88 protein-coding genes and 2 pseudogenes are annotated in these 90,201 nt (G+C 45.5%); 31 read left to right on the top strand and 59 right to left on the bottom strand.

Annotated elements, in window-relative coordinates; all coding sequences use genetic code 11:
• Window positions 1-668: 668 nt before the first annotated feature.
• From BLW34_RS17330 to smbP, 4 genes are all read right to left on the bottom strand, one after another.
• Window positions 669-797 (bottom strand): transposase, encoded by a 129-nt coding sequence (locus BLW34_RS17330; protein WP_090576265.1) that lies wholly within the window; start codon window positions 795-797, stop codon window positions 669-671.
• A 292-nt stretch (window positions 798-1,089) separates the two neighbouring features.
• On the bottom strand, window positions 1,090-1,962 hold the full coding sequence (locus BLW34_RS04720; protein ID WP_090576303.1) for an alpha/beta hydrolase: 873 nt from the start codon (window positions 1,960-1,962) through the stop codon (window positions 1,090-1,092).
• 450 nt (window positions 1,963-2,412) lie between these two features.
• Window positions 2,413-2,535 (bottom strand): hypothetical protein, encoded by a 123-nt coding sequence (locus tag BLW34_RS16770; RefSeq protein WP_256203594.1) that lies wholly within the window; start codon window positions 2,533-2,535, stop codon window positions 2,413-2,415.
• A gap of 309 nt (window positions 2,536-2,844) precedes the next feature.
• A complete protein-coding gene (gene smbP, locus BLW34_RS04715) occupies window positions 2,845-3,195 on the bottom strand; it encodes a small metal-binding protein SmbP (RefSeq protein WP_090576262.1) in 351 nt (116 codons plus the stop codon).
• Window positions 3,196-3,495: 300 nt separating this feature from the next.
• Between smbP and BLW34_RS04705 the strand changes: the two genes are divergently transcribed.
• The 4 genes from BLW34_RS04705 to BLW34_RS04690 all read left to right on the top strand — a co-directional run bounded on the left by BLW34_RS04705 (window position 3,496) and on the right by BLW34_RS04690 (window position 8,613).
• The gene (locus tag BLW34_RS04705; protein WP_090576256.1) at window positions 3,496-4,218 is read left to right on the top strand and encodes a class I SAM-dependent methyltransferase; all 723 of its coding nucleotides are present in this window, start codon (window positions 3,496-3,498) and stop codon (window positions 4,216-4,218) included.
• 14 nt (window positions 4,219-4,232) lie between these two features.
• Window positions 4,233-5,195 (top strand): bile acid:sodium symporter family protein, encoded by a 963-nt coding sequence (locus BLW34_RS04700; RefSeq protein ID WP_090576253.1) that lies wholly within the window; start codon window positions 4,233-4,235, stop codon window positions 5,193-5,195.
• 318 nt (window positions 5,196-5,513) lie between these two features.
• Entirely contained in the window at window positions 5,514-5,783 is a 270-nt protein-coding gene (locus tag BLW34_RS04695) for a DUF2845 domain-containing protein (protein WP_090576250.1), read from the top strand.
• Between the two features lie 163 nt (window positions 5,784-5,946).
• Window positions 5,947-8,613, top strand: coding sequence for a cation-translocating P-type ATPase (locus tag BLW34_RS04690; protein WP_090576247.1), 2,667 nt, complete (start codon window positions 5,947-5,949; stop codon window positions 8,611-8,613).
• Here BLW34_RS04690 and BLW34_RS04685 read toward each other — a convergent pair.
• From BLW34_RS04685 to BLW34_RS04665, 5 genes are all read right to left on the bottom strand, one after another.
• The gene (locus tag BLW34_RS04685; protein ID WP_090576245.1) at window positions 8,610-9,272 is read right to left on the bottom strand and encodes a DUF6629 family protein; all 663 of its coding nucleotides are present in this window, start codon (window positions 9,270-9,272) and stop codon (window positions 8,610-8,612) included. The two genes, BLW34_RS04690 and BLW34_RS04685, sit on opposite strands and share 4 nt — an antisense overlap.
• A 293-nt stretch (window positions 9,273-9,565) precedes the next feature.
• Window positions 9,566-10,243 (bottom strand): ATP-binding cassette domain-containing protein, encoded by a 678-nt coding sequence (locus BLW34_RS04680; RefSeq protein WP_090576242.1) that lies wholly within the window; start codon window positions 10,241-10,243, stop codon window positions 9,566-9,568.
• The gene (devC, locus tag BLW34_RS04675) at window positions 10,243-11,412 is read right to left on the bottom strand and encodes an ABC transporter permease DevC (protein ID WP_256203591.1); all 1,170 of its coding nucleotides are present in this window, start codon (window positions 11,410-11,412) and stop codon (window positions 10,243-10,245) included. Before devC ends, BLW34_RS04680 begins: the two co-directional genes overlap by 1 nt.
• Entirely contained in the window at window positions 11,409-12,305 is an 897-nt protein-coding gene (locus tag BLW34_RS04670; protein ID WP_090576238.1) for an efflux RND transporter periplasmic adaptor subunit, read from the bottom strand. Before BLW34_RS04670 ends, devC begins: the two co-directional genes overlap by 4 nt.
• A 187-nt stretch (window positions 12,306-12,492) precedes the next feature.
• Complete coding sequence (locus BLW34_RS04665; RefSeq protein ID WP_090576236.1) at window positions 12,493-13,857, bottom strand: NAD-dependent succinate-semialdehyde dehydrogenase; 1,365 nt, start codon at window positions 13,855-13,857, stop codon at window positions 12,493-12,495.
• Between the two features lie 166 nt (window positions 13,858-14,023).
• On the opposite strand from BLW34_RS04665, the gene BLW34_RS15500 reads away from it, so the two are divergent.
• A complete protein-coding gene (locus BLW34_RS15500; RefSeq protein WP_143037864.1) occupies window positions 14,024-14,197 on the top strand; it encodes a proton-conducting transporter transmembrane domain-containing protein in 174 nt (57 codons plus the stop codon).
• Window positions 14,198-14,409: 212 nt separating this feature from the next.
• Here the strand turns inward: BLW34_RS15500 and BLW34_RS04660 are convergent, their stop codons facing one another.
• From BLW34_RS04660 to BLW34_RS04585, 16 genes are all read right to left on the bottom strand, one after another.
• The gene (locus BLW34_RS04660; protein ID WP_090576233.1) at window positions 14,410-16,860 is read right to left on the bottom strand and encodes an EAL domain-containing protein; all 2,451 of its coding nucleotides are present in this window, start codon (window positions 16,858-16,860) and stop codon (window positions 14,410-14,412) included.
• A 21-nt stretch (window positions 16,861-16,881) separates the two neighbouring features.
• On the bottom strand, window positions 16,882-17,346 hold the full coding sequence (locus BLW34_RS04655) for a response regulator (RefSeq protein WP_090576230.1): 465 nt from the start codon (window positions 17,344-17,346) through the stop codon (window positions 16,882-16,884).
• Window position 17,347: 1 nt separating this feature from the next.
• The gene (locus tag BLW34_RS04650; protein WP_090576227.1) at window positions 17,348-19,897 is read right to left on the bottom strand and encodes a sensor histidine kinase; all 2,550 of its coding nucleotides are present in this window, start codon (window positions 19,895-19,897) and stop codon (window positions 17,348-17,350) included.
• Window positions 19,898-20,080: 183 nt separating this feature from the next.
• Window positions 20,081-23,458 carry a mechanosensitive ion channel domain-containing protein gene (locus BLW34_RS04645; protein WP_256203589.1) on the bottom strand — a complete coding sequence of 1,126 codons (3,378 nt, stop codon included), beginning with the start codon at window positions 23,456-23,458 and terminating at the stop codon, window positions 20,081-20,083.
• Between the two features lie 177 nt (window positions 23,459-23,635).
• The gene (gene tatC, locus BLW34_RS04640) at window positions 23,636-24,418 is read right to left on the bottom strand and encodes a twin-arginine translocase subunit TatC (protein WP_090576224.1); all 783 of its coding nucleotides are present in this window, start codon (window positions 24,416-24,418) and stop codon (window positions 23,636-23,638) included.
• A gap of 191 nt (window positions 24,419-24,609) precedes the next feature.
• Window positions 24,610-25,023: a Sec-independent protein translocase protein TatB gene (gene tatB, locus BLW34_RS04635; RefSeq protein WP_090576221.1), complete on the bottom strand. Its 414-nt coding sequence runs from the start codon at window positions 25,021-25,023 to the stop codon at window positions 24,610-24,612.
• 123 nt (window positions 25,024-25,146) lie between these two features.
• Window positions 25,147-25,380, bottom strand: a complete 234-nt coding sequence (gene tatA, locus BLW34_RS04630) for a Sec-independent protein translocase subunit TatA (protein WP_090576217.1) — start codon at window positions 25,378-25,380, stop codon at window positions 25,147-25,149.
• 3 nt (window positions 25,381-25,383) lie between these two features.
• On the bottom strand, window positions 25,384-25,755 hold the full coding sequence (locus tag BLW34_RS04625; protein WP_090576214.1) for a histidine triad nucleotide-binding protein: 372 nt from the start codon (window positions 25,753-25,755) through the stop codon (window positions 25,384-25,386).
• The gene (locus BLW34_RS04620) at window positions 25,756-26,085 is read right to left on the bottom strand and encodes a phosphoribosyl-ATP diphosphatase (protein WP_090576211.1); all 330 of its coding nucleotides are present in this window, start codon (window positions 26,083-26,085) and stop codon (window positions 25,756-25,758) included.
• A complete protein-coding gene (hisI, locus tag BLW34_RS04615; RefSeq protein ID WP_090541573.1) occupies window positions 26,085-26,471 on the bottom strand; it encodes a phosphoribosyl-AMP cyclohydrolase in 387 nt (128 codons plus the stop codon). The genes BLW34_RS04620 and hisI overlap by 1 nt, the downstream gene beginning before the upstream one ends.
• A 44-nt stretch (window positions 26,472-26,515) precedes the next feature.
• Window positions 26,516-27,292, bottom strand: a complete 777-nt coding sequence (gene hisF, locus BLW34_RS04610) for an imidazole glycerol phosphate synthase subunit HisF (protein WP_090576208.1) — start codon at window positions 27,290-27,292, stop codon at window positions 26,516-26,518.
• Between the two features lie 91 nt (window positions 27,293-27,383).
• Window positions 27,384-28,130, bottom strand: a complete 747-nt coding sequence (gene hisA, locus BLW34_RS04605; protein WP_090576204.1) for a 1-(5-phosphoribosyl)-5-[(5-phosphoribosylamino)methylideneamino]imidazole-4-carboxamide isomerase — start codon at window positions 28,128-28,130, stop codon at window positions 27,384-27,386.
• A 74-nt stretch (window positions 28,131-28,204) separates the two neighbouring features.
• Window positions 28,205-28,855 (bottom strand): imidazole glycerol phosphate synthase subunit HisH, encoded by a 651-nt coding sequence (hisH, locus tag BLW34_RS04600; RefSeq protein ID WP_090576202.1) that lies wholly within the window; start codon window positions 28,853-28,855, stop codon window positions 28,205-28,207.
• 27 nt (window positions 28,856-28,882) lie between these two features.
• Window positions 28,883-29,470: an imidazoleglycerol-phosphate dehydratase HisB gene (gene hisB / locus BLW34_RS04595; RefSeq protein ID WP_090576199.1), complete on the bottom strand. Its 588-nt coding sequence runs from the start codon at window positions 29,468-29,470 to the stop codon at window positions 28,883-28,885.
• Window positions 29,471-29,501: 31 nt separating this feature from the next.
• Complete coding sequence (gene hisC, locus BLW34_RS04590) at window positions 29,502-30,590, bottom strand: histidinol-phosphate transaminase (protein WP_090576196.1); 1,089 nt, start codon at window positions 30,588-30,590, stop codon at window positions 29,502-29,504.
• A gap of 333 nt (window positions 30,591-30,923) precedes the next feature.
• Complete coding sequence (locus BLW34_RS04585) at window positions 30,924-31,217, bottom strand: hypothetical protein (protein ID WP_090576193.1); 294 nt, start codon at window positions 31,215-31,217, stop codon at window positions 30,924-30,926.
• 599 nt (window positions 31,218-31,816) lie between these two features.
• On the opposite strand from BLW34_RS04585, the gene BLW34_RS04580 reads away from it, so the two are divergent.
• The 7 genes from BLW34_RS04580 to BLW34_RS04550 all read left to right on the top strand — a co-directional run bounded on the left by BLW34_RS04580 (window position 31,817) and on the right by BLW34_RS04550 (window position 38,856).
• Window positions 31,817-33,028 carry an ATP-binding protein gene (locus tag BLW34_RS04580; protein WP_090576190.1) on the top strand — a complete coding sequence of 404 codons (1,212 nt, stop codon included), beginning with the start codon at window positions 31,817-31,819 and terminating at the stop codon, window positions 33,026-33,028.
• Between the two features lie 597 nt (window positions 33,029-33,625).
• On the top strand, window positions 33,626-34,282 hold the full coding sequence (locus tag BLW34_RS04575; RefSeq protein ID WP_090576187.1) for a response regulator: 657 nt from the start codon (window positions 33,626-33,628) through the stop codon (window positions 34,280-34,282).
• Between the two features lie 278 nt (window positions 34,283-34,560).
• Complete coding sequence (locus BLW34_RS04570; protein WP_090576184.1) at window positions 34,561-35,598, top strand: hypothetical protein; 1,038 nt, start codon at window positions 34,561-34,563, stop codon at window positions 35,596-35,598.
• A gap of 110 nt (window positions 35,599-35,708) precedes the next feature.
• Window positions 35,709-36,071 (top strand): hypothetical protein, encoded by a 363-nt coding sequence (locus BLW34_RS04565; RefSeq protein ID WP_090541553.1) that lies wholly within the window; start codon window positions 35,709-35,711, stop codon window positions 36,069-36,071.
• 42 nt (window positions 36,072-36,113) lie between these two features.
• A complete protein-coding gene (locus BLW34_RS04560) occupies window positions 36,114-36,821 on the top strand; it encodes a C39 family peptidase (protein ID WP_090576295.1) in 708 nt (235 codons plus the stop codon).
• A gap of 20 nt (window positions 36,822-36,841) precedes the next feature.
• Window positions 36,842-37,342, top strand: a complete 501-nt coding sequence (locus BLW34_RS04555; RefSeq protein ID WP_090576181.1) for a hypothetical protein — start codon at window positions 36,842-36,844, stop codon at window positions 37,340-37,342.
• Between the two features lie 275 nt (window positions 37,343-37,617).
• Window positions 37,618-38,856, top strand: coding sequence for a hypothetical protein (locus tag BLW34_RS04550; protein ID WP_090576291.1), 1,239 nt, complete (start codon window positions 37,618-37,620; stop codon window positions 38,854-38,856).
• 109 nt (window positions 38,857-38,965) lie between these two features.
• On the opposite strand, the gene BLW34_RS04545 is transcribed toward BLW34_RS04550, so the two are convergent.
• Genes BLW34_RS04545 through BLW34_RS04535 form a run of 3 tightly spaced genes read right to left on the bottom strand, consistent with a single transcriptional unit; the run spans window position 38,966 to window position 42,397 of the window.
• Window positions 38,966-40,447, bottom strand: coding sequence for an FGGY family carbohydrate kinase (locus BLW34_RS04545; RefSeq protein WP_256203596.1), 1,482 nt, complete (start codon window positions 40,445-40,447; stop codon window positions 38,966-38,968).
• A 17-nt stretch (window positions 40,448-40,464) separates the two neighbouring features.
• Window positions 40,465-41,640 carry an FAD-dependent oxidoreductase gene (locus tag BLW34_RS04540; protein ID WP_090576176.1) on the bottom strand — a complete coding sequence of 392 codons (1,176 nt, stop codon included), beginning with the start codon at window positions 41,638-41,640 and terminating at the stop codon, window positions 40,465-40,467.
• On the bottom strand, window positions 41,618-42,397 hold the full coding sequence (locus tag BLW34_RS04535) for a glycerophosphodiester phosphodiesterase family protein (RefSeq protein ID WP_090576173.1): 780 nt from the start codon (window positions 42,395-42,397) through the stop codon (window positions 41,618-41,620). Before BLW34_RS04535 ends, BLW34_RS04540 begins: the two co-directional genes overlap by 23 nt.
• 134 nt (window positions 42,398-42,531) lie before the next feature.
• Here BLW34_RS04535 and BLW34_RS04530 point away from each other — a divergent pair, with 134 nt between their 5' ends.
• The 6 genes from BLW34_RS04530 (at window position 42,532) to BLW34_RS04505 (ending at window position 48,945) form a co-directional block, all read left to right on the top strand.
• The gene (locus tag BLW34_RS04530) at window positions 42,532-43,164 is read left to right on the top strand and encodes a hypothetical protein (protein ID WP_143037863.1); all 633 of its coding nucleotides are present in this window, start codon (window positions 42,532-42,534) and stop codon (window positions 43,162-43,164) included.
• Window positions 43,165-43,272: 108 nt separating this feature from the next.
• Window positions 43,273-43,770 carry a DUF1499 domain-containing protein gene (locus BLW34_RS04525; protein ID WP_090576167.1) on the top strand — a complete coding sequence of 166 codons (498 nt, stop codon included), beginning with the start codon at window positions 43,273-43,275 and terminating at the stop codon, window positions 43,768-43,770.
• Window positions 43,771-43,779: 9 nt separating this feature from the next.
• Window positions 43,780-46,197 carry a penicillin acylase family protein gene (locus tag BLW34_RS04520; protein ID WP_256203586.1) on the top strand — a complete coding sequence of 806 codons (2,418 nt, stop codon included), beginning with the start codon at window positions 43,780-43,782 and terminating at the stop codon, window positions 46,195-46,197.
• Window positions 46,198-46,242: 45 nt separating this feature from the next.
• Window positions 46,243-46,713: a hypothetical protein gene (locus tag BLW34_RS04515; protein WP_090576165.1), complete on the top strand. Its 471-nt coding sequence runs from the start codon at window positions 46,243-46,245 to the stop codon at window positions 46,711-46,713.
• Window positions 46,714-46,757: 44 nt separating this feature from the next.
• Window positions 46,758-48,101, top strand: coding sequence for a chromate efflux transporter (chrA, locus tag BLW34_RS04510; RefSeq protein WP_090576162.1), 1,344 nt, complete (start codon window positions 46,758-46,760; stop codon window positions 48,099-48,101).
• Between the two features lie 556 nt (window positions 48,102-48,657).
• On the top strand, window positions 48,658-48,945 hold the full coding sequence (locus BLW34_RS04505) for an Lpp/OprI family alanine-zipper lipoprotein (RefSeq protein WP_090576159.1): 288 nt from the start codon (window positions 48,658-48,660) through the stop codon (window positions 48,943-48,945).
• A 51-nt stretch (window positions 48,946-48,996) separates the two neighbouring features.
• Here BLW34_RS04505 and BLW34_RS04500 read toward each other — a convergent pair whose 3' ends face one another.
• The 9 genes from BLW34_RS04500 to BLW34_RS04460 form a co-directional block, all read right to left on the bottom strand.
• Window positions 48,997-49,941, bottom strand: coding sequence for a L,D-transpeptidase family protein (locus tag BLW34_RS04500; RefSeq protein WP_090576156.1), 945 nt, complete (start codon window positions 49,939-49,941; stop codon window positions 48,997-48,999).
• Window positions 49,942-50,381: 440 nt separating this feature from the next.
• Window positions 50,382-50,906, bottom strand: coding sequence for a cytochrome P460 family protein (locus BLW34_RS04495; protein WP_090576153.1), 525 nt, complete (start codon window positions 50,904-50,906; stop codon window positions 50,382-50,384).
• 210 nt (window positions 50,907-51,116) lie between these two features.
• The gene (locus BLW34_RS04490; protein WP_256203584.1) at window positions 51,117-51,869 is read right to left on the bottom strand and encodes a M48 family metallopeptidase; all 753 of its coding nucleotides are present in this window, start codon (window positions 51,867-51,869) and stop codon (window positions 51,117-51,119) included.
• Entirely contained in the window at window positions 51,814-52,596 is a 783-nt protein-coding gene (locus BLW34_RS04485) for a lysophospholipid acyltransferase family protein (protein WP_177165954.1), read from the bottom strand. The genes BLW34_RS04490 and BLW34_RS04485 overlap by 56 nt, the downstream gene beginning before the upstream one ends.
• Window positions 52,593-53,132: a D-glycero-beta-D-manno-heptose 1,7-bisphosphate 7-phosphatase gene (gene gmhB, locus BLW34_RS04480; protein ID WP_090576150.1), complete on the bottom strand. Its 540-nt coding sequence runs from the start codon at window positions 53,130-53,132 to the stop codon at window positions 52,593-52,595. The genes BLW34_RS04485 and gmhB overlap by 4 nt, the downstream gene beginning before the upstream one ends.
• A gap of 1 nt (window position 53,133) precedes the next feature.
• Window positions 53,134-55,338, bottom strand: coding sequence for a glycine--tRNA ligase subunit beta (gene glyS / locus BLW34_RS04475; RefSeq protein ID WP_177165953.1), 2,205 nt, complete (start codon window positions 55,336-55,338; stop codon window positions 53,134-53,136).
• Window positions 55,339-55,340: 2 nt separating this feature from the next.
• Complete coding sequence (gene glyQ, locus BLW34_RS04470) at window positions 55,341-56,258, bottom strand: glycine--tRNA ligase subunit alpha (RefSeq protein WP_090576147.1); 918 nt, start codon at window positions 56,256-56,258, stop codon at window positions 55,341-55,343.
• A 54-nt stretch (window positions 56,259-56,312) separates the two neighbouring features.
• Window positions 56,313-57,806, bottom strand: coding sequence for an apolipoprotein N-acyltransferase (lnt, locus tag BLW34_RS04465; RefSeq protein WP_256203595.1), 1,494 nt, complete (start codon window positions 57,804-57,806; stop codon window positions 56,313-56,315).
• A gap of 74 nt (window positions 57,807-57,880) precedes the next feature.
• Window positions 57,881-58,249: a DUF6164 family protein gene (locus BLW34_RS04460; protein ID WP_090576142.1), complete on the bottom strand. Its 369-nt coding sequence runs from the start codon at window positions 58,247-58,249 to the stop codon at window positions 57,881-57,883.
• 122 nt (window positions 58,250-58,371) lie between these two features.
• On the opposite strand from BLW34_RS04460, the gene BLW34_RS04455 reads away from it, so the two are divergent.
• On the top strand, window positions 58,372-59,208 hold the full coding sequence (locus tag BLW34_RS04455; protein WP_090576140.1) for an SDR family oxidoreductase: 837 nt from the start codon (window positions 58,372-58,374) through the stop codon (window positions 59,206-59,208).
• 517 nt (window positions 59,209-59,725) lie between these two features.
• Here the strand turns inward: BLW34_RS04455 and BLW34_RS04450 are convergent.
• Window positions 59,726-60,094: a cupredoxin domain-containing protein gene (locus tag BLW34_RS04450; protein WP_090576138.1), complete on the bottom strand. Its 369-nt coding sequence runs from the start codon at window positions 60,092-60,094 to the stop codon at window positions 59,726-59,728.
• A 257-nt stretch (window positions 60,095-60,351) separates the two neighbouring features.
• Window positions 60,352-61,242: a hypothetical protein gene (locus BLW34_RS04445; protein WP_090576136.1), complete on the bottom strand. Its 891-nt coding sequence runs from the start codon at window positions 61,240-61,242 to the stop codon at window positions 60,352-60,354.
• A gap of 121 nt (window positions 61,243-61,363) precedes the next feature.
• On the opposite strand from BLW34_RS04445, the gene aat reads away from it, so the two are divergent.
• The 6 genes from aat to BLW34_RS04415 are packed head-to-tail and all read left to right on the top strand — an operon-like array spanning window position 61,364 to window position 65,631.
• Window positions 61,364-62,065: a leucyl/phenylalanyl-tRNA--protein transferase gene (gene aat, locus BLW34_RS04440; protein ID WP_090576133.1), complete on the top strand. Its 702-nt coding sequence runs from the start codon at window positions 61,364-61,366 to the stop codon at window positions 62,063-62,065.
• Window positions 62,066-62,081: 16 nt separating this feature from the next.
• Window positions 62,082-62,783, top strand: coding sequence for an arginyltransferase (locus BLW34_RS04435; protein WP_256203583.1), 702 nt, complete (start codon window positions 62,082-62,084; stop codon window positions 62,781-62,783).
• A gap of 59 nt (window positions 62,784-62,842) precedes the next feature.
• The gene (locus BLW34_RS04430) at window positions 62,843-63,868 is read left to right on the top strand and encodes a quinone-dependent dihydroorotate dehydrogenase (RefSeq protein ID WP_090576131.1); all 1,026 of its coding nucleotides are present in this window, start codon (window positions 62,843-62,845) and stop codon (window positions 63,866-63,868) included.
• The gene (gene rsxB / locus BLW34_RS04425) at window positions 63,858-64,523 is read left to right on the top strand and encodes an electron transport complex subunit RsxB (RefSeq protein WP_371263910.1); all 666 of its coding nucleotides are present in this window, start codon (window positions 63,858-63,860) and stop codon (window positions 64,521-64,523) included. The genes BLW34_RS04430 and rsxB overlap by 11 nt, the downstream gene beginning before the upstream one ends.
• A 12-nt stretch (window positions 64,524-64,535) precedes the next feature.
• Complete coding sequence (gene nth, locus BLW34_RS04420) at window positions 64,536-65,207, top strand: endonuclease III (RefSeq protein ID WP_090576128.1); 672 nt, start codon at window positions 64,536-64,538, stop codon at window positions 65,205-65,207.
• Complete coding sequence (locus BLW34_RS04415; RefSeq protein ID WP_090576125.1) at window positions 65,200-65,631, top strand: DUF1841 family protein; 432 nt, start codon at window positions 65,200-65,202, stop codon at window positions 65,629-65,631. Before nth ends, BLW34_RS04415 begins: the two co-directional genes overlap by 8 nt.
• 103 nt (window positions 65,632-65,734) lie before the next feature.
• On the opposite strand, the gene BLW34_RS04410 is transcribed toward BLW34_RS04415, so the two are convergent.
• The 4 genes from BLW34_RS04410 to BLW34_RS04395 all read right to left on the bottom strand — a co-directional run bounded on the left by BLW34_RS04410 (window position 65,735) and on the right by BLW34_RS04395 (window position 69,018).
• Window positions 65,735-66,061: a c-type cytochrome gene (locus tag BLW34_RS04410; RefSeq protein WP_090576273.1), complete on the bottom strand. Its 327-nt coding sequence runs from the start codon at window positions 66,059-66,061 to the stop codon at window positions 65,735-65,737.
• 30 nt (window positions 66,062-66,091) lie between these two features.
• Window positions 66,092-66,376 (bottom strand): c-type cytochrome, encoded by a 285-nt coding sequence (locus tag BLW34_RS04405; RefSeq protein WP_090541588.1) that lies wholly within the window; start codon window positions 66,374-66,376, stop codon window positions 66,092-66,094.
• A gap of 157 nt (window positions 66,377-66,533) precedes the next feature.
• On the bottom strand, window positions 66,534-68,450 hold the full coding sequence (locus BLW34_RS04400) for an ATP-binding cassette domain-containing protein (RefSeq protein ID WP_090576123.1): 1,917 nt from the start codon (window positions 68,448-68,450) through the stop codon (window positions 66,534-66,536).
• Window positions 68,451-68,580: 130 nt separating this feature from the next.
• Window positions 68,581-69,018 (bottom strand): Hsp20/alpha crystallin family protein, encoded by a 438-nt coding sequence (locus BLW34_RS04395; RefSeq protein ID WP_090576120.1) that lies wholly within the window; start codon window positions 69,016-69,018, stop codon window positions 68,581-68,583.
• 457 nt (window positions 69,019-69,475) lie between these two features.
• Between BLW34_RS04395 and BLW34_RS16040 the strand changes: the two genes are divergently transcribed.
• Window positions 69,476-69,640 carry a hypothetical protein gene (locus tag BLW34_RS16040; RefSeq protein ID WP_176754293.1) on the top strand — a complete coding sequence of 55 codons (165 nt, stop codon included), beginning with the start codon at window positions 69,476-69,478 and terminating at the stop codon, window positions 69,638-69,640.
• A 38-nt stretch (window positions 69,641-69,678) separates the two neighbouring features.
• Here BLW34_RS16040 and BLW34_RS04390 read toward each other — a convergent pair whose 3' ends face one another.
• A complete protein-coding gene (locus tag BLW34_RS04390) occupies window positions 69,679-70,461 on the bottom strand; it encodes a hypothetical protein (RefSeq protein ID WP_256203581.1) in 783 nt (260 codons plus the stop codon).
• Window positions 70,462-70,514: 53 nt separating this feature from the next.
• On the opposite strand from BLW34_RS04390, the gene BLW34_RS04385 reads away from it, so the two are divergent.
• The gene (locus BLW34_RS04385) at window positions 70,515-71,153 is read left to right on the top strand and encodes a YbhB/YbcL family Raf kinase inhibitor-like protein (RefSeq protein ID WP_371263909.1); all 639 of its coding nucleotides are present in this window, start codon (window positions 70,515-70,517) and stop codon (window positions 71,151-71,153) included.
• 184 nt (window positions 71,154-71,337) lie between these two features.
• Here the strand turns inward: BLW34_RS04385 and argB are convergent, their stop codons facing one another.
• Window positions 71,338-72,225, bottom strand: coding sequence for an acetylglutamate kinase (argB, locus tag BLW34_RS04380; protein ID WP_090576117.1), 888 nt, complete (start codon window positions 72,223-72,225; stop codon window positions 71,338-71,340).
• A 321-nt stretch (window positions 72,226-72,546) separates the two neighbouring features.
• Between argB and BLW34_RS04375 the strand changes: the two genes are divergently transcribed.
• Window positions 72,547-73,059, top strand: coding sequence for a BON domain-containing protein (locus tag BLW34_RS04375; RefSeq protein WP_256203580.1), 513 nt, complete (start codon window positions 72,547-72,549; stop codon window positions 73,057-73,059).
• Window positions 73,060-73,087: 28 nt separating this feature from the next.
• The gene (locus BLW34_RS04370) at window positions 73,088-74,455 is read left to right on the top strand and encodes an FAD-binding oxidoreductase (protein ID WP_090576111.1); all 1,368 of its coding nucleotides are present in this window, start codon (window positions 73,088-73,090) and stop codon (window positions 74,453-74,455) included.
• A gap of 63 nt (window positions 74,456-74,518) precedes the next feature.
• Here BLW34_RS04370 and cyoE read toward each other — a convergent pair whose 3' ends face one another.
• From cyoE to BLW34_RS04305, 13 genes are all read right to left on the bottom strand, one after another.
• Window positions 74,519-75,412, bottom strand: a complete 894-nt coding sequence (cyoE, locus tag BLW34_RS04365; protein WP_090541492.1) for a heme o synthase — start codon at window positions 75,410-75,412, stop codon at window positions 74,519-74,521.
• Window positions 75,413-75,508: 96 nt separating this feature from the next.
• Window positions 75,509-76,033: an SCO family protein gene (locus BLW34_RS04360; RefSeq protein WP_256203579.1), complete on the bottom strand. Its 525-nt coding sequence runs from the start codon at window positions 76,031-76,033 to the stop codon at window positions 75,509-75,511.
• 28 nt (window positions 76,034-76,061) lie between these two features.
• On the bottom strand, window positions 76,062-76,775 hold the full coding sequence (locus BLW34_RS04355) for an SURF1 family protein (protein ID WP_090576106.1): 714 nt from the start codon (window positions 76,773-76,775) through the stop codon (window positions 76,062-76,064).
• 150 nt (window positions 76,776-76,925) lie between these two features.
• Window positions 76,926-77,777: a cytochrome c oxidase subunit 3 gene (locus BLW34_RS04350; protein WP_090576103.1), complete on the bottom strand. Its 852-nt coding sequence runs from the start codon at window positions 77,775-77,777 to the stop codon at window positions 76,926-76,928.
• Window positions 77,778-77,807: 30 nt separating this feature from the next.
• Complete coding sequence (locus BLW34_RS04345; protein ID WP_090576102.1) at window positions 77,808-78,017, bottom strand: DUF2970 domain-containing protein; 210 nt, start codon at window positions 78,015-78,017, stop codon at window positions 77,808-77,810.
• A 33-nt stretch (window positions 78,018-78,050) separates the two neighbouring features.
• Window positions 78,051-78,587 (bottom strand): cytochrome c oxidase assembly protein, encoded by a 537-nt coding sequence (locus BLW34_RS04340; protein ID WP_090576099.1) that lies wholly within the window; start codon window positions 78,585-78,587, stop codon window positions 78,051-78,053.
• 125 nt (window positions 78,588-78,712) lie between these two features.
• Entirely contained in the window at window positions 78,713-80,287 is a 1,575-nt protein-coding gene (gene ctaD / locus BLW34_RS04335; RefSeq protein ID WP_090576096.1) for a cytochrome c oxidase subunit I, read from the bottom strand.
• A 63-nt stretch (window positions 80,288-80,350) separates the two neighbouring features.
• Complete coding sequence (gene coxB, locus BLW34_RS04330) at window positions 80,351-81,172, bottom strand: cytochrome c oxidase subunit II (protein ID WP_090576095.1); 822 nt, start codon at window positions 81,170-81,172, stop codon at window positions 80,351-80,353.
• Window positions 81,173-81,694: 522 nt separating this feature from the next.
• Window positions 81,695-82,180: a hypothetical protein gene (locus BLW34_RS04325; RefSeq protein ID WP_090576092.1), complete on the bottom strand. Its 486-nt coding sequence runs from the start codon at window positions 82,178-82,180 to the stop codon at window positions 81,695-81,697.
• A 131-nt stretch (window positions 82,181-82,311) separates the two neighbouring features.
• Window positions 82,312-85,071: a valine--tRNA ligase gene (locus BLW34_RS04320; protein WP_090576089.1), complete on the bottom strand. Its 2,760-nt coding sequence runs from the start codon at window positions 85,069-85,071 to the stop codon at window positions 82,312-82,314.
• A gap of 82 nt (window positions 85,072-85,153) precedes the next feature.
• Window positions 85,154-85,531: a hypothetical protein gene (locus BLW34_RS04315; RefSeq protein WP_090576086.1), complete on the bottom strand. Its 378-nt coding sequence runs from the start codon at window positions 85,529-85,531 to the stop codon at window positions 85,154-85,156.
• Between the two features lie 36 nt (window positions 85,532-85,567).
• A complete protein-coding gene (locus tag BLW34_RS04310; protein WP_090541470.1) occupies window positions 85,568-86,005 on the bottom strand; it encodes a DNA polymerase III subunit chi in 438 nt (145 codons plus the stop codon).
• Between the two features lie 89 nt (window positions 86,006-86,094).
• Window positions 86,095-87,588 carry a leucyl aminopeptidase gene (locus BLW34_RS04305; RefSeq protein WP_090576082.1) on the bottom strand — a complete coding sequence of 498 codons (1,494 nt, stop codon included), beginning with the start codon at window positions 87,586-87,588 and terminating at the stop codon, window positions 86,095-86,097.
• Window positions 87,589-87,850: 262 nt separating this feature from the next.
• Here BLW34_RS04305 and serB point away from each other — a divergent pair, with 262 nt between their 5' ends.
• Together serB and BLW34_RS04295 are read left to right on the top strand one after the other, a co-directional pair.
• Window positions 87,851-88,681: a phosphoserine phosphatase SerB gene (serB, locus tag BLW34_RS04300; protein WP_090576080.1), complete on the top strand. Its 831-nt coding sequence runs from the start codon at window positions 87,851-87,853 to the stop codon at window positions 88,679-88,681.
• A gap of 237 nt (window positions 88,682-88,918) precedes the next feature.
• Window positions 88,919-89,614: pseudogene (locus BLW34_RS04295) on the top strand (Bax inhibitor-1 family protein).
• Between the two features lie 232 nt (window positions 89,615-89,846).
• Here the strand turns inward: BLW34_RS04295 and BLW34_RS04290 are convergent.
• Window positions 89,847-90,002 (bottom strand): annotated as a pseudogene (locus BLW34_RS04290) (IS5/IS1182 family transposase); the annotation flags it as partial.
• Window positions 90,003-90,201 lie beyond the last annotated feature (199 nt).

Here is a 90,201-nt window from a genome sequence, read left to right as displayed (position 1 = left end):
TCTTCGCCGTCGCGGTATTCCACTTTACCGCACATCTCGCCGCATCGTGTTTCTTTCAAACGCATTGCGGCCGAAGGCCGATTACTACGCTCATTTCGCTCTGCGGGTGTCATAAAACCTAGCAAAGGACAACGTTGGTATTGACATAACCTTCCTCTCAAAACGTACATCTGGATTGAAAGCCCGATTCATCGGTTCGAATAACAAAGTAAATTACTCAACTATTAACTTAACATGATGTTTGTGAAAAATTTGTTGACATTCGTGAATAATTCGTGAAGATCAAAATATTACAATTAGAAATAATTTGAATAATCCAACTACGTGAAATGGAAGTGATCAGAAACGCGAGATGTAGCCGCCCGTTGGAAGCGAGCTGAAAAGGGATAAGCGCTGCGAGTATTCGAGGAACTATGAAAAATGAAACGAGATGCACGTTTGAGACACAATGATCATCGTATCTGCCATAAAGAATTATGATGCAGGAAGACCGTCAATTATGACGATGCGACTCTTGTCTTCTTGATCAATGCGGATTCATGCTGTGGCGCTATTGCTATAACCAAATTCTCATTTACAATAGAAACTGTACCAATAACCCAATTCCATCCAGTAATACTATTAATTAGAGCCGGAGTATTTTCGAGATTGCAGTAACTAAATAATTTTCAAGAACATCGATAACCGGATGCTCGGTTGGGAAAATATGTTTGTCGCAGCTCGTCCCAAAGATGTTCCTGTGGGTTCAACTCAGGCGAATACGGTGGCAGAAACAATAAATATAGGCTATCAGACAGGCGGAAATCCTCGCTTTTATGTCATCCAGTACCATCAAGTGTTATGACTACAGTATTACCAGGGTAGTGGCTGGCGATCCATTGATGGAAATCTGCATGCAATCGGTGTTGCCATGAGGCAGCACCAGACTTTCCGGAAATTCCATCAAATGGATTTGACCTGGCCATAAGCTGGCCTAGTTCGAACTTAAGTGAGCAAAGAAGCGATCAATATGCTTATAATTCAGGAATAGTAAAATTGATACTTTAATTATTTAGTTGCATGATTCTTCTACAAGTAATCTGAATCAGGTCATTTCACTTCATAGCTTTCATCCCGAAGGTACTTGTGCAAAAAAGCAGACACCTTGGCTTCATATTCTTCGGGATTATATTCATGGAGATTAACATGGGCAGCACCTTCGATGATCCACAGCTCCTTTGGTTGATTGGCTGATTCAAACAGGCGTTGCGTCTCTGCTACGGTGGGATGCCGATCTTCTGCGCCTGACACGATGAGCACCGGGCTACATAGTGCAGAAAGATTAGCGATAGGGCGAAGCTGGTCTGCTGTGACGCCCAGTCGGAGGGGGAGCTGCCAAAGAAATAACGGCGTAAACAGCCCACCGAGTGGACCAAACCGTTTCTCGAGTCTGCGAGTGATCGCCTCTTCAATGGTCAGGTACATCGATTCCAGCACCACGGCACTGGGAGCAGGCGACACTTTCGAGAGCACGAGCGATGCAGCGCCCAGCGAAACGCCAATCACCGCAACCTTTTCATCTGGAAACGTCTCTGTCAGATAGCGCATGGCAGCCTTGACTCCCTCAGCCTCCTGATAACCGAAGGTGATGCGCTCACCGCCGCTTTCACCGTGAGCAGGAAGATCGATGAGCATAATCGAGTAGCCCGCCTGAAAAAGAAATCTGGCACGCCCAAGCATTTGGCGTCGATCACTACGCACACCATGGAGTAATAAAACGATACCCAACCCCGGTGTACCGCGTGCAAGCCACCCTGAAATTGATTCGTTCGATAAGCGCAAGGTAACAGATTCAGCATGCAGTTCGATAGGCGCAGCACCGACGGATCCGTTAGCAGGCCGGCTGAGCACCTCGCCAGCACCTATGACTATGAGGCCAAACACTGCGGTAAAAGTTGTCAGCGTAATAAAGACCTGATACATGATTGATATGAATGTTTGAGGTTGACTGACCATCTTTGATTGAAGATTGATTGAAGACCGGCAAGAATCTGCAAGCATAGTTTGCAGGAATCCGGTTGATCAAGCGACCGAGTTGAATTGGAGAGATGTTCACCGATAAGTGGTGCAATATCGCTGGCATGGGTACCAGGGAGAAATAAGCGTTTGAATGGCATAGGATCGTTTCATGTTATGAATTATGAATGACGAACTAACAAGGTTATCAAAAACCGTATCTGTTTTCCCGTTGATCATGGATTTCCATCGTCTCACCAAGTGTCGCAGATACTCATAACTGGATACGGCTTAACATCAGCTCCTTATTCGGCGAACCTTGCCGTTATTGCCATCGACTTCAATGATCTCGCGCGCTTCGCGCTGTTTGAGAATCTCCCTGGTTCATGGCATTGCCTACAGCAGGTGTGATGGCAATCAACCGCCGTTACCGGGCGCGCTGCGCCCGAGCGCCATTCTGATATCGATGTGAGAACTGGTTTTGGAAATGGAATCGGGAAGGAAAGTACGCATACGGATTTCATCAGCGACTATCCTCATTACGCCGGTTTGATCAGCTCGAAGTGGCAGTAATCATCGTAGCACTGCTCGCTCTGGATGGAGCAGCTTACACATATCCAGCTGAAATTATCATCGACAGCAGCATGCTACTGGATCAATAGCCACGCCCATAAACAAAAGTCACCGTGATTATGCTGAACCAAGATAAATGCTTTATGGATGCCTTTAACATGAGCTGGTTAAGGAATTATTTTATTTTTATATTCAGGGAATGGCGGGAAAGCGATACCCATCTTTTATTAAACCCCCAGCCATGCTGGGGGGGGGGGCACATGCTTTTTGCCACGATTAATGAGGAGTTTTGGAACCAGATTGACGCATATGACTTATGGCTTCTTCGACATGCTTGGTTGCCACATCGGCATGCCCCATCTCAGCGTGCTTGATACCTTCTTCTAAATGCTTGCTAGCCTCATCCATATGAGCATCAGCCCCCGATGCGCTCGCGGCTTTAGCATGTTCCAGACTTTCCTTGCTATGCTCGAGGACATCTTTGGCATGACCCATTTTTCCATGCTTCACGGCCTCCTCAGCATGCTCCAATGCTTCCGCCTTATGGCCGGCATCTGCTGCAAAGGCCTGGGTGCTCAAGAAAAATGCTAACATTCCAATTGCAATTATAGTTGATATCGCTTTCATGACCATTACTCCTTATTTTGTTTAAGATTAATAATGTCAAAACACTCTTGGCAAAGATCGTGCTATCCAACTCTGCAACTGCCAGAAAAGAGCTCGCCTGTTTAATATTTCCCTCAGACTTAATAGCACGCGTTTTCTTTATAACATATATTGCAAGAAAACAATATTGCTAACGTGACTAAACAATCCATAAAAGCAATGAATTTGAATCTCAGCTGCCCATGAAGTGGTGAGCTGTTGTAAAGTAGTACAAATATATTTTTATTCTTCTCATTATCATCATTTTCATTACGAATACTCATGACATCCGCGGAATCGACTGCCATCTTCACGCGCTCCTGGTCATTGTATGATCTGATCACGGAGCATAATTACATGTTCCACCAGGAAATCTATAGCGGGGTTTGTGATCTCCTCAAGCTACGCAATGATCCCGGGCAATATCGTTTGCTGGATTTAGGATGTGGTAATGCACGCTATTTGACGCCCTGCCTGAAGCAGTCACCTCCCTCACTGTATGAAGGAGTGGATTTATCCGAGGCGGCGCTTGTTGAGGCACATGGCTATCTGGCAGGATTTCCTGGTCCGATTACACTGACGCACAGCGATCTGCTGGAAGCAATCGAGTCGACCGACAAAACCTGGGACGTCATCTTTACAGGGTTTGCTGTCCATCATCTCATGCCCGAGGAAAAGGCGCGCTTTTTTCGTGCAGCCGGGCGCTGCCTCGCAGAAAGTGGCTGGTTGATTCTGGTAGATGTCGTGCGTGAGGAAAACCAAAGCAGGGAAAATTACCTGGAAGGTTATCTTAAATTCATGCGTGAAAACTGGATCAAGGTACCTCCGGATCAATTGGAGGAAGCCTGCATGCATGTGCAGAGCTATGACTACCCAGAATATCTTTCCACCTTGCAGGAAATGGCGCGAGCCGCCGGTTTGAACGCCGACCATATGATCAGTCGTTACGGGCAGCACTATACACTTTTATTTGCGCGTTCCAGCCTGCCAGAAATCCATTACTAATCCATTAAATCATTATGCTGCAACAACTTACCCTGCTGTTTCCACTCTGGATGATACTGACGAGCGCCATGGCACTATACTGGCCAGAGTGGTTGCTTCCGCTCAACCAGGGATCTGTCATGGTGTTAATACTGGCCTTTATCATGCTGTGCATGGGACTGACTTTAACCTTTGATGACTTTCGCAGAATCGCACGCATGCCGAAAGCGGTAGCAGTCGGCTTTGTGGCGCAATATTCGATCATGCCCTTGCTGTCATGGGGAATAGCTTATGCGCTCAACCTGCCGCCTGACTTTGCCGTCGGCCTGATTCTGGTCGGCTGCTGTCCAGGCGGCACAGCCTCAAACCTGGTGACCTATATTGCCAAGGCAGATGTGGCGCTTTCGGTGGTAATGACAGTGTGCTCCACAATGGCAGCTATCATTCTTACCCCGCTACTGACCCAACTATTTGCTGTCGCGCTGGTACCCGTTGATACCTGGATGCTGTTCAAGCAAACTCTGCAAGTCGTGATTATCCCAGTCATCCTGGGTGTGCTGCTCAATCGCTGGGCACCGCAGCTCGTGCAACGCGTCATGCCGATTGCACCACTGTTATCGGTACTCGGAGTATGCATGGTTTGTGCAGCCGTATTTGCCGCTAATGCAGAATCTATTCTGAATCATGGCTCGCAATTGATTCTGGCAGCGGCCTTGCTGCACGGGGGCGGTTTCCTGCTGGGTTATTATTTTGCCCACATCGTGGGTTATCAATCCCAGAGCGCCCGCACGATTTCCATTGAAGTCGGCATGCAAAATTCCGGGCTTGCCATCGTATTGGCCAAACAGACTTTTCCATTACTGCCGTTAGCACCTGTGGTAGGCGCGGTCTCCGCTGTAATGCACTCCCTGCTGGGAAGCCTGCTGGCAGTGCTATGGCGGGCACGATTACCTCAGCAGCAGACGAGCACTGTAGAAGTTCCTGAAATTCAATCATGACCTGAATTCACAAATGCTGCAACAGTGAAAGAAACCGGCCAGGCAAGTTGTGATCTGGCGCTGAAATGACTCACTATACTCATCACACTTCAAAATTCGGTTTTTATAATCCCTCATCCAGCCTTCTCCCAGCGGGAGAAGGTATAGCTGCCGGATTTTGAAACGTGATGAGTATATTTATCAAAGTAGTCCTACAAAACAAGTGGATATAGTTAAACCTTCCCCCTTCCAGCTCGTTCAGCTTGTATTAATTCTCTTCGATGTATCATTGTCGCAACCGATTGAAAATCTGATCAGCATAGAATAGCTGCTCTCATCATGAAAAAACTTCTGCTGCTTCTTGCTACTGTAATTTGCTTAAGCGGCTTCCGCGCGCCCAATGGGAATATTATCTCCAGCGGTGATCTGGTCGATAAATTGCTTGCTAATTTAGGCGAACCGCAAGCTCGTATCCACCTCGGCACCTTTCACTACCGAGGAAATATTTATATCACCAGGGAAGCCTGGACCTACAAAATAGGCCAATACAACCATCGCTTCATCATTCAGAATGGCCAAATCGTTGCTGATGACTGGTCGAGATTTTAGCCAACGAGTGATCCGTTAACGAGCACCTTCCAAGCTGCTTCATCACGCTGCTCGGTAAAAACACGTTTTTTCCGCTATTCGCTTTTCATCACTGGACGTTTGGGTAACAGAATGGCAGAGTATTGCCCATACCACGTTAAAAGAACGAACGGGGGCAGGCATCATGAAGATCCATCAACTGGCTGAAGAGCAGGCCTATACCAGTTTACGCAGCAGCGCCAACGGCTTGTCAGAGCAGGAGGCGCAACGGCGGTTGCGGGAGTATGGCCCGAATCGCGTAGAGGAAATCGAAAAAAAGCACCTGCTGCCCAGCTTTATCCAAGAATTCACCCATTTCTTCGCGCTAATCTTATGGTTGGCCGCCATACTGGCTTTCATTGCCGAGTGGTATGCGCCAGGTCAGGGCATGGCGATGCTGGGCTATGCTATTATTGGCGTGATCATCATCAATGGCGTATTTTCGTTCTGGCAGGAATATCGCGCGCAGGAAGCGGTTGCAGCATTACGCGATCTGCTGCCGCTTCAGGTCAAAATCATGCGTGATGGTACCATCAGACAAATTCCAGCAAGTGAACTGGTGCCGGGAGATGTCATTCATCTGACAGATGGCGATATCGTACCGGCCGATTGCCGCTTGCTTGAGGCCTTTGGCGTGCGCGTCAATAATGCCACAATTACCGGGGAATCACTCTCCAGAGTACGCAGTACTGGCCGCTCCAGTGAAGATGAGGCACAAAACAGTCACAATGTGTTGCTTGCCGGCACCGTCATGGTTTCTGGTGAAGCCAAAGCGCTGGTTTACGCAACAGGCATGCACAGCGAGTTTGGCAAAATTGCTCACTTGACTCAGGTAACGAGTGCCGTCCTATCGCCGCTACAGTTGGAAATCATACGGCTGAGCCGACTTATTGCCATGCTGTCAGTATGCTTTGGCATCGTGTTTTTCTTGATCGGCCTGGGGTTGGAACTGCCTTTCTGGACAAACCTGATTTTTGCAATTGGCATTATCGTCGCCAATGTACCAGAAGGATTGCTACCAACGGTCACGCTGGCATTAGCCATGGCCACTCAGCGTATGGCGAAAAAAAATGCATTGGTGCGCCATCTCCCCGCGGTGGAAGCGCTGGGTTCCACCACAGTCATTTGCACAGACAAAACCGGCACACTGACGCAAAACCGCATGACCGTGAAGCAGCTGTTTCTGTCTGGGGAATTCTACCTTCCTGGAAAGGTTAATCGCTTGCAGGATCATCCGTTATTAGCCGTAGCCAGGTATTGCCACAACCTCAAGCAAGGGGAAAGCCACGGCAAACAGACTTTGCTGGGTGATCCAATGGAAATCGCGTTGTTTGAACTGGCACAGATGGTCATGACCGCTTACCCTGATCACATGCAGATCGCCGAAATCCCTTTTGATACCGACCGCAAACGTCTCTCACTGTTATACCGAACACCCGATGGTGACAGACTGTATTGCAAAGGGGCATTGGAGACGGTCCTGCCTCTCTGTCAAGACATTCATCTGGAAGGTGGAATACAACCTCTGGATGAACCCCAGCGGCAGCATCTGCTCGATGCGCAGGAAGACATGGCAGAACAGGGGCTGCGAGTGCTTGCGCTGGCTTTTCGCTGCTGTCCACCGCAAACTGAAGTTGAGCATCTGGAAGAAAAACTCACGCTGTGTGGTCTGGTGGGGATAGAAGATCCCCCACGGATAGAAGTTCCCACGGCCATTGCCCGGTGCCGTTCCGCAGGCATCAAGGTGATCATGGTTACGGGTGATCATCCCCACACCGCCCGTGCGATCGCCAGGGAAATCGGTCTGGTACAGAACCCACTGATCATCGTGGGCGATGAACTACGCCGCATGTCACAAATTCAGTTGCAACTGGCGCTGGATGCCAAGGAAATCATCTTTGCCCGGGTGGGGGCCGATCAGAAAATGCGCATCGTGCAAGCGCTGAAGAAAAAAGGTGAAATCGTCGCGGTCACCGGTGATGGCGTCAATGATGCGCCCGCGTTGAAAGCCGCAGATATTGGCATCAGCATGGGTATTTCCGGAACGGATGTCGCCAAGGAATCTGCCGACATCATTTTGCTCGATGATAATTTTGCCCATATCGTATCGGCCATTGAGGAGGGGCGGACAGTTTTTGAAAATATCCGTAAATTCATGACCTATATTCTCACCTCGAATGTGCCTGAACTCGTTCCCTATCTCGCTTTTGCGCTATTCAAGATTCCGTTGCCGCTAACTATCGTGCAAATCCTCGCAGTGGATCTGGGTACCGATCTCCTTCCGGCACTGGCGCTTGGCGCGGAAACACCGCGCAACGATGTCATGCAAAAACCACCGCGCGCGCACGCCGAGCGATTGCTTCACTGGCCCTTACTGGTGCGCGCTTATCTTTTTCTAGGCATGATAGAAGCGGCAGCAGCCATGGCGCTGTTCTTTTATGTTCTGAATAATGGCGGCTGGCAATATGGACAAATACTGCCTGCCGATCATCCTCTTTACTTGCAGGCCACCACCGCATGCCTGTCGACCATCATCGTCATGCAGATCATGAATGTTTTCATCTGTCGCCATCCGACAGAATCTGCCTTTCGCTTTGCCTGGTTCGGCAACCGCTTACTGCTACTGGGCGTAGCAGTAGAGATTGGCTTGATCCTGTTGATTGTTTACACCCCATGGGGCAACAGTCTGTTCGGTACTGCGCCCATCAGCCTGGATGTCTGGTTATACGCGATTCCCTTTGCTTTGGTCATGCTGATTCTGGAAGAATTGCGCAAAATCCTGCTGCGCTATTCAAACAAGCAGCATCGCTAACTCTGAGTCACCCCACTCATTGCATACTTTTTATTCTGATTATCAATATAAACATAGATCAATGCGCTGGCCACGGCCGCAAAAAAGCACCATATGGAAGCAAACGTTTCCCTATAAGCATAAAATGCCACAAAGAAGCCCAGCGAGATCACAATTCCCGTGATGTTCAAGCCCCGATCACTTGACAGGATGAATGGCACACAGGTTGCAAATAAATACATGACAAGCACAAATTGCTGGCCTTCAACCTCATGCACATAACGCATGTTGTTATTGACGATATAGACCATGATCGGCTCGTTGATCAAACCAGCGATGGTATAGGCTGCTAGACCCAGGCCCACCACTATCATGGATATCATGACCTTTCTCGCCCGGTTATCCGTTTCGCCCTGGTGGATAGCAAATGGTGCATAAAATGGCCATATCACGCCAATAAAAATCCCGTATAAATTGGCCAGCCACAATTGCCCCTGCGGCATTTCCCCATGCTCCAGGACGATCCATAACACCCCTTCCGCCAGCTGCTGGAGCGCAAATATCAGTGGAATGAACGCGATGAAAATATCTTTTCTATCCCTGACTTTTCTGACTGCACTCACACCGACGGCCACGAGCACCCCGCTGGCAATAAAACTGGCTTCTGCTGAAAAACACATGGCGTAATGACTGTCCTAAAAATTGGCGGGTAACTTGATTGCCGAGATATCCTGATAGCTGATAATGGATGCGGCGAGGCACGTAATGGCTAGAAATGACACCAATCAGGTAAACATCAGAAAGACTGGATATATTAACTCAAATTCGTTAGGCAAGTTGCTCTACTCAAACCTGGCCCATGATTCAAAAATTATATGGGCAGAATTGCGAATAACTGCCATAGCGCATAGGTAACTTCAATCATTCAACACAGGCGGCAATCATTGCGGCATATGATTGATATGTGGTCTGATCAAGCATTTTTGATAACGCCATCTTCCAACTCCACCACGCGATCAGCAATATCCAGAATACGATAGTCATGCGTCACCAGCAGGATGGTGGTCTGCGATTCCTTGGCCAATCGTTTAAGGATAGCGACCGCCTCATGACCACTTTGTTTATCTAGAGAGGCCGTCGGCTCATCAGCCAGGACAATTTGAGGTTGCCCCACCAAAGCCCTTGCAATCGAAACACGTTGACGCTGCCCGGCCGAAAGCTGATCTGGTTTGTAATTTAACCGGTCGCCAAGCCCTACGGCTCTCAGCATTTCCGCTGCGCGGTCAAGTCGTTGCTGCTCGGTCATGCTGTTTTGCATCTCCAAGGTCATGCAAACATTTTGCAGCGCAGTGAGCGATTTAAGTAAATTATGCTGCTGAAAAATATAGCCGATCTGTTGGCGAACCTTAACCTTAACATGTTCATTGCTGTTAATCAGCTGCTGATCAAGCACCACTACACTACCGTGATATGCCTGGCGCAAGCCCCCGATAATGGTTAGGAAAGTGGTTTTACCGGAACCGGAAGGTCCGGTCATCAGCACGATCTCGCCTTTATAGATTGAAATCGTGACGTTTTTCAGGACCGGTTGCGTCAGAGCGCCGCTTCCGAAACTGAAATTTAAGTCATGCACATCGATGACGGCAGACATCAGAACATATCTGCTGGACTAGCAGCTTTCAATTTGTGTATTGCCAGAAATCCTGCCATTGCGCACATGGAAAGAATAAACGTAAACACGGTTATAACTTTGCTGAAGGTCATCGGCATCGGCATGAATATTTGGGACTCAGCCAGGTGATATAAGCCGACAGAAAGAACATAACCAGGAATAAACCCCAGTAACGCCAAAAAAAAAGCTGAAGCAAACACGACGCGAATAAAGTAACCATGTTTATAGCCCATGGCTTTCAGCGTTGCAAACTCGTTTCGATGATTGGCGATGTCCGTGAAAAGAATCTGATAAACGATCACCAGGCCCACTACCAGTCCCATCACTGTACCAAAACCAAAAATAAAGCCAATGGGTGCCATATTTGCCCAGTAATCTTTTTCATGTTGCAGCAGTTCTTCATAGGTAAAAATATTGACGGACTCATTCAACTGACCACTCAGTTCGGCTTGCGTCTGTTTTGCTGATGAGCCAGGATGAAGCCTGATGACACCCACATCGATATTGCTGAGACTTCTTTCTGGAAAAATACGCATGAAATTCAAATCACTCGTGACGACATTGCCATCAGCGGCAAAAGATATCCCCAGACGGAAAAGACCAGTAATGATAACTTTATAATCATTAATTTCTGTCCCATTGCGGCCCGCCTCCAGCAAGGGGCGAACCGGCCCGAATTCTGGGCGGGAATATTCGTCAAACAGCACCGTATCCTTGAGCCGCAATTCGATTCGCTTGTTTTGAATATCTTCGATATCGAATATCATGGAATCGGGATCAAAGCCGTATACCATCAACGTTCTTTTGACCTGGGTTTCGATATTTTTGAACGGCGCGAGTGCCAAATAGAGTGGATAAACCTCGGCAACGGCCGGATTCCCCAAAGCGCGCATAAGCTCGCTACGCTTGAATGGGATCGAACGCCACATTGCCTCACTTTGCTTGTGCACCAGGAACAGATCACCGTTCAATTTTATCGGTGCAGAGGCCGCACTGGCATAAAGTGAATCCCTGAATCCCAATTGCATGAACACCAACATACAGGCGAACAACACCCCGCAGGTCGCCGCAATCAACTTGGTTCGGTCAAAAATCAACTGCCGCCAGGCTAGGCGTGCAGGAAAATAAAACCAGGCAGTGATATTCATGGTGCAATCCGCACCCAGACCTGCCGAAAGATCTGATGTTGTAACTCAGCGATTGCCTCAGCCTCAAGCGTAAGGCGTACCTCAATGATGCGATTATCCCTATCCGCTAATGGATCCGTGTCATTTAAGTCATTCTTTCTGACCAGGAAACCTAATTCTCTGACCTTGACGTAATAACTCTGCTTGAAACCGGGAGCATGGATACAGCCCTTTTGTCCCACTTTGACTCGGAGCAGATCCGATTCATAGACTTCTGCAACGACATCGAGTCGGGTTAAATCGGCTATTTCCAGAAGGGCATTATCACCAATTCGCTCCCCCGGCCAAGTAAGAATCTTTAAAACAGTACCGGTAATCGGGGCATAAATAAGTGTATTTTCCAGCGCTGCTTCTGAAACTCTCTGTTCGGATTGCGCATTGGCTATTTCAGCCGCCAAATGCTTCAGGTTCGCCTCAGATTGTTCAAACGCCAGACGTTTGGCATCCGCAAGAGAAACGCTGGCAGCAGAACTTTGCTCAAGCGACCGATAACGAAGATACTCCCTTTTATTAAAAGCTAACGCGATCTGCTCAACAGTTCGTTGGGCTTCCAACACTTTAATGCGGGTTCTGGCTGCTTCAACTTCGGCTTTCTTTTTAGTATAGTCCGAAAGGATCGCCAGTTTTTCACCTGCCTTGACCCGATCTGCTTCCTGAAAAAAGAGCTGCTTAACTTTGGCGCCTTCAGGACCCGCATTATGGGAAACTTTAATGACCCTCGAGCGAGGCTCAATACGGCCTAGTGCGCCAATTCCCTGTTTTGTACCGAACATGCATTGCGTTTCGGCAACGACGCTGGAGCTTGCGAGAACAAAACCTGCAATGACAAAATAATAACTTACCTTACTGTACATGAATCATTTTCAATGCGGGTTAAAAAGGCCATATCTCGAACGTATCTGTAGTCCATCCTTGAAACAGACTAAAGCAGCGAGACTATTTTATGAGGGTACACGGGCAGCACAATGGGCAAGTCCAGATCGGTCATATGGCTCTATCTTAGTCGCGCTAGATACCTGGGCACTGTTTAGGCTTACAAAATCAACTCACCCATACGGTTTTAATATTCACGAACTCGCGAATGCCGTGGTAGCACAGCTCCCTCCCAAACCCGGACTCTTTGATACCGCCAAATGGTAAACGTGGGTCGCTTTTGACGACGCCATTGACGAAAGTACAGCCAGCCTGAATTTGCCGAGCAACCGATTCACCTTGCGTTGTGTCGCGGGTCCATACGCTTCCAGCCAGACCAAATGAAGTGTGATTGGCTAATTGAATCGCTTCCTCGGCATTTTTTACACGCACCAGTGCCGCTACCGGACCAAACAATTCTTCATCGAAAGCAGGCATGCCGGGGCGTACGTGATCCAGGATGGTCGGTGCGTAATAAGCGCCTTGTGCGCCGATAAATTCGCCGCCGGTCAGAAGTATGGCGCCCATGGCCAGGCTGCGTCTGACTTGTGCATGCAGACTATCCCGCAAATCGGTGCGCGCCATCGGCGCGATGCTGGTGGATTCTGCTTTGGGATCACCGCTGCGTAATTGATCCACCCCTGTTTTAAAGTGCCGCACGAATGAATCGGCGATGGCATCCACAAGAATAAAGCGTTTGGCGGCAATACAGCTTTGCCCCATGTTCTGGAAACGGGCGGTGACTGCCTGGGCTACGGTGAATTCGAGATCTGCATCATCGAGCACAATGAAGGGATCAGATCCACCTAGTTCAAGTACGCATTTCTTCAAATGCTGACCAGCAATCGCTGCCACTCTGCGTCCAGCCGTGCTGCTACCGGTCAAGGTTATGGCAGCGATACGGGGGTCGGTAATGACCGTTTCAGCTTGTGCAGCCGTGATCATCAATGTGCGAAACGTATTTTCCGGGAAGCCCGCTTCGCGAAACGCTTCTTCCAGCGCAAGCGCACAGCGCGGCACGTTAGAAGCATGTTTCAATACCACGGTATTGCCCGCCATCATCGCGGGCGCTGCGGCGCGTATCAGCTGCCAGAAAGGAAAATTCCACGGCATGATACAAAACAGCGTCCCTAGCGGCTGATAAATGACGAGGCTACGGCTGGCATCGGATGCAATATCTTCATCAGCCAGATAAGTTTTAGCATACGCAGCATAATGCTCACAACCCAGTGCACATTTGTCGATCTCAGCCCTGGCTTCTTTCAGTAATTTCCCCATTTCATCGTTGATCAGATTGGCGTAGTGATCGCGGCGCTGACGAAAAATCTCCGCTAGTTTTCGCATATAAACCGATCGCTGCTCAAAACTGAGCAGCGCCCAACCTGTCTGAGCCGATTCAACCTGACTTAAGACGGTGTCAATCGCATCAGTTTGCCATGTGGAAAAGGATTGTATGATTTGCCCCGTCGCGGGATTAATTGAGAGCATGGACATAGCTGAAGCACCCTTAAAAAATCGTTTTCACGTATAGCTGATCATTATCAAATAATATCTCTGCACTAAGCAGGATAATTTCGATTTCTTCAATGATTTCCTCCCGACGCAATCTGTTGACAGTCAGCCACATTTTTACTTGTATGGACAGGGGCGTCGTTATCCGATGCTGGGAATCGCTATGGGAATTTGCCTGATGGCTCTCGCCGGTCTTCCGCCGATAACTGGGTTTATGGCCAAATTACCCGCCTTTGGAGCAACTGTCGAGGCAGATAGTATGATGTTAGCGATCGCGGCAGCGATTAACACGGCGCTCGCTTTTTTTATTACTTACGGGTAATAATGGTTCTTTATAGTAAGCAAGAAACCATCTTAGATATCATACCGCTCTCACAGGGAACATTTACTGTGGTAATCACTGCCATTTTCTTTGTTATCGGACTCGGTATTTTCCCGGAGTGGCTATTGGGGTCTCTCAAATTGCCTTGAGATACGATAATTTCAAGAAAATTGTCGCCTGGAGGTGGTATCCCATACCCAATCCATTTTCTATCATTTTCCATGAAACAATTGAGTGAGCTCAGGCATGGGCAGAGGCCGGCTAAAATAATAGCCTTGCACCAAATCACAATCGTGTTTTTGCAGAAATTCCAACTGCTGCTTGGTCTCTACACCTTCTGCAATCACTTCGAGATCAAGTTTATGAGCAAGTGAAATGCCTGCCTCCACGATAGCCGCATTACCAGAATCGTTAGTGATGTCACGCACAAATGTCCGATCGATCTTCAGCGCATCAAGCGGAAAACGCTTCAAATAAGCTAATGAAGAATAACCCGTACCAAAATCATCGATAGCGACCCGGACGCCCAGAGCATGAATTGCTTCCAGGATTTCAGCTGCACTGACCGGATCTCGCATCAGGATATTCTCTGTGATCTCCAGTTCAAGTGCTCGCTTGGGCATATGCTCATCCTGCAATGCACGCTGTATCTTGTCGAGCAAATCCACATCACTAAATTGTGCAGCAGAAACATTGATGGAAATACGCATGTCATTGAATCCCAATTCACGCCAGTTGCGATGCGCTCTACAGGCCTGGCGCAATACCCATTCACCGACCGGGATGATCATCCCTGATTTCTCCAGATGAGGAATAAAATCTGCTGGAGGCACAAGTCCGCGTATTGAGTGTTGCCAGCGAATCAATCCCCCTATCCCAGCAACACGACCACTTCGCAAATCTATCTGTGGCTGATAATGCAGAGCAAATCCTCCTTGTTCCAGGGCTTGGCATAAATCTGCTTCCAGCGACACCAACTCATGGCCACGGGCATCCATATCAGAACCATAAAAACAGTATTGATTGGACCCACTCGACTTGGCCCGATACATAGCAATGTCTGCATGCCGTAACAAATCCTCTAGCCGGGTACCATTATGGGGATAGAGAGCGATACCAATACCAAAAGTGACATAGACCTCATGGGCCTGGATAATCACAGGATGTTCAAAAGCGACGCGTAGTTTATTCAGCACATCCAGTATATTTTCTGGATCATGTAACTCGCTGATTAGGATAATAAACTCATCCCCTCCCAAACGTGCAACCGTATCATTTGCTCGCATGCATCCTTGCAAACGCTGAGCAATCTGTTGCAGCAGGACATCGCCTGCTGCATGTCCCAGGTTATCATTGATCCGTTTGAAGTTATCAAGATCTATAAATAGCACTCCGACACTACTGTCATGCCGCTGTGCATATTTCACTGCTGATGCAAAGTGATCGCTTAATAAGGAACGGTTTGGTAAATTGGTCAGCCGATCATGGGTAGCCTGGTGCTCGAGCTCAGCCTCAAAACGCTTCCGTTCTGAGATATCTCGTGCAATGGTTGATAAATACTCAACGCAATCTCCATCCCTCCCGTGACCAAGGACTACCTGGGAAATCGGTAGCTCTTTATTTCTGGTAGTCCGTAAAATGGTTTCGCCATTCCACACACCGTGCTGCTGAACTGCCGTAAGGATCTGAGAAACTGGCTGCTGTGCAGCACCAGTAAAAAATAGATCCCACATGCAATACCTACTGATATCTTCTCCGACATCCAGACCGAGCAAACGGCGCCCTGATTCATTCAAATAACGTAAATAGCCTTCCAGATCAAAAATAGCAACCAGATCAGGTGTCGCATCCAGTATTGCTGTTAGTCGAGCCTGCGCTTCTTCAATTTGCACGCGAGCGGTGATGTCTCTACCGGTAGAGACAAAATGAGTGATGTTCCCTTCCTCATCTTTTAAAGGAGTAATGATCTCTTCCTCGTAAAACAGCTCCCCATTCTTGTGTCGGTTAATGAAGGTTCCTTTATAACCTTCTCCACAACTGATGGTTTGCCATAGCTGCTCGTAGAAATTGTCATCATTTATACCAGAATGAAGAATGGCAGGCGTTTTACCTTGGACTTCTTCAGCGCTATAACCCGTTAGTTTCTCAAAGGCTGGGTTGACATATTCAATCCGCCCTTTGGGATCAGTGATAAAAACACTGTCTGTTGTCTGGGTTACAACTAAAGAGAGCTTGCGTAGTAGCTGATCAGCTTGGCGATGCTTCCGGCGCTGTTGAGCTTCTTGCAGCTCGCGATCTACAGCAGGTAATAACCGGCGGAGGTTTCCCTTCATGACATAATCTTGAGCGCCGCGCTTCATGGCTTCTACCACGACATCTTCACCGATGGCACCGGAAATGAAAATAAAAGGAATATCAGGATCATACTGACGAACGATTTCCAGCGCACGAGCGCCACTAAATCCAGGCATGGAATAATCCGAAAAGATGATATCCCACGACTCCTGTAATTTTGCCATCACACCTTGTTCAGTATCCACCCGCTGCCAATCAAACTTAAGCCCTGCCGACTGAAAGTAATCCACCAGCAACAGAGCATCATCTTCCGTATCTTCAATAAACAGGAAGTGCAATGGTGGCATATGTTCCTGCATGCTTGACATAAATGATGGCTCCTTTGCCTGCTACGCAGACACAGACACAGATTGATGACGACCATAAGGGGGTTCATTCAATCCCAGCCAGTAAAGCCCAATCAGCCCAGCCATCCTGATAAAATCATCGAAATCCACAGGTTTGCGTACATAGCTATTGGTACCCAAGGAATAGGCTTTAACTCGATCTTCATCTTCATTGGACGAAGTCAAGATCACCGTCGGTAATAGACGTATACGCTCATCAGCACGAATGCGACGCAATACTTCTAATCCATTTATCTTAGGCAGTTTAAGATCTAGCAATATAAGTGCCGGCAGATCGGTGATTTTTTGTTGCGAACACCCCTTCTGTCCGAACAAATAATCGAGTGCCTCAACGCCATTGCGCGCTATCACTACCTTATTATTAATTTGGTTTGCTTCCAGCGCATCTATTGTGAGCAATGCATCATCCGGATTATCCTCAACTAGCATTATTACTCTATTGCCCATTTCATTTCCTCTCCTCTAATGTGAAATAAAAAGTCGCTCCCTGATTGATTGCGCTTTCCGCCCAGATGTGCCCACCATGCTTATGAATCACTCGCTGCACCGTCGCCAGTCCGATGCCCGTACCCGGAAACTCATTGGCATCATGCAGACGCTGGAAAACACCAAATAATTTATCCGCATAGGTCATATCAAATCCGGCGCCATTATCTCGAACAAAATAAATAACTCTCTCTTCATTCACCTTGCATCCCACTTCAATGAAAGCCTCTTGGCGATGAGCAGTAAACTTCCAGGCATTACCCAGCAGATTATCCATCATGATACGCAGTAATTGCGTATCGCCATGAGCAAATAAATCAGGCTGGACCAAGCACTGCACAGCGCGCTCCGGCGCTTCCTGCCGTAGGGTATCTAATACTTTATTTGCAATCTGCGTCAAGCTGACGACTTCCCATTTAAGCTCTGTGCGACTAACGCGCGACAAATTGAGTAAATCATCGATGAGCTCTGCCATACGCTGAGCAGCCGCCCGTATCCGGCGAAGGCGATCGCGTCCCTTATCATCTAAGCGATCGGCATACTCATCAAGCAATGCGCGACTGAAGCCATCCATAGCCCGCAAGGGTGCGCGTAAATCGTGAGAAACCGAATAACTGAATGATTCCAGTTCATGGTTGATCGTTTCCAATTCCTGGGAGCGGGCACTAAGATTATCATTCAATCGCTGAATCTGACGCTCGTTATCTTTGCGCGCACTGATGTCTTCAATGATGCCGTCGAAATAGATTTCACCGGCTTCATCCTTGCGCATCGCGACAGTTAACGCAGCATAAAACTCCCGTCCTTTCAAAGTCTTCAATCTTAGCTCTTCGCCTTTCGCATAACCCTGGGATGTGACTTTATTAATAAAAGCCATACGGTCAGTAAGATCGCAATATGATTCACTAAAACGATGCGCAAGAAGCTGTTCGACTGATTCTGCCTCAAAGATACCAAGCATAGCCTGGTTTACTTCAAGAAACCTGCCATTAGTATCTGGCCGATTGCGGAAAACACCTATGGGTAAGTTATTGACCAGATCACGATAGCGTGTCTCCATCCGCTGCCGCTCTTCTTCAACTTGTCGACGCGCAGACATATCACGAATGATGCTGGTAAACAACCGGTTTTGATCCATCTCGAACGGGCTCAAGCTAATTTCTATCGGAAATCTACTTCCATCCTTGCGTCTCCCGTATAACTCCGATCCCTCTTTCATCGAACATGTTTGTAGTTCAACGATATATTGTTCCTGATTTCGCGAATATTCTTTATGAAACCCTTCGGGTATAATTTTTTCCACTAGCTGGCCCACCAACTCATCACGGCGATAACCAAACCATGTTTCGGCCTGTTTATTGACCAGGGTAATGCGACCACTCTGTTCCAGAATGACAATAGCTTCCGGTGCTGACTCAAGTAATTTACGAAACCGAGCTTCGCTGGCTTGCACCCTCTTCTCAGTCTCTCGACGGCGTGCAGCATAACTGGCAGTTACTCCACCCAATAATACAACCAATGAAGAGAGCATAATGAATGCAATGATCTTATCATTGGTAAAATCGACCATGCTCGCAGCCATAATCGATGGGGATATATAAGAAACCAGAAGCCATTGTTCACTGTTTACGCTATTTGGCGATTTTGCCATCATAACCTTAGCGTAGGTAAACATTCCCTTTTCATGCATCCATTGACCAACCTGAGGGTCATTCAGAATAGACAACCACACTTCTTCGCCGAATTCATGATCAAAGCGCGATGCTTGTCGATCTGGGTACATAAAACCCCATTCTAATTCCGGGCGCGGCCCTAATAGCCAGTATCCCTTTTCATTAAGCAACCACAGGTCGCCCGCGTGTAGATCAGAAAGGACACGCAAACGATTTAATAGCCTCTGACCTTGGTAGTCAAGCACAATAAGGCCGCGCTTCTGATTCTTGCTGTCGAATACTGGTACACTAAAACGTATGGTTGGTCTGATGGGATGTTCGATCGTTCCATGATCGATACTGAGATCGAACGGCGATATGGCAACAGTTTTTTCATTTTGGGCAAGTGCATCCTGTACATATTGGCGGTCAAGTAGGTTTCTCATCTCCTCCATCGGCATTATCATCGGCTGACCTTCTTTCATTCTGACACGCACTACTTCCTGCCCCTGCTCATCCAGGAAACGAACCTGATCATAAAGCTGACGATGTCGTATGAAAGCAAGAAAGTCTGCAGTGAGATGTGATTGTGCTGCGGGATCACCGGTATCAAGCCATTGCTGCATCAACGAATGCTCTGCAAGATAAAGTGCATCCCCCCGCAATATGTCGAACACAGTTCCGATGGTTCTCTCAGCAAGCTGTACTGATTGTCGCTCGCTCCCCTTCATGATCGACAGGGCTGCATTTGTTTGGATATGATGAAGGAACCACAGCAGGGCAATAATCAATAAAACAAGTGGGATACATATATACAGAAAATACCGCACGAATTCAAAATTCCGTTTGTGTAATTCCATTGATATCCCTATTATCTCCTCGATATTTAGTGGGTTTCTTCCTTACCTATCGACAAACAATATTTATCGATAACAGCAACTCGGTATTCCTGAGCCATTCAGCAGCAGCTAAATCGATGTGCTGCCAGAATCATATCAAAAATGCAATATCAATCGCCTGTTTATTTTTATCTCCTCATACATTTATTCAGTTATTACCTTGTTATTCCCCCGGTAAAAGTGAATATCCAGTTGCGGAAATGCGATGTTAATTTCTTCTTCAGCAAACCGACGATTGATTTCCATATTTAAATCATGAGTGAGGTTCAATCGGTCCGAAAGCTGACCCACATAAACTCTCAACTCAAAATCTAACGAACTTGCACCAAATCCCAAAAATAAGGCGACAGGTTCCGGGTCACGCAGAACCGATGGATGATTCCGGGCAACTTCTAACAGTAATGATTCAGCTTTATCACAGTCCGATCCATAAGCAATGCCCACGGGTATCTGGATACGAGTAATCTGATCACTTAGTGTCCAATTTATCAACTGCTGGGTAATAAATGTTTTATTGGGTACGACGACTTCTTTGTGATCCGGATCAATCAGGGTCGTCGCACGAATATTAATCTTGCTGACTGTACCGGTCACATTGTTCAATGTGACAAGATCACCTATTCTAATGGGGCGTTCAAATAGAAGAATCAGCCCTGATACAAAATTGGCCACAATTTCCTGTAGACCGAACCCCAGTCCGACGCTAAGTGCGGCAACGAGCCATTGGATTTTTGACCATTCCATACCGAGCATCTGGAATGTAATCATCACACCAATAATGATAATGGTATATCTGAGAAGCGTAGTAATGGCATAGCCGGTACCTGTATTCAGGGATAAATGCTGGAGAACCAGGAGCTCCAGCGTACCCGGCAAATTATGGGCCGCCACAATGACCAGGCTCAGAATAATCAACGCCACCAGCAATGTTTCTAGCGTAATCAGGCGTACGACCGTTTCACCCTCACTCATTGTTGATGTTCGCCAGACAACGATATTTTCAAGAAACCCTAGTGCAGGCAGCATTTCTAACCAGATGACACTTAAACCGCCAATCAACAGTCCCCACACACTTATTTTTAATAAAGTAGCCGATTGTCTGCTGATTGATTTGATATCAATGTAGTTATCATCCACAAACTCAGTTTCACTTTTTCCTGCAGTTGCGCGTAGAGCAAGCATTTCTTCCCGCTTGGCAATTGCTCTTCTAAAAGCAATTCTACGTTGGGTAATTAATAAACTGCGGTAGCTCAGGAAAAAAACCAGACTACCAAATATTATCAGTGTAGCCGACTGGAAAATCAGAATACTCTGGTACAAGGCGGCGAAGTAATAACCCCATGCCGCCATGACAATCATGTACAACTGCTGCACAAAAAGAAGCGACATCCACAGCCTGGGATTCTGAATTAAAGTAAAACATTTTCCTTGATAGAGGATCTTTCCAGGACGAGTCACAGCCATCCAGCCTAAAGCAAATATTGCCAGCAGCATGCATAGCAGGATAAAAGCAATTCTTCCCACAGTGTTACGGACGATATCGTCCGTAAGCGCATCTGTAAAAGCAATGATGACACTTAATATAAGTATGGCCGGCGTATAATATTTAATATCCCGGTACATTTTATCTACCATATCCGTATGACACCGGAACTGGTTAACGAGCAGACCGTCTGGTCGAAAAATCTGAAGCAGGAAATTCCAGAAAAAAACTGTGATGGAAGCGACATAAAAAGTAAGCGAAAGCGCACGGCTCATTTCCGTATTCATACTGTGTTGCAAAACTTGCTGAATCAGCAAGAAGGGCAAGGAAACAAGTAAAGATTGGATGATGACGAACAACAACATGCCAACAGGATAGCGCGCCTTATCTTGATTAACTTTTCCCCAGGCTTCTTTACCGATTTCTTCCCACTGCAAGTAGCGAGGCCAATAAATCTGCCTAAAAATCACTCCGATGATTAAAGAAAAAGCTAGAACAGCCAAAACTGGCAGCCATACTTTATTAATAACTTTTACTAGCGCAGTTTGCGTCTTACTGGAAACGAACCAGGCGATTGCAGCGTTGAGGTCATCCGTTATATCGGCTATTTGCAAATCAATTGGTTTAGCGCTGCGGGTGATCAGCAAATTTTCTTTGAGTAGAAGCTCATACTGACTGATTTTCTCAATCAATTGATTCTGAATTGAAGCATAAAGCTCTAGCTCCTTGATATAGGAATGCAATATTTCCAGAAATTGATTGATGACATGCAAACGGGAATTTTTAAGCTCCTGGAATGCTCTCGTTAAACCCTGATAAGAAAGTGCTTGCTCATCGACAGCATGGCCTTCAGTTATTCTTTTGAAATAAGTCTTATCATTCATCATTTCTCGCTTTTCTTGGTCAAGCAGAAACAACTCCAGTTTTGCACTACTCAACAATTTTTGCGTTTCCCTGATATTAGGCCTTGACAGCATTTGCTTAAATTGTTTTCTAATCTCTGTTCCCAATGCATCATCTTCTTCTTCAAATTCCAGCCTTTGCTGGAGCGTCACGTAGCTCTTCGTAATAAGACTGAGCTGGTTTTCATGACGTGTTTTTTGCACCATCAATTTAGTTGCACGCGCAGCATAATTACTGAGTTTAGCGGCGAGTTCTTCATTATCTTTAATCATCATGAGTAGTGCTGGATGCTGCCATTTCCCCTCTTCTAGTAACAGTCCAGACTTCTCAACAAGCTCTTCTGTCTCGGTTTTTCTTTTCAGGTTAATTTGCTTGGTTAGCCACTCGACTTTCTGCACCAGTATTTGAATCTCTGGCCTTAGCACGAGTTCTTCCTGTAAGGTGGCAATTTCAATGGCATTAGGGAGTGTTAATGCTTCCAGCTCCAGCATGCGAATCTTATCTGTCAGCGCTTGACTTTGATATTCCTGGAAAATCTTTAGCGCATCCATAATCTTTTCATCAGGAGCATCCGTCAGCGAAGGTGAAGGTAATTTTTCTGTCAGAGCTTTGCGTGCATTGTTTGTTGCCACTAATTCCTCACTAATATTAATGGCACGTTGGCGAAGTATTGCAATTTCTGAGATCAGTTTCTGCTGCTGATTTTGTAGTTCTGATAACTTCACCTGAATAGTGACGTATCGCTGCTCCATTTCGCTTAAGGATAACCCTGTGAATTCTGCGACATCGGCTGTAGTAGGGACAGCTTTATTCTTCTGCTTTCTAAGTGTTTCGAGCTGTTGTGGGTATTTATTCAGTTGCTGCGAATAGAGCTGTGTTTTATTAAGGTATTCCTGATGATCAAGCAATACCTGTTGGGTATTGAGATAAATTTCTTTAAGTTTCTTTTTTTGCGGTGTTTCTTCACCGTTATTCAGTGTATCAAGCTTGGTCTGGATTACTTGGAGTTGACTAGCGTGCTCTTTCGCCTGGCTATACTCAGTACCGGTTATGATCCAAAATAAAAAAAAGATGATAGAGAGTAGTTTGATCATGCGTATTCGTTTCAATAAAACAACAATGGGTTTGAACATCATACTTACTCGGCATCCCAAAGATTTCTATAAAACAAAAAATCTTAAGACGCCTCAAAGCAGCCGCTGCAAACTTGTATATCTACCTAGCGGCGCTAGTAAGAAAAAATGAGAAAGAGATCAATGCGTAATTACGAGCAGCCCTATTACGTTGCGTAGAATTCTCGAAACTTGGCACACCTAATCGTCTTTTACTTTTATAGTTGGCTTATTTGCGTTGTTTAAAAATTGCTGATCTGAAATCGGATTAGTCGGCTTACTTGATAAACCAGCGAGAAATATACCCAATTCGTAAAGCAAATAGAGGGGAATGGCCAGCAGAAACTGCGAAACCACATCAGGGGGCGTAAAGATCGCGCCTATCACAAATGCGCCTACCAGAACATAATGACGCACTTGTTTCATTTTTTCCAGCGAGATAACGCCTGTCCGAACCAGCACTACGACGAATACAGGGACCTCAAAGGTAATACCAAAGGTGAGAAACATGGTGAGGACAAAACCAAGGTATTCGCCGATATCGGTCATGACCGCCACTCCTTCAGGAGCAAAATAAATAATAAACTCAAATACCAGGGGCAACGCGGCAAAATAAGCAAATGCCATACCGATGAAAAACAATAAGCTGCTGCCAATAACGAGTGGCAGAAACAGGCGCTTTTCATGAGAATACAGACCAGGCGCTACAAAAGCCCAGATCTGATAAAGCGTGTGCGGCAAGGTCATCACAAACGCTGTCATCAGAGCCACTTGCATAGGTATAAAAAAAGGCGTAGCTACTGCTGTGGCAATCATCTGCCCACCTAATGGAAGCTTCTCCAACAAAGGCTGCGCCAGTATTGTGTAGAGATCGCGTGCAAAATAGGCACAGGGCATAAAACCAAGTACCAACCCAGAAAACACACGAATCAACCGGGTACGCAACTCCACCAGATGTGAAATAAAGGTGTTCTCCTCATTCATCCTAGATTCCTCAATTGAGTGAAATGGCGTGTGAAATTTATAGGAAAGATTGAAATATTCATAATGTTAATGCTCGAATGAGCCACCAACTGAGGAATCTAGGGGTTATACGTTCATGATGAATCAGACCAGGTGAATAGACATTGTTAAGCTTGCCAGACTGAAGCAATCAATAAAAAGTGCAATGCTTTTTAGGGCACTGTGCTGTTTTTATTTGATTCTGAGGTCTGTTGCGGCAAGGAAGATTGACTCTGAGTAGCAAGTGTATTTTCTATAGGAGCGCCAATTTGCTCGAATCCAGGCAATACGGTTTTTGTTGTTTTTTCTGCCGCGCTCAAATCTGTAGCTGCCTGTATTTGATCAAACTCCTTCCTCACTGCTTGTTCGATGGAGTCTGTCGTTTCCTGTACGGAATTTTTTAAACGCCTTAATTCATCAAGCTCTATTTCGTGCCGGATATCATTCTTGACATTATCGACATACCGTCGCACGCGTCCAAGCAAGTGCCCTATCGTACGCGCTACTTGAGGAAGGCGTTCTGGTCCGATTACGATCAGCGCCACAATTAAAATGACGAGCATTTCTGCAAAGCTGACATCAAACATCTCTCATTCCCTCCAACGATACTCCTCTTCCGAAGGAGTGATACCGGAAGGAATCGCTAATTTGTATTCCTTCATTGATAGTAGTTTCACTGATATTGCCTGCCTTATGGCGGCGCAGTGATATTATAGCTTAGTCTCGTTTTTCTCTTTGACTCCTGCTTCGACAGAGTGGCTGGTGATTTGCTGAGACTGAGAGGGGGGAGAAGTATTATCCTCCTCGGCACTCTTCATGCCTTCCTTGAATCCTCTGACCGCATTACCAAGATCACTGCCCAGATTCCGAAGCTTTTTCGTGCCAAAAACCAGGACGATAATCGCTAGCACTACCAGCCAATGCCAAATGCTAAATGTTCCCATTGCTTATCCCTCGCTCAATGTTGATTGCCCATGATGAATCATAGTGGGCAAACGATCTTTTCCTCCAATGACATGGATATGAAGATGAAATACTTCTTGCCCGCCTACTCGTCCAGTATTGATAATTGTGCGAAATCCGCTCTCACAGCCCTGCTGCTTCGCTATCTGAGGAACCCGCCATAACATTTTTCCCAATAGCTGTTGATCTGTCTCGCTCACATCATACAATGAGGCAATATGTCGCTTGGGTATCAACAGGAAATGGACTGGTGCAGCCGGATGGATATCATGAAAAGCAACAAGATCCTGGTCTTCATACACTTTTCTGGCGGGAATTTCTCCCCCTATAATCTTGCAAAAAATACACTCTTCCATTTATTGCCCTGTTTTACGCGATAGTTTTTCTTTAATACCAGAAATACCTTCCCGTCGCTCCAATTCGTGCAGCACATCTTCAGGTTTTAATTCATGATGCGCAAGTAACACAAGACAATGAAACCACAAATCTGCAATTTCATAAACAAGATGCTTTGTATTCCCGTCTTTTGAAGCCATGATAGTTTCCGCGGCTTCTTCGGCAATTTTTTTGAGTATTTTGTCCTGACCACTGCTGAGCAGTTTTGCAACATAAGAATTGGAAGAATGCGCGCTTTTACGTGCCTCGATAGTTTCTGCCAGGCGATCGAGGATGCATAAATCGGCCATTATTTGTAGATCTCCACAGGATCCTTCATTACGGGCGCTGTTACCACCCATTGATCTTCTTCCAGTTTATTGAAAAAACAACTCTGTCTGCCTGTGTGGCATGCAATCCCTCCCACTTGTTCCACGGAAAGCAATATCACATCTTCGTCACAGTCCAGGTAAATCGCTTTTACTTTCTGAACATGGCCGGATTCTTCTCCTTTTCGCCAAATCTTTTTGCGGGAACGCGACCAATAAACAGCCTCGCCTGTCTCAGCAGTCAATTTGATAGCGTCTCGATTCATCCAGGCAACCATCAGCACTTTACCGCTCTGTTCATCTTGTGCAATGACAGGCACCAGTCCATCCGCAGACCAGTTTATTTTATTAAGCCAAGTATCTGACATAAATGCTCATCCTGATAAGATATCACTGTAATTTTATTTAAGTATTACAGACGCACTTCAATTCCATGTTTTGCTAAATATTGCTTGGCTTCCTGGATGGTATGCTGGCCATAGTGGAAAATACTGGCCGCCAATACCGCATCAGCACGACCTTGCAGGATACCATCAACCAGGTGATCCAGGGTGCCTACCCCGCCACTAGCAATCACCGGTACGTCTATTGCATCTGAAATGGCACGAGTCAAGGTCAGATCAAAACCGTGGCGTGTGCCATCTCTGTCCATGCTGGTCAGTAAAATTTCACCTGCACCCAGTGCCTGCATTTTTTTGGCCCATTCAATAGCATCGAGACCTGTTGCATTACGGCCGCCGTGTGTAAACACCTCCCAGCGCGGATCATTGTGCTTGGCATCTATGACTTGTTTGGCATCTATGGCGACAACAATACACTGGGAGCCGTAATGGCTAGCTGCATCTTCTACCAGTTGCGGATTGAGTACCGCAGAAGTGTTGACACTCACTTTGTCAGCGCCTGCATTTAACAACCGGCGGACATCCTCGACTTTACGCACTCCCCCGCCAACAGTTAGCGGAATGAAGACTTGAGCCGCCACTTCTTCAACAATGTGCAAAATCAAATCGCGATTATCGGAACTGGCGGTGATATCAAGAAAAACAAGCTCATCAGCGCCCTGCTCGTCATAGCGACGAGCTATTTCCACAGGATCGCCTGCATCTCGCAGCGAAACAAAATTAACGCCCTTGACAACTCGCCCATTGTTGACATCAAGACACGGAATAATACGTTTGGCAAGCCCCATGAATCCAGAAACCTTTACAATATGAAATACAAATAAGAACGAAGCATGTGAACAGACTTGAATTCCATTCTCGACATCATGTCATTTTTCGCTACACCATTGTACTCAATTTGTCAGCCAATAATTGCGCCTCTTTAAAATCCAGCGTACCTTGATAGATAGCTCGACCAGTAATCGCGCCCATTATGCCTTCTGACTCAATCTCACACAGAGTCTTAATATCATCCAGATTGGTAATTCCACCACTGGCAACGACTGGAACAGTCAGTTTCCGTGCCAAGGCTATGGTTGCCTCAATATTGATACCCGTAAGCATGCCGTCACGGCCAATGTCAGTATAAATAATCGCTTCGACACCATAGTCTTCAAACTTTTTCGCTAAGTCCACGACATCATGGCCAGTGACTTTGGACCAGCCATCCACCGCCACCTTACCATCTTTGGCATCAAGCCCTACCATAATCTGACCAGGGAAAGCATAACACGCATCATGCAGAAACCCAGGGATTTTCACCGCAGCTGTTCCGATAATGACATAAGTAATGCCGCTATCCAAATAGCGTTCGATGGTTTCCAGATCGCGAATACCACCGCCAAGTTGAATCGGGATATTCCCGTCAATCGCCTTTACAATGGCGCGAACAGCTGACTCATTCTTCGGTTTACCAGCAAATGCGCCATTTAGATCGACCAAATGTAATCGACGTGCACCTTGCTCCAACCAGTGCTGGGCTATAGCGTCAGGGTTTTCAGAAAATACCGTTGCGTCATCCATGACTCCTTGTTTAAGACGTACGCACTGTCCATCTTTGAGGTCTATCGCGGGAATAATCAGCATATGTTGTCAGGATAAATAATTGAGAATAAAAGAACCGGACTGAAAAAAAACCATATGTAATGAATTGGATTGTACTAATGACTGGAATGCGGTTCCCACTTGGCAAAATTACTTAATAACGTCAATCCCGCCAGGTGGCTTTTTTCCGGATGAAACTGAACAGCAAAAATATTATCCTGGGCGATTGCGCAAGTAAACGGGGTGGGGTAAAGCGTGTAGGCAGCCGTTATTTCCGGGTTGTCTGTTTCCACATAGTAGCTGTGAACAAAATAAAAACGCGCATCATTGGCAATACCATCCCATAAGGGATGCTGGATTGTTTGGCACACTTGATTCCAGCCCATATGAGGAACTTTGAGCTTGTTTCTATCAGAACCTATCATCGCATCATGCGAAAAGTGGCGCACTTTGCCAGGAAAAATGCCTAATCCCCTAACATTTCCTTCTTCACTTTCATCAAACAGCATTTGCAGACCGAGGCAAATACCGAGAAAAGGTTTATTCCTAGCTGCTTCCAGCACAACATCCTTTAATCCGCGAGTCGTTAGCTCATGCATGCAATTAGGCATCGCGCCCTGACCAGGCACGACAACGCGTGACGCTTTTTGTACAATGGATGGATCACTGGTTACAACAATAGAAGCCGTGGGTGCGACATGCTCAAGAGCCTTGGATACTGAACGTAAATTACCCATTCCGTAATCAACAATGGCGATATCAGTCATACTTGATTTGAGAAAAATTGATAAAGTTTACAAAGAACCTTTTGTGGAAGGAATGAGATCGGCAGCACGAGGATCTGCTTCTAAAGCCATGCGTAAGGCACGTCCAAAAGCCTTAAAAATGGTTTCTGCCTGATGGTGCGCATTATTGCCCGAGAGATTATCTATGTGTAAGGTGATCATGGCGTGATTAACTAAACCTTGAAAAAACTCGTGTATCAGATCGACATCAAATTCACCAATACGTGCGCGCGCAAATTCAACATGGAATGCCATTCCAGGGCGACCCGATAGATCAATCACCACTCTTGACAATGCCTCATCTAGCGGCACATAGGCATGTCCGTAGCGGCGTATGCCTTTCTTGTTTCCAATTGCTTGGGCTAGCGCCTGCCCCAACGTGATGCCAATATCTTCTACAGTGTGATGTGCATCAATATGTAAATCACCTTTTGCCTTTATTTTCAGATCGATCATTCCATGACGTGCGATCTGATCAAGCATGTGATCGAGAAAAGGTACCCCGGTATCGAACATCACCTCACCCCTACCATCCAGATTGATCTCGACAGTAACTTGAGTTTCCAGCGTATTACGTGTGACTTGAGCTTGACGCATAGAGAAATTCTGTTTCGTGAATTATGTACGATCAGGCGAGTAGCAATGGCCTCTCCAGGATGCGGCGCAGTGTTTTACAGAATTGCGTATTTTCATCAGAAGTACCCACCGTGACGCGCAGGCAATCTTTTAATAATGGATGTGTACCATCAAGGTTCTTGATTAATATACCGTGTTGCTGAAGTTCTTGAAAAATCCGGCCGGCCTCATTGAGACGAAATAAAACAAAATTTGCATCCGATGGAAAAACCTCAATACCACCCATCGTTGCCAGACGGGCTCTCAAAATAGTACGCTCTGCTTTAATCGAAGCAGCCTGCTCCAGTAATATATCATAATGCTGAAGCACTCTCTCTACAAGCAGTTGCGTCATGATCCCTACATTGTAAGGCAAACGCAGCTTTTCCAATTGCGCCAGCCATTCAGGCCTGCCAACCAGCAGCCCCAATCTTAACCCTGCCAATCCTAATTTTGAGAGCGTCCGCATCAGCAACAAATTAGGGTATTGAGTGAGTATATCCATGAAAGTTGCATCAGCAAAAGCATGATAGGCTTCATCGACAATGACGATACCAGGCGTAGCCTCAATAATACGGCAGATTGCCTCAGCATCAAACAAATTACCACTTGGATTATTGGGATAAGCCAGAAAAATAACTGCGGGCTGGTGTTGGGAAATAGCAGCCAGCATGGCATCCAAATCGAGAGAAAAATCAGTGGCTAATGGCACCCCCACGTAACTCATTCCACAAAAAGTAGCAATGATGCGAAACATGGCAAAACCCGGATCAACCCCCATCAATACTGCTCCTGGTTTAGCCGTGGCAAGAGCGATGATCTGAATAATTTCATCCGATCCATTTCCCAGCATAATCGCCATTTCGGAAGGAATGGACAGCGTATCTCTTAATGCAACTTTCAGTGATGCAGCACCAGGATCGGGATAACGATTAATATGGGCATCCTCCGCTAATTGAGAAATCTCTTCGCGCAGGATCAAGGGTAACGTATAAGGATTCTCCATTGCATCCAGTTTTATCATGCCCTTTGCAGGAGGAACGTGATAAGCAGAGAGCGCAAGAATTTCTGGACGGATGATACTCTCGAGTAAATTGGACATGCTATTTGATCAAAACAACTGTAGGTCTAGGCTTGAAAAACAGGAAATTGTGTAAAGTATTTGGTTGCAGCAAGTTAAATGGAAAATCGATATCGACTAGCTGATCGTGTTACATAAATTAAACTGCCCGCTTTAACGGAAAAATAATCATTCATCATCCAATTTCTCTGCTCTTTCTTCTCTTATTAGATAATGCTCTTCATTCTATTTTCAGATGGGAGGTATCACCAATTTTAATATACAAAGTTTAACACACACGATCAGAAACCAAAGCATTAAAAAAAGCTTTTATGTTCCTAAATTATTCAATGACGATGAATCAATCAGTTCTTTTCATAATGAATCATTATCTTTTTTCTCTTGCCACGTTATATACAAAAAAACACCCACAATGATTACAACGGGGAAAATCACATAATAACCAAGCGCATAAGTTGCATCCGTATCCTGCCTCGCTGGCAGAGGGCTACTCATAATTTTATAGCCATGGAATACCGCCACAAAAAATACACCCACCAATCCTGCTATTCGACGATTGATTAAAATCCGGCCTGCTATCAGATTAAGTCCATGGATGGCAAAATATCCAAGGAAATAAATAGCTGTATAAAAAATTAGCGCACCCATTGAGATCTATAGATTTAAGAATTTGTCGGATAAATTAAATAGACTGCCAAATCTTTTTCACTTGGCGATGATACCTAAACACTTGATCAATAATCAACTTGTATTCCTCACCCGGATGAGTCCAAGTGCGTAGTTTGACTGTAAACTCGAATAATGATGTCACTGCTAGCGACCGACCTATACTCCAACCACTCTTTCTGCCTGTCATTATGACCAGAATATTGCACAGAAATACTCACCCAGTATATTTTTATCTATCTCCTAAATAATATAATCACCAATGCCGATACCTTATTTACAAACATGCATTCAGACTTCCTTAATTCTTGATACTTGAAGTGCTGCTATCATGCAAGAAACTTAAATATGTGAGCGCACGACACCTATTAGAACAAAAACCACGTGCAATGTCTTGCTCACGACCCAACGATCAGAAACCACTCTACTTATGCCTACAAGCATCAGCACAATCTTTGCCTGACAAAAGAACACCTAATACAGCAATCAAGCTCTCCCTGCACAGGAGGCGGATCACTACAATGCATTGCAGAACAAAACAGATAATCTAATCGCTTTGCTATTATGGAAAGGGAGATAGCATGAATGAAAATCATGATTCCATGAAAACTGATGACAGCGAAGCTCACAGCATGATAGAGCTCCTGACCGAACTGCAAACACATCAGACGGAATTAGAGATCCAGAACTGTAAGTTTAAGGATATGCAACAACAATTGGAAGCAATGCACAGCCGCTATGCCGATCTCTACGATAATGCCCCTGTAGGCTATCTTACACTGGATAGAGCCGGGAACATTCTGGCAATCAACCTGACCGGATCATCTATCCTGCTTGGTAAGAAGCGCGCATCCATTTTGAACAAATCTTTCTTAAGCTACATTGTTCACGATGACAGTCACAGATTTCTTAGCCATCTGCAGCAAACTTTTAACTCTTCCAATAACGTCGTCACCGAGCTAAGAATCAAAGGAGCCCTCAATAAGGTAATCCACATACGCCTGGAAAGTTTGGTCGCGAAAGATACTGACACTTGCCGCACGGTAATGGCCAACATTAACCTTGTTAAAGAAAAGCGGCATCTCGACCAAGAGTTGCTGGATGGAAGCCGCCGACTGATGCAGAATCTGTTCAAAATGCAGGAAGAAGAACGACGCTTTCTTGCGCGAGAACTGCATGATGAATTAGGCCAATGGCTTACCGCCATTCACGCGGAAACAGAAACGATTGCCTATTTCTCTGATCAAGATTCCACCATCTATACCAGCGCTCACGCCATTAAACGATGCGTAAAAAAAATGCATGAAGTAATGCACGATATGCTGCGCCAATTACGTCCTACTCTATTAGACACGCTTGGGCTCGAAGATGCTCTACTTGAATTAAGAGAACAGTGGATTACACACAACCCCCATATTATTCTTAAACTCAAATTCGAAGGCACCTTGGACAAACTCAATGAACATACCAATATCACCATATTTCGCATTGTTCAGGAGGCACTCAACAATGTCCGCAAACATGCACAGGCTACTCGAGTTCTCATCCGCTTGAGTCGTAGAACTGGCACAACCGCCGCAGATGATATTTTGTCGCTAAGCGTGAAAGACAACGGCAAGGGTTACAATGTCAATCAAATACCCACAGGACTGGGACTGCTGGGAATACGTGAACGAGCCATCGCTTCAGGTGGCAAATTTTCTGTTCGTAGCATTCCAAACCATGGAACACAAATTCACGTCAAACTGCCGCTCGACTCCTCAAACAGAAGGAGAAAAACTGACAACCTTTAACCCGAATATTTCATAAATTGGCACGTGCCCTCACTTGTCTTTTGATTAATAAGAAAGATTTTGCTCGGTCGGGTGTATGAGTCACTACACCCCTCCTTCTCAAAACTTCCCTATTAATCAAAATCCTGCGTGATCATCACGCGAATTTATGAAATATTCGGGTTAACAAGCCAAATGCGTCAATCAAAGTGATATGAATGAAGGGCACTCTGCGGTATGAGTCGGCGCAGAACACCGCGCAACGGTTCGTCCAGCTATCAGTAGCCATGCTTGTTTAAACGCAATGTAATCAACCAGCCACACATTCTATTTTACGTTCCAAGACGCTTATTTTAGCTACATCGGGAAAGGATCATCCCTCTCACAAACATACAACTTACCGCCGCACACTTATTGTGTAATTAAGGAATTTCCTTAGATAAAAATAAGCTCTACCCTTATTCTATAACTATGCCCAATGCCCCAAAATATATTCAAATTATTGAAACAAGAGCACTCGCAATGAGAAGTACAGTGGGTCTGCTTAACCAAGCCCAGCAGTGAATGCTGTTTAAAATTCGCGTTAGTTCTCACTGAAACAGCAGGAGGGTTCGAATTGTGAGAGAAAAGCCAATTACGGTGCTACTCATCGATGACCATCCAGTCGTGCGCAATGGATATCGTCGTCTACTTGAAAGCACCTCGGATATTCATGTCTTAGCCGATACTGATAATGGAGAAGCCGGCTGCAGCCTTTATCAAGAACATACGCCCGATGTGACTATTATTGATCTAAATCTGGACAAGCAGGGTATAGATGGCCTGGAAACCATTCATCGCATCAAAACAAAAAATCCAGCTGCAAATATTCTGGTATTCAGCATGCACAGCAATGAAATCATGGTCCAACGCGCGTTAAAGATGGGTGCAACAGGCTATATCACCAAGCAAAGCAACCTCGAGCAATTGCTAAAAGCAGTCCGCCAGGTGAGTCAGGGTCGCGTCTATATCGATCCGGAATTGGCTTCAAATTTACTGACCGACAAAGTGCTCGGCAAATCCTCTGGGAATCCTTTGCAAGTTCTTTCCAAGCGTGAATTTCAGTTATTCAAACTGTTAGCAGAAGGGAATTCAGTGGCGCAAATTGCGGAAATGATTTCTATCAGCCCTAAAACCGTTGGCGTCCATCAGGCAAGTATCATGAAGAAGTTAAAATTGCAGAACACCTCTCAGCTTGTTCGCCTCGCCATCAGCTGCAAGGTTATTCAAGCGTAACACTTTGATCTACAACGTCTCGCAACATCAGGTTGCAGCCAGTTAGCGCGCGGTTCATTAGCTCCCTCTCTTGCCGCAAATAGAAAGCCGTCAGTTCGTTCGCGACAGAACATGAGTGCTTTCAATTCATTTTTAAAGAATTTCCCTATATAAAATTAGAGCCTTTGCTTATTCCTTTATTTCATGCACTCCATGAGAATATGAGACACCTAACTTAAACATTCGTTTTAGTGTGGTGAAATCAGGATTAGTCAACTTTTATCAAGGAGAACTAAAAAATGAATCAATTCAGCAAAAAAATCATTGCTGCAAGCATCGTGTTTGCTTTTGGGGTGGCAGGTAATGCCTTGGCGAATCCAAGTATCACTGAGGGAGATACCAATCCTGCCGGTAGTGCAGATAATAGTGGCTCAACGGCCATAGATAACAATGTGAATAAAACCGCTACTGCCAATAATGGTCAAACCGGTCCGGGCACGATCGCGAATGAGTATGCAACAGCAACCGATAGCTCCAATAACTCGGATAACTCCAATAATTCCGATAACTCAAATCACTCCGATAACTCCAATAACTCGGACAACTCTAACAACTCCGATAACAGCGCTAATAATTCTGTTAACGATAGCAACAATGACAGCTCTGACAACTCTGTCAATACTGCCGATAGCAACAATCCCGACAGCTCTACCAACAACAGCAACAATACTACCGATAGCGGCAACACTGCCGATAGCGGTAATGATAAAAGCTCTGCAAGCGCCAGTGCACAAGGCTCAGCAGCGGCTAACGGCGCCAGCACTGCATCGGTAGACAACAGCGACAATAGCGACAATAGCGACAACAGCGATAACAGCCTCGCAGAGGCCAGCGCGCAAGGCTCAGCGGCAGCTAACAATGGCGGCACTGCATCAGTAGATAACACCAATAACAGCGATAACAGCACCACGGCTGCGAATGGTACAGGATCGGCAGCTGCCAATGGCGGTACTGCAACCTCCAATTACAGCGATAGCAGCGATCACAGCACCACGACTGCGGATGGTGCAGGAACGGCAGCCTCCAACCATGGCGACGCAACCGCCACTTACTCGGTTAATACTTCATCGCTGGCAGGCTCGGTTACCGGCGCGGGAGTCTCCACTGCATTGGGTGATGCAGATAACAGCAGCGCTAATACCATCACCGCCAGCAATAACATAGACAATGCCTTCAATGGCGCTGCGGGCATCAACCAAGCCGTTCAAAATCACGGCGCCAATGCCTTGGCGCAACAGCAAGTGTCTTTCCAAGGCAACGTGAATGTCAACCCTTAATAACTAGAGTTGTAAGCAGCATTACAGCGCTTTAGTTAGAGAAAGGATGCCGGTGAACAGCTTCCGTCGCCGGTATCCTGGGGAAAAAATGAACGAAGGGGGTTATTAAGATGGTTTCATTTATAAAAAGCAGCCTGCTTCTTCTGTTTGTCTTGACATTGTCTATCCATACCGCCAAGGCATCTTCCAGCCAATCTGATGATGCATTACCTTTTTCATTAGCTGAAGCTGTACCCGATAATGATCTTGAAAACGCACGGGGCCGTGAAGGCATCGATATCACTGCGATAAATAACATGAATGTGCAAGCCACCTTAACGGGTAATGTAGCAAACAATAGCGTCACTGGAACGAATATTATTGACCACGGCGCATTTGCGGGTTCTGGCGGCATGTTTTCCGTGATTCAAAATAGCGGCAATAACGTTATTATTCAGGACTCCACTATTGTGAATGTAACTATTGTGCCCTAATGCCGATATTTTAATATGCTCATTCAACTATTCAATTCTGATATGAAACCTCTCTTTGCTCGCTGCGCTGCGCTCATCCTGTCTGCATTTTGCAGCACTGCTGGCGCTAGCTCTCTTGACCTGAATGGCATCGCAGGCGGAGGAAACTACAACGTTTCAGTGAAGAGTTTCGCGGAAATGAAGTTTAGTACTGTTTATAAACAACAGTATGATTTTAGTTGCGGTTCGGCAGCCTTAGCAAGTCTGCTTACTTTTCATTATGGCGACGGCGTGAATGAGCAGAATGTATTCATGGATATGTTTCAACATGGCGAGCAGGAGAAGATCAAGAAGCTGGGCTTTTCCTTACTGGATATGAAAAACTATCTGCAACGACGAGGCTACCGGTCCGATGGGTTCAAGATTAATTTAGATCAGCTCGTGGCTGCTAACAGTCCCGCCATTACCATTATCAATGCAAATGGCTATTTACATTTCGTGATTATCAAAGGCATTACTGCACAGCGTGTCCTGGTGGGCGATCCAGCTAAAGGTGTCCATATTGTACCGCGCGACGAATTTGAAGAAATGTGGGAAAAACGTATCCTGTTTTTAATCCATGCGGATGAAAGCATCGGCACGGGAAATTTCCAGAGTCAGAAGGAATGGGCCGCCCGCCTGGCGCCACTGGGGGATGCCATTGATCGAAGCAGTTTGGCTGAATATCATGTTTTAATACGCGGGCAAGTGCCTGGTCCTTTTGATTTCTAATTTATTGCAGGATGTTAAATATGAGCATTTATAAATTAGACATTCCCCCGAAAAACTCTAAGACCTTATCTCTATTCATCACTGTTGTATGCCTAACCATTGCCTGCCAGGCATCGGCAGATGAATCATCAGTCAGATCTGTCTCCTCTATTGATGCTTATGATAACTGGCCCCGGGCGACTGACGGTGAATTAGCGCAACAAAGAGGCGGGTTTATGCTCCCCAATGGAGTAACGATAGATTTCAGCTTTGAAAGAATTATTTCCTTGAACGGCGTCGAAACCTTTTCTTCCTTCTTGCAATTTCCCGAAAATGGCTTGCTGCTGCAAAATGGCAGTCACAATATGGCGTCAGATCTAGCTATCTCAGGTTTGGGCAATGTCATCCAAAATAACTTAGATGATCAGGTAATCAAGACTATCAATGAAATTAACATTGAGATCGGCAACCTGCAGAATATTGGATTACATCACAGCCATGGTCATGGCGGCATGAATATGATTTTACCCGTTTTACACTAATAATCTTTAAGGTGTTAGATACCGCAACCGGATATAAAATCTTCCCGGCAAGGCTACATGCATAGCAAAAAACTTTCATTATAAGCATGTCCCCTCCTCAAAATACAGAGCAGAACTTGTACTAATACCCTCTTTTTTTCTAGTTACAGCGTTCTCATCGGGCCTTATAATGCAACTCACCTTATATGCAAGAAGTGCTGTCAATTTAATCAAAAATGAAAAAAAAACACGAGCTTTATTTTTTGAATGGAATCATCAGATGCTTTATTTTTATCATGTGTCTTTTTTTCATAAATGGCAGCTACGCCGAAACAAGCAAATCTGAAGATTCATTAGCGCACTACCGGCAGCTTCTTGCTGAGCAGGAAAAAAAATTTGAAAGACAGCGTCAATTACTTGAAGAACAAGGCAAGGAATTGGAGCGCTTAAAAAAACACCTCGATGCGCTATCCAGACAATCCCCTACTCCATCAGATCAGTCAAAGCCATCAGCCCAAACCAGTACCGTAGCGAAGCAAAAAGAAGACACACCCAAAGCATTGCCGAATCAAATACCCTCTGGACCAGTCGGCCAGGCTCCTCCTGTATCGAAAGAACCAGCAAGGCCTCCAGAAATGCCCAGGCTGAGTGAAACGGTAGGAGGTGTTTTAACCAAAAAAGGCAACATTATTATTGAACCGGCCCTGGCATATTCTTATTCCGATAACAGTCGCGTATTTCTGGATGCTTTTACTTTTATACCGGCAATTGCGGTCGGTCTCATCGATATTCGTGACATTACTCGGCACAGTCTTTTTGCCAGCCTTGGGTTACGCTATGGGGCGACTAGTCGTCTAGAATTGGAAGCCAGGGTTCCTTATGTATATCGTGCTGATATCCAGCGTTCCCGCCCTGTTAGTATCGGTTCAAGCATTAATGAAACGTTCAACGCAACCGGAAATAATATCGGGGATGTTGAGCTGACAGCCCGTTACCAGCTCACCGATGGCTCGGGTGGCTGGCCTATTTTGGTGGGTAATATGGTCACAACGATACCCACAGGAACAAGTCCCTTTGATATCAAATTTGTTGAATCACAGGAAGTCCCCGGCGCCATGTTCCCAACAGAAGCCCCAACAGGATCAGGTTTTTTTAGCTTCCAGCCAAGCGTTACCGCGCTTTATCCAACCGATCCAGCAGTATTCTTCAGCAATCTCCAATACACCTATACCCTGGAGACTGATGGAAATGTAGGTAAGGTCGATCCGGGCGACGCAGTAGGGATGACTTTTGGTATGGGATTTAACATTAATGAACGATCATCCTTTAACTTGGGATACTCTCATAGACATTTCTTTAATACTCGAGTAAATGGCGATAAAATCAGCGGTTCTGCGCTGGATATTGGACAAGTATTACTGGGTTATGCATTCAGATATTCCCAACGAACCAACTTTAATTTGTCCATCGGTATCGGTGCGACCGACAATGCACAAGATGCAACTCTTACCTTCAGAGCACCGATAACCTTTTAATTCTGGGGTGGCTGCAACGCCGTATTCGGGCATGCAGTAAATTTATTAGCGAAATCTTACTCTTACTGACTCTAAGGAATCCGGGGCATCAGAACCAGGTTACACAAGATCACTCAGAACGATCAAAATCTCCTTTATCCCTTATTTTCTTTTCCAGAATAGCGAGAAATCGGCGATATCGCCCATTTAGCCCTGAATCTTGCGCTTCAGATTCTCTGGATGGCCAGAAGCAGGTTTCCTGAAAAACCGACCAGTCTGCTGGTTTACCGGCAGCAAGCCAGGCAATACCCCGCGCTGTCGCTTCCACCAGCACCGGTCGATGAACGGTTAATCCGGATAAGTTAGCCAATTTCTGACAGAGCGCGTCCGATTGCGCCAAACCACCGCTAATGACTAAATGCTGGAGTCCATTCCCCGTTTCTGTCAATGCCTCCAAATTAGCCTGAATCAGAAAAAGAATACTCTCGGTAACCGCAACCAGAATATGTACAGATGGCGCGCTCACAAGCGCATTTCCCTCGAGATCAGTTAACTGAGGCTGCGGGCCTTCGCTCCACCATGGCGATCCTAGTCCACTGATACTGTTGATAAACAGCGGTGGATCATGAATCGTCATCAATCCCTGTTCAAGCTGATGGTACAAATCAGTGATATGCCAATGCACACCAGCCCAATCCAAGGCGCTGCCTGCATTATTTACGGTTCCTTCCAGCGTATAACTAGTCTGTGTCGCATGGCTATCTGCTATCCCGCTCAGTAACCTGGGATGACGATATAACGTTTTACCCGTTGGTTGCAGCATAAAGGCACCGGTTCCTATATTGACCAATATTCTGCTTTCCGCAAGTGTAGTGGCCGCAAAAAGTGCGGCGCTCTGATCACCGTTGACCGCCGTCAAGGGAATACCGTAGCCAGCCAAGTGACCATATTCATAGCGGACAGGACAACACAGCGGAAGGATGGAGGGTGGAATTCCAAACAACTGCATCAACCACGGGTCCCAGTCGCAATCCGTCAGATTCCATAAAAGGGTACGCGCAGCATTGGCATGATCAATAACAAAGGGAGCCTCCTCAAGCAAATGATAGAGTAAAAAGCTTGCCAAGGGGCCCAGCGCAAGGCGGGATTGCTGTTCTGCTTTAATGACAGGGGAAAGTGTCTGTCTTAGCCATTGCAATTTGCTGACGCCATAGTGTGGCGAAAGGCGTAGACCCGTACGTTGCGCGATAGCTTGCGCGTAAGGAGCAAACGAACTCAGCCAAGCTGCAGCACGGCGGTCTTGCCAGCTGAGTACAGGACTCAAGGCCTGGCCAGTTTTTCTGTCCCAGGCAAGCACGCTTGAACGCTGCGTGGCTAATCCTGCCCGATTGATCATGAGCGCATGCTTTTGGGCATAACGCCTAGCCTCGGCGATGACCTGCCGAACGGAGCTCAAAATCTCATCGGGATTCTGCTCAACCTCCGTTGGACTACGCGGGTATAACGCAATTTTTTGGGTGAATGTTGCGACGGCCTGCCCCGTATCGTCAAATAATAACGCACGCGTCATATGCGTACCCTGATCGATAGCCAAAGTATGAGAGCGATGCATCACCACAGAATATTCGCCTATGGCGCTTCGATTATCAATTTGGAAACATCCGCTCTAGGCGCGCGATCAGGTAGTGTTGGCATAATGATATGCAGCACTTTTTGCGCAGTAGCACGGCAAACTGTCAGTTTACCGCCATAGATGCTGACGACTCGCGGCTTCTGAGACGTATCACACTGCAGATGAATTTCTCGGGAACGATGAAAAGCAACTCCATGAGCTACGGGAAGCACTCGCAGACCGGAAAACTTTTCTCTGACGGCCATATTTCTTTCTGGAAAGTAATGATGAAAACAATCCAGTAAATAAGCCTCTTCCGTGGCTAATGGAGACGATTTTTCCGGATCGCCGTTAAATAGGGTTTCGGTCGTTCCTAGAAGGATATGTTGATACCATGGCAGCACGAAGACTGCCCTGCGATCTATAGGAGACTCCAGATAATAACATCCTCTGTTGAGGCATCCTTCCAGCACCAGATGGCTTCCTTGCACCAGGTCAACAGGATATTCCGGCGGATGAGGATCGATCCGTTGTACCACCCTGTTAACCCATGGCCCGGCAGCATTAACAATGACCGCTGCGCTGCAGTGATTTATCCTGTCTTCCTGGAGATAATCGATTTCACACAGTGTTGGGGAGAGGGTGGCATGAATAAATTCCGCAGGGCACAGCAATTCTGCGCCCAGTGAACTTGCTGAATGCATCAGCGCCTGGGTCAAAAGCCGATCATCGGTCTGAGCATCCCAGTACTGAAAAACATGCTTTAGCCCCTCGGTTGTCAGGCCATCCAGTTGTTCCCAGGCAGATTGGGGAACGGAGCGGAAACGCGATGAGGCGCCGCCGCCAGCCAGCAAGGCATACAGGCTGAGTCCTGTCCGCAGCATCAGCGTGCTGCGGGATGTTTTCCGGTAAACCGGAATATAAAACGGACTCAGTCTGACCAGGGAAGGCGCTAACCTTAGCCAGTCAGATCGCTCTCGCAAGCTTTCATGGACAAGTGCAAGATGGCCATGCTCCAGGTAGCGCAAACCACCGTGAACCAATTTACTGGAGCGGCTTGAAGTCCCCGCAGCCAACGCAGTTTTTTCCAGCACCAGAACGGTATAACCACGCGCTGCAGCGGCCTGCGCCACGGCGGCCCCCTGAATCCCGCCGCCAATGATAACGATGTCATAGTGGTTGGATACAGGCATGCTGTTTGAGTATTGGATGTTGTAATAATGTGCCAATGGTATCGGTCTCGATCAGAGCAATACCCTCATCAGCATACTTGAGCGCTGTGTGACTGTCATTGACGGTGTAAACCACCCATTGCCAAGGACCTTGCCATCGTGCTCCAGGTTCATGCGGCAGACGTCGGGTGCTACAAAACAGAAACTCTGCTGCCAGCCGTTTTGCGATAACCGCATGCTCACTGTCCCATTTCGGGATAACCCAGCCAATCCGCTCAGCACCCTGCTGCCTTGCAAGCATTACTGCTCGTGAATCAAACGAAATCAGGACACATTGCCTAATATAAGGATAAATGACTTCAAGAATGGCATCCATTGTTACCGTCAAACCAAATTTAGCAATACTTTCCAGCTTTATTTCGACAAATGCGGTTACCCACGGCCGTGCTTGCAAATGCTGACAGAAAGTGGCCAAATCAGATAATGGTTCAGTTTCTGGTGAATCAGACAAACCCAAACGTGGGTAGGGCACTGAAAGCGTATTAATGACTTCATCGTCAAGCTGGGTCAACCAGCAATCACTTCTCGTCAAGCGCCGCAGATGATCATCATGACATAAGAATGGGGTTCGACGAGCGCTCAATTGTATGTCGATCTCGACAAAGCAGGCTCCAGCCAGCGTCGCAGCCTCAAACCCGGCAAGGCTATTCTCTGGATAGCGCGCAGGATAACCACGATGGGCGATGAGATAAGGGATATTTTGTTCAGATACGGACATATGTTTCCTGCAAATAATGTGAACCAGAGTCTACTTTGTATTCTGAATCATAATGATCAATCAGGGTTTGATCCTAAGATTAGATGATAAAATCCTTAAAAATATGGAAATTAATGAATTCGCTGGGAGAAATAATGCGTAAATTTGCAATAAGTTTCAACATACTCCTCCCTGCCTTGTTGGCAGCCCTTCTTTTCATACCCTATATAATGAATTTTCTTGCACATGCTCTGGTTGGGAAGAAGCAGTTCCCTCCCGCCATCATGATGAAGTTACCCGTTGAAAGCACCGCTGTCGCGTTACCCGCAGAAGTCGTGCAATTCACACCCTTTGATATTACGCTTCAACTGGATACTCATGCATTGGCAAAGCGCATCAATAACATTATAGCTAAGTCTCCCCATGGTGTTGCCATACGGGGCATTACCAGCAAGGTGCACTCCAGCATGCAGGCAGAAATCGTGGGGAATGCATTTCACATTGATAATCCGGGGCCGCAAGTGCAGCTTCTTTCTAGTCACGGTGAAACGCTCTGGTCCTGGAAAATCACACCCTTAACACCGAATCGTCAAACACTTACGCTCCGGCTTCATCTGATAACCCTCGACAGCGCGCAGGAAAGTCAGGAAATCGTTGATCTTGCTGAGATACAAGTATTTGCACAAAAAAATCCGGTTGAATGGATAAAGCGATATGGAATATGGTTCGTAGCAGCAGCTTTGTTGGCAATAGGAATCGGGTGGAGAATACGCCGATCTAAACAATAGACAAGACAAATCATGCGCAAGCAATGCTGATCTGGTCAAATTTATTTAAATATTTACATTTCCTGATAAATTGCCAACTTCATCATCAGTATCAAACAGGACTTCATTATGATATTCATCAAATGGCTACTGATCATTACTTTATTAATTGTCATTGCAATAGTGCTAGCAGTCCTCGCGGGTCAACTTGGTATGCTTAAAGGAATAGCTCCGGCCGATCTGGGCGTACACGAGGGCAAGCTCAAACCACCTGCCATGACACCTAACAGTGTGTCCAGTCAGGCCACACTTTATCCGGATCATCCCCAGCTTAATTACGCCAGTATCGAGCCATTGCCGCTCATCGGTGATGCCGCCACAACCATGGCCCGCATACGCAGCATTATCGAAGGCATGGAGGGCACAGAAGTCATCACTAGCGATGAGTATTACCTCTATGTTCAATTTACGACCAGAATCATGAAATTTGTGGATGACGCGGAATTCTGGTTTGACCCGGTTGCCCATGTCATTCAGGTACGTTCGGCTTCCCGCTTAGGGAAAAGTGATTTAGGCATGAATCGCAAACGGATTGAAGCAATACGCGCACAGCTTGAATCTTCCTGATTCCGGCAAATGATTGTTGCAATGATGCGTCGATTCAATCTGATTCGCTGGCTTCTGCTCGCGCTGCCTGTTCTGGCGCTATTGCTGACAGGCGCCTCCTGGTTACTGTTACAAGGCAGTCTGCCAAAATATGATGGAGAAGCGCCTGTTTCCGGCCTATCCACATCGGTAGCCGTTGAACGCGATGCACTGGGAAGTGTAACCCTACGCGCGCAGGATCGTTTTGATCTCGCCAGGGCGCTGGGTTATGTGCATGCTCAAGAGCGTTTTTTTGAAATGGATCTCATGCGGCGCAGTGCTGCGGGAGAACTGGCTGAGCTATTTGGCGTAGCCGCACTACCCGCCGATCGCAAGACGCGGGGACACCGGATGCGCGCCCGCGCTACAGCAATGCTAGCCGATCTGCCTGAAGTCCAACGCCGTTTGGTCAATGCTTATCGTGATGGCGTAAACGAAGGGCTGACTGCGCTCATGGTGCGCCCATTTCCTTATCTACTGACGCGTACCCAACCGCATGCCTGGCGTAGTGAAGACAGTCTACTGGTGATTCTGTCAATGTATTTTACTTTGCAAGAATCCAGCGTTCAGCGTGAGTTGCAACTTTCCACGCTGCGCGCCGGACTGCCCGAATCTGCCTACCAATTTTTAGCTGCAAGCGGAGGTGAATGGGATGCGCCGCTGGTTGGTGCACCTTTTCAATGGCCACACCCCCCTTCCAGTGAAGAACTCGATTTGCGCAAACCTGATCCTGACCGGAAGCGCAACATACAGAATCATAGGAATGATCAGCATGATGAAGCATCGGGTAGCAACAGCTTTGCGGTAGCCGGCTCACTGGCTGCGGGTGCTGCGCTGGTAGCCAATGATATGCATCTCTCGCTACGGACGCCCAGTTTGTGGTTCCGCACACGACTCATTTATCCTCACCCTCACCGCCCTGAACGGGTCATTGATACGAATGGGGTGAGTTTGCCTGGCGCACCTGCGATTGTCGTAGGCTCCAATCGTCATATTGCCTGGAGCTTTACCAACAGCTACGGCGACATGGCCGACTGGGTACGGATAATGGTCGATCCGGCAGATTCATCGCGTTATCGGAGCGCAGAAGGCTGGAAATCCGTCACAGTCCACCGTGAAATACTGCGTGTGCGTGGCACAACGGATGAAATGCTCGAGGTTCGTGAAACCGAATGGGGGCCCATACTGGCAAGTGATCATGATGGCACGCCGCTGGCGCTGGTCTGGGTTGCCCACCAGGCTAATTCAGTCAATCTGGATCTTATCAACCTTGAGCAGGTGGAAACGGTAGATAACGCCATTATTGTTGCCCAGAATGCGGGTATTCCCGCACAAAATTTCATTGTGGGAGATCGTGACGGCAACATCGCCTGGACGATCGCTGGACGCATCCCATTGCGCATCGGCCAATACAATCCAAGTGAACCAGCAGACTGGAGTGAAGGAAATACCGGCTGGCGTGGTTGGCTGGAATCAGCAAAATACCCATTGATCAGTAATCCACCAGAGCAGCGTCTGTGGAATGGCAACGCACGAGCAGTCGATGGCGCCATGCTTGAACATCTTGGCGATGGGGGCTATGAGCTTGGTGCGCGTACCCAGCAGATCCGGGACAGCCTGCAGAAAAGTGAACATTTCATACCCGCTGATTTATTCTCGATTCAATTAGATGACCGCGCCTTGTTTCTTTCTCGCTGGCGGCAATTGCTTGAACGGACACTGAATCTGGCGCCCGCTTCTGCCTGGCGCACAGAAACGCAAGCAGCACTGCGTGATTGGGATGGTCATGCTTCCATTAACTCTGCCGCCTACCGTATCGTGCGCACGTTTCGTCAGGAGGTCATCGACAGTATCCTGGATAATTTTTCTGCTGAAGCAAGACGCCGTTATCCGAATTTCTTATTACCACGGCTGGCTCAGAGCGAACATGCCGTGTGGATATTGCTTGAGCAACGCCCACTGCATCTGCTGCCGCCGGAATATACCGATTGGAATCAACTGCTCGTAGCTTGCGCACAACGTATCGCCGAACGCATGCAGGCTCAGCCAGGAGGAATAACAGCGCGTACCTGGGGTGAGCAGAATACGGCAGCTATTCAGCATCCATTGAGTCGCATGCTGCCAGGATTTATCGCTCAGTGGCTGGATATGCCGCGTGATCCATTGCCGGGTGATAGTTATATGCCACGCATCCAGTCACCCAATTTTGGCGCATCACAGCGTTTCGTGGTTGCGCCAGGCGATGAAGAGCAAGGCTATTTTTCGATGCCCGGGGGACAAAGCGGCCACCCGCTTTCACCCTACTATGGCAGTGGTCATGCTGACTGGGTGACTGGCAAAGCAACGGCGTTCCTGCCCGGACCGCCTGAGCATAGACTTTCTCTGCTTCCACCCAGAAGCAGCCAGTGACCGATTTATTGTTCATATTGATTATCAAGCTTAAAGGAGATTCTGATGAAAAAGATTTATGTGCTTGTAATGTGTTTGATCGCAACTACAGTCATGGCCGCGGATATTGATGAACGTAAAGTGCTCTCACTTAATGAAATGCAGCGCCATCACATCCTGACCGAAATGAACGCATTGCTGCTCGGCACGCAGCAGATTCTACAGGCGCTCTCGGAAGAGGATATGATGGCGGTCGCTCGCCATGCGCGTATGCTGGGCATGGCGATGGCGCATACGGGAGAAAATCATTTACGATCAGTGCTACCCGAGGATTTCATGCAGCTTGGCATGTCGGTGCACCAAAGCTTTGACCAAATTGCAGCCGATGCTGAGACCCTGAAGAATCCCAAGCATACCCTGGGTCAGCTGAGCACCACCCTGCAGCGTTGTGTCACCTGCCATACTACCTATCAGATTCGGACGACTGATCTCCCTGCCGAAGCAGAAGCTCAGCCTGCTCATCACAAGCATCATTGATAAGAAATTTTCCATGAGTGCTTTCCGTAAACACTTCAGGCAACATGACAGCCGCTTCTGACAAGGAAGCCCTCCCTGCCCAAGTCAGCTTCCGTGAAGCATGGCTATTCTGGTTCAAACTCGGCTGGATCAGTTTTGGCGGCCCAGCAGGGCAGATTGCCATCATGCACACGGAGCTAGTTGAACAACGGCGCTGGATCAGTGAGAAACGCTTCTTGCATGCGCTGAATTACTGCATGGTATTGCCCGGCCCTGAAGCCCAGCAGCTCGCTACCTATATCGGCTGGCTAATGCATCGAACCTGGGGAGGCATCGCCGCGGGTGCACTGTTTGTGTTGCCATCGTTGCTCATCCTGATTATCTTATCCTGGCTTTACATTGCTTTTGGTCATGTCTCCCTCGTGACCGGACTGTTTTATGGTATTAAGCCTGCGGTAACCGCTATCGTACTGCAAGCTGCTTACCGGATCGGATTACGGACGCTCAAGAATCCAGGTTTATGGGCGATCGCTGCTGCTTCTTTTGTCGCGATGGCAATCTTCCAGGTGTCGTTTCCGATTATTCTGCTGGCTGCTGCGTTGATCGGTTATGCCGGTGGACGGATGGCGCCGGCTCGCTTCTTGACTGGCGCAGGGCATAGTAAACTCAATCGGTCATACGGCCCAGCCATCATCGACGATAACTCCCCCCTCCCCGAGCACGCCCGTTTCCGCTGGTCACGCCTGGCTACTGTGATCGTAGTATGCGTCTTGCTATGGATCGTGCCGATGACATTGCTCGCCAGCCAATTTGGCTGGAATGCCACGTTGACCCAGATGGGCTGGTTCTTTACCAAGGCAGCTTTATTGACGTTTGGAGGCGCCTATGCAGTCCTGCCTTATATCTATGAGGGCGCAGTCGAATATTATGGGTGGCTGGACCCTGCGCAAATGATCGATGGTCTGGCGCTCGGCGAAACTACCCCCGGGCCGCTCATCATGGTGGTCGCGTTTGTCGGCTTTATCGGCGGTTATGCAAATGCACTGTTTGGTACCGAACTGACTTTTCTGGCGGGTGCCACGGCAGCTATGGTAGTAACCTGGTTTACCTTTCTGCCCTCATTTTTATTCATCCTGATCGGTGGACCATTGGTGGAAACCACCCACGGCAACCTTAAATTCACTGCCCCCTTGACCGCTATCGCGGCTGCCGTGGTCGGTGTCATTTTCAACCTGGTAGTGTTTTTCGCTTACCACGTCCTGTGGCCGGAAGGCTTCTCAGCCTTGTTCGAATGGCCAGCTGCGCTGATCACACTGACCGCAAGCGTTGCATTGTTCTATTTCAAGTGGAATGTCATTCAGGTGATGGGCGCGTGCGCTGTGATTGGCCTGATTTATAGTATTTCTTGAAGGTAAGTGATGATGAAAGCTTGTTCTAGCTGGCATACGCTGAGGCTCGCTGAGCTGAAATGAAGAGTCTGCACGATTCAGTTGAAGGACCTTGCCGCCATGACATAGCCTTTTAAAGAATCAAGAAGTCTGTCATAAAAAGGAAAATAAGCAGCGCTATGCTAACCCGAATATTTCATAAATTGGCACGTGCCCTCACTTGCCTTTTGATTAATAAGAAAGATTTTGCTCAGTCGGGTGTATGAGTCACTACACCACTCTTTCTCAAAACTTCCCTATTAATCAAAATCCTGCGTGATCATCACGCGAATTTATGAAATATTCGGGCTAAGGTTCAATGCTACGAAGCTGTGGTAAATTTGCATACTACCCAAGAAGGCCTTAGCTAGAATGAATAAAGCCAATATATGACGCATTTCTACCCTTTATATTGCTTAAGAAATCATGTAGCATCACGGAGTTGTCGCAGATTTCTTAGAGATGGACTTGAATGGGCAACAATTTATGCTGGGAATTTCAGGTTTTGTCTTAATCAAATAACAGTAAGGAGATAAAGATGAATAAAAAAATGAAGTATGTATTTACTGTAGCCGCGCTGGGTGCTTCTGTTGCGTTATCTGGTTGTGCAACTACAGGGAGTCTCGAAGAAGTCAAAGCACAGCTCAATGCTGTTCAAGCAGATGCAAATGCTGCTAAATCAGAAGCTGGCGCAGCTAGAGCAGCTGCGAATGAAGCAAAAGATGTTGCAAACAGAGCACTCAACACTGCCAATGAGGCCAATGCACGCTCAATCGAAACTGAAACAAAAATTGATCGTATGTTCAAACGATCCATGTATAAATAAACTATGCAGGTGAAATAAAAAAGCCCCGTTTGGGGCTTTTTTTATTGCTTATTATTTTGAAATCAAGGCAGGAATGCCATTCTTTTCAAACACCGCCAGCTCAAGAGCCGATTCATCAATGATGATATCCTCTATGGCGTGATTTATTTTTCTGCCATTGGTACTCTTCTCAAGAAAACTGGCGATTGATTCACGCACTTTCTGCATATAATCAGCATACTCATTTTCATTTTCTTCCAGTGGCGGGTGCAATTCTATAAACAAGGAATCAGCTAGCCAGCCAAGTTTTATGGGTTGATTGACTAGCTGAACAGGTGTTCCGACAGCTACCTGATCAAACAATTTCTCGACTTCTTCAGGGTACATGCGCAAGCATCCATGAGTCACGCGCATACCTATACCAAATGGTTTGTCAGTGCCATGGATCAAATAACCCGTCGTACCCAGATATAAAGCATGGCGGCCCAATGGGTTATTCGGGCCGGGCGGAACGATATCCGGTAGCGGTGGATTACCTGCTGCGATAGCCTCGTTCTTAAGTGATTGAGGCGGTATCCAGGTAGGATCCTTTTGCTTTCTAATGACGGTTGTTCTACCCAGCGGCGTGCGCCAGTCCATTCTGCCTATGCTGATAGGATAAGTAATGACAACCGGTTTCTTCCCTTTTTCTGGTTTAGGAAAATAGTAAAGCCGCATTTCAGGTAGATTAATTACCAAACCAGTCCGCTCAGCCTGCGGGAAAATGTGTCGAGCTGGTATGACAACTGGAGCGCCATCAGGAGGAAGCCAGCGATCCACCAGGGGATTAGCCAGCAATATTGCATCCTGTCCAATACCGTACCTGCGCGCAATATCAAGCAGGGTCTCCTCACGACTCGCTGCTACCACCTCTATTTGACCAAAAATATCAATATCCGATGGAGGCAGTATCCAGGTCGTAGCCTGCGCCAATGTCGCTGTTAATAAGGTAGAAAATAATATAGCAAGGCTACGCATAACCAAACTCACATAAAGTAAATATACTCATCTCCGTAGCCGTACAGGAAAATATTTGAAAATGACTAAAATCTCAACTATAGCAGATACTGAAAATTCTGATTAAAAACAGCGCCCAAATACTAGAACTAGAGGAACAAGAGTAAAGGCTTGATAACAGAATGTGTCATCGAAGCTTTTAATTCATGTTTTTTTAGGTACTTTTTTACCGTTGTAGCAACATGCTAGTCATTCAGTATTTATGGAAAATCAAGTAGCTAGATTCCCAATACTGCAAGATTCCTGGTGCCCCCATTCATCATGTCGAGGTCAAAATACAGGTATCCTTCCTATACATCCTATTTTAATTATCTCAAACCAGATAATTAAACAGGCTGCAAGTCTTAAGAAACTTACAACCTGTGCATGGGTCACCAACAATATTTATTTCACGTTAGCCATTAATGATTCTTTGAAAAATCGACCAGTTTCTGGAAGCTAAATAAATAATCCTGATTCTTCAATGGAGTATGACATTGAACACAATTCAGATCGTTGCTTTTGGGCGTACCATCTGGATTATACACGGCAAATCCCCAGTCACCCGTGCGATTATCCTGAGAAAAAGCTTTATCCCAACCAGTTCTTTTTTCCATGACTGCAACTGCTGCCAATTTTTCAATTTCGAAAAGACCTTCTTTACCTGAGATGATCTTGCCATCTGCATCTTTTTTAGGCTCATATATTTCCATGATAACCACTGCCCCAGGCTCTGCTTCCTTGCCTTTCTTATAACTCTCGACAGCTATCCCATTCGCATAGAATTTTGCTACCTGTGTCTGATTAGCTCGGTTGGCGGTATCGTATTTCGTAAAGTTTTGCTGATAGCTCTCAGGAAACTTGACAAAATCAGGATCACCTCCACCATGAGCATAAAAAGGCAAAAGTGCGCAAACCAGGGTAATGAGTTTAAATGGGTGCTTCATTTTCTCTCCTTGCTTGTAATGTTTTGTGGTTAAGGGGTTCCTAGGGAAAACACTCCTTCAATGACCATGCTAAGTAACCGCTAAGGGATCATTTTCGGGCTTTTTGTACAGCTTGAGACAACATTATATGCACAATAGCAGGCAGTGGGAAATCTTGTATCATGCATCCACGATAGAAGCATATACACTAAAAAAACTGAATCGTTCCGATCAGCCGATTTTCTTTAGCTCTACTTGAGCTTGCCGGTAATCCGGATAAATGCTCTCGACTACCTTCCAAAATGCAGAAGAATGATTCATCTCAATAAGGTGAGATAATTCATGTGCGACAACATAATCTACCAAAGGAATTGCCAACTGAATCAACCGCCAGTTGAGACACACCGTCCCGTGTGAACTGCAACTTCCCCAGCGGGTTCGTGCACTGGATAATCTCAGTCTTGGCAAGGGCACACCCAATTTATCTGCATAGAGCGCCACTCGCTCACTCATATGCGCCATCGCCTGCTTACGATACCAGGCCATCACGAATTTCTCGATTTGACAGGAAGTGAGTACAGCTAAAGAAGAGGGTATTTCCTGGACTTGGTCTACTTTATTGTCTTGCGACACCATTTGCAGTTTATCTAATCCCGTCAGCGCCAGTCGATAGGGATCACCCAACAACCAGAAAGTGCTATTCGGACACCACTCAGGCTGGATGATTCTTTTCTCTTTCCAGGCATCCAGATTTCCGATAACCCACCCTGCTTTATTGTGCAACACTCGCTCAATGCTGCTGAGAGTTGCTTGCAAAGGCACGCTAACAGTCAAACCCTCTCGATTGATTCTCAGACCAACGGTTTTCCGGTTACGACGAACAAGCGTGTAAGCGATTATTCTGTCAGCAAGCTTAACGCTGCGTGCCTCATTTTTCTGTATCTTTGAGCGGCTCGTTGGGAATCGAAACAAATTGTCCATCATACCTTTTCTTTCCAAAACAGCTGATGCGCGAGACTTCAGCTTCGATCCAGGCTTTTACACGTTCGTTAAGCTCTCCGGGCTCCATGCCGGTTGGATCAATTGGCTTGCCGATACTTACCGTGATCTTTCCGGGGTATTTGACAAACGAATTTTTTCCCCAAAACTCTCCGGCATTGTGCGCAACCGGTACCACCAGGGCTCCGGTATGGGTAGCAAGCCATGCGCCACCTATGTGGTATTTACCCGTCTTACCTGGAGAAATGCGTGTTCCTTCCGGGAAAATGACTATCCAGAAATTCTGTTCTAATCTCTCTCTACCCTGCTCGACGATCTGCTGTAATGCCGCTTTACCCGAGCTGCGGTCAATTGCGATCGGATTGGTCATGGCTAATCCCCAGCCAAAAAATGGAATCCGCAACAACTCTTTTTTAAGCACCCATACCTGAGGTGGGAAAATTTGCTGTAATGCCAAGGTTTCCCATGCTGATTGATGCTTCGAGAGCACAATACTGGGCTGATCAGGAATATTCTCAGCACCAATCACACGATAATGCAGCCCACAAATTACCTTCAGCAGAAACAGCATGAGGCGAGTCCAGCCATAGGTAACCTTATAACGATGATGTGGCGAAAGTGGAAAGCAGAAGAGCGTGATTAGTGCATAGGGCGGAGTGATAATAATTTGTAATAATGTGTAAATTGTCGCGCGCAACGTATCCAGTATCATATTCGCTTCACCAGTGTATCAACGACTGATGCCAAATCAGCAAAAATTTGCGTACCTTCTGGCAGATTACCATTTGCATGGGTCATTTCACCTTTTCCAGTCAACACTAAAATCGGGATGGCACCGACAGTTATTGCTGCCTGTAAATCTCGCAATGAATCACCAATAGCAGGTACCCCTTTGAGATCCGTGCTATAACGTTGCATGATTTCCTGGAACATACCTGTTTCGGGCTTACGGCAATGGCATTTATCCTGCTGTGTATGCGGACAGAAAAAAAGCGCATCAAGGCGTCCCCCGGCTTGGTGAACAGCCTTGAACATCTTGTCATTGATGGCATTAAAAGTGGCCATATCGAGCAATCCGCGTCCAATACCCGACTGATTGGCAGCAACGATCACGCGATAACCTGCATGGGTGAGCCGTGAAATCGCTTCCAGGCTACCCGGTATCGGCATCCATTCCTCAGGCGCTTTGATAAAGGTATGACTGGTTTCATTGATCACACCATTGCTATCAAGGACGATCAGTTTCATTTCAGCTCGCTAGTCTGGAAATATCAGCCACTCGATTCATGACCTGCTGAAGCTTCTTAAGCAAAGCCAGGCGATTGTTACGCAGCCTGTCATCATCGGTATTAACCATGACATGATCAAAGAAAGTATCCACGGGCGCCTTCAAAGCGGCAAGGATTTGCAGAGCAACCGTGTAATCCTTCTCCAGGAAGGCCTCATCCACTTTGTCTTGCATCTCGATTAAAGCTTGATACAGCGCCTGCTCGGCAGGTGCCTGTAAATGTTCAACATCTACCTGTGAGCCGATATCAACAGCGACCTTCTTGAGGATATTACTCACACGCTTGTTGGCAGCTGCAAGACTGGCTGCCTCTGGCAAGGAGGCAAAAGCACGCACAGCGGCAATCCGTTTGGGAATATCATTTAAATGCTGGGGATGAAGCGCCAATACCGCATCCACTTCTTGCGCGCTATAGCCCTGCTCACGCAAACTCCCGGCCAGACGATCATAGATAAATTCCAACAATTGCCCATTCACTTCGGAAGGAATGTGACGGGGACTAAAACCCTGGCCTTGGACAGTGATCTTAGCTACTCGAAGAGGTGGCTGCGCAGATGCCGCTCGCTGCGCCCATTGTTCCGCAATGCGTTTATCCTGGAGAATATCAATGACTCGCTCAAGCAGTCTCTCCATTTCAAGTGGCAAATCCTTTTCAATGAGGATACGGATCACGCCCAAGGCATGACGGCGCAAAGCAAAAGGATCTTTGTCTCCGGTGGGGATTTGTCCGATACCAAACAGATTGATCAAGGTTTCAAGCTTGTCTGCCAACGCCACACAGACGCCAACCAGATTACGTGGCAGCACATCGCCCGCAAAACGGGGCTTATAGTGATCTTCTATCGCATAGGCAATCGCATCGCCTAAACCCTCGTGCTGGGCATAGTAGCGCCCCATAATGCCCTGCAGCTCGGGAAATTCTCCGACCATGTCGGTCAGTAAATCCACTTTAGCTAATCTCGCCGCTTCCCCTGCTTGTTCTGCCAGAGCATTTCCACCCAGCATTTGTCCGATTTCGTGCGCAATAGTGCGCACATATTCAATACGCAGACCTTGCGTACCCAACTGATGATGGTAAACCACCTTATCCAGTCCGGGAATGCGTGAAACCAATGTGTTTCTTCGGTCCTGATCAAAGAAAAATTTTGCATCAGCCAGACGAGAACGCACGACGCGTTCATTACCATCAATCACCAGGTGAGCATCTACTGGACAGATGTTCGATACCATCAAAAAGGTATTCACCAGTTTTCCCTCGCTATCCAGCAGCGGAAAGTATTTCTGATTCGCTTTCATCGTCAGGATCAGGCATTCCTGCGGTACTTCAAGAAATTCTGACGGAAATTTGCCTATTAGCACGTTAGGATGCTCGACCAGTGCCGTCACTTCATCCAGCAATGCCTCATCCTGAATAAACTGCAGGCTTTCTTTAGCGGCTGCGGCGATAAGTTGATTTGAAATTCGGGTACGGCGCTCCGCAAAGCTGGCAATAACGGCCCCTTCTGTTTCCAGTTGCTGGGCATAACCATCCGCTTCCCTGATGACGATAGGATGAGTACTCGCCTCGAAGCGATGTCCTTGTGTCGCCTTGCTGGCAGCCAAACCCAATATGCTCACAGGAACAATCTCCGTGCCATGCAATGCGATCAAGCCATGTGCTGGACGAACGAAATTGACACTCTCCCAGCCATCTGCGAGCTGATAGGTCATCACCTTGGGAATGGGTAATTGCGCAATCGCATCATCAAGCGCTTGCTGCAATCCCTCAGCAAGCACAATACCCGGCACAACACGCTCGAGGAAAAGAGTTTCAGATTTACCCTCCATGGCCCGACTCAGCTGCGAAACAACAAATGCATCCACACCTAATCCGCTCAATTTCTTGATCAAAGCCGGAGTCGCTCGCCCTTCCTTATCCAGACCAACTGAAACAGGCATTAACTTGGTCGTCACCGCATGATTGGGAGCTTGCGCCAAAACCTGTGTAATATGCGCTGCCAGCCTGCGTGGCGTAGCATAGGCAGTCACCACCGCATCAAGCATAACGAGATTCTGAGTCTTCAAACTATTTATCAGTATCTCAGCAAAACTCGCACCCAATTTATTCAACGATTTGGGAGGCAGTTCTTCAACCAGCAGCTCTATGAGCAGATTTTTCGTTATCATGCTCACCCTGCTTTCTTGGGCATTTGCGCCACCCACTCACGGGGAGCCAAGGGAAAGGAAGGCTGCAAACGTTCACGGCTATCGTAATACGCCTGCGCAACGCGACGCGCCAAATTACGGATACGCGCGATATAGGCTGCCCGCTCGGTTACCGAGATAGCTCCCCGGGCATCTAATAAATTGAAGCTGTGCGCCGCTTTCAGGACTTGTTCGTAGGCAGGTAACGGCAATTGTTTTTCCATCAGATCATTGGCCTGTTCTTCATATTTACCAAAAGCCAGAAATAGAAATTCGGTATCGCTGCATTCAAAATTATAAGTCGATTGCTCAACTTCATTTTGATGGTAGACATCACCGTAGCTGAGCCCTTCTGTCCAAGTTAAATCAAAAACATTCTCCACCCCTTGCAGATACATGGCCAGACGCTCCAACCCATAAGTAATCTCACCCGTAATCGGCCGGCAATGGATACCCCCGACTTGCTGAAAATAGGTAAACTGCGTTACCTCCATGCCATTCAGCCATACTTCCCAGCCTAGTCCCCAAGCGCCAAGCGTTGGATTTTCCCAATCATCTTCAACCAGCCGCACATCGTTCTGCTTCAAATCCAGACCCAATGTCTGAAGTGAGCCAAAATATAAATCCAGAATATTTTGTGGCACCGGTTTCAATACTACTTGATATTGATAATAATGCTGCAGCCGATTCGGATTATTGCCATAACGGCCATCCTTGGGGCGGCGTGATGGTTGCACATAGGCTGCACGCCAGGGCTCTGGCCCCAATGCGCGCAAAAAAGTAGCGGTATGACTGGTGCCAGCGCCTACTTCCATATCATAAGGCTGTAGTAAGGCACAACCCTGTTTGCTCCAATAATGCTGGAGCGTCAGAATCATTTCCTGAAATGTCAGTGTAGGCATCAATGTAGACAAAAAGATTAGTTCGGAATGGTTCTGTTGATCACGGCTAGCATTTTACAGGGTTTTACGTTTTCTATAAAAGAAGACTGATAGCCACCCGATGATCAGGAGTAATCCTGCAACCCCTAATACCAGACCATTGCCAACACGCACATACGGTGTAGTGCCTGAATAGCCTTGTGCTATCCCATGCAGACCTGCGGTGGTAAACATTTCCAATTCCTGCAAGACCTTGCCTCGTTGATCAATGATAGCAGTTACGCCGGTATTGGTGGCACGCAACATATATCGACCCGTTTCCAAGGCGCGCATCTGTGAAATCTGTAAGTGCTGCCGCGGGCCAATGGAACGCCCAAACCAGGCATCATTGCTGACATTCACCAGCAGTGATGCCTGGGGCAGCTGCCTGATGATTTCTTCACCGAATACATCCTCATAGCAAATATTGATTGCCACTCTTTGTCCAGCTAGATGCAAAGGCTGCTGATCCAGTGCTCCGCGTGAGAAATCTGACAAAGGTATATTCAACACCTGGATAATCCAGCCAAACACCGATTTTAACGGGATATATTCTCCAAATGGCACCAGATGATGCTTCCGGTAGTGTTGTTCGGGAGATATCCCCAGGCTAAACATGGTATTGTAGTATTCATTTCTGTCTGGGGATGCCGATTCAGCCATGCCGATCAGCACATCACCATTATTTGCTCTCGCATGAGTAGCAAGCTCTGACAAGTAATTAATCGGCACATCTTCGTGAAACAAAGGAATCGATATTTCAGGCGTTACAATCAGCCGACTGTTACTTTCCCGAATAAGCCCCGCGTAAGCATCCATAGTCGTTACCACGTGATCTTCCCGCCACTTCAAGTCCTGCGCAATATTTCCCTGCAACAGACTCACTGCCACAGGATCACCCTGAGGGTTGGTCCAGTTTATCCACTGCAACCCCAGACCCAATCCCCAGACACCGGCCAAAAAGCATAAAAATCGCCAGGCATGCCTTTGCTCAAACCAAGATGTTAGCCACGCAGCACTCAAAACCAGCAGAAATGAAATGCCATAGACACCCACCACTGGAGCAAACCCGGAGAAAGGACTATAAGGCGCCTGTGAATATCCGATCGCAAGCCAGGGAAAACCGGTAAACAAGGTACCCCGCAACCATTCTGATATCATCCATAATGATGCCACCATCCATGGCCAAATACTGGGTGCAATAGTGCGCGATCTGACCAAAATCCAGCCGGTTAACGCCGGGAATAGCGAGAGATAAGCGCAAAGCAAGATCAAAGCCAATACAGCCAGCGGCATTGGCATGTCGCCAAAATCATGCAAGCTGACATAAATCCAGGTTACACCCGCACCGAATATTCCCATGCCAAAAGAAAAACCCAGTATGGCTGCACTAAAAGGTTTTATGCTCTTACGCCAGAAATAGAATAATAACGCCAGTGTAACAAAGGGTATTGGAAAAAGATAAAACGGTGCAAAGCCCAGAACAGTCAGCGCACCCGACAGGAAAGCGATGATTATTTTCAAGTTAATTTGATTCAATCCGGATCAGCAAGCAAAAAAGATTTCAATGAATGAATTCGAACAACGACTGGAAAAATCAGAAATTATAGCGTGGTTATTTCCATAATCAGCTTGAATGGCAAGTAAAGCAAGATTAGCACAATTAATATATAGGCAATAAACAAGACGGGATTTTCCTTCAAACTATCCAGCACTGTTTTGTTTTTCCCTTCTCTTTTGAGTCGCGCATACTCTTCCCGGACACGAATAGAACGTGCTTCCTGATAATTGTCGAGTAATTTTTTTGCTTCCTGGTACTCATGCTCATCCCTTACCCAGAGCGCTGGCATGGAAACGCCCCAATTGCCTGCGGATGTTTCATAGTAATCGATATGATGGCTAGTCAGTAACTCGCGTACTTCCTCTACTTCATCATCTGGAATATTTCTAAGTCTAAACAATATCTTTGACATTTACCCGGTTGTGATCGTTGTAAGATCATTTGTAATGAATTTATCGGTATGATGCTATGATTATGCCCTTTCTTGTGTCAAGTCCAAGACAAATAAATGGTTTTCGAGGTTATGCTTGATTGATGAAAAAATCTATTTTAATCACGGGTTGCTCCAGCGGAATCGGTTACTGTGTTGCCCATGCATTGCATAAACGAGGTTATCGGGTATTCGCAACCGCACGGCGGCAGGAAAGCGTCGAAATGTTATTAGCTGAAGGGCTGGAAAGCCTTCGTTTGGATTTAGATGATCCAGGCTCGATTCAGCAGGCATTCGAAGAAATCATGCATCGTACCGGTGGAGAATTGTATGCCTTGTTTAATAATGGCGCCTATGGTCTACCAGGTGCCGTTGAAGATCTGAGTCGCGACGCCTTACGTGCACAATTTGAAACCAATGTTTTCGGCTGGCTAGCGTTGACGAATCTGGTGTTGCCTATTATGCGCAAGCAAGGTTATGGCCGAATTATCCAGAATAGTTCGGTTCTGGGTTTTGCAGCCATGCCGTTCCGAGGCGCCTACAATGCTTCCAAGTATGCCATTGAGGGATTGAGCGATACTCTCCGCCTTGAGTTGATGGGTACACAAATCTTTGTCAGCCTGATTGAGCCAGGCCCGATTGCGACTCAATTTCGCGCCAACGCGCTCAAGGCACTGCAGAAACACATCAATATAGACAATAGTTTTCATCGCGAAAAATATCTCGCAGTATTAAACCGACTGAACAAGCAAGGGCCGGCTGTTCCTTTCACCCTGCCACCCGAGGCTGTACTCAAACGAGTCATTCATGCCCTTGAGGCAAACCATCCCCAACCGCGTTATTACGTTACTTTCCCTACCTATTTATTCGGTTTTCTCAAACGGATTCTGAGTATTCGTTTATTGGATAAACTGCTCGCCAAAGCCGGAAATAGTAATTAAACCTAAATTCCAGTAATTAGAAAAGATGCTAACCAGGTAATATCTGGTTAGCGTTATGCCATGACTACAAACGTTCTTTTATCTCTACTAAATATCTGACTCTTCACTTAGTGCATAGGGTTACGCTGACGATCAGTCAGTCCTGCACTCCATTCACCAGAGAGGTTCTGCACCCAACCATTAATAATGTTTCTTAATAACACGCCAGGGTGCGCCCGAAGTAAGGTCTTGCTAATTGCCCGGTGCAGTCACAACAAAGAAAGTTCTTAGCAATGCGGGACATCATATAACAGTGACATTGCCAGACACCTGGACCCACGCCTGTACCTGCCTTGATGGTGAATGCAATGGCTACTGTGAAGGCCTTTGAATCACCCCGGGAATTCCGGAGACTTATTTTGTTGAGTCAAGCTGCATCCGCTGACTCCTTCAATTGGCGATAATATGCCATTTCGAATTCAGCCGGTGGAATATTTCCAATCGGCTCCAATAACCGGCGATTCAGCGCCGGGTTAGTTCATAATGGCCTGTGCGCTCCTTTAGAACCGACTTTGGTTCTCCAGAATGTAGAGTCGACCATGAATATGACGAACTCTTTGTCCAGTTGATGAACGTGTTGGACAAAAGTTATTGTCCCGTCACCATCAACGAAGCTTTGTACTTTCCCGCTGAGATCATCGACTACGATGGCGTCAAATAAACCAAGAGGCTGCGTACCTTGATCATGATAGGCAAAAGCGCCTACTTTCTGAGTATTCCATCGATAGTTTTTTTGCCCAGGTGCAGTCTGACCAGCATTGTCCCTGGATAGCTCAGGAACATTAAATTCAACATTAATATTGGTATTGTTGGTGAGTTGAATATTGATGCTATCGCCGCTCCGCACGAACAGCGTTGAGCCAGGAGCTATCTAAATCAGGTTAGGCTAATATACAAGCAAGTCATACAAAAAAGACGCCCCACCAATAGCAGCGGGGCGCAAAGGCTTCGTCACAAAACCATTCTCTAGACACAATGACCTTGCTAGAAACAAGAGAAGAAAAATACAACCAACTTAAAACACAACTACGGACCACAACCGACAACCACGAACACAAACGACAGACGCCTAGTAGATAAGCTTCATCTCCTGAATCTCAGTCGTTAAAAACCAATTCCAAGATACGCGCCTGCAGTTAAGCCACTGAGATTGACACCATCGGTCTTGCCAAATGTCTCGTGATAACGGGCGTCTACTCCAAGATAGAATTCTTTCCAGATTCGATAATCGGCTCCTGCAGCAAACATCATGCCAGGCGCCAAGACTGTAATCGACTCAGTTGGCGGACTAACCACATGGAGCGCAAACCCCGCCGGAATAATCCAGGGTCTAAAATCACTGCCTTCCATGAATTTAATTTTAGGTGCCGCCGACAAAGTAAATTGACTGACTGTCACATCCCGCGGATTCAAAGTTCCACCTGCCAACTGTGTGGGAGCGTTGGCTAGCGCATTACCTTGCGACACACCAAAGCGCTTATATTCAAACATCAATTCAGCAAAGATATCCGTCTTGGGCATCATGCCCCAGACATCTCTTGTTAAGCTCCAATCAAATCCTGCCCCGATATACCAGCCATCATTGTCTCCTGCCTCCTGCGCACCGAGCGGCGCGACATTACTTTGCAGCGTTACGCCATTTCGGCCCTGCAAATTATGCGCATAGCCGCCACGGAAAAAAAGCATATTATGATGGTGCTCACGTTCTATAGCAGACTGCTCTACCTGGACTTGTTTAATTTCCCGATCTCCCCGCACAACATCTTCTTTTACTTTCTTAATCTCCAGCTGATCTTGAGCAGCCTTATCTTTCACTTGATTAAGCTCTGCCCGAATAGCTTTCAATTGATTTTCCAATAATTGGATCTGCTGTTCCAGAGCCCGGGTTGATGTATCGTGTGCAAATGCTTGCGGTGTTACCATCGTCATGGTAATGGTAAGTGAGCTCACTACTGCACTGACGACTAGCCGCATTTTATGACGCAATTGCCTCATTCCACTCTCCTTTTTATTTATTTTATCTATTTAAATAAACCTAGGATTGATAATAAGAAAACATTACCCTATACACCTTGATCTAAATCAAAGTTTATCTATTTCAGCAGAGAATATACCTATGATTCATTGGCTAACTCCAAATGATAAATATTTTCCACCCCTCGAAATGGCTCTGGATGAACCCAATGGGTTAATCGCTGTGGGTGGCAACTTATCATCACAGCGTCTGCTGAGTGCGTATCGTTGCGGAATCTTTCCCTGGTTCAATCAGGGAGAACCGATTCTATGGTGGAGCCCGAATCCGCGCATGGTGCTATTTCCTGACGAGCTAAAAATATCCCGCTCGCTTCACAAAACGCTGAAAAAACACCATTATGAAATTCGTACCGATAGTGCCTTTATCTCGGTCATGCAAGCTTGTGCAGCGCCGCGTAAAGAACAGGAAGGCACATGGATACACCCGGAAATGATTTCAGCCTATACTGTGTTACATGAATTAGGCGTAGCCCACTCGGTGGAAACCTGGATTGAGGGAAATTTAGCAGGGGGGTTGTATGGTGTTGCCCTGGGAGAAATGTTCTTTGGGGAATCAATGTTCTCCCATGTTACTGATGCCTCCAAAATTGCCTTTGTCCACCTGGTAAAACAATTGCAATGCTGGAACTTTGGCATGATTGACTGTCAGATGAAAACAAGGCATCTCGCTTCATTAGGGGCCAGGGAAATTCCTCGAATTGATTTTGCCCAAATATTAAATAATCTGGTCATTGCGCCTGAAAAAACTGGAAAATGGTACTTTGATTATGTCTATCCAGAATGATGTTATCTTACCTGTTATGAAATTTCATACTACTGAATTTTATCCATGCAGTTATTTGCCGAGCAAACTTGCCCGCTCACAAATTGCGGTGCCAGATGATCTGATAGATGCGTCCACTTATGCTCAACTGATCAAAACTGGTTTCCGCCGGAGTGGCAGTTTTGTTTATCGCCCAAGCTGCGAACAGTGCGAAGCCTGCGTTCCAGTACGTGTGATTGTTGATCAATTCTCGTCCAGCCGGACACAGCGCAGAGTTTGGAAGCAGCATCAATACTTGGTAGCCACACAAGATAAATTGCATTACCACCCTGATCACTATCGCCTCTATCGACGTTATCAAGTGAAGCGCCATGCTCATAGCGGGATGGATTACGATACCCGTGATCAATACTGCAACTTTTTGCTGCAAAGCAACGTCGATTCCAGGCTAGTCACCTTCCATGAACATGATCAACTACGCATGATCAGCATCATTGATCAATTACCGGATGGTCTCTCTTCGGTATATACTTTCTTCGATCCAGATGCTCCCAATGTCAGTTTCGGTACTTTTAATATTTTGTGGCAAATAGAGCAATGCCGCATAAAAAAACTACCTTACCTTTATTTGGGTTATTGGATTGGAGAAAACCGAAAAATGAGCTATAAAGCTAATTTCCAACCTTTACAAGGTTTAGTGAACGGACAGTGGCAGGCCTTTAGCGCGCCTCAAAGATAATCGTGTAGTCTTCTAGTCCTACTTAATTTCGTCTGCTTTTCAAGGTAAAACAAGCATTAATGCTCTATCGTCTTCTCCGTCCGCTGCTATTCACGCTTGATCCTGAAACAGCGCACACTCTTTCTCTCAGCGCATTGCGACACCTCCAAAACTCTGGATTGCTCCCAGGTCGTTCGTTTGCTTGTAAGCCACGCAAAATAATGGGTTTAGATTTTCCTAATCCTGTTGGTCTGGCAGCCGGATTAGATAAAGATGGCGCTTATATAGATGCACTTGCAAAGCTGGGATTTGGCTTTATCGAGGTAGGCACGGTAACACCCCGTCCACAACCGGGTAATCCGCGGCCACGTCTGTTTCGTCTTCCTCAAGCCCATGCAATTATCAATCGCATGGGCTTTAATAACCACGGCGTCGATCACCTAATAGAAAATATTAAGCGCTCAAATTTCCAGGGGATACTGGGAATTAACATTGGTAAAAATTTCGATACACCGGTAGATAAAGCCGCAGAAGATTATCTGATTTGTTTGCATAAGATTTATCGTTATGCCAGTTATGTGACCATCAATATTTCTTCACCCAATACCCGCAATTTAAGACAATTGCAAAATACTGCCGAGCTTGATCACTTATTACATATCTTGAAAACAGAGCAAACAAAACTTAGTGATCAACATGGTAAATACACGCCGTTAGTTGTAAAGATTGCACCTGATCTGGAATTACCGCAGCTCGAAGCGATTGCTCTGCTACTGATGAAATACCGAATCGATGGCGTTATCGCTACCAATACGACTATTTCGCGTCAGAATCTAGATCATTTACCCCTTTCCAGAGAAACGGGTGGCTTGAGCGGCGCACCACTCAAAACACTCAGCACCCAGGTAATTAAAAAGCTACATGGCTTACTGCAAGAGGCGATACCTATTATCGGTGTCGGCGGCATCATGTCTGCTGAAGATGCAAAGGAAAAAATAGAAGCGGGAGCGAATCTAATCCAAATCTATACAGGCCTAATTTACCATGGCCCTGATCTGATACGCCAATCTGTTGAAGCAATTTGCACATCCCCTCATGATGGCTGACAAACGTAAATTAATAGAACAAATCGATGCTATTCTGCCGCAAACGCAATGTGGTCAATGTGGCTTCCCAGGCTGCCTACCTTATGCGACTGCTATTGCAGAAGGCCACGCCGATATCAATCAATGCCCACCCGGAGATGTCGAGGGTATCCAGAACCTTGCTGACTTACTAGGCGTAGCATTCAAACCACTCAACACGGCGCATGGCATACCCAAAGCTAAATCAGTTGCTTTTATCAACGAAGAGCAATGCATTGGCTGCACGTTCTGTATACAGGTTTGCCCTGTCGATGCGATTATAGGTGCAGCCAAGCAAATCCATACCGTCATCACAGAAGAATGCACCGGATGCGAACGGTGCGTGACTCCCTGCCCGGTAGATTGCATTAGCATGATTCCTATTGCTCCTTATCCTGAAAACCAGGCTCGGGAAATGAAACTGAAAGCTGCAGATCGTGCACGGACGCGCCATCAATTCAGATTACAGAGACTCGATTGCGAAAAACAAAAACAGGCCGAGAAATTTGTACAGAAATCATTAACAGCAAAAGAATCTCAGCCTGTTACAGGGAATGTTCATCTAAAAAAAGCAGCCGTTCAAGCTGCATTAGAGCGCGCCCTTACAATCCGCGCTGAGACAATTGATCAGAAATAATTGCTCTAAACCATGAATGCCGCCAAACGTCACGAAATTTTTACGCGCTTCAAAGCCGCCAACCCTCATCCGACAACTGAACTTGAATATACTACCTCATTCGAGTTACTCGTAGCTGTAATACTTTCAGCACAAGCCACAGACAAGAGCGTCAATCTGGCAACAAGAAGGCTTTTCCCATTGGCCAATACACCCGAAAAAATAATAGCGCTGGGTGAAGCAGGGTTAAGTAGCCTGATTCAAAGTATTGGCTTATATCGAACAAAAGCAAAAAATATACTGGGCATGTGCCAATTACTTATTCAACATCATCATAGCCAGGTACCGGAAACACGAGATGAACTTGAGAAGCTACCAGGGGTGGGACGCAAAACGGCTAACGTTATTTTAAATACTGCCTTCGGAGAACCGACCATTGCCGTGGATACCCATATTTTTCGTGTCTCCAATCGAACAGGTCTTGCGCTCGGCAGAAATGTACTTTTGGTTGAGCATAAGCTCCTGAAATTTGTACCTGCTGAATTTCGCCATGATGCACATCACTGGCTGATTCTCCATGGACGATATGTGTGCACGGCAAGAAAACCCGCATGCAGTCGCTGCCTTATCAATGACTTGTGTGAATACAAGTATAAAAACCTAGAAAATAATCATGTTGCTGGAATGCCCCCCCTAGATGTTTAATCCAACGAGAGAACAGGTTCGTCAGCTATTCTTCGATACCTGGCGTAAATACCGCCAAAAAGAAATCCTGTCCGGCATTGAAACCATCGCACTGGAAGCAATATTATCCCATCCTGAATATCAAGGCATGCTTGATGATAGCGAACGCTATCATGATAAAAACTATTTTCCCGAAATGGGAGAAACCAATCCCTTTCTTCATATGAGCATGCATGTTGCCATTAAAGAGCAGCTTTCTATTGATCAACCGGTTGGAATTCGCAAGAAATTTGAACTTTTGCTGGAAAAAACCGGAAATGAGCATGATGCCACTCACCTGATTATCGAATGCCTGGCTGAAATGCTTTGGCAGGCGCAGCGTAACCAAACGCCGCCAGATGCGCGGATTTACCTTGATTGCCTGGATAAATGGATAGACAGGTAGATCAATAAAAAAACGGAATGTATGAAACCATACATTCCGTTCTCAGTTTTTATTTCTTCCTGAATAAGCAAGACACGATCTCTCTGCTCATTCAGACAACAAACTATCTCTTCACATATAAACCAGACTGGCTAGAAAAATAAAAAGCCAGGTTTTCGATCTCTTCCTGACTTAGCGCTGCAGCCATTCCAGCCATGATAGGGTCTTTACGCTCACCCGTCTTATAGTCTTTTAACACTTTCTCAAGGTAAGTTCTGGGTTGGCCCGCAATTTTAGGGAAATTTGGGGCAGGACTATTACCATCGGTTCCATGACAGGAAGCACACACTTCTTCAGCTTTCTTCTTGCCAGCTTCGATATCAGCTGCAATACCTTGCCCGGAAAAGAGAAATACCACACCGCTAACTGCAGCGACAACAAAATTTTTCATAATCATCTTATCCTTGCATAAATGGGAAAATTAATTACCGGCGTAATAAGCAGCCAAATCTTCAATATCCTGATCGGAAAGGACGGCTGCAATTCCGGTCATAGTAGGATGTTTACGTTCTCCCGATTTATAATCCTTCAGCGCTTTGACTAAATAGGCTTCATGTTGTCCGCCCAATTTCGGAACATGATAAACAACAGGATAAGATGTACGATATCCCTCTATTCCATGGCAACCTACACACATGGAAATTTTGGTCTTGGCTGCTTCAGCATCACCGGCTGCCTGCACTACGCCAGAAAATGCCAGAAACATGCCAGTAGCAAGTAATAATTTAACAGCTGCTGACTTTTTCACTTTGTGCGTCCTCCTCTAAAAAAGCTGAACTTTAAACGATGAACCATGTTAAGTCAATGAATGTAATAGTAATCTCCCTATTGTGGATAGGGAAATCAACAATCTCTTGCTAACTCTATACTGTTGATTGCTTGGATTCCAACTCTTCCCAGCGCGCAAAGCAATTTGCCAGCTCTTGCTCTATTGCAGAAAATCGCTTTTGCAAAGCCCTGCTCTCATCAGGGAAATTTCGATAAATTGTAGAATCACTCAATCGCATAGTAATAGATGATTGCTCTTTCTCCAGTAAATCGATTTTTTCAGGCAAAGCTGCTAATTCACGCGTTTCTTGATAATTCAATTTAATACGAGATATAGATTTAGTTCTTTTATCCTGAGAAACTGTAGAAGATTTAGATGCTTCCCCTGCCTGCTGGAGCACCATTTCCCTAGCGTGCTTACTCTGAACCCAATCCTCATACCCGCCCACGTACTCTCTCAAAATGCCATTACCTTCAAAGGCAATCACCTGAGTGACTACATTATCGAGAAATGCGCGATCATGACTGACTAGAAACAATGTACCAGTATAGCTCTGTAGTAGCATTTCCAGTAATTCAAGCGTTTCAATATCGAGATCGTTGGTTGGTTCGTCCAACACCAGCACATTGGCCGGTCGTGTAAATAAACGAGCCAGCAGCAGCCGATTACGTTCGCCCCCTGATAACGATTTGACGGGTGAACGAGCACGCTGTGGGGCAAATAAAAAATCTTCCAGATAACTAATAACATGTTTACGCTCACCATTAATCTCGATGAAATCAGATCCCTGGCTGATTGATTCCACTAACGTCAGCTCCTCGCTTAACTGCTCGCGCATTTGATCAAAATAAGCTACTGTTAGCTTAGTCCCCCTCCGTATGCTTCCCGAATCGGGCTCCAACTCTCCTAATATGAGTTTCAATAAAGTTGACTTTCCGGCACCATTCGGACCTAGCAACCCTACTCGATCACCCCGCATGATCCGACAGGAAAAATCGCTAATAACAGTCTTATCATCGTAACTTTTGGAGATATGCTCCAGTTCTGCGACCAGTTGGCCAGAGCGCTCTCCCAGTGCGATGTTAAAGTTAACTGATCCGACACGGTCACGTCGGGCTGCACGCTCTAGACGCAATGCTTCTAGTCTCCTTACCCTACCTTCATTGCGCGTACACCTTGCCTGAACACCTTTACGTATCCAAATCTCCTCTTGAGCCAGCGCTCTATCAAATTTCTGATGATGCACTGCTTCAATCTCAAGAAGCTCTGTTTTTTTCTGCTGGTATTCTGCAAAATTACCCGGAAAATTTTCCAGACGCCCGCGATCAAGTTCAATAATTCGCGTAACCACATTATCTAGAAAGCGGCGATCATGCGTGATAAAAATGACGCTACCGGCAAAATCTTTGAGTAAACCCTCTAACCATTCTATAGAAAAAAAATCTAGATGATTGGTCGGTTCATCCAGTAACAGCACATCCGGCATAGCTACCAGAGCGCGTGCCAGCGCAACCCGTTTTCTTACTCCACCTGAAAGGCTTTCTATCCGCGCATCTGCAGGCAACCCAAGTCGATCAATCACTGTATCAACCCTGGTTTGAATACGCCAACCATCTTGTACCTCCAGCATGCTTTGCAAATCCTGCAAGCGCTCAAGCAGTGCTTGCGTATTTTCTCCGCTCTCGCTCAAGGCATGAGAAATTTTATGATACTCAAGCAATGCCTGGCTCAGATTGCCAACTCCTTTGGATACTTCCTGAAATACTGTGCTCCCGACCTCAAATTGAGGTTCCTGTGGCACATAGACCAATTTCAACTCCGGGGCATACCAGAGCTTGCCGTCATCCAGCTTAATCTCCCCTGCTATTGCACGTAGAAGACTCGATTTACCACTACCATTACGACCAATTAAACCTATACGTTCACCTGCATCAAGTTGCAGATTCACGTGATCCAGTAATGCATAATGACCAAATGCCAGACTGGCATTTTCAAGCGTTATGAGAGGCATGAAGAAACAAGAAAATTAGTAAGCGCGCAATTCTTTCATGAATTGGAGGGCTCAGTAAAATAATTCTTTTACAGGGATGTTTTTTATTCCGGTCATTCCGAAAAGAATGGAGCCCGAAGGCTCCATCTCATTACTCAGTTGATGTTACACTAATCTTCTTCGGCTGAACTGATTCCCGTTTAGGAATAACAATCTCCAGCACGCCATGTTTAGAAACAGCTGAGATTGCGTCGGGGTTTGCTGTATCTGGCAGACTAAAGCGCCGATAAAAAGAGCCATATGTTCTCTCAACACGTTTGTAGCCCTCTTTTTCAGTCTTAGCTTCGGTTTTCTTCTCACCCTTAATCGTCAATACCCCATTCTCCATACTGATATCTATTTCCTCTGGCTTGACTCCAGGCAGATCAGCATGCAACACAAACTTATCAGATGCCTCCTTGATATCCACAGCCGGAACCCACTCTGCCGTAGCAGAGGAACCTTCTCTTGCTACATCACCTCGCATCTGCTCTAGTTCTTTCTGAAGCTGAGTCAATAATCCCCAAGGTTCATAACGAGTAATAGCCATTTAATAATCTCCATATCACAAAAAAGTATAAAAGTACCTTTAAGTCTGGGTATCTCCAAGGAATTTCCTTGCAGCATACTTGCCTACCTCATCTTGCGACAAGATTCTTACATTCAAAAAATGCCTTTGAGAAAATTTTCAGCTTTACCCTGACATTTTCCATTAGCGCTTCTTATTTCCTGATGTCTATAAATTCCGAAAAGCGCTTTGATACTCATCATTGATCATATAAGAAACAATGAGCACTAGTCTTAATATAGGCATACTCATTTTATTTTCAACCCCTGCAAAACAAATTCCGGGCGCGCTATGAACGTACAAAAGCACTAATTGGTATAGAATTCACTCTATATTAATCTTGATAAACTTTTTTCTTCAAGCATTCAGAAAATAGCTGGGAATTCAAAGTAGCTGTAAACATATATAAAATTTTTCAGCATGATAGGGAGCAATAGTTATGATCAGAAACCCTCGTATCAAACGGATTTTATCCATCTCACTATTCATTTTGGGAGGTATACTTATCTTACTGGCACCAGAAAATGCTTGGGTTGGCGTGATTCTTCTTAGTCTTGGCTTGGGTGTAGAAATTGCCGCACTGATATTCAGTCATCGCAAATAAAAATATATCCTGATTCCTTATCTCATTCCGCCTTGGAGCTATCCACTATGTAAATGACGGTCTTTCAGCCTGATTGCTTGATTACGGACTGTATGGCGACGAATATCCAACCCTTTCCTGATCAATGCCGCTTCAAAATCACAAAAACTTTCTGCCGCCATCTCGTACTTCTCCCATAGACCTTGTAAATAGGCAACTATCTGACCAGAATCATTGTTGATATTATCAGGAAGATAACCAAGCATCTGAGCCGCTGTGAATGCGAGTGGTGAAAAAGGCGGATCTGCTTTTTGCCACTTGCCACGTAACTCGCGCAAGAAAATATAAGTAGTTACCTTACCTATTCCTTTACCCAATTCCATGATGCGCCGTGCCAGATCACCGGAATCAATAGCAGCCGCATGAAGGATATTAAAATTTCCATCATAGCGCTCAAGCAAAGCACGATTTATATCGAGTAGTTTGGTTGCAGTTTTATAATCATAGCGCACATACCCCCCCTGATCGAGAAGGGCAACAAGCTTGTCCCAGCCACTGTCTATCATTCTCTCTGGCATCAGGATGTCATTATCTGCAAATATGTGCCAGGCACGGGTAGCAATACTTCCCGGAATAGGCGCACCATAGAGTACAGCCGCAATAAACCATTTGTAGATTTCATCAGGACTTAATCTATGGAGATTAATTCCAAGCTTTGCGGCATAGCTTCCACCCAGTCTCGCTACCAAATCGGGTGGACTTAAAAAGTCATTTTCCTTCAAAACCCGACCAGGATTCAAATCCTCCTTTTTCAGATTAATAATTTCTTTTTTTTTGCTCATACATGCGCTATAAAAACAAGATGATTGATAGCTTGTAAAGAGAGGGCAAGAATATGAAATATTATCGTAAAAATAATCCAGGAAGTATTGGTTGTATTTGTCTTTTCCATCTGGTAGTAGTATTCACGATCACGCTTATCTTTATTCCTATTCAAACTAGCCGTGCAGAAATGAGCACGGCTCAAATTAATAAGGAAAATATTATGACCCTTACACTGACATCCCCCTCCTTTTCCCATAATGGCATGATTCCTGCCTCATACACCTGTGACAGTCAAGATATTTCACCAGCCCTTTTATGGTCAGGAATACCCGATCGCACCAAGAGCCTCGTTCTGATCGTCGATGACCCGGATGCACCCGATCCTGCTGCTCCTAAAATGACGTGGGTGCATTGGGTACTATACAACATCCCTCCACAGGCTAATGGTCTGCCTGAAAATGTCGCCGCAAATGAACTGCCAACAGGAACTTTACAAGGAATTAATGACTGGAGGCGCACCGGTTATGGTGGACCCTGTCCCCCAATAGGCATTCATCGCTATTTCCATAAGCTTTATGCGCTAGATACTGTGCTACCTGATTTGAAGCACCCTACTAAACTGGAGCTGGAAAAAGTCATGCAAGGTCATATTATTCTGCATACAGAATTGATCGGACGTTATCAGCGCGACCGTCATAAGAGCGATTGAATTAAATTGAGGCTCTACTGCATGGAAGCGGAACGCTTCAAAATAATTGATCTATACTCATCATACTTCAAAAATCGGTTTTTATAATCCCTCATCCAGCCTTCTCCCAGCGGGAGAAGGTAAAGCTGGTGGCCTATCTTTTTGAGTTTTTAGCAGAAGAATCAAAGAAAAGGATTGAGCGCCTTTAATCTTCTTTAATTAACGTGCCTACCCCTTCGTCAGTCAGTATTTCCAGCAAAAGTGCATGCGCTACTCGCCCATCGATGATATGGCAGGATTTGACGCCATTTTTTACTGCATCGAGTGCCGAGCCGATTTTTGGCAACATTCCACCCGAAATGGTTCCATCTGCAAATAATTCATCGACCTTTGTAGCAGTCAGTCCAGTTAGTAGATTGCCGTTTTTGTCTAACACCCCAGGTGTGTTAGTAAGGAGTATCAGTTTCTCAGCTTTCAAAATCTCAGCTAGCTTACCTGCGACCAGATCCGCGTTGATATTGTAGGATTGGCCATCTTCACCCACACCAATCGGTGCTATCACAGGAATAAAATCACGCGTATCGAGTAACGCGATGAGGGAAGGATCGATTTGTTCAATTTCGCCCACTTGACCGATACTGATCCATTCCCCCACTTTTTCTTTATCTTGGATAAGCATTTTTTTTGCTCGAATAAAAGCGCCATCTTTACCAGTCAGACCCACCGCGCGGCCACCATGACGGTTAATAAGATTTACAATTTCCTTATTGACCAACCCACCGAGCACCATCTCTACGACATCCATGGTTTCAGCATCGGTTACTCTCATTCCTTGAATAAAGACACCTTCTTTTCCAACACGCTTTAGCATCTGATCGATCTGAGGCCCGCCTCCGTGAACGATAACGGGATTCATACCAACCAATTTTAATAACACGACATCACGTGCAAAGCCTTGCTTGAGATCTTCTTCAACCATAGCATTGCCACCATATTTGATGACGATTGTCTTATTATGGAAGCGCCGTATATAAGGGAGCGCTTCCGCAAGGATTTTGGTTTTCTCTTTCGCAGTAGATAAAGATAGCGTCATTTTATATTCCTATGAATATTTTTCAGTCAAATGCTTTTTAGCGTATATGGAAGATATAAGTCAGCATTCGTCACATCAATTTCAATGAAATGGATCAAATTTTATTTACTTTTTATAGCCATGCCCTATGAAACCATTATTACCGACTAATAAGCTATAATCGAATGTAAATATTAGTAAAATTTCTAAAACTATTTTACTGTAATATCAAGAATAAATTTATTTATACCTAAAGCCTAAGCGAAACTAATGAATTACTCAAAATACTATCCCTTGCCATTGGTCTTACTGCTATCTATCCTGAGTGGCTGTGTACCCCTCATGGTTGCTGGCGTAGGTGTAGGAACTGGAACAGGCGCTCTGATGAACGAAGATCGCCGAAGCAGCGGTATTTTTATAGAAGATCAATCGATAGAACTCAAAACAAACAGGAGAATTAACGAGCAGCTCGGTCGTGATGCCCGTATCAATGTTACCAGTTTTAACCGAAACGTACTCTTGACTGGAGAGGTCCCGAATGAATTTATGAGAAGCGAAGCAGAAAAACTCACTATGAGTGTTGATAATGTTCGTAATGTTTTCAATGAAATTTCCATATCCGAAAAAACTGCTTTATCTATACGCACCAATGACTCTCTGATCACATCTAAAGTTAAAGGGCGCTTTCTGAGTGAAAGAAAATTTCAAATTAATTACGTGAAAGTAGTCACTGAAAATAGCATCGTATACTTGCTTGGACTTGTTACACGCGAAGAAGGAGACAGTGCTGCACAAATTGCCAGCACTACAGCAGGGGCAAGAAAAGTCGTTAAAGTATTCGAATATTTAAATTAGCACTACTGATCATCAACTAGTAATGTAAATGCTGCCTTTAGATTTTGTCGCTCAACTTCATAAGCTATTCCCTGCCGATCGAATTTATACTGACCCTGTTGAATGTTATACATACGCCTACGATAATAGTAGGAAAATTTTCCCACCGGAAGCAGTTGTCTTTCCGCTTACGTCTGAAGAAGTGTTATCAGTAGTTTTACTTTGCAATGCATATAAAGTTTCTCTAACGCCTCGCGGGCGAGGTACAGGCACATCGGGGGGTAGCCTGCCGGAAAGGGGGGGTGTTGCGCTATCATTAGAGCGAATGGTGCAAATCATCAGTGTTGATTCCGCAAACCGAGTCATTGTTGCAGAACCAGGAGTGTTGAATCAGGAAATACAGAATGCAGTCAAACCATATGGCTTTTTTTGGCCTCCTGACCCTTCAAGCGCAGGCTTTTCAAGTATTGGAGGAAACCTCGCTACATGTGCTGGCGGTCCTCATGCTGTGAAATATGGTACAACGCGTGATCACGTATTGGGATTAAAAGCAGTAACGGGGGCAGGCGAGATAATTAAGACAGGCTGCTATACAACAAAGGGAGTCGTTGGATACGACCTCACTCGGCTGCTCATTGGTTCTGAAGGAACTTTGGCTATCATTACGGAAGCCACACTAAAACTGACCCCGTTACCTGAGATGCAAGGTGGTCTGGTAGCGCATTACCGTGATACCAGTAGTTGTGCTGATGCTATTGTATCGATTATGAGTACACCAAAGGGACCCAGTGCATTAGAATTTCTTGATTCGGGTTCATTAAACTTAATACGTGGGCACTTCCCAGATTTATTGCCTGCTAACTCCCAAACAATGCTAATGATCGAAGTAGATGGGTCTCAATATGAAATCTCAGAAACCATTGATGCTATCTTATCGGCATGTTGTAATCCCGGATTATTGCACGCAGAGCGGATAGCCAATCCAGAAAATTTATGGAAAGCCCGAAAGGCTTTATCACCACTTTTACGTGACATTGCACCAAAGAAAATTAATGAGGATGTCGTAGTACCGATAAATACATTACCTCAATTTTTAAGCGAGCTAGCCAAGCTTGCTAGCCAATATCAGATTGCGAATGTAAATTTCGGGCACGCTGGTAATGGCAATATTCATGTCAACCTGCTCATCGATCCAGATAATATGGAAGAAATTCATCGCGCTGAGAAATGTTTGAATGAAATATTTGATCTTGTCATTCGACTTAATGGAACTCTCTCTGGTGAACATGGTATTGGAAGCGAGAAGCGTGCTTACATTCACAAGGAAATTGATACCCCAACATTAGCTTTAATGAAAAAAATCAAACATCTATTTGACCCTAATGACATCCTCAATCCAGGGAAATTATTTCCATGAAATAAAAAACCCATCTACCAAGATGGGTTTTTTGTCGTCAAATTGTTACTTCAGAAAGTTACTTCAGAAATAATAGTAATGATCTACAAGGAGAGCTACGAATAAAAGAGCTAGATAAAGAATCGAATATTTGAACGTAGTGCGCGCAAGCTGATCACTGTATCTGAGATAAATTTGCAAAGCGTAGTAAAGAAAAATTCCATCCAATACCAGTGCGCTGATCAAATAAATCAATCCACTCATCTGGGAAATATAAGGAAGTACCGTAACTATACAGAGTATGATTGTATACAATAGCACATGGAGACGAGTGAAATTATCACCATGAGTGACAGGAAGCATAGGCATTCCAATCTGTGCATATTCGGTTTTTCTATATAACGCTAATGCCCAGAAATGAGGAGGCGTCCATGCAAAAATGATTAAAAATAACAGTAGTGCATCCGGAGAAATTTGACCAGTTACTGCAGCCCATCCTAAAACGGGAGGCATTGCGCCAGACGCTCCACCTATAACAATATTTTGAGGGGTCAGCGGCTTAAGTATTACAGTATAAATAATTGCATAGCCAACAAATGTCCCAAGTGTAAGCCACATTGTTAACGGGTTTACCCATTGATGAAGTATGAACAAGCCCAAACCACCTATCAATCCCAAGAAAAATAATGTTTCTGGAACACTGACTTTACCTTGAGGAAGTGGACGTCCACGGGTTCGCGCCATTACTGCATCAAACTTTTGCTCCACTAGGCAATTTAGCGCAGCAGCTGCGCCCGCAACCAAAGCTATCCCTAGTGTTCCAAAAAATAGAACATCTAATGGCACCGCGCCGGGAACAGCTAAAAACATACCAATTACAGCTGTAAAAACTATTAGGGATACAACGCGTGGTTTTGTAAGCCGATAAAATTGATTAATTCTCGATGTTGTTTGCCGCCATACTAAACTAGCACTCATTATATATGCACCTCCAAAACACTCAGGTTAGATCTAAATTCTTTAAATTACATACTCTCGTTATGTATGCCTTTACCACTAATATACATAACAAGCTTAATGTTCAAAATGAGAAAGCTTTAATAAATGCTTTAAATCCTTAGAGATTTTAGTAGGGTTAGCATCCCTTGGAAATCTCATCATTAAATTTCCCATTGGATCAACCACATAAATGTGATCACGCTGCGAAAGTAATGCAGGGAATTCGCTCAATAAATCACTATCCTTTGCACTTAGCATTACTGTACCTTCGTATTCATTTTTAAGATCTTGATTAGGAAGATGATAATCATCAATTAACCATACTCTTTCAATTCGATCTTTTTCAGTATTTTGAACCAGACGAACTTGCCTCATTTGATAAAGTTTCTTTTGGCAATACTCATCACATTGACCAGAATCAATAGTGATCAATGACCATTTTCCTCGTATTTGGCGTACACGAAAGATGGTGTTATTCTCAATGTTTAGCGCTTGGCCTTGCAAGGCTTTTATTTCTAATAATTCACCATAATTGACAGTACCCTCTGGACGAATTTCAAGCACATGAAACAGATAAGATGCAATGACCGGAGACAGCATCAGTAACGTCATTATGAGGAATTTAATTCTATTTTTTCGAGCTATTTCGTTTGACATTTAATATCAAAAATATAATACAGATTGTTGCAGCTAAGAGAAACCATTGAATTGCATAGCCGATATTCTTAGAAGCGCCAGAATCTGGCCTAACCCACTGACGTATCAACCCATCATCTATATGATTGTCTTGTTGCAGCAAAAGGATTGGTTGCAGTGCAAGTCCTGTTACTTTTTGATAAAGTTCAAAATCTAAATTTATCCAAAGCTTATCCGCTGTGATTTCCTCTGAGAGTTGCATTGCTTTAATCATAGGCGATGCAACCATACCAGTTACAGTCACTTCTCCTCTAGGAAAATAAACAGCCGGAAGTTGCAAACGGTCAGTTCCAGCAGCAATCCATCCGCGATTGACTAAAACATGCAGAGAGCTATTTGCAATTTTAACTGGAACAAGAATCTCGTAACCTGCAACTCCCTGGTAAGTTTTATTATCTAGATAAATTGCATGGTCCTCAATAAAACTGCCTCGCACCTCAACTTGTCGATACTGATAGTCTTCTAATTTAATTAATGTTGTTGGTAATTTTATAACCGGCTCTCGGGCATATTGCTCAATTCTTTCTTGGCGTAATTCTTTTTCATTCGCACGCGAGAGCTGCCATAACCCAAGTCGAACGAATACTAAAGCTAAGGCTATTGTTAATAAAATCACCCACCATTTCGGTTTGAATTGATAATTCATATCTTTAATTTATCACTCATACCTCGAATGGTTACAATTTAGCTTGCTGTCTTTAACATTAAGTCTAGCAGGCTCGATCCCCAAGCATCTTGACATCTTTATTTAGAAATCAAGAGCTTGGAAATGATTAACTATTGACTCAAATTCCGCTTATAGCAAATAAACGAATATAAATAATCCAAGCCAGACTACATCAACAAAGTGCCAATACCAAGCTACACCTTCAAAACCAAAATGATGCTCCGGCTTGAAATGGCCTGCTGCGCATCTAAAATAGATGACCAATAACATGGTGGTACCCACAGTTACATGGAACCCATGGAAACCCGTTAACATAAAAAATGTCGAGCCATACGCACCTGAAGTTAATTTCAGATTGAGATCAGCATATGCGTGACCATATTCATATATTTGGCATCCAAGGAAAAGAGCTCCTAACGCAACGGTAGCAAGAAGCCACATCTTAAGCGCTGGCCGATTATTTTGCTTAAGGGCCCAATGAGCAAGCGTCACTGTCACGCCGGAAGTAAGTAATAGAAAAGTATTAAAGGCTGGCAAACCCCAAGCACCCATCGGGGTAAATTGCTCCGTAATACCGGGCCCTGAAGTTGGCCATCCACCGGCAAAATTAGGCCATAGCAAATCGTGCTCCACATCAGCGAGCCATGGAACTGATAATACCCGCATGTAATAAAGTGCGCCAAAAAAAGCCGCAAAAAACATTACTTCTGAGAAGATAAACCAACTCATTCCCCAACGAAATGATTTATCTTCCAGCTTACCATAACTACCAGCTTCGCTTTCTCGCGCCACATCACCAAACCAGCCAAAAAGCATATAAATGAGAATAGCAAAACCTATCGCAAGCATATAATAGCCCGTAGGCATTTTATTCATTGTAAGGGCTGCGCCAAATCCTAAAAAGAATAGTGCAGATGACCCTACGATTGGCCATTTTGATGGCGACGGCACATAGTAGTAGTGTCCAGTTCCTTGACTCATACCAATCCTCCTGATTTGTTTTCTAATCAATTAACTCGTTATTAATTTAACCAACGTCAAAATACTCACAACAAAAATTATTGCACCAATAAGACCACCAATAACTACCTGCATTGGACTTATCATTCTCGCATCATGATCAAGATCACTTTTCTTACGTATGCCTAGAAATGCCCAGAACACCGCTTTTGCTACTTGTAAAGCTGATGCCCTCTCAGGCACCTGTTGCTTGTTATTCATTAATTTTCCTCACCGCTAATTATTAACTTACCTTTATATTCCTGGTTCTAGCGCAAAAAAAGTATAGGAAATAGTTACAGTATTAATATCAACAGGTATTTGAGGATCAATAACAAACTTTACCGGCATCTGTCTTACTTCACCAGGTTCAAGCACCTGCTTTGTAAAGCAAAAGCATTCGAATTTCTTCAAATACTTTTCCAAGAGACGTGGGCTGTAACTTGGTATTGCTTGGCCACTAATTTCTTGATCTGAGTCATTCCTGATTTCATACATTACTTCTATTGACTCACCTGGATGTATTTTAACGCTGGCTTGCAATGGTTTAAATTTCCAGGGCATGCCGCGTACATTTGCGTCTAGTTCTATCGCAATCATACGCGTCATATCTACTTTAATATTTTTATCCAACACATCTGGCTGCAACAGATTATTTATTCCGGTTACTTCACAAAATCTCTCGTACATAGGAACAAGCGCGTAACCAAAACCAAACATTACCACTGTAAAAACCAGTAACTTCTTCAGCATGGCTACATTAGTATGGGTCTTAGTTACGCTCTGTGTCATTGTTTCATTATCACCGTTAAAATATATATTACAGCCATCAGGATTAGCAATAAAAAAGCAGTCTTTAGTTTTTTACGCTTTAGATCCCTATTATCATTACCTTGCGACATATACACTGCTTCGCTTTATTTAATTACTGGCGGCGTTTCGAAGCTGTGATAAGGCGCTGGCGAAGGCAATGTCCATTCTAATGTGGTTCCACCATCCCATGGCTTATCGGCCGCCTTTTCACCCCCACGGATACATTTAATCACAATATAAAGAAAAAGCAGCTGCGACAATCCAAATCCAAATGCTCCGATACTAGAAATCATGTTGAAATCTGCAAACTGCAGTGAATAATCGGGGATTCGACGCGGCATACCGGCCAATCCGAGGAAATGCTGCACGAAGAATGCAACGTTAAAGAAAATCATGGATAACCAGAAATGCATCTTAGCCAGCTTCTCATCGTACATCCGCCCACACCACTTCGGCAGCCAGTAATAAACCCCTGCAAATATTGCAAATAACGCACCCGATACCAACACATAATGAAAGTGCGCAATCACATAATAGGTATCTTGCACTTGAATATCTATCGGCACGATTGCACAAACTACTCCGCTGAAACCGCCAATCACAAACAGAAAGATAAAGCCAATTGAAAATAGCATTGGCGTTTCAAAGGTCATTGATCCCCGCCACATTGTAGCAGTCCAGTTAAATACCTTCACACCAGTGGGCACTGCAATCAGCATGGTAGCATACATAAAAAATAACTGACCTACTGCAGGCATTCCCACGGTGAACATGTGATGCGCCCATACTACGCAAGACAGAATAGCAATTGATGCGGTTGCATATACCATTGATGAGTAACCAAACAACGGTTTACGAGAAAATGCCGGAATAATTTCTGACACAATACCAAAAGCCGGCAGAATCATGATATAGACTTCAGGATGTCCAAAGAACCAGAAAACGTGTTGAAACAGAACCGGATCACCCCCGCCCGCTGCATTAAAGAAACTGGTGCCAAAATGACGATCGGTCAGAAGCATCGTTACCGTACCGGCTAGGACAGGCATCACCAGCACCAGCAGATATGCAGTAATCAACCAGGTCCAAACAAACATTGGCATCTTCATCAATGTCATGCCCGGCGCACGCATGTTAAGAATGGTGGTAATAATGTTAATTGCACCCATAATTGAGGAAGCACCTAAAATATGTATAGCAAAAATCATCATGTCAACACCCAAGCCACCTTGCGCAGAAAGCGGCGGATAAAATGTCCAACCACCTGCCGCAGCGCCACCAGGCACAAAGAATGAAGATAACAATAATGAGCCAGCCACTGGCAATAACCAAAAACTCCAGTTATTCATACGCGCAAATGCCATATCTGGCGCACCTATCATCATAGGCACCTGCCAGTTAGCTAAACCAACAAATGCAGGCATGATCGCGCCAAAAACCATAATCAGACCATGAAGTGTCGTAAATGAATTAAAAAGCTCTGGCTCCAATATTTGAATACCTGGCATGAATAATTCTGCGCGAATCCCCATAGCCAGAAAACCACCAGTCAAAAACATGGCAAAACTGAACCACAGATACATCGTGCCAATATCTTTATGATTGGTTGTTGTTACCCAGCGCATTATCCCACTGGGATGATGGTCGTGATGACCGTGTACATCTTGAACTACTGCCATGACTATTCTCCTTAGTGCTTACCACTCTTGTTTTCTGAATTTACATCTCTAAACATCGAAATATTAATTCCCAACCGCAGCCGTTGTCACTACTGCCGCCGATGCTTTTTGCTTGTCAGCAACCCATTGCGCATATTTTTCTTGCTCCAGAACTTCAACTACTATCGGCATAAATCCATGATCCTTGCCACAAAGCTCGGCACATTGGCCACGGTACAAACCAGGCTTATCTGCCGTAAACCACAGATCGCGAATAAATCCTGGAATAGCATCTTGCTTGACTCCAAAAGCAGGCACCCACCACGCATGAAGAACATCATTGGCCGTAGTAATTACTCGAATTTTCTTACCCACAGGAACAACCAGATTATTGTCCACTTCCAGCAGATAATTCTCCCCCTTAGGCTCTTTATTTGCCATTTGAGCAGGTGGCGTGGATAATTTACTGTAGAAACTGATCCCCTCACCCTCTCCTTGAAGATAATCGTAACCCCACATCCACTGATAGCCTGTTGCCTTAATAGTGATATCAGACGCAGAAGTATCCTTCATCGCAATAACCGTTTTGGTGGCCGGATATGCCATAGCAACAAGAATCAAAAGCGGAATGGTCGTCCAGATAACCTCCACAGCAGTACTGTGGTGAAAATTTGCAGCCTTGTAACCAACTGACTTGCGGTGTTTCACAATCGAATAAAACATTACGCCAAAAACACCAACAAAAATTGCCAAACAAATCCACAATGCCCAAATATGCTGATCATAGATATCTTGAGCAATTACAGATTGCGGTTCCTGAAAATTATATTTACTGGAAAACGCCATACTTGAGTAAAAAGCAAGAGCTGCAGACCCTACCAGGGCCATTACTGATTTACTGCTCATATTCCCCCCCACATAAATTACTAATTTTGTCTAATTTCACATACTAAAAAATCGCGCTCATTTGATACAAATGCAAATGGACGTATAAACCACCTAACTGCAAATCACTTCACAACCTAAATTTATACAAATCTCTAATAGTTTTTATTGCCACTAACTTACCCAATAATACTGCTAATAATTCTAGCATGTCAGTTTTGTACTCACAAGGGAAAATCATGATTCTTATAGAAAAATTCCCCTGTTTCAAATGTGGGGATTTTTAATTTCCCCTTCTTTCTCGCAAAAGAAAGTCTTCCTTTTTTGCGAGAAAGAAGAAGCTCCGCCCATTTATTTATTCATTCTGATGACTTCCCTTACTCTTATCCCGCACCACGAAAAAAGGAAGGAAATGGATGTAAGCCAAGATAAAATCTAATACTAGAAAATCTTTACATCCCTTGAAATTTGCATTAATAGGATAAATAAATATTAATTAAACTAGTAAGCTCTACACTAGACCAGTGAAAAAAGAAAACAATCCTATTTCCCTACTGCTGAAGTCCCTTTTTCTGAGAACTCAGGTAAATAATCGCCAATACCTTTATACTCAGGTCGGATTTGACTATAGCCCCTGAATCCAGGAAGAATTTCATTTTCATTCATTTGATAAGACTCTGTGCGCTGTCGGCCTATAAATGATCTTCCCGATGCCCGTTGCTCGCTCCGTTCACGAAGTCTTTGCAACCTTTGCTTGCGCTTCATAATTAACCGGTATTGATGGAAAGCCGCACAAGTCACGAAAGGATAGCATGGACTATAAAACAAGTACCCAGGGTGAGGCAGCGCATGAAAGATAAATGGATCATATAATCCATCCATATCAAATCCCATATGAGAGATAATTCGCCCCTCAGTAAGTAAGCTCTGGAGGCCCGATTTTTCCGCATACAGTGAAGTACTCACAGTTGTCAGCCACATCATCGCCATCAACAATCCACCCTGGCGCTTCTTCTCGATGGGTTGCATTTTCTCCACTGATCTCGTCCATTTAAGTATTTATCAATTTATCTCAATCAAGCAATTTTCCAGCTTTCCTCACACAGCCGTTGGCATTTAGTAGTTTTCTTTCTTAAAACAAGGAATGCATACTCCAAAGACTAATTTAGTCTTTGCAATTGTTCTATCAACTTAGACAACATTGCATTAAAACCTGCCAAACGGCCCCTCTCCTGAGTAACTACTTTTTCTGGCGCACGTTGTACAAAATCCGGATTATCAAGTTTTGCTCTTGCCTTGCTGATCTCGACTTCCAAGCGAAGAATTTCTTTTTGGAGTCGCTCGCGCTCTGCCGACACATCTATTTCAATTTTAAGCAGCAATCGAAATTCTCCAACGACAGCAATCGGCGCATCCGCATCCGGGAACCCATTCGGCATAATTTCCACATTAGATAACTTAGCCAATGCCATCAAGTAAGCAGAAAAACCTGCCAACGCAGATTGATCACCCTCAATTAGCAAGGGAATTCTCGCTGCTGGAGATAACTTCATTTCGCCACGTAATCCACGGCATGCATTAATGATTTCTTTGAGCAACGCAATACGACTACTGACTTCCTCGTCAATGCGCGTAAGATCGGCCAGTGGGTAAGGTTGACAGATGATGTTTTTGCCTTGTTTACCTGCCAGTGGTGCAACTTTCTGCCATAACTCCTCAGTAACAAACGGAATCACAGGATGCGCCAACCTAAGCGCAGTTTCGAGCACTCGCACCAAGACCCGGCGGGTAGTACGTTGTTCAGCATCACTACCAAAATTTAATTGAACCTTAGCAAACTCTACATACCAATCGCAGTATTCATCCCAGATAAACTCGTAGATCTCGCGTGCAGCCAAATCAAAACGGTAACCATTAAACGCTTGCGCTACACTATGTTCAGCTTGTTGCAATCGACCGATAATCCATTTATCCGCATGAGAAAATGCCAAAGGTAACGTATCATCCAAGCCAGTATCTTGCCCCTCACAGTTCATAAGCACAAAACGAGTTGCATTCCATAACTTATTACAGAAATTTCGGTAACCTTCGCATCGCTGCAAATCAAATTTAATATCGCGCCCATGTGAAGCCAAGCTCGCGAAAGTAAAGCGTAGCGCATCGGTACCAAACGCAGGTATACCCTGCGGGAATTGCTTGCGTGTATTTTTCTCGATTGATTCAGCCTGCTTGGGGTTCATCAAACCGATAGTACGCTTTTTGACCAATTCCGGCAGCAAAATGCCATCGATCAGATCGAGAGGGTCCAGCACATTTCCCTTGGACTTACTCATCTTTTGACCTTCCGAATCACGGATTAATCCGGTCACATAAACCTCCCTGAATGGCACCTTTCCGGTAAAATGAAGTGACATCATGACCATACGCGCAACCCAGAAGAAAATGATGTCAAACCCGGTCACTAGCACCGAAGTCGGCAAAAAGGTCTTGAGCTCGGCTGTCTGTTGTGGCCATCCCAGCGTGGAAAATGGCCATAATGCGGAAGAAAACCAGGTATCAAGCACATCTTCATCTTGCCTGAGACTTTCCTTACCTGATAGCTGCCGCGCCTCTTCAAGATTGTGCGCAACCGTGACATTGCCATCCTCGTCATACCATGCTGGAATTCGGTGACCCCACCATAATTGCCGAGAAATACACCAATCCTGGATATTTTCCAACCACTGGTTGTAAACATGCGTCCAATTTTCTGGCGTGAAACGAACTTCACCACTCGCCACCGCCTCCAAGCCACGTTTGGCCATCCCCTCCATAGCCACATACCACTGATCGGTCAGCATGGGCTCAATAACAGTTTGAGTACGATCTCCTCGGGGTACCATCAGCTTGTGAGAGCGCGTTTCGACCAGCAACCCCTGTGCTTCCAGATCGCTAATTATCCTTTTTCTCGCCTCAAAACGATCCATTCCTTGATATTCAGCCGGAGCAAATTCGCTGATTTTTCCATCAAGCGTAAAAATATTAAGCGGAACCAGCTTATGACGTAATCCGACCTGATAATCGTTAAAATCGTGTGCCGGCGTAATTTTCACACATCCTGTGCCGAATGTTGGATCAACATAATCATCCGCAATAATGGGGATCGTACGCTCACTGAGGGGTAATCGCAGATGCCGTCCGATCAGATGCCGGTAGCGTTCATCTTCTGGATGGACAGCAACCGCCATGTCACCCAACATAGTTTCTGGCCGCGTTGTCGCAACAACCAACCCGCCCTCCTGCAATGTAGCGCTTGTATCCTGCTCAAATGGATAACAAATATGCCAGAGTGAGCCAGTTTCTTCTACCGAGATGACTTCCAGATCAGATACTGCTGTTTGCAGCACGGGATCCCAGTTAACCAGACGCTTGCCACGATAAATCAATCCTTCTCGATATAACCGTACAAATACCTCTGTCACTGCCTGGGAAAGCATTTCATCCATAGTAAAACGCTCGCGCGACCAGTCGCAAGAAGTACCCATTCGCCGCATCTGACGCGTAATGGTTGAACCCGATTCCTCCTTCCACTTCCAGACACGCTTGAGAAACGCCTCGCGTCCGAGCTCTCGTCGATCAATATTTTCTTGATCCAACTGACGCTCGACGACTATTTGTGTTGCAATACCCGCATGATCGGTACCTGGCTGCCATAATGTATTATGACCCAGCATACGATGATAACGAATCAACGCATCCATTAAGGTATGCTGAAACGCATGCCCCATATGCAGGGTACCGGTGACATTAGGAGGGGGCAGCACAATGCAGTAAGCGGCAGCACCTTTTTCATTTGTTGGTCTGAAATAACCTGATGACTCCCACTCTGAGTACCAGCGCGCTTCGATGAGCTTTGGATCAAAACTTTTTGCAAGTTCCATGAAAATTAGTCTGTTAAAATTAGCAAGAAAAAATCTGCCATTATATCGGAAGGCCTTACCGCTGATAGCAAGGCTACTAGACTTACAGGTTTTTAGGCAAGCGTCGCGATAATGCTTGAAGCAATGCCAGCCGATCCGCTGGACTTAATTTGATTTGAGTTTCCCTAAGTGCCGCATCGAATGCATAACAAAGTAACAGGGAAACATCCAATTCTACCGGCCAGTTTACTGAGGGCAATGAGCATTTCTCGGTCAATGTCGGAATCGCCTGATTTGCTGATGCCGGTATATTTTCTGATTGACGCCCAACAACTTGAGAAGAAACTGGAAATGGGGATACTGCTTCTTTGGGATGAATCAATGCAGAAGACTCCTTCCGATATCGCAGCAATACAATATCCAACTTATTCAGCAAGATTTCATCATCAATCTTGGACGGCATCTCGGAATGATCACTCATAGTGAAATGAGACAGAAAGAATCGTTATGGTCTGGTTCAATCCTGATTCTGATCCAGCCTATGGTGACGCACACCAAAACCCTGTTCCTGATAAAAACGATAACGTTTACGAGCAGCAATCTTGTCATTAGGTTCATCCCCAACAACTTCAATCACTCTTTGAAACTGATCATAATATGGTGGCACTTCATCATGCAAGTTAAGCAAGACTTCATGATGTTCAATCCGCTGAGTTTCCTCACTATTTCCGCTTAATATCACCGCTGTCACGTCAGCTAACCTGTCCCCAACGTGACAATGCGGAACAAAACTGATGGGAGAAAATGTCCAAAGCAATTTATCAAATCGATCCAGAAGCAATGAATCCGGTATATAAATCATCATTCTGAGCGCTTGCTGAACCACTTTTGCACTCAAACGACATGCAACCAGCAATTTATCAGACGCTCCTGAATAAAAATCAATTTGCGTCATTGTTTAAGCGCTAAATCCATCACCACAATCATCTTCGTTAAAGCTCCAGTACTTCCTACACTGCATCATCCCTCCATCCATGCTCGGCTTCATGCTTTCGCACGTGAAAGCAGAAACTGCGTCAAAAGCGGCACCGGACGACCAGTAGATCCTTTCTCTTTACCGTTCTTCCAGGCCGTACCTGCAATATCGAGATGTGCCCATGAATATTTTTCTGTAAAGCGCGACAAAAAACAAGCAGCCGTAATTGTTCCTGCTGAACGCCCACCAATATTTGCCATATCCGCAAAGTTGCTCTTCAACAATTCCTGATAATCATCCCACATCGGCAATCGCCAGGCGCGATCCGACGACAATTCGGAAGCCTGCAACAATTCCTCGGCCAGCTGATCATTATTACTCATTAAGCCTGACGCCATATGCCCCAAAGCGATCACACAAGCGCCAGTAAGCGTTGCGATATCAATAACAACATCTGGCTTATACCGCTCTGCATACGTCAGCGCATCGCATAAAATAAGCCGCCCCTCAGCGTCCGTATTTAGAATCTCGATCGTGCGTCCAGACATGCTCGTTACCACATCTCCGGGTTTTGTAGCATTACCACCCGGCATATTCTCAGTTGCAGGAATGATACCGACAATATTGAGAGGGAGCTTCATTTCCGCCGCCGCAGTCAGGGTACCGAAAACACTGGCCGCACCACTCATATCAAATTTCATCTCATCCATCTCTGCAGGCGGCTTCAATGAAATTCCGCCTGTATCAAAAGTCACCCCTTTACCTACCAGCACAATAGGTTTTTCCATTTTTGCCAAACCGCGATACTCCAGCGCAATGAGTTTAGCCGGTTGATGGCTGCCGCGAGCTACCGCGAGAAAAGCACCCATGCCAAGCTTCTCCATGTCTTTCTGCTCTAAAACAGAAACTTTGAGCTTATAAAGCTTAGCCATTTCTTTGGCTTGCTCCGCAAGATATGTCGGTGTGCAGATATTGGGCGCCAGATTACCAAGATCTTTGGCGACACTCATACCACGCGCGATAGCGAGACCCTGTTGAAGAGCTTTCTCTCCGACTAGCAACGATGCTTGGTCGTTTACATATATCGTAGCCTTGTCAAGTATTGAAGATTCTTTTTCTGGTTTACTTTTGAGGCGATCAAAACGATAAGCACTTTCCGTCGCGATAATAATAGTCTGGGTAATTTTCCACGCAACATCCCGCCGCTGCTTTAATGGAATATCTGCCAGAAAGAGGGTAGCGTCTGCAGCACCTGTTTGATGTAGCGCCTTGAATGTCGTTGAAACAGCAAGCTGATATGCCTTGTCATTAAAATCTTTTTCTTTGCCTAATCCAACCAACATCACCCGCTTACTTGGAATATCGGGAACGCCATGTAATAGTAAAGTTGTATTTGCTTTACCCTCCATATCACCCTGACGCAAGATATTACTGATGTAGCCTTTTGAAGCATCATCCAAAATTTTAGCTGGCTCGGTCAATTTGCGTGATTCAAATATACCTACCACAACACAGGCTCCACGCTGTTTTTCTGGGGTGCCGAGTTTGATTGCAAAATCCACTTTCTACTCCTTGTTTAAGTATTCTCTAAGACGAAAGAAATTCAGAAATAAACCTGCATGGATTATCGCCGCACTTATTGCATAAAGTCAAAATAAGCAATATCGCTTAACTGTAGTAGAATCTCTATCTTAAAATCAGTTTCGAATTAAAACGAGCATTTATTCAAACCCTGCCTATAAAAATCCAGTGCATCTGGAGCACTCTGCTTTGCGCTTGCTCCAATTCGCACCAAGATCATAACTAATAATAACGAGATACTCCATGAACCTCATCATCCAAGGATTAGATATTGAAAACAGCGACCTTAGGGCACTTGCAAAACTTGCACAAGCCAGCCATATTGAGCGTGTTACCAAACAAGCGTTCCGCTTGGTAAATGCCAGGACACACCCCGATATTCCCGAATACTGCGCTGAAGTACAACTCGATTATGCCTTTGTTCCGATTGGAACAAAGGCAACCAATTTTGGGTTGGTTGCAATGGATATGGATTCAACACTGATCGCCATTGAATCGATTGATGAAATGGCTGGCATGTGCAATGTCAAACCACAAGTTGCGGAAATCACACAGAGCACCATGCGAGGTGAGATTGATTTTGCCGAGAGCCTGATTCGTCGCACGGCACTTATGGAAGGATTGCCGCAAGAAGCGCTACAAAAAGTTTATGACGAAAAGGTTAAATTAAATCCTGGCGCGGAGAAAATGCTGCAGCATATGCAAATGGCGGGTCTCAAAACCATGGTGATCTCCGGCGGTTATACATTCTTTACTGATAAGATCAAAGCAAAGCTAGGCTTAGATTTTGCTTTTGCAAACACACTGGAAGTCAAGGATAAAAAACTAACTGGCCAGGTAGTTGGCAAGATTATCGGTGCAGAAGGAAAAGCTGAAGCGCTAAAGCGCATACAAGATGAGTTAGGTCTCAGAAAAGAACAGGTTATTGCTATTGGTGATGGCGCAAATGATCTAAGAATGCTGGAATCAGCCGGCATCGGTATTGCTTACCATGCCAAGCCCATCCTACGGGAAAAATCAACTTATTCAATTAATTTTGTGGGACTGGACGGCATTATCAATCTTTTTGAGTAATTTAACGTGAGTTCGACGTAAGAAAAGCTGTAAAAGGAATCGGAATTCCTTATGACGAAACGATTTTAGGAAAGAACTTCATCACTAGAGGAGTCAGATTCCGATGGATGCTATAGCGATTTTTTGTGCGACTGACGACTTTTGTCAGGAGTTTGAGTCGTGTGGTAGAAGCAGCGCTTGCTGGAATCCTCGCCAAAGCCGCGTCGGCGACGAGGGGAGCTTTGTCTTCGTGAAGTCATGACGATCGTGGCGGGATTTCATCTGTCGGGCTACCGGACGTTTAAGCACTATTACCTGAATCAGGTATTGCGGAATACCTACTGGATGCTGGGTTTAACAATGACTCCGACCATCATCGGTGCGGCAATCGGAACAAATACAAACTTCCCTTTTCTCGCCCAATCACCCATCGTTGGTTCATTGGTCATGTTAGCTGCAATGATGGGTCTAATGCTTGCAGTGAGCGCTACCCGTAACAGTATCTGGGGCGTGTTACTGCTTTTCGCATTCACATTTGTCGCGGGCTGGTGGCTAGGGCCCGTGCTTCAATATGCGCTGAATTTTCGTAATGGAACGCAATTAATTGGGACAGCAGCAGCCGGAACAGGCATAATCTTTTTTACTCTTGCAGGAATCGCTACGGTAACGCGTAAAGACTTTGGTTTTATGCGTAATTTCTTGCTTGTAGGATTAGTCTTGCTCATTCTAGCTTCGCTGGCTAGCTTACTCTTTGCGATGCCCGCAGTTTCAGTGGCAATCTCTGCCGCTGCAATGTTGCTTTTCTCTGGACTTATCTTGTTTGAGTCACATTGTCATTGTTAATGGTGGTGAAACTAACTATGTAATGGCAGCATGGGCATTTACATGAGTATTTACAATTTGTTTATCAGCTTGCTGCAGCTACTGCTAGCCTTCTCTGGTGAAAGAGATTAACTAGCAGATCGCTTCAGTAAAATATATGCAGATACATCGCTTGACCTAATCTTATAGAATTCATATTTTAATCAATTGCTTGTCAGTTAGACGAGCTCACCACGAACGGTAATGGTTTTACTGGAACAATCCACTAGCTACTGTAGCTTAGTAAAAAACGAAAAGGAGGGTCAAGAATAACCATCCTTTTTAATTGATAATTATATCTATAAATCTGGGGGCTGTTGACATTTCACATAGGTAGCCACAGATATCCACACGCCATGGCAACCATACTTTCGTAATTTCCCTTGAGTTTGTCGTATCGTGTTGCTACTGCCCGATACTGCTTTAGTCGCGCAAAAGCGTTCACCCAATGCTGGCATCTATACAAGCCCCAATCCATATCTAGTCGGTCCTGCAAAATGCCTAAGATCCTCATGAATTCTCCGTTTCAGGGAAGAAATTCACTTCCTAAACTCTCAAGAATTCATAATATCCGCATCTAAACCTGAGGGAAATTAAGGTATTTAATATTTAAGATGGCTATCGACGACTTTTTCCGCGCCCGTCTCGATCAAATGATTGACTTGCGACATTCTTTGGCG

The sequence above is a fragment of the Nitrosomonas sp. Nm58 genome, from assembly GCF_900107335.1.
Lineage (GTDB): Bacteria > Pseudomonadota > Gammaproteobacteria > Burkholderiales > Nitrosomonadaceae > Nitrosomonas.
Note: the sequence above shows the minus strand (reverse complement) of the source record. Positions and strands in the feature narration are given on the sequence as shown.

Excerpts from the sequence above, each read along its gene's own strand:
- BLW34_RS04720 (WP_090576303.1), bottom strand. The coding sequence starts at position 1,962 with ATGTATCAGGTCTTTATTACGCTGACAACTTTTACCGCAGTGTTTGGC.
- BLW34_RS16770 (WP_256203594.1), bottom strand. The coding sequence starts at position 2,535 with ATGAGGATAGTCGCTGATGAAATCCGTATGCGTACTTTCCTTCCCGAT.
- smbP (WP_090576262.1), bottom strand. The coding sequence starts at position 3,195 with ATGAAAGCGATATCAACTATAATTGCAATTGGAATGTTAGCATTTTTC.
- BLW34_RS04705 (WP_090576256.1), top strand. The coding sequence starts at position 3,496 with ATGACATCCGCGGAATCGACTGCCATCTTCACGCGCTCCTGGTCATTG.
- BLW34_RS04700 (WP_090576253.1), top strand. The coding sequence starts at position 4,233 with ATGCTGCAACAACTTACCCTGCTGTTTCCACTCTGGATGATACTGACG.
- BLW34_RS04695 (WP_090576250.1), top strand. The coding sequence starts at position 5,514 with ATGAAAAAACTTCTGCTGCTTCTTGCTACTGTAATTTGCTTAAGCGGC.
- BLW34_RS04690 (WP_090576247.1), top strand. The coding sequence starts at position 5,947 with ATGAAGATCCATCAACTGGCTGAAGAGCAGGCCTATACCAGTTTACGC.
- BLW34_RS04685 (WP_090576245.1), bottom strand. The coding sequence starts at position 9,272 with ATGTGTTTTTCAGCAGAAGCCAGTTTTATTGCCAGCGGGGTGCTCGTG.
- BLW34_RS04680 (WP_090576242.1), bottom strand. The coding sequence starts at position 10,243 with ATGTCTGCCGTCATCGATGTGCATGACTTAAATTTCAGTTTCGGAAGC.
- devC (WP_256203591.1), bottom strand. The coding sequence starts at position 11,412 with ATGAATATCACTGCCTGGTTTTATTTTCCTGCACGCCTAGCCTGGCGG.
- BLW34_RS04670 (WP_090576238.1), bottom strand. The coding sequence starts at position 12,305 with ATGTACAGTAAGGTAAGTTATTATTTTGTCATTGCAGGTTTTGTTCTC.
- BLW34_RS04665 (WP_090576236.1), bottom strand. The coding sequence starts at position 13,857 with ATGTCCATGCTCTCAATTAATCCCGCGACGGGGCAAATCATACAATCC.
- BLW34_RS15500 (WP_143037864.1), top strand. The coding sequence starts at position 14,024 with ATGCTGGGAATCGCTATGGGAATTTGCCTGATGGCTCTCGCCGGTCTT.
- BLW34_RS04660 (WP_090576233.1), bottom strand. The coding sequence starts at position 16,860 with ATGTCAAGCATGCAGGAACATATGCCACCATTGCACTTCCTGTTTATT.
- BLW34_RS04655 (WP_090576230.1), bottom strand. The coding sequence starts at position 17,346 with ATGGGCAATAGAGTAATAATGCTAGTTGAGGATAATCCGGATGATGCA.
- BLW34_RS04650 (WP_090576227.1), bottom strand. The coding sequence starts at position 19,897 with ATGGAATTACACAAACGGAATTTTGAATTCGTGCGGTATTTTCTGTAT.
- BLW34_RS04645 (WP_256203589.1), bottom strand. The coding sequence starts at position 23,458 with ATGATGTTCAAACCCATTGTTGTTTTATTGAAACGAATACGCATGATC.
- tatC (WP_090576224.1), bottom strand. The coding sequence starts at position 24,418 with ATGAATGAGGAGAACACCTTTATTTCACATCTGGTGGAGTTGCGTACC.
- tatB (WP_090576221.1), bottom strand. The coding sequence starts at position 25,023 with ATGTTTGATGTCAGCTTTGCAGAAATGCTCGTCATTTTAATTGTGGCG.
- tatA (WP_090576217.1), bottom strand. The coding sequence starts at position 25,380 with ATGGGAACATTTAGCATTTGGCATTGGCTGGTAGTGCTAGCGATTATC.
- BLW34_RS04625 (WP_090576214.1), bottom strand. The coding sequence starts at position 25,755 with ATGGAAGAGTGTATTTTTTGCAAGATTATAGGGGGAGAAATTCCCGCC.
- BLW34_RS04620 (WP_090576211.1), bottom strand. The coding sequence starts at position 26,085 with ATGGCCGATTTATGCATCCTCGATCGCCTGGCAGAAACTATCGAGGCA.
- hisI (WP_090541573.1), bottom strand. The coding sequence starts at position 26,471 with ATGTCAGATACTTGGCTTAATAAAATAAACTGGTCTGCGGATGGACTG.
- hisF (WP_090576208.1), bottom strand. The coding sequence starts at position 27,292 with ATGGGGCTTGCCAAACGTATTATTCCGTGTCTTGATGTCAACAATGGG.
- hisA (WP_090576204.1), bottom strand. The coding sequence starts at position 28,130 with ATGCTGATTATTCCCGCGATAGACCTCAAAGATGGACAGTGCGTACGT.
- hisH (WP_090576202.1), bottom strand. The coding sequence starts at position 28,855 with ATGACTGATATCGCCATTGTTGATTACGGAATGGGTAATTTACGTTCA.
- hisB (WP_090576199.1), bottom strand. The coding sequence starts at position 29,470 with ATGCGTCAAGCTCAAGTCACACGTAATACGCTGGAAACTCAAGTTACT.
- hisC (WP_090576196.1), bottom strand. The coding sequence starts at position 30,590 with ATGTCCAATTTACTCGAGAGTATCATCCGTCCAGAAATTCTTGCGCTC.
- BLW34_RS04585 (WP_090576193.1), bottom strand. The coding sequence starts at position 31,217 with ATGGGTGCGCTAATTTTTTATACAGCTATTTATTTCCTTGGATATTTT.
- BLW34_RS04580 (WP_090576190.1), top strand. The coding sequence starts at position 31,817 with ATGAATGAAAATCATGATTCCATGAAAACTGATGACAGCGAAGCTCAC.
- BLW34_RS04570 (WP_090576184.1), top strand. The coding sequence starts at position 34,561 with ATGAATCAATTCAGCAAAAAAATCATTGCTGCAAGCATCGTGTTTGCT.
- BLW34_RS04565 (WP_090541553.1), top strand. The coding sequence starts at position 35,709 with ATGGTTTCATTTATAAAAAGCAGCCTGCTTCTTCTGTTTGTCTTGACA.
- BLW34_RS04560 (WP_090576295.1), top strand. The coding sequence starts at position 36,114 with ATGAAACCTCTCTTTGCTCGCTGCGCTGCGCTCATCCTGTCTGCATTT.
- BLW34_RS04555 (WP_090576181.1), top strand. The coding sequence starts at position 36,842 with ATGAGCATTTATAAATTAGACATTCCCCCGAAAAACTCTAAGACCTTA.
- BLW34_RS04550 (WP_090576291.1), top strand. The coding sequence starts at position 37,618 with ATGTGTCTTTTTTTCATAAATGGCAGCTACGCCGAAACAAGCAAATCT.
- BLW34_RS04545 (WP_256203596.1), bottom strand. The coding sequence starts at position 40,447 with ATGCATCGCTCTCATACTTTGGCTATCGATCAGGGTACGCATATGACG.
- BLW34_RS04540 (WP_090576176.1), bottom strand. The coding sequence starts at position 41,640 with ATGCCTGTATCCAACCACTATGACATCGTTATCATTGGCGGCGGGATT.
- BLW34_RS04535 (WP_090576173.1), bottom strand. The coding sequence starts at position 42,397 with ATGTCCGTATCTGAACAAAATATCCCTTATCTCATCGCCCATCGTGGT.
- BLW34_RS04530 (WP_143037863.1), top strand. The coding sequence starts at position 42,532 with ATGCGTAAATTTGCAATAAGTTTCAACATACTCCTCCCTGCCTTGTTG.
- BLW34_RS04525 (WP_090576167.1), top strand. The coding sequence starts at position 43,273 with ATGATATTCATCAAATGGCTACTGATCATTACTTTATTAATTGTCATT.
- BLW34_RS04520 (WP_256203586.1), top strand. The coding sequence starts at position 43,780 with ATGATTGTTGCAATGATGCGTCGATTCAATCTGATTCGCTGGCTTCTG.
- BLW34_RS04515 (WP_090576165.1), top strand. The coding sequence starts at position 46,243 with ATGAAAAAGATTTATGTGCTTGTAATGTGTTTGATCGCAACTACAGTC.
- chrA (WP_090576162.1), top strand. The coding sequence starts at position 46,758 with ATGACAGCCGCTTCTGACAAGGAAGCCCTCCCTGCCCAAGTCAGCTTC.
- BLW34_RS04505 (WP_090576159.1), top strand. The coding sequence starts at position 48,658 with ATGAATAAAAAAATGAAGTATGTATTTACTGTAGCCGCGCTGGGTGCT.
- BLW34_RS04500 (WP_090576156.1), bottom strand. The coding sequence starts at position 49,941 with ATGCGTAGCCTTGCTATATTATTTTCTACCTTATTAACAGCGACATTG.
- BLW34_RS04495 (WP_090576153.1), bottom strand. The coding sequence starts at position 50,906 with ATGAAGCACCCATTTAAACTCATTACCCTGGTTTGCGCACTTTTGCCT.
- BLW34_RS04490 (WP_256203584.1), bottom strand. The coding sequence starts at position 51,869 with ATGATGGACAATTTGTTTCGATTCCCAACGAGCCGCTCAAAGATACAG.
- BLW34_RS04485 (WP_177165954.1), bottom strand. The coding sequence starts at position 52,596 with ATGATACTGGATACGTTGCGCGCGACAATTTACACATTATTACAAATT.
- gmhB (WP_090576150.1), bottom strand. The coding sequence starts at position 53,132 with ATGAAACTGATCGTCCTTGATAGCAATGGTGTGATCAATGAAACCAGT.
- glyS (WP_177165953.1), bottom strand. The coding sequence starts at position 55,338 with ATGATAACGAAAAATCTGCTCATAGAGCTGCTGGTTGAAGAACTGCCT.
- glyQ (WP_090576147.1), bottom strand. The coding sequence starts at position 56,258 with ATGCCTACACTGACATTTCAGGAAATGATTCTGACGCTCCAGCATTAT.
- BLW34_RS04460 (WP_090576142.1), bottom strand. The coding sequence starts at position 58,249 with ATGTCAAAGATATTGTTTAGACTTAGAAATATTCCAGATGATGAAGTA.
- BLW34_RS04455 (WP_090576140.1), top strand. The coding sequence starts at position 58,372 with ATGAAAAAATCTATTTTAATCACGGGTTGCTCCAGCGGAATCGGTTAC.
- BLW34_RS04445 (WP_090576136.1), bottom strand. The coding sequence starts at position 61,242 with ATGAGGCAATTGCGTCATAAAATGCGGCTAGTCGTCAGTGCAGTAGTG.
- aat (WP_090576133.1), top strand. The coding sequence starts at position 61,364 with ATGATTCATTGGCTAACTCCAAATGATAAATATTTTCCACCCCTCGAA.
- BLW34_RS04435 (WP_256203583.1), top strand. The coding sequence starts at position 62,082 with ATGAAATTTCATACTACTGAATTTTATCCATGCAGTTATTTGCCGAGC.
- BLW34_RS04430 (WP_090576131.1), top strand. The coding sequence starts at position 62,843 with ATGCTCTATCGTCTTCTCCGTCCGCTGCTATTCACGCTTGATCCTGAA.
- rsxB (WP_371263910.1), top strand. The coding sequence starts at position 63,858 with ATGATGGCTGACAAACGTAAATTAATAGAACAAATCGATGCTATTCTG.
- nth (WP_090576128.1), top strand. The coding sequence starts at position 64,536 with ATGAATGCCGCCAAACGTCACGAAATTTTTACGCGCTTCAAAGCCGCC.
- BLW34_RS04415 (WP_090576125.1), top strand. The coding sequence starts at position 65,200 with ATGTTTAATCCAACGAGAGAACAGGTTCGTCAGCTATTCTTCGATACC.
- BLW34_RS04410 (WP_090576273.1), bottom strand. The coding sequence starts at position 66,061 with ATGAAAAATTTTGTTGTCGCTGCAGTTAGCGGTGTGGTATTTCTCTTT.
- BLW34_RS04405 (WP_090541588.1), bottom strand. The coding sequence starts at position 66,376 with ATGTTTCTGGCATTTTCTGGCGTAGTGCAGGCAGCCGGTGATGCTGAA.
- BLW34_RS04400 (WP_090576123.1), bottom strand. The coding sequence starts at position 68,450 with ATGCCTCTCATAACGCTTGAAAATGCCAGTCTGGCATTTGGTCATTAT.
- BLW34_RS04395 (WP_090576120.1), bottom strand. The coding sequence starts at position 69,018 with ATGGCTATTACTCGTTATGAACCTTGGGGATTATTGACTCAGCTTCAG.
- BLW34_RS16040 (WP_176754293.1), top strand. The coding sequence starts at position 69,476 with ATGATCAGAAACCCTCGTATCAAACGGATTTTATCCATCTCACTATTC.
- BLW34_RS04390 (WP_256203581.1), bottom strand. The coding sequence starts at position 70,461 with ATGAGCAAAAAAAAAGAAATTATTAATCTGAAAAAGGAGGATTTGAAT.
- BLW34_RS04385 (WP_371263909.1), top strand. The coding sequence starts at position 70,515 with ATGAAATATTATCGTAAAAATAATCCAGGAAGTATTGGTTGTATTTGT.
- argB (WP_090576117.1), bottom strand. The coding sequence starts at position 72,225 with ATGACGCTATCTTTATCTACTGCGAAAGAGAAAACCAAAATCCTTGCG.
- BLW34_RS04375 (WP_256203580.1), top strand. The coding sequence starts at position 72,547 with ATGGTTGCTGGCGTAGGTGTAGGAACTGGAACAGGCGCTCTGATGAAC.
- BLW34_RS04370 (WP_090576111.1), top strand. The coding sequence starts at position 73,088 with ATGCTGCCTTTAGATTTTGTCGCTCAACTTCATAAGCTATTCCCTGCC.
- cyoE (WP_090541492.1), bottom strand. The coding sequence starts at position 75,412 with ATGAGTGCTAGTTTAGTATGGCGGCAAACAACATCGAGAATTAATCAA.
- BLW34_RS04360 (WP_256203579.1), bottom strand. The coding sequence starts at position 76,033 with ATGCTGTCTCCGGTCATTGCATCTTATCTGTTTCATGTGCTTGAAATT.
- BLW34_RS04355 (WP_090576106.1), bottom strand. The coding sequence starts at position 76,775 with ATGAATTATCAATTCAAACCGAAATGGTGGGTGATTTTATTAACAATA.
- BLW34_RS04350 (WP_090576103.1), bottom strand. The coding sequence starts at position 77,777 with ATGAGTCAAGGAACTGGACACTACTACTATGTGCCGTCGCCATCAAAA.
- BLW34_RS04345 (WP_090576102.1), bottom strand. The coding sequence starts at position 78,017 with ATGAATAACAAGCAACAGGTGCCTGAGAGGGCATCAGCTTTACAAGTA.
- BLW34_RS04340 (WP_090576099.1), bottom strand. The coding sequence starts at position 78,587 with ATGACACAGAGCGTAACTAAGACCCATACTAATGTAGCCATGCTGAAG.
- ctaD (WP_090576096.1), bottom strand. The coding sequence starts at position 80,287 with ATGGCAGTAGTTCAAGATGTACACGGTCATCACGACCATCATCCCAGT.
- coxB (WP_090576095.1), bottom strand. The coding sequence starts at position 81,172 with ATGAGCAGTAAATCAGTAATGGCCCTGGTAGGGTCTGCAGCTCTTGCT.
- BLW34_RS04325 (WP_090576092.1), bottom strand. The coding sequence starts at position 82,180 with ATGCAACCCATCGAGAAGAAGCGCCAGGGTGGATTGTTGATGGCGATG.
- BLW34_RS04320 (WP_090576089.1), bottom strand. The coding sequence starts at position 85,071 with ATGGAACTTGCAAAAAGTTTTGATCCAAAGCTCATCGAAGCGCGCTGG.
- BLW34_RS04315 (WP_090576086.1), bottom strand. The coding sequence starts at position 85,531 with ATGAGTGATCATTCCGAGATGCCGTCCAAGATTGATGATGAAATCTTG.
- BLW34_RS04310 (WP_090541470.1), bottom strand. The coding sequence starts at position 86,005 with ATGACGCAAATTGATTTTTATTCAGGAGCGTCTGATAAATTGCTGGTT.
- serB (WP_090576080.1), top strand. The coding sequence starts at position 87,851 with ATGAACCTCATCATCCAAGGATTAGATATTGAAAACAGCGACCTTAGG.